This window comes from Myxococcus sp. CA039A (assembly GCF_013336645.1).
Taxonomy (GTDB): Bacteria; Myxococcota; Myxococcia; order Myxococcales; family Myxococcaceae; genus Myxococcus; species Myxococcus llanfairpwllgwyngyllgogerychwyrndrobwllllantysiliogogogochensis.
This window is the reverse complement of the sequence record NZ_JABUMQ010000005.1, coordinates 1-81,626: the sequence shown is the minus strand read 5'-3', so window position 1 is coordinate 81,626 and position 81,626 is coordinate 1. Positions and strand designations below refer to the sequence as shown.

Sequence of the window (81,626 nt, the reverse complement as noted above, 5' to 3'; positions counted from 1 at the left end):
CCCGCGGCATGACCGGGCCCAAGCCACCCGCCGGCTCGGAAGGCGAGGGAGCCCACGTCCCGCCCCCAGACGCAGGCAACGTCGCCGCATTCCGAGCGAACCCAATAACGCCATTCAGATACACATGAATCCAAACAACCAAGACAGCGCGACTCCAACGGAGCCCCCAAGTCTCATCCCGGAACGCCGTACCAGCGAGCCGAGAAGTTCGGCTCCGGCTGTTCATGCCAGCCAGGGTCCTCATGCACCCGTGAAACTGACACAGCCCGCCATGAACTCACTTCTGGCACCCGACTGGTAGGAATCACCCCAGACCCACCGGAATGAAACGCCTCTCATCCCAGAGAAAGTCTCGCTCGCGGCGCCCCCCACTCCGAGCCTCCAGAAGCCCTCCTCTGGAGGTCATCCCGCACCCGCGCACAGGGGTCCGCGCCGCCCTATCACAACTACATTTAAATCATATTTTTCGTATATTTCGGATCATTTGCATTATACGGAGAATACGTGTTTCCTCGCACGCCCAGTACCGCCCCGCAATGGGCGGCTGACCCGCAGCGCAGGAGCACGACATGTCCGTAGGTGCATACCGAAGGCGGCTGTTCCAGGCGGTGGTTTTCACGGCGACCCTCACGGGGTCCACGGCGCTGGCAGTGGCGCCGGAGTCTCACGAAGGCGAGCGGAACTTCGATGCCCGCGCCGCCTACAATGCGCAGGCGCGGTTCGGCTTCTCGACGGCCCAGAAGGCGCACGTCGCGGCGCTGCGCCAGAGCATCCCGGATCTGCTGGTGGAAGTGGACGAGACGAACGGCCTGGTCCGCTCGCTCACCAACCCCGTGGGCGCGCTCTCCGGCCCCAGCAGCGGTGACCCGATGGCCATCGCGCTGGACTTCGTCCAGAAGCACCACGAGGCGCTCGGCCTGGGGCTCCATGACCTGGCGAACCTCGAAGTCACCGACCGCGTCTTCTCGGAGGTCAGCGGCGCCACGCACCTGCACCTGCGCCAGACGTTCAAGGGCCTGCCCGTCTACAACGCGCAGCTGCAGATCAACATCGGCAAGGACGGCAGCGTCCTGGGCGTCCACAGCGACTTCCTGCCCTCCATCGAGAACGCCATCGCTGGCGTGGAGCCGCGCCTGAGCGCTGGCGAGGCCGTCGCGGGCCTGGCCCGGCACCTGGGTGTGCGCCTGCCGACCGCCCCCCGTTCGCTGAAGCCCGAGTCCGGTGTGAAGCGCCGCACGGGCGTGGAAGTGGACGGCCTGTCGCGCGAGCCCATCGTCGCGGAGCTGGCCGTGCTGCCCATGCGCCGTGGCGAGGCGCGGCTGGTGTGGCACTTCCAGGTCTACACCCTGGACTCGCAGCACGACTACGACGTGACGGTGGACGCCGGCACGGGCGAGGTGTTGACGCGCTTTGACTGGGTGGCCGCGGATTCCTACAAGGTCTATCCGGTGCCCGTGGAGAGCCCCAATCACACCACGCCGCTGCCCTTCGCGGATGGCCGTGTGACGGTGACCAACCCCGCCAACACCACCGCTTCACCCTACGGCTGGCACGACACCAACGGGGTCGCTGGCGCGGAGTACACGACGACGCGCGGCAACAACGTCCACGCGTACGAGGACCGCGACGCCAACAACGCCCCGCCCGCGACCCAGCCCGCTTGCGGCGCGGCGCTCAACTGCGTCTTCACCATCAACCTCGCTGGCGCCCCGTCCACGTACATCTCGGCGGCCGTCACCAACCTGTTCTACTGGAACAACATCATCCACGACGTGCAGTACCAGTACGGCTTCAACGAAGTGGCCGGCAACTTCCAGCAGAACAACTACGGCCGCGGCGGCGCGGGTAACGACTACGTCCAGGCCGAGGCGCAGGACGGCGGCGGCACCAACAACGCCAACTTCTCCACGCCCGCGGACGGCAGCCGCCCGCGCATGCAGATGTACGTCTGGACGGCGCCGAACCCGGACAAGGACGGCGACCTGGACAGCGGCATCATCGTCCACGAGTTCGGCCATGGCATCTCCAACCGCCTCGTCGGTGGCCCCAGCAACGTGTCGTGCCTCAGCAACCGGCAGCAGCCGGGCGAGGGCATCAGCGACTTCCTCTCGCTGTTCTACACGGCGCGCGTCGGCGACACGGCGAACAAGATTCGCGGCGTGGGCACCTACGCGCTGAACCAGGCCCCCGACGGCAACGGCATCCGCACGCAGCCATACACGCTGGACGCCACGCGCAACACCTGGACGTACGCGAGCATCAACGGCATGGCCGTTCCGCACGGCGTGGGCTCCGTCTTCGCCCAGGCGATGTGGGAGGCCTACTGGGCCCTGGTGACGCAGTGGGGCTTCGACGCCAACCTGTACAACGCCACTGGCAACGCCGGTAACCAGCGCATGATGCTGTACTTCACGGAGGGCCTGAAGCGCACGGCCTGCAGCCCCACCTTCACCCAGGTGCGTGACGGCATCATCAACGCGGCCGCCACCCTGCACGGTGGCGAGGACGTGTGCCGGCTGTGGAAGGCGTTCGCCGCCTACGGCCTGGGCTACAACGCGGTCTCCGGCGGCCCGACCAGCACCACGCCGACCAACGGCTTCACGCTGCCCTCCACCTGCCCCGCGGCCCTCGACGGTGAGACGCGCCTTTAATTCCTGACACACCGACGCACCGGACCGGGGGTTTCCTCTCACGAGGGGCCCCCGGTTTGTTTTTGTGCGCGGCGACGGACGACAACAACCGGGTGACACTTGCGAACGTCACCGGTGTTTCGTGGGAAGCCCCACACCCCGGAGACATTCCCATGGTTCCCACGCGTTTTGTCGCGTGTCTCGCCGGTGCCTTCGCACTCGGCGGACTGACGCATTGCACCCCGGCGGCCCCGGAGCAGGACGAAGTCGACGGCGATGTGAATCCCATCTCCCAGACGGCCGAGGCCCAGGCCGCCCTGCACCACGACCCCCGCGGAAGGAAGCTGTTCAGCGAGGCCTTCCCGAACACCAACGGGCGCTCTTGCGCCACCTGCCATGTCTTCGAGGACAGCACGGCCCTGCGGCCCGAGAACGTCCAGGCCCGGCTCGCCTCGAATCCAACGGACCCGCTGTTCAACCGCATCGATGCGGATGACCCGAACGCGGCGGTCCCCACGTACGAACATCTGAAGAGAGGGCTCGTCCGCGTCGTCCTTCCCCTGCCCGCCAACATGGACGTCATCGACACCCAGGGACACATCGTCACCCCCACCGACCGGAAGATTGCCGTCTGGCGAGGCGTGCCGAGCATCCAGGACATCGCCATCTCCGGCCCCTTCTTCCAACTGGACGGCCGCGAGTCGAACCTGGAGGACCAGGCCCAGGCCGCCATCACCAGCCACAGCGAGGGAGCCGCCGTGCCGCGCTCCCAGCTGCGCCAGGTGGCGGACTTCCAACGCGGAGAGTTCACGTCGGCCCGCGCGCGGTTCGTCGCCGACTTGAGCAACGCGGGGGTTCCGCTCGCTCGGATTCCCCTCCCCGAGGACTTCATGTGGCTCACGCCCGAGGAGCGCCGGGGGCGCGAGGTCTTCAAGGTCGGCTGCGAGCCCTGCCACGGCGGTGCGACGCTGAGCCGGATTTCAACCCCGGCGATGCGAGAGGTCGCCTCCCAGTTCCCGGTGACGAAGGCCGATGGCAACGTGTTGTTCACCCATGTCCCCGGCGTGGGGCCCGTGCCCGTACAGGGCCAGCGCTCGACGCCAGACATCCTGAACATCGGGTTCTCGGGCTTCTCCTACCTGGGACAGATTGGCCAGTTCCCCACGCTGTACAACGCGAGCATCGAGCTGCCGCGCTATCGGTTCCGCTTCTATACGGACGGCACGCGCCAGCAGCAGGTGACGGACCTTCCGCCCAACCCCGTGACGGCCAGCGGAGAGCCGTATGACCCTATTCCGGCGGTGGACGAGAACGGAGCGCCCATCGTCGGGCCCAACCTCTTCCCTCAGTGGTTCTCCACGGACCCTGGCCGGGCGCTCGTCACCGGCAACCCCCTGGACTTCGAGGCCTTCGACATCCCCACGCTGCGCGGCGTCGCGCGAACGGCACCCTACTATCACGACAACAGCCTCGAGAATCTCGAGGACGTCGTCGACATCTACAGCCAGTTCGTCCTGGCCTTCACGGCGCCCCTGAACCTGCCGCCCGTTCATCCGCCGGAGACTCCAGGCGGGCTCCCCGAGTCCCTCAGCCCCGCGCAGAAACAGGACCTGCTCCGCTTCCTCCAGCGACTCTGAAGTCCCACCGCGACGCGGTGAACCCGGGCGAGGGGCGCGGCACGATGCGCGTGTGCCGCGTCCCCCGGCGTCGACGTGAGGTCAGGCCCTCGAATGCACCCTCAGCACGACGGCGTCAGTTGATAGACGCGCACGTCCAGGCTCTCGCCCACGTTGACCTGGCACTGATTGCCCGGACAGGAGACAGGGGCCAGGGAGGGACTGGTGGACGTCGTCATGCCGACCCACTCCGAGACATTGAAGCCACAGCCGTTCCGGGCCAGCGGCATGTTCAGTGTGGGGAGGGGCCCCACGGTGTGCAACATCAGGGTGTTGTCGGAGGCCTCGACGACGGCGTCCACGCAACTCCCACCGCTGGTGCAGGAGAAGACGTGGACCCCCGCGTCCCGTGCCACGTCTCGCAGCACCGACGTCGGCAGGCCGGGGACCGCGGCGAAGCCGACCTTGTAGCTCCCGGAGCCGTCCGAGACCCGCTTGACGGCGAAGGCCACCTCTCCGCTGTTCACATAGCGGGAGAGCATGCGGGAGTCGATGCAGTTCACTGCCGAGGCATTGGGACAGAGCACGCCCCCGGTGGCGCCCACGTCGATGCGGTATTGGAGCTCGAAGCTCCCCATCGACAGAGGGGCTCCCAGTCCATTGTCGGGGTACTCACGCCCATCGATGTACGAGGCGGCGGCGAAGGCCGACGTGGTGGCTCGCCGCGACACCGGCATCCCCAGGGCGCTCGAGACGTTGCTGTCCGCGGCGTTGCCGCTGCCGTCAATCACCCCGGGCGCGTAGAGGTAGAGGAGCGTGCGCCCGCTGCCCGCGAGCTTCTGCTGGATGATTTGCTTGTCGGACTCCGACAGCTTGTAGGCGTCCAGGAAGATGGCCAGCCGGAGGTTGGACGTATCGAGCGTCGCGAGGTCGGAGAGGAGGTAGTGCCGGGCTGGTGCTCCGACGCGGGAGAGCGCTTCAATCTGCCCCGTCATGCTGGCCGTCGTGAATGGGAAGGCCTTGGCGCCCCCCAGCCCGTCGAGCGGATAATGCGCCACGGACTGCTCATCCACGAAGACGGCGATCTGCGGCGAATACGCGCTCCCCGTGCTCACCACGGACGAGGCCACCGTGCTGGTGTTCTTGAGGGTGTTCCAGAGCGAGGTCGTCTCCGCGGTCTGGTCCGGATTCCCGAACCAACCCCTGGCGGGCAGGTCGAAGTAGTAGAGCCCCATGCCATGGATGGCCGCCGTGAGGCCATCGCGCACCACCAGCCGATTGGTCTCCACGATGTTGGTGGCATGCCGCCAGTCGTCGACCTCCGCGAAGTGCGTCCGGCTGTCGTCCTCGAACTCGAAGTGCTTCCCGCTCTTGGTAATCGCCTCGATGGAGACCTGCGGCGAGAAGCCAAAGCCGAGCCGGCGTGAGAGTTCGTAGGAGAAGGGAGAGGCGAGGATGTCGATGTTCGGGTCGAGCAACAAGGTGGCGAGCCCGTGGTGGAAAGAGAACGCCCGGCGCGCAGTGAGGCCATAGGAATAGCCGTAGAAGATCTTGTTCAACGCCTTGCCGCCCGTCACCTGCTTCACCCGGGCCGCCAACCGGGAGATGGCGGCGACCAGGTTGTCCACCTCGGCGCGGGACGCCTGGACGGCCGCGGCCTTCGTGCTCCCCGCCAGGAAGATGCCGAAGTTCTCCGACATCCGATTCGTGAGGGTGGCGGCGGGACTGCCGGAGTCGTCTTGAAAGAAGAAACTCGACGTGTGGAGCGGCTCCCAAGGGAATTTCGCTGTCGGGTCCTTGCCCGTGACGTAGAGGGGCGAGAAGAAGAACTCTCCCCCAGAGAGGTAGGTGAAGGTCATTCCAATCACCCGCCCCCGGGTCTCCGGCTCGGCCTCCAGCAGGTTGGCGACCGTGCCGATCTCCACCTCCCGGGACAGAATCCACGATTCGTTGATGCGCTTGTAGGGCTTCCTGAACTTGCCGTCGACGGAAGCGTCGCAGAGGGCATTGGCGTTGAAGCGGGCCCCCTGGTTGTTGTAGAGCGCCATGTACGTCGGGGAGAGGAAGTCCTCTCCGTCCACGCAGGTAAAGGCGCTCTCCTCATAATCATAGAGGTCGAACCGGATGATGAGGTACGGGTCGAACCCCGGGTAGGCCTCCCGGACCTTCTTGAGCCGGGCGCCCAGTCGTTGGACCGCGGGCGTGCCCCGGTAGGCGATGGCGGCCACCTCGACGATGAAGCGAGTGCCAAAGGCCTGTGTCCTCGCCAGCTCGGCGAGCTGGGTGTCGATGATGGCATCCTCCGCCACGCAGTTGCTCAGACACGCCTGGAGGTTGAACGCGTGGTGCAGCGGGCTGAGCACCTGGCCGTTGACGGAGATGCGCTTGCCTCCGTTGACGGTGACGATGGTGGCGGCGGGACCCGTCCAATTGGACGTCGAGAGCGTATAGGTGGCGCTGACCGGCGTGCTGCTGGTGAAGCCCGCGCGGCAGGCGATGGCGCGGACCGTCCTCGTCGTGTCCACGGTGAAGGGCGCCGTATACGTGAGCGAGGGGGCGCCACAGACGGGCGAGCTTCCATCCTGGGTGTAGTAGAGCGTCGCGCCAGGGGTCGTGGTCGTCAGCGTCACGCTCCGCGCGCTGCTGTAGATCCCTCCCGGTGGCGAGAACTGGGGCGGCGCCGCGACGAAGCTGTACTGGGCCGAAGTGACGGAGCTCGGCGTCATGCCACTCTTGCAGGCGATGGCCTGGACGGTGGTCGCCGAGGAGAGCGCGATGGGCGTGCCGTAGAGGTTCCCACCGCCACACGTCGGAGCCGAGCCGTTGAGCGTGTAGTAGATGCTCGCCGAGCTGGTGCCGGAGGTCAGCGCCACGTTGATGGGGCTGGCATGGGTGCCTCCCGACGGGGACAGGACGGGAGCCTGCACCGTCGCGACGGTGGGCACGGTCGGCGTTCCGGCGACCTGGTCCGAGACATCCGTGCCGGACAACATGGCATACACATACAGGGGTTGACCCTGGAACTGGGCGAGGACCGAATCTGACAGGCGAATCTTGAAGCGGTGTCGGGCCAGCGTGGTGTTGCAAAGGGAGCTCACCGCGGGCTCGGAGGCGATGTCCGCCAGCCCCCCGTAGAAGATGGTTCCCGTGGTCCAGGGCCCGCCCGCGTAGACGTTCAGCTCAACGGACTGGTTGATGCCATACGCGCAGGTCCATCCTTCCAGGTAATAGCCATCACTCCGCAAGTACACTCCCTCGACGGAGCCCTTGACCTGTCCATTGTAGGGGGCCGCGGGGATGGAGATGTTTCCCGAGCCCGGGACGAGGTTGTTGATGCCGTGGGCGGCCAGATGGGCATGCGCATAGAGCGGCTTCCCCGCGTGCTGCTTGAGCAGATACTGGGGGAGCTGGAACCGGAAGCGGTGCCGGTTGAGGGTGCTGCCACAGGCCGTGGACACCCCCGGCTCCGACAGCACATCCGCCCGGGTGCCGCCCAGCATCGTGCCCGTGGGCCACGGCGCTCCAGCGTACACGTCGACGTCGACCGACTCGGAGAACCCGTACGCACACGCCCACCCCTCCACGAAGTAGGTCGTGCCCCTCCAATACACGCCCTCGAGATTGCCTCTCACGTCATTGCTCGCCAGCACATCCATGGCGAGCAGGAAGAGTGTGACAGCGATGAGGCGCTGGATTGATCGACGCATGCGGGCCCTCCCGGCGTTTTGTCGATTTACGTGCTTTCCGGCTATTGACGCAAGTTGGGGAGGAAGTCCCCATGACAGGGCGCTGTGCCGCGTTGGGCGATGGAGGCACCCCCAGCACATGTTCACATGCGCCAGGGATCTGCCCTGGCTCAGGGGAGCCTGAAGACCCGCAGGTTCTCTTCGCCCCTGCGCACGTAGACGAGGGCGTGGTGCGTCGCCAGGTAGAAGAAGCGGTTCTTGACCAGCTCATGCCATCCACCGAAGGCGCCAGCCTCGTACTCGGGGGCCTCGCGCAGCGTGAGGGCCACCGGGTCCACTTCGTAGGTCCGGTACTCGAAGCTCCCATCGCCATCGCGGTCATACCGGAACGCGGCGATGTAGCGATTGAGCGGAGGCACGTAGGCGAACACCTGTCCCTCGAAGTATTCGCTGAAGCAGCGCGCACGCACCAGGTCGCTCGTGAGCTTCAGCTCGCCCCACTTCGTCGTGTCCAGGTCGTAGGTGATCAGTCGGGGAAAGTGCACGTGCGACTCCTCGTGCCCTGGAGCCGGGAAGCTCACCAGCGTGCGCCCCACCCTGGCCATCTGCGCGAAGAACCAGGTGGGAGGAGTAATGACCTCCCACTTCCAGGACTTGTCCGCGGTTCCGAACGACCACCACCGCGAATAGTTGCCGTTCTCCGTGGGGCCGAACACATAACGGCCCGCCACCTCGTCCCAGAACGTCCACCCGGCCGCGCCACCGTAACCCGTCTCTCCATTGTAGGAGGCGCCCGGGGTGTTGAACGGGTTGTGGCGCGTCCACTTGCGCGTCGTCAGGCTGTAACGCCACATGCGCCGGACGCCAAAGGCAACCTCATCGAGGTCCGGGTTGTAGACGAGCCCGTTGTAGGTATGACGGGCCGTGGGGTTGCCTGTCGAGGCAGCGGGCCGGGCCGGGTCGAAGAACTCGTCCCCGGTGACGTCGCTGTCCGGATGCGACCTGGCGTACTCCGAGGCGGGAGGATAGCTGCTGTATGTATTCCCCCAGGGAACCTCCGCCCAGTTCGCCGAGTGGTCCGGGAGCTGCTCGATGCTCCAGCGCATCTGCGCCATGTCGAAGCGGTAGATGCCGTTGTTGGAGCTGTCCGCGTGGCCTCCACCGAAGGCCCACCAACGCGCGCGCGGCGCATCCAGCGCCACCCCTGAGTACGCGTTGATGACCCCGGCGATTCCCTGCGAGCCGAGGTCCCGGAAGCCAGGAAGCGCCGCCTTGACCTCCGCGTCGAGCGTGGTGAGCGGCGTCCCCGCGACTTCAATCCACCGGTCCTTCGGGACGAGCGCCCACGACACCTCGTTCACGAGCCCAGTCGCGTCACGCCCCGGCGTCCACACGTTGCCCACCAGCGTGCCAGTCTCCGTGCCATGGCCCCAGGTGAACTCGGGAGGAGGCTGCTGCCCGCCATCCGGTGAAGTCGTCCCTCCGTCGGGCCGCGGCCCTCCTCCATCCGGTGACGTCGTCCCGCCGTCGGGCCGCGGCCCTCCTCCATCCGGTGACGTCGTCCCGCCGTCGGGTGAGGGCTGCTCCCCAGGAGAGGGGTCCGACGAGTCGCATCCCGCGACGACGAGTGAGAGCGACACGAAGAGAATCCAAGGAGACAAACATCGGCTCAGACGGCCCGTGGTCATGCACTGCTCCGAGACAAGATGGCTGAACGCCCGCGCGTGGGCCCAGGCAAGTGACATGCCATGGGGCGCTCACACGAACTCCTCCACGGATGCGCTCGGCGACACGGGAGCACTGGCGCGGAGACAGGGGGGACAACCCCCCATCGTGTGGCCCACGTGCCCCACAGTCCCCCCATCAGACGAGGTCCAGGTCTATGGTCCGGCGCCATGAATCTCGTCATCACAGGCGCCAACCGTGGCATCGGCCTGGAGCTCACCCGGCAGTACCTCGCGCGCGGCGACACCGTGCACGCGGGAGCCCGAGAGCCGGCGGAGGCCCGCGAACTCACCACCCTCGCGGATGCCTCCGGCGGCCGGCTGCGGGTGTATGCCCTCGACGTGACCAGCGACGAGAGCGTGCGCGCGTTCGCCGCCGCGCTGACGGAGCCAGTGGACCTGCTCATCAACAACGCGGGCCGGCGCACCCGGCGAGACAACCTCGAGGATGTCTCGCTCGAGGACGCGCTCCAGATGCTGCAGGTGAACGCGCTCGGTGCCCTGCGAGTGACTCGCGCGGTGCTGCCGCGACTGCGCGGGACGCCCGGGGCGAAGATCGCCAGCCTCAGCTCGGGGCTCGGTTCCATCACGGACAACACGTCGGGCGGAGGCTACGGCTACCGGATGTCGAAAGCGGCGCTGAACATGGCGACGCGCTCGCTCGCGGCGGACTTGCGCGGCGAGGGACTCATCGTGGTGACCATCAGTCCCGGCTGGGTACAGACGGACATGGGCGGCGCGAGCGCACCGACACAGGTGTCCGAGTCCGCCGCGGGGCTGCTCGCGGTGCTGGACCGCGTGACGACGCACGACAGCGGAGGCTTCTTCGACTTCCGGGGCGCGCGCATCGACTGGTGAGCGAAGTGGCTTCACTCCTCAGTCCAGACCCCTGACAATCATTCGCAAACAAACACCCGAGGACCTCGCGGGCTGAAACAAGCCTTGAGTATCGCAGAGGGCTGGTGGCGAGCCCTCGCACGACGTCAGCGACGAATCAGCACTTGGGGCCCCTCCGGGCCTCCCTCCAACCTGTAGCCGGCCTGCGCCATGCGTTCGGCCCAGGCCGTATCCGTCCCAGCAGGGTTGCCTTCAAGAAGCCATCTTCCATCTGGAATCCTGGAGAGCGTCATCTCGGGCACGACCGCCCCCTCGATGAGCCCGTTGAGCGCTCGCAATTGCCCGAACAGGTGCTCAGGCCCACCCAACTGCTGAGCACGAAGACGATCGTTCAGGACCATGCGGGACGTGACGACCGCGAGGCCTCCAGCCAAGGTGGTGGACTCCCATCGCTGGATGTCGCGCTGCGCGGCGAGAATCTCGGCCCGCAACTTTCGACTCGTTTCATTCCAGAGCATCCCACGCGGGGGCAGTGGGAATCGGGTGACCCTGGCCGCCTGTTCCTCCAGCGTTGGACAGGCCGGCCCTGTCTCCACGTCCACTGACCACGCCTCGCGCTGAATGGAGAGCCGATTGAGCGAGAGGAAGGGCACGACCTTCGCGAACTCCAACATCGTGTCGACAATATCGCCCGCCCGACTCGCCCATTGCAGCCGAAGCACCACCCCATCGCGACTCTCGTGAAGCACCTTCACATCCGCACCCGCGACGAATGGCGTCAGCCGGGACAGCAGTTCCTCCTGGTCGACCGGGGGGCAGTAGAAGCGCAGTCGAGCCTCGACGGCTCGCAGATCACGCTCCCAATCAGCGCGGTATTTGATTCGGTCCGCCAACTCAGAACGATGAAGCGCCGCGAGTCGCGCCTGATTCCTGAGTTCCCGAATCTCCTCCGTCTCGCAGGCCATGCCCCCGACGGCGACCGCGACAAGACAGGCCCACACCACGATGGGATGAATAGCCCGCGTGAGGAGCCTTCTCTCAGACCGCTCGTGAGTCATCCTCATCTCCTGGGGACGGCATCATGCGCAGCCTATCGCCCATTTCACGGCGCGAAGGACGGGAGTTGCGCCGATGGCCCCTTCCCCATCGATGACCGACGGGTGAGGGGCCATCCTCGCCATGCACGGGACGCCCGTGCTCGGAAGGTCCGTCAGTTCTTGACGACGGTGGTGATGATCAGCGGAGTCGGAGTTCCGATGAAGCTGCCAGCGGTGTTGGTGCACGGCATGGGCACCTGCGAGAAGTCCGCGGCGTAGTAGCCGTAGGTGGAGCCATTGCCCTTCTCGTAGAACTCCTGACCATCCGGGAGGACCACCTTCCAGACGTAGTTGATGCTCGTGTACTGCGTGGACGACCGCGCCCGGATGACACCCGTCACCGTGGTACCCCAGTGGTACGGAGCCACCGCCGGCGCCTCGACGGTCTGCGGCGCCGGAGCCCAGTCGAACGTGCTGGTGGGGCCAGTGCTCCCGCCCCAGCCGTAGATGAGGAACACGCTCGTCCCCCAGGGCAGGTCATCGTTGCGGTACGTGAGGGTGATTTCCGCCTGGGAGGTGCTGAAGTAGCCGCACGTGTTGAGCACCGTGCGCGCCTGCACCCACTGCGAACCCGCGAGAGCAGAGGTGGAAGTGAGCATCAGGGCGAGCACGAGCGCGTGGCGGGAAATTCGGGACATGCGAAGACTCCAGGGTGTGGTTTGACAACCGCGTCCCCTTACCAGAGCCAGGGGGCACGCTGGAACCCAGGGGTGCCGCGACGTGTTTGAATGACTGTCCGACACGAGCAACCCCGCCCGTCGAGCACGCCCACCCATGCCTCGCGAGCCTCCCATCGTCCTGCCCGTCTTGCTGTCGCAGCTCCGGCTCGCGAATCCGTGGGCGCTGCTCCTCGCGAAAGAGGAGGGCTATCCGCTCTCCACCGCCAGCCTGCTCTCCGAGCGCTACGCCATGAAGAGTGACGAGAAGCCCTTCGCGCGAGAGCTGCTCGGCCGAAAGCCGAACCTGTGGGTCTTCCGCTGCGACCAGCGCCGCTTCGCGGGTGACTTCGTCATCGTGGACATGGCGGAGCCGCGACCCGCGCGGCGCCAGGTGGTGGTGCTCGACCTCAAGATGGGTGCGCCCCTCGTTCTCGGCGGAGGCGGAGCAGGCGTGCAGCTCACCCACGCGCAGGACGCGGTGGAGGGTGTCGCGGCCCGCAAGGGCGTCATCGCCCCAGGCACGCCATACATGCTGGCGACGGGCGACAAGGACGTCATCCTCGCCTGGCTGCGCGAGTGACGGCCCCAGGAACGAAGCCGCGACACACTCCGCTCAGGGCGTCGTCTGGAATCCCGCCCCCATCACCGTGCCGTCGAACCCGCTGGCCACGTCCCGAAGGCGGAGGTCCTTCAGGATGTTGGCCGATGAGGTGTAGACGTACGGCGGAATGGCAATCGACCGACGGGTGGTGATGCCGGCCCACGGACCCTCGGACTGGAAGTTGTTCGACGACGACGGGTACGCGCTCCCCGGAACATGCCAGATGACAGGGCCTCCCGAGTCGCCGGCCGCGTGCTGGGCCCAGCACTGGTACAGCCCATTGCTGTTGTTGGTGATACGGCCGTAGTAGGTGCCGGATGGCGCCGACGTCACCAGCTCGTTGTTGTTGAACCAGGCGGCACCCAGCAGGTTCTCCCGGCTGCCTTCGACGACGAGCACCCCGGTGATTCTGAGATGCGGGCCCTGGGCCGAGAGCTGCACGTCCTCGACGAACTGGAGGATGGCGTAGTCCAGAAACGGCTGGAGTGCCTTCGGCTTGATGAATCGCATGTATCCGATGGGACCAAACGCCACGTCGTTGGCGTCGTAGATGGGCGCCAGACCATAGGGAATCAGGACACCTTCGTAGGTGTCGCCACCGTCGAGGCAGTGTCCCGCGGTGATGCCGACCCGGTTGCCGTAGCTGTCGGTTCCGACCGGGCCCATTGTGCAGAAGGCCTCCGGAAAGGCCGGGTTGAAGATGATCTTCATGCCATTGGCGACGAGCTTGGGGCTCGTCTGGGCAACGGCTTCACCCGCCCCTCCCACCAAGGAGAGGACAGCGAGGGTGGACAACAACACGACGGCCATCCGAGTGATGCGCATATCGCTCCTTCGCTCCAGGGCTGAATCCCGCGGGCACCGTACACCACCCACCCGTCCTGGATGACGACGGCCCCCGGGCAGTGCTCGTGGACCTGGAGTCCTCCGCACGCCTCAGCCCTTCTTGTCGGATTCCGGACGCGCCGTCGGGCCCACCACGAGACGCGAGATTTGCTTGAAGGCGGTCAGCCACAGCTCCACCTCCCGCCTCGTCAAGGCCGAGCGGGTGAGCGAGTGGGTCATCTCCGCGAGCAGTGCATCCGGCCCCTGCCGATTGAGGAACCCCACCTCCAGGAGGACCAATCGCATCCAGGACTGAAGCGCCTGCACCAGCCGCAGCGGCGCGCCCTCCACCGCGCCCGGTGACGCCACCTCCACCTGCTCGCGCGCGCAGAGGTACAGGAGGACCGCCGCCGCCTGCGCCAGGTTCATGGAGGGCTGCTCGGGCCGCGTGGGAATGACGAGCGCCTGCTGGCAGTGGCTGAGGTCCTCATCGGACATGCCGCGCTTCTCGCCCCCGAGAACCAGGGCCACCTTCCCCCGCTGCGAGTGCAGCGCCAGCAGCGCCACCGCATCCTCGGGAGAAAGGGTGGGCATGCCGCGCAGGTTCTGCCGCGAGGTGGTCCCCACCGCGAGCACCACGTCCTCCAGCGCCTCGGGCAGGGTGGGAACGATTCGCGCGGCCTCCAGGACATGACCGGCGTGCACCGCCATGCGCCGGGCGCCGTCCATCTCCTGCAGTTGAGGATCGGAGAGCACGAGCTCCGCCACGCCAAAGTTCGCAGCCAGGCGCGCCACTGCGCCGAGATTGTCCGGGCCCTGCGTCTGGTGCAGCACGACGCGCAGGTGGGAGGTGAGAGCCATGCAGCCACCTTACTGGCCGCGCACAGCCCCCGTCGCGCTCATCCGCTCCGTCCTGTCCTCTCCCCCAGGGGCGACGCGGAGGCCCGCGCGGACCACAGCCCCCGAGAGAGCACCTCGTCCAGGTTCCTCCGGTGGAAGAACGCCTCGAAGTCGCCTCCCTCCACGTCCTCCGGCAGACAGGCTCCGAGCGGAATCGCGCGGACACGCTCCGGCACGCCCCGCGTCTCGCGCACGGCCGCCTCCAGCGCCCGCAGGTAGTGTCGCGCGGCCCCCAGCGTGCGCGCGGAGGACACCCCGCCGTGCCCCTGGATGACCCTCGTGCGCCCCCTCGCCTCGGCCCGGGCCAGCGCGGCATCGATGTCGGCCGGCTCGCCATACGCGACGTAGGCCATGTTCCCCACCGCGATGTCCGCGCTGAGCAACACGTCCAACGCGGGGACGTCGAGGTTCAGCGTGCTCGCCGTGTGCCCGGGATTCGGGAACACGTCCAGCGTGTACCGTCCCCACTCCAGCGACAACGGCGCGTCCACGCACCGGTCCGGCGCACGGTAGAAGCCCGTCTCCTCGTCCGAGCGGAAGCGCTCCAGGCGAAAGGTCTCCTCGAACCGCGCGTGAGCCCACACCGACGCCTCGGGGAACGCCTGGAGCCCCGCTAGGTGGTCGCTGAAGCCATGCGTGCAGACCACCTGCCGCACCCGGGCCCGAAGGGAGCCAGCCACCCACTCCCGGAGCGCCTCCGCGTCCGCCCGGCTCGCGAGCGCGTCCACCATCAGCACCTCACCCTCCCGGAGGAACAGCGTGGCATTCGAGTCGTATGCCTCCCCCGTGACGACCCAGACCTCAGGGGCCAATCGCAGCGTCTTCAAGCCCATCCCGGCACCTCTCGTCAGCGAGCAGGCGTGGGTTCTCCCGAAGCTTCCTCCATGCGTCCAACGCATCCTCCGCATCCATCCATGCGAGAATCGAATGGATGACCCTGGACGTGAGACACCTTCGACTGGTGGCGGCCGTGGTGGACACCGGCTCGGTGACGGCGGCGGCGCGCGTGCTGCACCTGTCCCAGCCCGCGCTGAGCCACCAACTCCGCGACGTGGAAGAGCGGCTGGGCACCGAGCTGTTCCAGCGCGAGGGCCGACGCATGGTGCTCACCGGCCCCGGCCAACGCGTCCTCGAAGCCGCACGCAAGGTGATGGCCGAGGTGGAAGCCGCCGAAGCGGACGTTGCACGGCTCGCGCACACGTCGCAGGGCATCCTCCGGCTCGCCACGGAGTGCTACACGGCCTACCACTGGCTGCCGGCGGTCCTCCGGCGGTTCTCCACCCGACATCCCCAGGTGGAGGTGCGCATCGCCGTGGAGGCCACGCGCCGCCCGGTGGAGGCGTTGCTGGCGGGGACGCTGGACCTGGGCATCGTCAGCGCGCCAACGCGGCACCGGCGCCTCGCACATGCGCCCCTCTTCGAGGACGAGCTCGTCGCCGTCATGGCACCAGAACATCCCCTGGCGAGCCGCGGCATCCTGCAAGCCGCCGACTTCGCGGGCGAGCACGTGCTGCTCTACAGCATCCCTCTCACCGAGAGCACCTTGTTCCAACAGGTGCTCACTCCCGCCGGCGTCTCCCCCGCGCGCGTGTCCCACGTGGAGCTGACCGAGGCGCTCGTCGAGTTGACCAAGGCCGGGCTCGGCATCGCGGTGCTGGCCCGCTGGGCGGTGGCCCCGGAGCTCTCACGCGGGACGCTGGTCGCGGTGCGTGTGACACGCAAGGGACTGCGCAGGCACTGGCACGCCGTGTGGCCCCGCGCCGTGCGCCCCACACCCCACCTCACCTCTTTCGTGGAGCTGCTCGCGAAGGCGGGCCCCCCAGGACGCTGAGGCCTCAACACCGTTCCTGATGAAGGGCCGATGTGGGTACGCGCTGTCCGTGTGTCTCCGATGACGGACTCAGGCGCACCGAGAGCCTCAAATTCCTGAGAGAACCTCAGGGGTTCGAGGCTCTCGGTGCGACGGCGTCGCTCGAAGTCAGCTGAAATACTTGAAACATCATAAGGCGAGAAAAGGTCCGGCAATTGCAGTCGTGTGTGACCCCCTATGCGCACACCCCTGATCAACTCCTGGACGCATCGTGTTTCCCTGTTCCTCGTCGTGGCACTCCTCTTCACCGCTTGTAGTGATGACCCGCCGAAGCCCACGCCCGATGCGGGCTCTGATGACGCTGGCATCCCCGACTCTGGCGGAGGCCCTCGTCCGGATGCCGGCCCCGCGGATGCTGGCGAGCCTGACTCCGGCACTCCTGACGCAGGCCAGCCCGATGCGGGCGGAGGTGAACCCGATGCGGGGACCTCCTGCGCGCCGACGGTGACGGACGTCCTCCAGAATGGAGAATGGGACCCCCGCTTCTCCATCGCGGGCGTCTCCGGCATGGATGGCCATGTGCCCCATGTGTATGACTTCGCGAAGACGCCCTCGGGCGACCTCGTCGCCGCCGGGTACTTCCGCTGGCTCGGCACGCAGGCCACGCCTCCACTCATCCAGCGCCACGACGGAAAGTGGCACCCCCTCCAGAGGACATGGGAGCAAGGGCTTCCCGGCGCGGGCTTCTCTTCCGTCGCGGCGAAGGACGACACCACGCTCGCCCTGGCGACGAACGACACGTTCGGCGCGCGCTCGGGTGAGGTGTGGCTCGCGACGCCCGAAGGTGTTCGCGTCATCGGCAGGTTCGACGGCCTGGTTCGCACCATGGCCTTCATCAAGGGAGAGCTCTGGGTCGCGGGGCAGTTCCAGCTCGCGGAGAACGGGGCCATCGGCCTGGCCATCTGGGATGGGAGCACCTGGCGGTTCCCCACCGGAGGCCCCGCCAATGGCCCCGTCTACGAGCTGCTCGTCGACGGTGATGACGTCTGGGTGGGCGGCGGCTTCTCCCAGGTGGGTGGCATCTCCAGCAACATGGTCGCCCGGTGGAATGGGAGCACGTGGGAGGCGTACGACCTCCCTCTGATCGGCAACGGCGTCTTCGCGCTCGCGCTCGGAGACGACGGGACGCCCTATGCGGGTGGCACGTTCGCCTACGACTTCAGCATGGATGGCGTGGGCTCCATCGCCCGCTGGAATGGCACCGCGTGGGAGATGCTCAACAAAGGCGTCAGCACCGGGCAGTTCCCCGGCGTCGTGACGGACCTGGTGTTCAACGACGGCAAGCTTCACGTGGGTGGATGCTTCTCCCACGTCAACGGCCATGCCTGGAACGACCCCAAGGCCATCCCCGCGAATGCCCTGGCGCAGTGGTCGCCCACCACCGGATGGGAGCCGTGGCCCAATGCCACGCTGCCCAACCGGACCGTCTGGTTCGCGCCGCTCTACTGTGGCGATGAGGGCCCTTCCGCCTTCCCCCTGTGGGAAGTCCCCATCCAGCGATTCCTGCTCGACGGTGAGCGCCTCTATGTCGCGGGCACCTTCCCCAGCGTCAACGGCGCGGCCTCCCAGAGCCTCGTCTCCTACGAAGACGGCCAGTGGCGGACCGAGGGCGGCGAGTCCGGCGACGGACTGAGCGGGCGACCCGATGTGATGGCGACGGGAGGCCCCCAGTGCACCGTCCACATCCTGGGCGAAATCTCCCATGCGGGTGGCGAGGCGGTTCCGCGCACCGTGCTGCAATTCAGTGACGCGGGCTGGAAGCCGCTGGCGGCACTGCCGGAGATGGAGTGCTCGGACCTGGCTGTGAATGCCCGGGGCGACATCTATGTCTCGTGTACTGACTGGAACGCCCTCCAGTCGCACGTGCTCACGTGGACCGGGGAAGCGTGGCGGTCACTCGGAGACCTGAGCGCACACGGCTTCATCTTCGACATGACCCTGGACTCGCTCGGACGACCCTGGCTGTCGACCCTGCTGGACACCACCGGGCGCGTGGTCCGCTGGGATGGCGAGCGTTTCGTGCTGGTGGCGGACGGCTTCGACAGCCCCGTGTCCGCGCTGGCCCTTCGTCCCGAGAACGAGGACCCCGACCACCCCGCCTTCGTCGCCGCGGGGGAGTTCACGCACGTGGGCACATTGGCGGCGCGGCGCATCGTCCACTGGAACGGCACCGCCTTCGAGCCCCTGGGCGAAGGCCTGAGCACCTCCGTCATCACCGTCGCCTACGGGGAGCGCGGCATCTTCGCGAGCACCAACATGGAATTGGGGCCGGAGGGCCTGCCCGTGCCAGACCGCATCACACTCGGACACTGGGACGGTACCGCCTGGGTGGAGTTGGCGACGGCTGAAAACGGGCTGCCGCCGCCCATGAACGAGAGCCGGGGCGGTGTCCATAGCTTCCGGAAGCTCGTCCCCAGCGGGAGCGACCTCGTCGCCGTGGGCACCATCATTCCCGAAGGCGGGGGCCCCACCCATGCGTATGTCTTCAATGGCGAGCGGTTGCTGCCCATTGGAGGGGGCGTCAACGCCATCAGCGTCGATGCCGTGGCGCTGACACCCGACGGTATCTGGTTGGGAGGTTTCATCGCCGAGGCCGGACGCGACGAGCGCCGCATCCCCTCCGTGGGCGTGGCGCATCTGCGCCGGCGCACCACCGTGCCCTGATGCCGGACGGGCGCGGCTTGCCATTCTTCGCGCAAGCCGCGCCACCCCGGAGCCATTCACGGCGTCATGCGGGCATCCCATCGCCCGTGACTTCCAGGGCGCCCCAGCGCCGGTGAGCGCCTTCTTGCGAACGCGTCAGCGGTGCACGCTGCTCATGTCCAGGTAGCGAAGCCCCGTCGCCGCGCCCACCGGGAACACCGAGTCGAGCTGGGCGAGGTCCGCGCCCGTGAGTTCCACGCGTGCGGCCCCCGCGTTTTGCTCGAGGTACTTCACGCGCTTGGTGCCGGGGATGGGCACCACGTCCGGGCCTCGGGACATCACCCACGCGAGCGCGAGCTGCGCGGACGTCACGCCCTTCTGCTTCGCGAGCTGCTCCACGCGCTGCACGAGGTCCAGGTTCTTCTGGAAGTTGTCTCCCTGGAAGCGCGGGTTCTGTCGTCGGAAGTCGTCCGCGGGCAGGTCCTCGAAGCGCTTGTACTGGCCGGTGAGGAAGCCTCGGCCCAGTGGACTGTAGGAGACGAAGCCGATGCCCAGCTCGCGCACCGTGGCGAGTACGCCGTCCTCCTCCACGTCGCGCGTCCACAGGGAGTACTCGGTCTGCAGCGCCGAGATGGGGTGGACGGCGTGCGCCTTGCGAATCGTCTCGGGCGCGGCCTCGGACAGGCCGAGGTAGCGCACCTTGCCCGCGCGCACGAGCTCCGCCATCGCGCCGACCGTGTCCTCGATGGGTACCTTCGGGTCCACGCGGTGCTGGTAGTAGAGGTCGATGTGGTCGACGCCCAGGCGCTTGAGCGAGGCCTCGCACGCCTGTTTCACATAGGCCGGGTCGCCACGGATGCCCAGGAACTCGCCCTTGGCGCCACGCACGTTGGCGAACTTCGTGGCCAGCACCACCTGCTCGCGGTGGCCTCGAATGGCGCGGCCCACGAGCTCCTCGTTGGTGAAGGGCCCGTACATGTCCGCGGTGTCGAGGAAGGTGATGCCCAATTCGAGGGCGCGGTGGATGGTGCGCAGGGACTCCGCCTCATCCCCGGCGCCGTAGAACTCGCTCATCCCCATGCACCCGAGCCCCAGCTCCGAGACCACCAGCCCTTGCCGACCCAGCTTGCGCTGCTTCATCGTCCTGCCTCCGCGTTCGAGTGCCGTTGCGCGCTGAAGGTGCGGCCGGAGCAAGAGCGGTGCACCGGCCCGGCGGCAGGCGGAGGTCGGGCCGCCTCCTCGACGACCGCGAGGCGGCGGCCCGTCCCCCACACGAGCGCGGGGCGAGCGGGAGACCTCAGGGCTTCGCCTTGATCTCCATTCGCTCGTCGCGGAGCGATTCACCCTTCAGGAAGGACTTCATCCGCTCCAGGATGCGCGGGTCCGACTGGAAGAGGCCGTCGTGTCCCGCGCCCTCCAGCACCAGGTGCACGGCCCGGGAGAGTCCGGGGCGCAGGGCCTCCGCGTTGTCAGGGCTCGTGCGCCCATCCAGGGTGCCGCTGATGAGGAGCACGGGCACGTCGGCCTTGAGAGGGCCACGGAAGGACTCTCCCAGGTCGCTCACGCCGGCCACATCCTCCGCCAGCAGGGCGCCCGGGTTGACGCTGCCACCGAGCACCGCCTTCGCCGCCTCCCGCTCGATGAGGGCGCGTCGCGCCGGGCTCACACCGGAGGCCGCGTCCATCGCGAGCGACATGGGACGCAGCAAGCCTTCGCGAAGCCTGCCCGCGAAGGGCGCCATCGCCTCATGGTTCCCGGACTCCAACGCCGTGAGCAGGGGGAGGAAGCGCCGGAAGGTGGCCGGGTCCCGCAGGGACTCGAAGGCGAGGCACTGAAGGTCGAAGGGGCTGACCTTCCAGGTGCGGCGGTCACCCTTCTCCTCGTCCGTGAACTCCACCGTGAGCGGCTTGCTCCGCAACGACTTCAACAGCTTCGCCAGCCGTGCCTTCAGGCCGGGCCCGCGCTCACCCTCGGCGCGCAACACGGCCTCCCAGCGCCCGAGCAGCGCCTCCGCGTGGGCAGGCCGCTTCCAGGTGTCATCAGGCCCCTCGATGCCCGCGAGGATGATGTGGTCCACCCGCTCCGCGTGGCGCCGCACGTAGGCGAGGCCCAGGTGGGTGCCGTAGCTGATGCCCCAGAGGTTGAGCTTCGGCGCGCCCAGCGCCTTGCGCAGCATCTCCAGGTCGTCGGCGTTCTCCACCGTGGTGAAGGCCCCCAGGTCCACGCCGGCCGCGGTCCAGGTCCGGCTCGCCTCCGCGGCGGCCTTCTTCACCGTGGAGGTGAGCAGCGCCTCGTCCATGCGCTGGTCGAGCGGGATGGCCCACGACTGCTTCAACTCGGGATGCGGGTTCGACTCACCGGTGCCGCGCTGGTCCAGCGCGATGACGTCCGCCACCTCGCGCAAGGCGAGGAACAAATCGAAGCGGCCATAACGCGCGGCATCGATGCCGGAGCCTCCCGGACCACCCGCGAGGTAGACGATGGGCGCCCCGGGCGAGGCGCTCGTGCTCTTGAAGCGCACGAAGCGCAGGGGCAAGCCCGGGCCCTCGGGGTGGGCATGGCGCAGGGGCACGGTGAGGGTGCCCAGCTCCGCCTGAACGGTGCGACCGTCGCGGGCCTGGAAGGTGTGGGGCTGCAGTTGGAAGCCCTGCGCCTGGGCGAGGGACAACGGAAGGATGAGGGCAAGCAGGAGCACGGCACGCATGGCGTTCCTCCGAGAAGGTCTTCAGGGAGGAGAATGCGGTGGCCTGCACGGCACGTGGGGTGCCGGTCGCCCAACGTCTCGCGGTGTCGCCGGAATGCGCGTGGGGCGGCGCCGGGCCGCGTATGTTGAGGCCCATGATGTCCTCCGCCCTCTTCGCGGGATGCTTCGCGCTCTCGCTCACCGCTTCGGCCGCGCTGCCCTCCGCGCGGCAGGGACTGGTGCAGGTGAACACGGAGGATCTCTCCCCGGAGGTCGCGCTCTCCGGAGACGCACGGGGCTGGCACACGGTGGCGGCCGACCAGGTGAACGAGGGGACGGGCCCCTATTGGCTGCGCACGCAGGTGGACGTGCCCCCGCGTGAAGCCGGAGCCCCGACACCTGCCCTCGCCCTGTCGGTGCTCGGGTCATGGGAGGCGTGGTGGGACGGCGGGCTGCTGGGCCGCAACGGACAGGTGGGGCGGACGCCCTCGGAGGAGGTACCAGGACGGGTCGATGCCCTGCTCCCGCTTCCGACCGGACTCAGCGCGCCGGGCCCTCACGTGCTGACGATGCGCATCTCCGCGCATCGACTCGGCTTCCAGCCCGTGGGCACCGTCCACTACATGCAGGTGGGCGAGGCCGCGTCACTCGCTCAGATGCGGATGCTCGGACTGGTGCCAGCCCTTTGCATGCTGGGCGCGCTGGTGCTGATGGGGCTCTACCACCTCGTGCGCGTGCGGCTCGCTCACGGTGGGCTCGCCACGCTCCTGCTCGGCGTGCTGTGCCTCGCCGCCGCGGCGCTCGTCCTGATGGAGTCGTGGCGCGGGCTCGCCAACTATCCCTACCCACAGCACGCGCTGCGGCTGCGACTGCAAGCGGCGGCCGTGCTGGCGGTGGCGGCGCTGCTGCCAGCGACCGTCCACGCGGCCTTCGGCGAGCCACTCCGCTGGCTGCGGTGGATGGGACTGGGAATGGGGCTGCTCGCGCTCGTCTTCGTTCCGGGCTTCGATGCCAAGAACAGCGTGGCGCTCGGGGCCTCGCTCGTCGTCTCCACGGCGCTCGCCGTGCGCGCGTGGCGGAGAGGGGAACCGGGGGGAGCCTTGGGCGCGCTGGCGGGGCTCTGTTTCGCCGGGACGCTCTACCTGTTGGAACCCTGGGGCTTCTCCGAGCGCGGCTTCTTCGTCGCCTTCGGAGGGCTCCTGGTCTGCCTCACGGCGATACATGCCCGGCGGCAGAGACAGCAGCAGGAGCGGTTCGAGAGTGCGACGCGCGCCGCGGAGCGCCTGCAACTGGAGTTGCTCAAGCGCAGCCTGCAGCCGCACTTCCTGATGAACACGCTGGGCGCGCTGAGCGAGTGGGTGGAGACGGAGCCCGCGCAGGCCGTGCGCTTCATCGAGGCCCTGGGCGCGGTGTACCGGCATCTGCTCGCCGTCTCCGGTGAGCGCACCATCCCGCTCGCTCGCGAGTTGGAGTTGTGTCGCGCCCATCTGGAGGTCATGGGCTGCCGACAGGGCACGGCGTTCCAGTTGGAGACCGAGGGCGTTGACCTGTCGGCCCCCGTCCCCCCTGCCCTGCTGCACACGCTCTTGGAGAACGCCTTCAGTCACAACCGCTACGTCTCGCCCCACACCTTCCGACTCGAAAGCAGCCTCGTCGCCGAAGGCACGGGGCCCCGTCGGCGTTACGTCTTCCTCGCGCCTCCGGGCACGGGGACGCGCCCGGGGGGTGGTGAGGGCACCGGCTCGCGCTACCTGCGCGCGCGTCTGGAGGAGGCCTTCCCTGGCGCGTGGAGGCTCGAGGATGGGCCTACGGATGCGGGCTGGAGGACGCGGGTGGAGGTGCCGGCGTGAGACTGCTCATCGTGGAGGACGAGCCACTGGCGGCGCGCCGTCTCGCCCGGCTGTGCGAGCAGCAGCTGGGGCCGGACGCTCCGCCCCCGCGCGTGTGCGCGAGTCTGGACGAGGCACGCGAGCTGCTGGCCGAGCGCACCGTGGACGTACTGCTGCTGGACCTGAACCTCTCGGGGGAAGACGGCTTCGCGCTGCTCGAGGAGGTGGCCGCGGGCGCGTTCCAGACAGTGGTGGTGTCCGCGAACACAGACCAGGCGCTGCGCGCCTTCGAGCTGGGGGTGCTGGACTTCGTGCCCAAGCCATACACGCCGGAGCGGCTCGCCCTCGCGCTCGCCCGAGTGGGAAGCCGCGCGGCCACTCCCCTGCGCGCTCTCGCGGTGAGGAAGGGCGGAGGCGTGGTCCTCGTGCCCCTGGACTCCGTCGCGTACATCCAGGGCGCTGGCGACTACACCGAGCTGGTCCTGCGTGGAGGCGGCACCGAGCTGAGCGAGAAGAGCCTGGAGCGGCTCGAGCAACTGCTCCCCGCCGACTTCTTCCGCATCCACCGCTCCTATCTCATCCGAGTGACGGACATCCGCGAGCTCATCTCCACGGAGGGCTCGCGCACCTCGGTGGAGCTGCGAGACGGCACCCGACTGCCTGTGGGCCGCAGCCGTGTTGGAGTGCTGCGCAAGCGACTGGAGGCGTAGGCGCCGTCGCTGATTCCCGCAGCGGCGTCAGGGGGAATGACTCAGGCGAAGCGTGCGTCACGCCACCGAGCCGACCACCGGGCTCCTTCGCGCGAGCGCCCGCAGCTTCAGCACCTGGTACGTGGCACCGAGGAAGAAGAAGGCCACCAGCACGAGCAGGGCGGTCTGCACGGGCGGCGACTCCGGACTGCTGGCGATGGGCTGGCCCGCGGGAAGGCGCGTCAGCGTCTCGTTGATGCCGGGCACCAGCAGCACCATGAAGCTGGCGGACAGCGTCAGCGTCTCCACGTAGGGCGTGGCGCGGCCGAATCCCTCCACGCGCGAGGCGACGACGCCCACCGCCATGAGCACGAGCGCGAGCAGGCCCAGTCCATGGCCGGGGTTGAAGCCGCCCGTGCTGGAGAGACCGAACGACGTGAGAATCGACGCCACCATGCCGAGCAGGTACAGCCGGCCCACGCGGGTGCCGGGGTCGATGCGTCCGTCGCGAAGGAAGCCCCAGACACCGAAGACGATGGGGGGCAGGCTGAGCACGGTGTGGATGATGCCGAGGGTGGACATGGGATTGGCCATGACGGGTCTCCTTCTTCGGATGTCGATGAGGCGGGGATGAAAGGTCAGGCCAGCAGGTACTCGCGCACCATGGCGCGGGCCCGGTGCAGGCGGCTCTTCACGGCGGGCACGTCCTCGCCCAGGCGCTCCGAGATTTCGCGGATGGACAGCTCCTCGAAGTCGCGCAACAGGACAACCTCGAGGTAGTGCGGAGGCAATGACTCCAGCGCTGAGGCCACATCGAGTCGAGCGGAGTCCGGCGTGTGCGAGACCATCCACTGGTCGGCCCGCGCCTCCTCGTAGGGGTCCTGCTTGAGGGCCACGCGCCCCAGGCGGCGGCACTCGCGTTGAACGATGCGGAACAACCAGCCCGACAGGGACGCCAGCTTCCGGACCGAGCCCAGGTGGCGGGCCAGCAAGAGCAGCGACTCCTGGACCGCGTCGTCGATGTCGCTGATGAAGCAGCGCTGCTGCGCGTACCGCCTGAGGTTGGGCTGGAGCGCCTGGAGGAGGCGGAGCATCGCGTCGCGATCCCCCGCGTGGGCCGCGAGCAGCATCGCGTCGGGAGCAGCGGGCAACGGGTGGGCGGCGGCCATGCGAGTCCCTGGAAGACGGCGGCGGGGAAAATGCCCTGCCTTGCCCACTAAGAGGCGGGCACCCGACAAACGGATTCGCGACCTCGACGATTTTCTCCGGACCGCGCCGCCCGATGCCCGAGCGGCGCGTCAACCCCTTGAATCTACACACCGGGCGATGCCCCAGAGCGAGGACACGCCCGTCTCCCAAGCTTTCGAGCGGAGGCTACCCGCCGCCGTTTCCGCCGTAACGGAGGTTCGACAGGCCCGGGTAGTACAGGCCGTAATACGCGGCGTTGGAGACATACGTCTGCCCGGCGCCAATGCTGTAGCAGTTGGTGCCCGAGTGGGTGCACATCTCGTCGATGGCGCCGGAGGCCGCGTTCGGTGGGAACAAGCCGTTGCCCATGTCCGTCACCGGCGGCAGGCGCGCACCCGCGTCGAACACCTCACCGTACCAGTGGGCCATGTCGCCCGACGTGAAGGCACCGCCCCACCGTGAGCCGGGGAAGTAGCCCACCCAGGCATCATTGAAATACACCCACCAGTCGGTTCCCGAATAGAGGACGAAGAAACGCGGCTTCGCGCCGATGTAGCCGCTCAGGTCCATTCCCGGGTAGTAGCTCGGGTGGACCTGCACCCAGCCCGTGACGTGCTGGAAGACGCCTCCCACCGTGTGGCCGACGAGCAGGGTGGGATACGACGTCTGGAACTTGCGGTAGCCCGTCGCGACAATCGACGTGCTGGCGCCCCGGACCATCGACACCACCGTGCTGGCCTGGTCCAAGGTGTGGGCAACCTGGGGGTTGTTGATCTGAAGACGCGCGCCCACCCCCAGCGAGTAACCCGTCTCTGACGTCGGCTTGTACACCCCCACGTAATAGATGGAGTCGGCGCTCGCATGGACGGGACGATTGCCTTCGGACGCGCCGGGCATCGCGGGCAGCCAGGATGCGAGCGGGCGCGGCGGCGCCGGGTTGTACACCGCCTGGGGCACCTGACCGCTGGGGCAGAGCCGGGCCGTGGTGACCTGGGCTTCCTGCCGTGAGTCTCCCACGACGAGGGCCGTGGACGGTGCCGTCACGCGCAGCGCTTCCGCGGAGAGCGGGATGCAGCGGTAGTGACCTACCGCGGAGGGCTGGTCCGCCTGGGCCGCGGGCTCCTTTGCATCAGGAGCGCCACAACCCAGGGTGACGAGTGAAAATAGACAAGCGACGCGGGAGAACAGCGAATGAGGCTGCATGGTGACTCCGGGGCCCCAGGACCTGGGGCCAGTCGAGGAGCGGGGCACGACGCCACCATATTTGTCTCGGTTTGGATTGAGCGCCAGTCCTTGGATGGCTGGGGCAACAATGACTCTCACATTGGTACGGAAAATGGAGCGCGCCTGACCCCTCCGGGACTCGCTGGTGGGGTCAATGCGTCGCTGGGCTCGCCCGGGCCACCGGGCGCGGTGGGGCTTCTTCCCGGAAGATGAGCAGCCCATCCATGACCGTGGCCCAAGGGGCCGTCATCCACGCGTAGTTCAAGGGACGCGCCACCCGAGGCCCGAAATCACGCAGCTGGCTCCCATCCAGATACCGCGTGTCCCCGGTGTGGCCCGAAAACGCCCAGCCCTCCAGGGAGTCGTCCCGCGCGGGCGCGAGGGAATTCGTGCGAGGGGTGCTGCCGATGGAATAGCTCCCGGATCGCGCGGAGAAGCCCAACACGAAGGCCCGCGCCCCGAACTTCTCCTGGACGTAGGACCCGAAGGACGTCCCGTGCCGGGTGTCCGCATCAAGGCCCTTGAGGTCTTTCGCCGCATGAACGGTGGCAAGCCAGACAATGGCCTTTCGGGGCCTGGATGACTGGGCCAGGTGCCATTCCAGATTCATGAACATGGAGCGGGAGCGGTCATCGAAATCGCTCCAGCTCCATGTCCCTCCAGACGCGTCCGGAGCCCGGGACATCGCGGCGACCTGACGGGTGTAGTTCCGCTCAAGGCTGCGGACCATCTGCAACTGGCCTCGAGCCCTCGGCGTCACAGCCACTCCGGGCCTGGAGAGCACCGCCCCCAGCTCCGTCCAGCAGCCCAGGATGAACTTCATGTGCTCCGCCGTATATGGGTGGGCGTCGTCGTAGTTCCAGGACATGTTCCTCTCGATTTCCTCTCCGCACGCGGCCTGCCTCGGGCCCTCCAGAAAGGGAATGAGTTCGCGCGCCATCTCGCGCTGGGCGTAGGTGCCTCGGTTGATCTGATCATCAATCCCACCCGCGACGAGGGTCCCCGCCTTGAGCCGCTCGGACAGGAACGGAATCAGGGGCGCCATCTCCTGATTGGCCCACATCCCACCAATCGCAGTGGCAACCAGGTCCTCGCTGACGGGTTGGCCCGCCTCTCTCAGCACCTGGAGGTGGAGGAAGTCATAGATGCCTGTCTCGATGAAAAAGGCATCGTATTGGCATTCTTCCACGAGCCTGCGGGTCAGTTCCGCTTTGAAAGCGATGGTCCTGCCATTGCCGTGGTGGGACTCCTCGCCGAGCAGCGCGAGCTGCTTGTCGCAGAGGTCACGCACAATCCGGTCGGCATCAGAGGCCACCGCGCCCCCTTGCGCGGCCACGCCTCGGGCCGGGGAGGCACAGCTCGAAAGAAACAAAGAGAGCAGGAGCAGGAGGAATCTCATTCGCGGCCCTTCCATGCGGAGGAATGTCGCGGTGTAACGCTCCTGGGCGAGCCTTCCCCTCAACCTCGCACGCATCCGGCACCTGGCTGAACGCGCTTTCAACCCCACCCTGTGCGCGTGAAGGCACGCCCCATCGACAATCCGCCCAACCCGTGGGCGAGCACCGCGGTGGAGTCCCTGGACGAAATCCCGCCCTATGGATTCGCGACCCTGACGATTTTCATCGGATTCGCGCCGCCCACCTTCGAGCGGCGCGTCAACCGCTTGAATCGATACGCCAGACACGGCCCCGTGGAGGAGGGACATGCTCGTCTTCAGTCTGGGATGGCCCTGTCCCCGGAGCGGGCAGCCGCCCGCCATCCCTGCCCGCGCACCGCTCAGAAGGAATAGCTGAACGTCACGCCGGAGTAGGCCCGGTACCCGTTGATCATGACCCAGAACCTGCCCGGTACGGGCCGTGACGTGCCGGTACACACCTCGGTGTTGGTCGTCGAGTAGGAGCGGCAGTCGTAGACGCTCTTCGTTGGAGCAGCGCCGTATCGCACGTAAAGGTCCGCGTCACCCGTGCCTCCGCCGAGGGTAAAGTACGGGGAGGTGAATGCACCGACGTCCGCGCAGTAGTACCGGTTCGAACCCACCGCGCCGTTGAGGTTCGTCACGGTACCGCTGAAGCGAGGAAGGGTCGTGCAGAACGTCGGGAAGTAGAGAGGGAAGCCCACGACCTGCCAGGACAGGCTCACGGACTCCAGCACGGCCGCGCTGAAGCCGAGGTCCTGCGCCGCGAACTGGGTATAGGTCTTGGCCTGCTCGAAGGTGGTGCTGGCGGTGAAGTAGTCGGTGCTGGCCTTGTAGAAGATGCGAGCAGCGGCCTCTACGCCAATGCCTGGGACTTCCGTCGGGGTGCGCCCGCGCGGATGCACACCGCCGGTGGCCAGCAGCTTGAACGCCAGGTTCGAGATGCCCGACGCGTAATGCACGTCGGTGTCGGACGAGTAGTCCCCGTAGTAGTCCAGCGAGGCGCCGTCCAGGACCGGGTCGTTCATGTATCGGAGGGCGTCATCGGGCGTGGCGGGCGTCCAGATGTCCTCGCCAATCTTCCAGATGTCCGGGCCCATGGACCACGAGTTCGACCAGCTCTCGCACACGGAGGCGAAGATGTCCGACAGGGACTCGTTCAGCGCGCCGGACTCGCCGGTATAGATGAGGCCGGACTCGAAATCCGTCACCGCGTGGGTCAGCTCGTGGGCCACCACATCCAGGTCCGTGCACAGCGGCCCGGCGTTGACCCCGTCTCCATCGCCGCACACCAGTTGCGTGCCGTCCCAGAAGGCATTCACGTAGTGGGTGGAGTAATGCACGGTGCTGGTGAGCGTGTGGCCCGCATTGTCAATCGAGTCACGCCCGAACAGTGTGTTGAAGCAGTCGTACGTGGTTCCCAGCACGTCGAAGTTGCCGTCCACGTGGGCATCGCCCGTGGCGCTCTGCCCCTCGCCGCGCCTGAGCGTACCGGGGAGGCTGGTGGCGTTGTTGGCACTGTACACCCTGCGGTTGAGCGCGTCGTGGATCTCCGGCGCGCGCAGGACGATGGAGGCATCCGAGGCGTCCACGTAGACACGGTCCCGCAGGGGCGTAGCGGCGGCGGTGCCCGTCACCCGCACCTCCCAGGTCAACCGCAGCGGGTCCTTCGCGGTCGCACGGACATAAACAAGGCGAGGCATGCCCTCCAAGGCGCTGGCGCCCGGCGTTTTCCGCAAGGCCACCTGCTGGGCGGTCTCCAGCGCGATGCCGGGGCTGGAGGGAACCTGCTCCCCGTCCCGCGCCGAGCCGTTCACCGCGTACACCCGTCCAGACGCATCCAGGTGCACCACCAACTCACCACCGACCACCGGCAGGCCGTCCTTGGTCTGCGAGTACCGGAGATGGGTGCGTCCCTGCGTGTCACGAGCGATTCGCCGAGGCACCAGGTCGCGCGCGTCGAGGCGGAAAGACGGGGCGATGCGCTCCAGTGCCGTGGTCACCAACTCGTGGGCCTGCCAGACCGTGACGTCCGCGAGGCTCTGGCCCACCCATCCCAGCTCTCCATGAATCATGTACGGCACGCCGTCACCGTGTGAGCCCAGAACCTGGACGTCGGGGAGCGCGCTCAGCGCCGTCGCGATGTCCTGGAGGCGGGCATCGCTCGTGAGGACGCTCTGCTCTGGCTGTGAGGCCTCGGAGGGCTCGAGATCTCCGGCGGAACAGCCAGAGAGGGAGAACGACAAACATGCGGCGAGCCAGCGGATGCCACGCATCATGGTCTATCCCTTCTGCAGTGCGGTGATGTGGATGACGCGCGTTCATTAGATACAAAAACAACAAACCCGGAGGAATAGGGGGAATCCACCACCGAAGCGGAGGGGCAGCAATGTCCTGCGAGGTCTTTCCTGCGCGCGATTGGAGCAATGAATTTCAGATTCACGACACGCTGGACACTCCTCTCCCTCGTTTTAGGGAATCCCCAAAACCCCTGGCCTCGAGCACGCTTGGCGGATGCCATCGGTTGGATAAGAGCGCGTGTGACAAGGCGGCCGTCCGGCGGAGTCGGATTGCCATGGGGAGGTGCTCCGGACCCGACCCGGAGTTCCTCCATCGAGGCGAGAGCCAAGGAGAAGCCATGAAGTTTCCCTCTGCGTACGTCATATGGACCACCTGCCTCTGCGCCAGCATCACGGCGTGCGATGCCCCGTCCGGAGAGGTGCCACCTGCCATGGCCATCTCGGCGGCCACGCACGTGGAGGCGACCGCGCCGGCATCCGCGCCCAGGCCACACGTCGACTCCAGGACAGATGGCCACTACTTCGTCCGCCGCGACCTCGGCCGCGTCCCGCGTGTCTTCACCGAGAAATCACGGGCCACGGGGGAGGATGTCCGTGGAGTGTTGAATGACGTGGCGTCGGAGTTCCGCATGCGGGGCGAGGACCTGGTGTTCCGCAAGCAGAACGTGGACGAGCAGGGCCACCGGCACTTGCGCTTCCAGCAGTTCCACGGGAGCTTGCCCGTCATCGGTAGCGCCCTGGTGCTCCACGTGGATTCCCAGGGAGCCGTCTACGCGGTCAACGGCAACGCACGGGGTGGTGGCCGCGTTTCGAGAGAGGGCGTGATACCGCCCGAGAATGCCGCCCAGGTGGCGGTACGTGGTTCGCGTGCGGAGCCCGCCATGGCCGTGGGTTCCCCGAAGCAGGTATTCCTCCGTCCCGAAGGTGACGAGGAGATGCATCTGGCATGGCAGGTCCCAGTCGAAGGCCAGCGCGCGGGCATCCCCTCCAAAGACCTGGTCTATGTGGACGCGCATGATGGCGAATTGCTCGCCGTGCATCCGCGCATCCACTCCGCGCTCAACCGGCGCATCTACAACGGAAACAACGCCTCCACGCTGCCCGGTACGCTGGTCCGCGGCGAGGGCCAGGCTGAGCACCCCGACCCGGTCGTCAACACCAACTACGACCATCTGGGCACGGTGTATGACTGCTACAGCGAGCTGTTTGGCCGTGACTCCATCGACAACGCGGGCGCGGCGCTCCTCAGCACCGTGCACCACCGTGTCGCCTATGTGAACGCCTTCTGGGACGGCACGCAGTTGGTGTATGGCGACGGTGACGGCGTGACCGCCAGCAACCTGGCGAACTCGCTGGACGTGACCGCGCACGAACTGACCCACGCCGTGACCGACCACGAGTCCGAGCTCATCTACTCGGGTGAGTCCGGCGGTCTGAACGAGTCCCTGTCGGACATCTTCGGTGCGGTCTGCGAGTGGTACGGCGACGGCAAGGTCGTCAGCCCTCACACGTGGGAGATCGGCGACGGCATCTGGACGCCGCACATCCCGAACGACGCCCTGCGATACATGGCCAATCCCACACAGGATGGCGACTCACTCGACTGCTACAGCGACTACTCCTCCGGCGTGGATGTGCACTACAGCTCGGGTATCTCCAATCTGGCGTTCTACCTGCTGTCTCAGGGCGGCACGCACCCACGCGCGAAGACGACGACGGTGGTCGCGGGCATCGGCATCGAGAAGGCCGCGAATATCTTCTACAAGGCCAACAGGGACATCCTCATCGCCAGCTCCAACTTCGAGGCGGCCAAGACCGCGACCGAGCAGGCCGCCGCACAGCTGGGCTACGACGCCGCTACCATCACCTCGGTGAGCAACGCCTGGAAGGCGGTATGTATCGGCGTTGAAGTGGAGGGCCCCGTGCCCAACCCATGGCTGTCGATGACCGGCCTTTCGGGTAGCGCGGGCTCCTTCCAGCACTGGAGCCTCGATGTCCCCGCCGGCAGGTCGAAAGTGACCTTCAAGGTCAGCGGCGGCACGGGTGACGTGGACCTCTACGCCAGATTCGGCGCGCCGCCGACAACGACGACCTACCACTGTCGTCCGAACCTCAGCGGCAACAACGAGACCTGCACGTTGACGGCGCCGACGGCGGGCACGTACTTCGTCGGCCTCCGCGTGTACTCGGCGTACTCGGGCGTCACGCTGACGACATGGACCGGGCTCGGCCACTCGGAGTGAGCGGGCCGCCGGCTCTTGCTCCCCGGTCTTGACCTTGGCCACGGACTATCGGACGCCCCGACGGGAGGAAGGTCCTTCCCGCGGGACAGCGCACCAACGGACCGGCGGAGGCGCTTGCGAGCCCCGCCGGTCCCACGAGCCGTGATTAGAACAGGTCGTGCGCGGGCCAGGCGCTGACGCCATTCACGACGCTCCACATGAGGCTGTCGAGGTTGATGTCCGACGTGCCCGAGCCGGCCCTGTTGTTGGAGTTGGTCATGGCGGACCAGGTGAACTCCTCGGCGCGGCTCGGCCCATAGCGGTCATCGGTCCGCACCAGCAGGGCCAGGGTGCCCGGGACATAGCCGCCGTGCCACCAGTTGGGGAGGCTGTTCACGGACCAGCCCTTCGCATAGTTGACGGGGTTGCCCAAGGTATCGGGCGCCGTCGTGCGCGTGGTCATCGTGGTGAGCGAGCTTGTGCTCAGCAGGTCCGGGACGGTCGAGTACCCATCCGCTCGAACGGAGACGCGCAGCAGGTCGATGGGCGTGACGACCCAGCCGCCGTGCGCATCCATGCGACGCACCGGCATGCCGTATGGATTGAAGGCCCCCGCGCCAAGCTGGTAGTAGACGACCTCGTTCGACAGACGCGCGGCCAGTGTATCGCCTCCGACGGCGAAGCTGGTGGCGCCGCTGGGCGTGAACACCTGGCTTTGCATATAGGCGTCATAGGTCATCCCCGTGACGCGTTCGATGATGCGACCCAGGACGCTGTAGCCGAAGTTCGAATACTGGTACGTCGTCCCCGGCGCGAACTCGAGCGACACGTTCTGCAACACCCACTGGATGAGCTGCGCGTGCGTCATGCTCGTGTTCATGAACATGGGGTCACCCGTCCCATCCGCGCCGTCGTTGTCCCAGCCGCCCGCGGTGTGCTCCAGCAGTTGCTGGACCGTGATGTTCAGGACGCGGCTGTCCCGGTAGGTGCCCTGCGCGCCGTACGTCTCACCGAGCAATCCGCCCCGGCCGAAGACGCGGTCCGTCAGTTGAATCTGGCCGTTCTCAATCAGCTTCATGATGCCGATGGAAGTCATCGGCTTGGACACACTGGCGACGCGGAAGCGGTGGGAGGAGTTGACCGGGGTGCTGTTGGCCTGGTCGGCCAGGCCATACCCCTTGGCGAACACGAGACGCCCGCGGCGCGTGATGGCCAGCGACAGGCCGACGGTGTTCGTGTTGGACATCGCCTGCTGGACGGTGGTGTCGATGTGCTGCAGGTCCGCCGCGCTGAACGTCAGGTTCTGCCAGACCAGCGCGAACTCGGGCTGGCTCCCATTGTTGTGCGCCGCCACCACGACGGGGCGGTATCCCTGGTTCTTGAGGTCCGTCGCGGCCTGTTGGTAGCCAGCGGAGGTGAGGCCATGACGCGCGGCAATCGGAACCCCCGCTGACGCATGGAAGATGGCCGCATACCGGTCCGTGCCGCCCACGTTGTAGCTGCTGACCTTCGCGACCTGGTAGCCCTGGGACGCGTTGGTATTGAACGTGGACTGGTACTGGGCCGCGGTCAGCCCGTGATAGGCCCGCGCCGCCGGCCCGCTGGTCTGCTCCCAGACGGCCGCATAGCGCTCAGCGCCACCGGACGTGTACCCACTGACGTGCACGAGCCGGTAGCCCTGCCCGGTCCAGGTGTTGAACTCCGTCTGGTACTGGGCCGCGGTCAGGTCGTGGCGGGCCACCCACGCGGCGACCCCGTCCGAATGGAAGATGACCGCGAAGTAGGCGACGCCTCCGACGCTGTAGCCGTTGACCACCACCGGGCGGTATCCCTGCGCGTTTTGATTGACGGCGGTGGTCTGATACTGCGCGGAGGTCAGCCCGTGGAAGGCCCGCCAGGCCGGGCCGCTCGTCTGCTCCCAGATGGCCGCGTAACGGACACTGCCTCCGTCTTCGTAGCCGCTGACATAGGAGAGGCGATAGCCTTGCCCGGTCCAGGTATTGAACTCCGTCTGGTATTGGGCGGCGGTGAGCGCGTGGCGGGCAACCCACGCATCATAGGGTCCGGCCAGGGCCTGGGACGTGGAACCAGGAGGGACGTGGGACGCTTCCTCCGCAACCCCGCATCCCACCAGGGAGACCACCAGCACTGACAGGACTGTCAGAAGCGGCTTCATTCCAAGAGACTTCATGCTCGAGAGCTCCTGCTTGACGTTGATGCTGCCGACAGGAAACGAACCCGGAGCGCATTCCACCTCAACCGCGGCCAGAAAAAATCGTTCGCTACTCTAACCCTTGACTGAACGCGCTTTCAGCCCCACCCTGTGCGCGTGAAGGCACGCCCCATCGACAATCCGCCCAACCCGTGGGCGAGCACCGCGGTGGAGTACCTGGACGAAATCCCACCCTCGCGGCTGGAAGTCTTTGAAGACCACAGCAAGCAGGTCGTCTCGCACAACGACAGCCCGGACGTGGGCTTCAGCTGGAGCGTCAATCCCTACCGGGGCTGCCTCCATGCCTGCGCGTACTGCTACGCGCGGCCCACGCACCAGTACCTCGACTTCGGCGCGGGCACCGACTTCGAGACGAAGCTCGTCGTGAAGCCCCGCGCGGCGGAATTGCTGCGCGAGCACTTCGAGCGCCCGTCCTGGAAGGGCGAAACCGTCGTCTTCAGCGGCGTCACCGACTGCTACCAGCCGCTCGAGGCCTCCATGCGCCTCACCCGCGCCTGCCTGGAGGTCTGCGCCGAGTACCGCAACCCCGTGGGCATCATCACCAAGGGCGTGCTCATCGAGCGGGACCTCGACGTGCTCCAGCAAATCTCGCGCGACGCCCGGCTCTGGGTCAGCATCAGCCTGCCCTTCCACAACGCGGAAGTCGCACGCGCCATGGAGCCCTACGCGGCCTCCCCCCAGCGGCGGCTGCTCGCGATTCGCCGCCTGGCCGAGGCCGGCCTCAACGTGGCCGTCTCCGTGGCCCCCATCATCCCGGGGCTCAACGACGAGGACATCCACCGCGTGCTCACCGCCGTGCGTGAAGCCGGCGCCAGCCGCGCGCACTTCACCCTGGTGCGCCTGCCCGGGCCCGTGAAGGACGTCTTCGAGGAACGCCTGCGCGCCAAGTTGCCCCTGCGCGCCGAGCGCGTCCTGCACCGCATCCGGGAGATTCGCGGTGGGGAGCTCAACGACTCCCGCTTCAAGCACCGCATGCGCGGCGAAGGCCTCTACGCGGAGACCATCCACCGCCTCTTCGACACGACGGCGCGCAAGGTCGGCCTGCGCACCTCCTACATCACCGAGGACGCGCCGGACACCTTCCGGCGTCCGCCGCGCAAGCCTCCGCCGTCACCCCAGCTCAGCCTCTTCTGAAGGCGTGAGGGGCCCCGGCCGCTATTTGCGTATCGCCTGGACGATGCTGATGAGGATGACCGCCCCCACCGTGGCCACCGCCAGCGAATAGAGGTTGAGCCCCGTCACACCCCGGCCGCCCAGCAGGCTGAACAGCCAGCCGCCAATCATCGAACCGACCACGCCGGTCGCGATGTTGGCGAAGATTCCCATCTTCGCATTCGTGCCCTTGATGATGCTCGCCAACCAGCCGGCGATTCCACCCAGCACCAGCCACGCGCAAATACCACCCATGTCGTCCTCCTGACCGGCCGGTTGCTATCAGACCCGGCGTCGCCGTGCAGCCGGGCACGTTCCTACTACGCGCCACGCATCCACGTATTTCAAGCGTCACCCAGGGCGCCCGAAAACGCGAAGACGCCCCGTGCCTCTCACCGAGACACGGGGCGCCCGAGGTGACGCGAGGTGTGACGACTCGCTCAGTCCTTGCCGAGCATCCCGTCCTTCAGGCCGCCATCCACCGGGTCCTTGCCCAGCCACACCGAGAAGAGCGCGTCCGCGAAGTCCTTGCCCTCCACGGAGATGTCCTCGCCACCCTTGGTGCTCTTCACCTCGGTGCCCTTGCCCGGCACGTAGGTCAGGATGAGCTCGTCACCCTTCTTCAGGTCCGGGATGGACGCGTTGAACGAGTCCAGCTTGGGCTGGAGCGCGGGGAGCTTGGCGCCCGCGTTCTTCTTGAAGCCGTCCGAGATGGCCTCGGTGATGGTCTTCTTGTCCAGGTCACGAAGCATGTACATGCGGACGCGCTTGGTTTCGTCCGCGGCGATGATCTGCGCCGCGTCCTTCGACGGCGTCTCCAGATACAGCCCCACCGTGTAGACCTTGAAGACGACCTTCTTGCGAAGGCCCACACCGTTGAGCTTCAGCTCCTTGTCGCCCACCTTCGCGGTGTCCGGATAGTTCACCCCGGCCACTTCCTTGGCGAATGCGGGCACGGCGAACAGCAGGCAGAGCGCGACGGCGGGCAGCGTGGCTTTCATGAAACCCTCCAGATGAGTTGTTCCGCGAGTTCGACGGAGACTACCCGCGGGTCTTCACGAAATGTTCCATGAAGGTGACAAGGGTGCGCACATTCTCCACAGTCACGGCGTTGTACGTGGAAACCCGGATTCCGCCCGCCGTCCGGTGCCCCTTCAGCCCCACCATTCCTTGCTGCTTCGCGTCAGCGACGAAGGCCGCGTCGAGTTCCGGCGTGGGCAGGTGGAACACGACGTTCATCACCGAGCGGGACTCGCGCTCCACCGGCGCCCGGTAGAAGCCGGAGAGCCTGTCGAGCGCGCCGTACAAGAGCTCCGCCTTCTGGCGGTTCCACGCTTCAACCTGCTCCAGGCCGCCCACGCTCTTCATCCACGCGAGCACGTTGCGCACCAGGTAGATGGCCAGGGTGGGGGGCGTGTTGTAGAGCGAGTTGTTCTCCGCGTGGACGGAGTAGCGGAAGATTTTCGGGATGTCCTTGCGCCCTCGCGCGATGAAGCCCTTGTCCGCCACCACCAGCGTCACGCCGGAAGGTCCCAGGTTCTTCTGCGCGCCGGCGTAGACGAGCCCGAAGCGCGACAGGTCCATCTTCTTCCATAGGAAGTCGGAGCTCATGTCGGCCACCAGCGGGACGGTGCCCACGTCCGGCGTCGTGTGCCACTGGGTGCCGTAGATGGTGTTGTTGCTCGTCAGGTGGACGTACGAGGCCTGGGGGTCCAGCTTCAGCTCGTCCTGGCGGGGGACCCGCGTGTAGTGCTTGTCGGACCGCACCGTCGTCACCGCGACGCGGGCCTTGCCGTAGTACCTCGCCTCGTCGAGCGCCTTCTCGCTCCACACGCCCGTCATGAGGTAGTCCGCGCTCGTGTCGGGGGTGAGGAAGTTCATCGGCACCTGGGCGAACTGCTGCGACGCGCCGCCGGTGAGGAAGAGCACCTGGTGGGTGGACGGCAGTCCCGTCAGCTCGGTCAGCAGGGCGATGGCCTCGTCGTGGACGGCCTCGTATTCCTTGCCCCGATGGCTGTGCTCCATCACGGACATGCCGGAGCCCTGGAAGTCGAGCAGCTCGTCCCGGGCGCGCTCCAGGGCGGGCAGGGGCAGGCCGGCGGGGCCAGGGTTGAAGTTGATGACGCGCATGGCGGGGTCCTTCGCGAAAATGAAACGGCGGGGTGCATTCTTCTCCCCAAGCCCCCCCTGGGAGCCAGTAGGAAGCAGTCCGCTCCGCCCGCTTCCTCGCGGGGTCAGGGGACGGTCGAGTCAGTCGCGTGGCCACCGGACACCGCCGGGGGTCTTGGAGGACAGGTGGGTTCCACGGAGGGACTGGCGGAATGGGTGCGGCGCGCGGCGAATGGGGAGGCTTCCGCCTTCAGTGAGCTGTACCGGCGCACTCGCCCCCTCGTGGCGAGGCTGATGGCGGGGTTCGCCCCGCTGGACCCCGACGAGGTGGAAGACGTCATCCAGGAGACCTTCGTCCGGGCGTTCCGGGCCCTCCCCCGACTCAAGGAAGCCGGGGCCTTCGAGGCGTGGCTCCTGTCCATCGCACGCAACCGGGCCCGGACCCGGCTGGAGCGCAAGGCGAGCGTGCGGCGCCTGGAAGACGACATCGCGGACCCGGAACCGGAGACAGTCCCGGCCCTTCCGGAGGCCCTCCAGCTCGAGCGCGACATCGAGGTGGTCCGACAGCTCATTTCCGAGCTGCCCGAGGGCGAAGAGAAGCGGACAGTCCGGCTCTTCTATATCGAAGGAGAGCTGTCCGCGCGCGAGATTGCCGAGCAACTGGGTGTGGGAAAAAGCGCGGTGACGATGAGACTCGAGCGCTTCCGGGGCCGTATCAAAAGAGAGTTGCTGCGGCGAGTGCTCGCCGGACGTTGGGAGTGAGAGGTCATGAGACACCTGGATGACGAGGCGCTACACGCTCTTGCCCGTCGTGAGCCGGACGCGGTGAAGTACTTCCGCGAGCACCTGGCCACCGCGTGTGAGGCGTGTGAAAGCTTCCTCGCCACCCACTCCGGCCCCGACGTCCTGGATGGACAGGTGGACGCGGTGCTCCTCGCCCTGGCCCCGCCCCAGAGCGACGCGCCGCTGGACGAGGTGGGCTTCGCGCGGGTGCGACGGCGGCTGCGCGCGCCCCGGCTGGACACCCGAAAGTGGGGCCTCATCGCCGGGGCCGTAGCCGCGGGCCTGCTCGCGGTGGTCGTGGTGCCCCGGCTGCGTCAGGGAACCACCGGGGTGGAGGTGGGGACCGCGTCCCAGGAGCCCGGGGTGAAGGGCCAGGTGGGGCGCATCGCGCTGGAGCTGGCGGTGGTGGTTCGGGGCGCGGATGGCAGCCTGCGCCGATTGGACCCGGACACCCAGGTGGACTCGCGCGACGTGCTCCTCCTGCGCTACCACGCCACCGAGGCGGGCACCGCCCTGCTCTTCCAGCAGCGCGCGGGCGAGGAGCCCCAGTTGCTCGGACCGTTCGACCTGGAGGCGGGAACGCATGACCTGCAGGACCCCCAGGGCCTCTCCGGCGTCAGCCTGGAGGGCGAGTCCGGCCCGCTGACGCTGTGGCTGGCCGCCTCCCCCACGGGCCTGCAACCCTCGGTCGACGAGGTGAAGCGCGTGCTGGTGGGAGAAGGTGAGCGATGGGAACAAGGCACGCTGGCGGTGACGAGGTTCGACGTCCGCGTCCGAAGCAGCCAGAATCCCCGCTGATCAGGTGAATGTGAGGCGCCTTCTTCCCATCCTGCTGGCCGCGCTGACGGCGTGCGCGGGTCCTTCGTCCCTGGGGACGGAGAAGGGCGGACTGGTGCCGCTGCGGCTCGACGAGGAGGCGCTGTCGAGCGCGTACACGCCCCGGCGCATGGCGCTGCTGGTGGGAATCTCCGAGTTCGACGACCCCCACTGGCGCGGCCTGCGCTACCCCGCCAAGGACGCGACGGACCTGGCGGCGGCGATGTTGGACCCGGCGCGCGGGCGGTTCGACCAGGTGCGTGTACTCACGCGGCCCGAGGAGACGACGCGCGCGGCCATCCTCGCGGCGCTGCGGGAGCTGCGAAAGCAGGCCCACCGCCCGGACGACGTCGTCGTGGTCTACTTCTCCGCGCACGGCACCCTGGCCCGGGATGCCACGGGCGAATTGCGCCGCTTCCTGGTGACGAGGGACGCTTCTTATCGCGCCATCGCCCAGACGGCGTTGTCCATGGATATGCTGAAAGCGGAGTTCGACGCGCTCTCCAGTCGGCGCCGGTTGCTGGTGCTCGCCTCCTGTCACAGCGGCAACGGCAAGTCGCTGTTGCCCAAGGAGCTGGAGAAGGAGCTGTCCGGGGTCAAGTCCGGCTTCTACGCGCGCCCGCTGGAGGAGTCCTCGCGAGCATCCATGGTGTTCGCCGCCTGCGACTGGGGCGAGACGGCGCGCGAGGACGAGGGGCTGCGCAACGACATCTACACGCACTTCCTCGTCGAGGGCCTGGGCGGCGGCGCGGACCGCAACACGGACGGCGCCGTCACCGCGACGGAGGCCCATGACTACGCGCGCCGGCGTACCTTTGCCTTCACCGAGGGCCGTCAGCGCCCCTCGGCGGAAATCCTGGAAGTGGGCGCGGACCCGGTGGTGCTGTCGGGCACCATCGCCCGGACGGGCCGGCCGGAGCTGTTCTCCTACAACCCCCGGCTGGACGGCTTCACGCTGAAGGTCGACGGGGAGGCGCGCACGGAGCTGCCCGGCGGCGCGGCGGTGGTGCCCGGCAAGCGCACGGTGGAGCTGACCAAGGGCGACGCGGTGCTGATGCGCCGCGACGTGGAGGTGAGCGCGGGGGAGCGGCTGCCTTTGGAGCAGCTCTTGTCGGAGGCGTTCCCCCGGCGCTCGCTGTCGCTGCTCGGGGGAATGTTCACCTTCGCGGACGCGCGCAGCCGCGCGGAGCTGCTGCCCCTGGCGCCGGAGGTCGCCGTGTCGCTGCGGTTGGAGGACCGGCCGCTGCGCGATTTCGGACTGCTGTTCGATGTGGGCTTCAGCACGGGCCGGCGCGCGCTCCAGCTCCAACCCGGGGACGAGGTGCCATTTCGCTACACCACCTTCTCCGCGGGGGTGGCCCTGCCCTACCTGTGGAGATGGGAACGATTGACGCTGTTCGCCGGTCCCCGCGTGGCCGCCCTGTACCTGGGGCGGTCTTTCGATGTGGAGACCTTCCCCGGCGGCCAGCGCTTCTTCACGGTCAGCCCTGGCGTGGTGGGAGGCATGGTGGTGAGGGTGGGTGAACGTCTGGAACTGATGACCCAGGCGCAGCTCATGCTGACCTACGTGGTGGTGGATGGAGAGGGACAGGCCGTGGGATTCACCGGCGGCTGGGCCGGTGTGGGGTATCGCTTCTGATGGGCTCGAGACAACACATCGCGTTGGGTGTCTTCCTGGTCCTGGGCCTGGGAGCGTGCGGCAATCTGGAGAACGCTCCGTTGCGCGTGGGGACCATCGAAGGCCAGCTCACGGAGTTCGACCCGGAGGTCGCCGTGGTGTCCCTCGTCGGGGCCCATGAGGTGCGCTCGGCGGTGGATGCGGAAGGAAGGTTCAAGCTGGAAGGCGTGCCCACCGGGCCCGCGGAGCTGTTCGTGGTCGCCACGGCGGAGAAGGCGACGCGGGTGTCGGTGAAGGTCGCCGGCGGCCAGTCCGTGAAGCTCCAGCGCGTGGCCCCTCGGGACGCGGGCTTCTTCGAGATGCGGGTGAAGTCCTCGCACGGCGAGCGGGTGGCCGGCGTGCAGGTCTCGGTGCGGGACACGCCCTTCGAGCGGCTCGTCCTGGATGGCGCGGGCCGACTGCGCGTGGGCCCCCTGCCGGATGGGTGCTACGCGCTGAGCATCGCCGGGGTGGGCTTTCCGGAGGTCCAGGCCGAGGCGTGCGTGGGCGCTGGCGAGAAGAAGGAGCTCAAGGTCCAGTTGGAGGCCAACGAGGAGCTGCTCAACCGCTGCGGCCTGACGGGCTGCGCTGACGGCCTGGTGTGTGGCCCGGGCGGCAGCTGCGTCGAGTGCGTGCTGGATGGCCAGTGTGGCGCGGGGATGATGTGCAAGGGCTTCCGCTGTGCGGCGGCCGGGCCGCGCTGTGGCGCGTGCCAGGACGACGGGAGCTGCCAGGTGGGCGCCGCGTGCCAGCCCCTGGCCGAGGGCGGCGTCGCCTGCGTGAAGCAGTGCAGTGAGTCGGTGAACGAGGAGTACATCGCGGCGAACCGGTGCGAGGCGGGCTTCACCTGCCAGCAAGGCAGTTGCCTGCCGGACCCCGCGCGCTTCGTGGGCTGTGGTGCGCTGCTCCAGTTGGGCGCGGAGTGCGCGGACGACGTGCGCTGCCAGAAGCTCGGCCTGTCGGGCGGGCTGTGTCTGGAGGGTCAGTGCACCGTGGCGTGCACCCAGGACCAGGAGTGCCCGGGGGTGTCGCGCTGCGAGGACTCCGCCGTCGGCCAGGTGTGCTCGGTCCGCAACTGAGTCGCACCGAGGCCCCGCGACGGAGTCACGCGTCGGGCGACAGCACCAGGCCGTCTCGCGACAGACGCACCACCGCGCCCAGGATGTCGGCCTCCGGCATCCCCGTGGCCACCGCGACGTCCGACGCGGACAGCCCCTCCACCGCCATCTTCAGCACCAGCAGCGCGTGCGGCGTGGCCTCCTGGTAGTACGTCACCAGTTGCGCCGGATGACGCCACAACAGCGCCAGCTCGTCACCGGGTTGGGGCACCGCGACTGCGCCCTTCGCGCGCACATAGGCGCAGATGCGGTACGGCTGCTCCAGCACCATCAGCGTGGGATTCGGCGTGAGGCGCTCCACCCGCTCGGGTGACTCCGCCTGGGACGAGAACACCGCGAAGTCCGACCACTCGAACCGCGCCAGCGCGGGGGCATGGGGAGGAAGTCCGCGCGACGACACCCCGTCCGCGACGAAGGCAGGGAAGCCCTCGCCCATGTGATTCACCTCGTGGTGCCGCGCGGGCCGGGTCAGCGTGTAGTCCTCCACCAACGCGTTCCACGCCTCCGCGCCTACCGCGCCTCGCAGCATCGGGAAGAGCTTCTCCAGCGCGCTTCGCACATGGCCTCGCACGAAGTCGCCGTAGAGGGACACGCGCGAGGAGGGCGCGCGCCACTCCGGATGCGCCGTGTACAGCTCTTCTAGCGACTCGCCGCCCGGGCGCGCGAGGTAGGTGCCCATGCTGTCGAAGAAGTGCTTCAGCGAAGGCTTCATCGCCCTGCCCCTTCCCGCAGCGCCGCGCGCGCCAGGTCCGCCTCGTCCAGCACCGCCTCCATCGACGGGATGTCCTGGTCCCACTCGATGAGTGTCGACACCGGACCGGTGCGCTCCAGCACGTAGCGATAGAGCGACCACACGTCGTCGCAGACGCGGTCGCCGTGCGTGTCGATGATGACGTCCGGGTAGATGGTGTGGCCCGCGAGGTGGATCTGCACCACGCGCTCCAGCGGCAGCGCGTCCATGAAGGCGCGTGCGTCGTAGCCGTGGTTGCGCGCGTTGACGTAGACGTTGTTCACGTCCAGCAGCAGCCCGCAGTCGGCCTCCTCCACCACGTGCCGCAGGAAGTCGGCCTCGGACAGCGTGCCGCCGGGCATGTTCGCGTAGTAGCTCGGGTTCTCCAGCAGGAACGGCCGGCCCACGCGCGCCACGACTTCACGCACGCGGGGCACCACGTGCTCGACGACGGCTTCGGTGAAGGGCAGCGGCAGCAGGTCATGCAGGTACACGCCGCCCAGCCGCGAGTAGCACAGGTGGTCCGAGAAGAACGGCGCGTCCACGCGCTTCACCAGCGCCGCGAGCCCCGTGACGTAGTCCACGTCCAGCGCATCCGGCCCGCCGATATCGAGCCCCACGCCATGCGGCAACACCGGCCAGCGCTCCCTGCACGCGTCCAACGCGCGCTGCGGGCGGCCTCCGAGCGACAGGAAGTTCTCCGGGATGATCTCCACCCAGTCGAGCGCCCGCTCGGTGCGCGGCAGCTCCTCGTAGAAGCTCCTGCGCAGGCCAATGCCCACGCCCAGGGGCTGAAGCCCGTGTCTTCGCGCGTACGTCGCCACCACGGCCAGCCACCTCCTGGGAGACAAATGAACCGGGCGGCGGGAGGTGCTCTTCCCACCGCCCGGAAGTCGGCGCGAGGAGGCAGGTGTCGTCACCTGCCCCCGGTGCGCCGAGGACTACTTCTTCTGGCCGTTGCAACCGCCAGCGCCGCAGCCGTGCTCGGCGCCCTTCTCAGGGGTCGCGGCGGGGGCAGTGCCCTCCTGCTTCTGCGCGCCGCAGCCCGCCTCGGCGCCCTTGCCGTCGGCCTTCGCCGCGCCACAGGAGCCCTCGGCGCCCTTCTCGGCGGCGGCCGGCGTGGCCTCCGCGGACTTGGTGGACGCACAGCCGGTGGCGAGGGAGGCCAGGGACAGGGTGCCGACGATCGCCGCAAGAGCCTTCGCGTTCATGGTGTTGCTTCCTTTCGGTGCTGCGTTGAGGGGGAACTACAGGTTGAACTACATGAAGCCCCAGACCCCAGGAGCGCGACAGGCACCCACGGGGCTCTGGATGTGGCGGACCTCATTTACGGATGTCAGGGGTTCGCGGATGCATCCGGTACGCAACATCCTGCCCACCGGTTACATCCCGCGAGCCGCGCCACTCACCGCGACACATCGCGGATACGCCGACCCTCCATCGCCTCACGCAACGAGCTGTCCCGGGCAGACACCAGCTCGATGCCCTCGGCTCCCGCCGTCACACCCAGCGCTTCTAGCAGACCTTCCTGCTCCGCAAAAGCCACGCGCCGCAGGTGCCGCGCGAGCAACGCGTCGAACAGCGGCTGCCCCGCGACGGCGTCCACCGCCACGCCAAAAGCACCGAACGTGGAAGTGGGCCCCCGCTCCGCGAGCAACTCCAACACATCCTCCAGGTGGCGCCGGTTTCCAGTGACACGGCGGATTTCCACATCGAGATGCAGCGCGAAGAGCGCGCCCGTCCAATAGGTGCCGAGCGCGAAGTCACCGTCGGTGACGACCTCTTCCATCGTGCGGGCTCCCGCCACGCGACGAGCTCGCGCGAAGCCGTCCACCAGTTCCTCCCATGCGCGCTCGGCGCTCTGCCTTCCCGAACGCGCGCGGGCCAGCTCCGTGAAGTAGGTGGCCAGGCCCTCGGACAGCCAGGGCACGCGCGGCAGGAACGCGGGATGCGTCAGGTGGAGCATCTCGTGGAGCACCACCCAGTCCCGTTCGAAGGAGGCCGCGCTCGCGTCCTGGCCCACGAGCAGGGAGATGCTGGGCGGGGAGCTCCAGAGCACCATGCCGAAGAGGCTCGGACCTTCGCGTCCGGGCACGGGGATGACCCGCACGGTGACGCGCGGATACGGAAACGCGCGGCGCACGGTGCGCACCTCCTCCGCGGCCTGCTTCAACCAGGCACAGACCTGGGTGTCGTCCACCGAGGTGAAGTGGCCGAGCACCGCCACGTCCAGCACCGCATCCGGCGACACCACCTGACAGCGGCGCCCCCCAAAGCCATGGAACCCGGAGTCCACCAGGTCCTCGGCGCGCAGCCGATACAGGCCGGTGTCATCGGGCTGCCACGGGAGCAGCGCCTCCGTGCCCTCGACGACCAGCTCCACGCGAAGGTCGGGCGGCGCCTGGTTGGGGCGGATGAGGTACGCACGTCCGGCGAGATGCCGCGCGTCTCCCTCTCCCCCACCCGAGAACAGGTCGGGTCCGCGCGCGCCGATGCGCGCGTCCAGCTCATAGCGATAGCGCAGGAAGCGGATGTTCGAGGGAAGGAGGACCTGTCCATCCTTCACGCTCAACTCGAGTCGCTCGCCATCCTCGCGGAACGCGCTCACGGTGTGCACGCCGCCCGGCTGGGTGAAGCGGAACGCGCGCGGCGTGCCTCGCACCAGCACCACCTCGACATCGAGCGCGTGCGTGGGCTCGCGCACGTAGGTGATGTTGTAGCGCAGCGCCGCCGGGTCCTTCGCGGGGCGCGGGCGCGGAACACCCAGGCAGGACAGCGCCACGAGGGCGAGCCCCCACAGCATCGGACGGCCGCGCGCGAAGGACATCGCCACCTCCACCCCGGCCCGAAGGCACGGTGATGGGAGGCGAGCACCACGCGCGCCCCCGCGCCCTCAGTGTCGCTTTTTCGGAGGCGGCGCGCCCCCCGCCAGCAGGAAGGCGCGCGCGGCCTCCAGGATTTCATCCGAGAGCGGCAGGTGCTTCGTCACCCGCGCGAGCGTCATCGCGCCGAACAGCAACGCCACCGTGGCGAGCGCCCGTTGTCGGTCGGTGACGCCCTCTCCACCCGGGACATGGGCCCCCAGTTCCTCCGCCAGGGTCTCCAGGCCCTGCGCGAGCGCCTCGCGGGCCTCCGGTGTCCCGCGCGTCAGGTCCGACAGCACCGACGGCATGATGCAGCCCGTCTCCATGTTGTCGCGGATGTGGGGGTTGAGGTAGCGCCGCACGAAGAGGTCGAGGAACTCCGCGCCGCGCAGTTTCTCCAGTCCGCTGAACCAGCGCACCTGCTGGTTCCGGAAGAACACGCGCACGGACTCCTCGAGCAGGGTCTCCTTCGAGGCGAAGTGGGCATAGAAGCCTCCCACCGTCAGGCCCGCGGCCCGCATGACGCGCTCCACGCTCGCGCCCGCGAAGCCCTCCTTCCGGAAGAGCGTCTGCGCCGCCGTGAGGATTCGCTCGCGAGTGGCCTGCTTGTGCTCGGGTGCGTACCGCATCGTCGCGCCCTCTACTCCCGGCCGCCCGGAACCGGGGGCCGGAACACCATGCACGTCGTGGTGCCGTGCGCGTACAGCTTGCCGTCCGCGTCCGTCAGCCGGGCCTGCGCCGTCGCCACGCGGCCTCCCACGTGGATGACCTCACCCGTACACGTCAGCAGACCGGTGTCATGGGAGATGGCGCGCACCATGTTCACGTGCAGCTCCAGCGTGGTGTAGCCCGCCCCCACCGGCAGCGTGGAGTGCACCGCGCACCCGAGCGCCGAGTCCAGCAGCGTCGCCGCCAGGCCCCCGTGCACGGTGCCAATCGGGTTGTAGTGGTGTTCCCCTGGCTCCACCACGAACACCGCCCTCCCCTCCGACACCTCCACCGGCGCGAAGCCCATCAACGCCGCGATGGGCGCCCCAGGCACCTCGCCCCGGACGATGGCGCGCAGGTACTCCAGCCCCGACAGCGACTTCGCCGCCGCCACGCCCTCCCGAGGATCTCTCCACGTCACCGTCCTCGTGCGCGTCTCGGCCTTCCCGTCGCTCATGGGCCTCGCTCCTCCCTCATGCAGTGGTGGACACCATCATCCGGATTCCAGATATTCCGTATTGCTGACAATCAGGCTTGCCAGATGGGATGATGCCCATAATACAAAGGGCCATGCAGCGCACGCCACGAAAAGGAAGGCGCACGAGCGGCCGGGCCGTTCGTCTTCCTGGCGTGCCATCCAAGGGAGCGGCGGATGCAGAAGCGGCGCGTCGTGGTGACGGGAATGGGGCTCATCAGCCCCGTGGGAACGGGCGTGGAGAAGAGCTGGGAGGCGCTCGTGCGAGGCCAGAGCGGCGTGGGGCCCATCACCCTGTTCGACGCCAGCGCGCTCGACTGTCAAATCGCGGGCGAGGTGAAGGACTTCAAGGTCGACGACTACATCGAACGGCGTGAGTCGCGGCGCATGGACCGCTTCGCCCACTTCGCCGTGGTGGCGGCGGACATGGCGCTGGAGGACTCCGGCCTGAAGGTGACGCCGGAGAACGCCGAGCGCATCGCCACCATCATCGGCTCCGGCATCGGCGGCATCGCAAGCCTGGAGGAGACCCACCGCCGCACGTTGGAGAAGGGCCCGGACCGCATCAGCCCGTTCTTCATCCTCCAGATGATCATCAACATGGCGCCCGGCTACGTGAGCCTGCGCCATGGACTCAAGGGCCCGTCCTGGGCCCCCAACTCCGCGTGCTCCACCAGCGCGCACGCCATCGGCGAGGCGATGCGCGGCATCCAGCGCGGAGAGTTCGACGTGGCGGTGGCCGGAGGCGCCGAGGCGCCCATCTCCCTGCTCGGCGTCGGCGGCTTCGCGGCCATGCGCGCATTGTCCCTGCGCAACGACGCGCCCCAGGCCGCAAGCCGCCCCTTCGACAAGGACCGCGACGGCTTCGTGCTCGCCGAGGGCGCGGGCATGCTCATCCTCGAGGAGTTGGAGCACGCGAAGGCCCGCGGCGCGCGCATCCTCGCGGAGCTGACCGGCTACGGCGCCAGCTCCGACGCGTACCACATCACCACGCCCGCCCCCGAGCACGAGGGCGCCCAACGCAGCATGCGCGCCGCCCTCAAGGACGCGGGGCTTTCCCCGTCGGACATCGGCTACGTGAACGCGCACGGCACCTCCACCGACGTCGGCGACCTGATGGAGACTCAAGGCATCGCCCGAATCTTCGGCGACGCCGCCAGCACCGTGGCCGTCTCTTCCACCAAGTCCATGACGGGCCACATGAACGGAGCGGCGGGCGCCGCCGAGGCCGTCATCAGCGTGCTCGCCCTCACCCGAGGCGTGCTGCCGCCCACCATCAACCTCCAGCACCAGGACCAGCTCATCACCCTGGACTGCGTCCCCAACACCGCGCGCGAGGCCCACGTCGACGCGGTGATGAGCAACTCGTTCGGCTTCGGCGGCACCAACGTCTCCCTCATCTTCCACCGGTTGATCGCCTGAACCGGCGCCGGCTCTGCTCTGTAAACCGTGAATGCTGGTTTACCAGCACGTGAAGCGGGCTTGGCGCGCCGCGGCAGTAAACTTTTGACAACGTGCGTCGAACACCGCCTGGAACGCACATCCGCGCGCGGATAAAGCGCAGCGATTACATGTGGTTGCACATACTCAGGGGCCAATCGCCCTGTGGACGACGACCGTTCCGTCGCCCGCCACACAGGGAGCGGCCTCAAGAAAAACGTTGATTGCAAATCGGTAAATCGATTTGCAGAGTGGTTCAGAGGGGCGAGGGCGCAAGAGGCCAGGCGCACTCCGACGGGACCCGACTCAGCCATGAACGACAACGCACTGAACGCCAACGTGGGCCTGAAGCTCCGGGGCCTGCGACTCGCCCGCAACATCAAGCAGGCGGACGCGGCGAAGGACCTGGGGGTCTCCCCCGCGTATTTGAACCTCATCGAAAAGGGCAAGCGGGTGATGCCCTTCCCGCTGCTCTGGAAGGCGCTGCGGTATTTCGATCAGGACCCCGAGCAGTTCATGTCCACGCTGGGCGAGGGGCGCGTGGACGAAGCGCTCGCGAAGCTCCTGGACGAGCCGCTGCTCAAGAGCCTGGACATCGACCCGGAGTCGCTCCAGTCGCTGTCCGCGGAGCCGAAGCTCGCGGGCACCGTGGCCGCGCTCTTCAACCTCTACAAGAACACGCGCACGCAGTTGGAGAACGTGCTCGCGCAGCTCAACGTGGAGGAGCGCACGCGGACGCAGGGCGGCAGCGCGGGCAACGGCACCGTGCCGGGTGTGCGCTTCGACTACTCACCCTTCGACGAGGTGAGCGATTTCCTGGAGACGCACCGCAACTACTTCCCGGAGCTGGAGGAGCAGGCCGAGGAGCTGCGGCGGGACATCAGCATCGAGCGCCAGCTCACCAGCGGCCAGTTGATGCAGCTGTTGGAGAAGCGCTTCGGCTACCGCGTGCTCATCGACGCCTCGCCCAGCGGTTCGTCCGTGGTGCGCCGGTTGGACCCGGAGGAGCAGACGCTCACCCTGTCCCCGGACCTCACCGAGCAGCCGCTGAAGTTCCAGATCGCCGCGTCCATTGGCCTGTTGATGTTGGACAAGGAAAAGCTGGTGGAGCGCATCCTCGGCGCGGGGCGCACCCGGCACGGGGAGACGACGCGGCTCATCAAGGTGAACCTGGCCAACTACTTCGCCGGTGCGCTGATGCTGCCGTACGGGGACTTCTTCAAGGAAGTGCAGCGCACGCGCTACGACGTGGAGCTCTTGTCGAGCATCTTCGGCTCCACCTACGAGACGGTGGCCCACCGGCTGTGCAACCTGTCGGACCCCAAGCGCCCGGGCATCCCCTTCCACTTCCTGCGCTCGGACATCGCCGGCAACATCTCCAAGCGCTACAGCGGCACCGGCATCCGCTTCGCCAGCGGCGGCGGGAGCTGTGGCAAGTGGGCCGTGCACCTGGCCTTCCTCAACCCGTCGCAGCTCACCCGGCAGTACTCCATCATGCCGGACGGCACGACGTACTTCTGCTTCGCCAAGGTGCAGCTCCAGCCCACCGAGGGCTCCATCGTCAAGGGCACCGCGTACTCCATCGGCCTGGGCACCCACGCGGAGAACGCCAAATACCTGGCCTATGGCCTGCCCACCAATGACCTGCGCAAGGATGCCATCCCCTCCGGCATCTCCTGCCGCTTCTGCGAGCGCACCGACTGCAACCAGCGCGCGGCGGCCAGCTACCGCTTCGCCTTCTCCTTCGACGAGTACACCAAGAAGGACTGCTTCTTCTCCCCGCTGCTCGGCTACGAGCAGGCCGACAAGGTGGAGAAGGACCGGCACCACGCCCCGCCCCCCGCGGGCGCGGCCGTCCCCCCGGACGTCAATGGCACTGACCGGAGCGAGAAGCACGATTCGTTGGACAAGGCGGCCCGGCGCCGCAAGGGTGGCGACGCGTGAGCATGCACCCGCCCGACGACACCGAACGCGCCCACTTCCTCCAGGCGCTCCAGAAGCAGAAGAACGAACTGGCCACCCTGCGCATCACCGGCTCGCCCACCCAGGTGGGCCAGGGGCTGGTGAGCCTGGCGGAGCTGCACGGCATGTTGGAAGACCATGCCGCCAGCCGCCAGTGCTACGAGGAGGCCCTCGCGATGTTCCAGGAGGCCGGCTACAAGCCGGGCCAGGCCCAGGCCTGCTTCGGACTGGGCGTGGTGAAGGCGAACTTCGAGGACCACCGGGGCGCGGTGGAGCTCATCGCCCAGGCCGCCCGGCTCTTCAACGAGACGAAGGACCGCGACGGAGAGGCCCTGTCCCGCGCCTGCATCGGTGAGTCCCTGCGCGCGCTGGGACAGCCGGAGGCCGCCGAGGAGAAGTACCAGGAGGCCCTCATCCTCTACCGCCAGACGCGCAACACGGAGCGCACCGCGCGGCTGCTGCTGGACATCGGCGACATCCGCATGGAGAAGGCCGAGTACGAGCCGGCTCGCAAGCGCTTCCTGGAAGCCCTTCCCCTGCTGGAGAAGGGCGACGACGCGGAGGCACTCGCGCTGGGCCACCTGCTCTTGGGCGAGTCCGAGGGACTGCTCGGCGACCACGAGGGCGCGCGCACGCACCTCTTGCGCGCGGTGGAGCTGTACCAGGAGCTGCACGACCACGTGTACGAGGCCCGCGCCCGGTGGGATTTGGGCCTGTCCTGCTACTACTCGCAGGACCTGCCCGCGGCGCGCTCCCAGCTCGAAGCGGTGCTGCCGCTCTACGAGGAGCAGGGCCGCGCGGACGAGGTCGCCAAGGTGCGCAACATCCTCGCCCACTTCGCCGCGCGAGGCGCCTGAGGCGCCCACCCACCGCCCTGCCCCGGGCGCCGCATCACGCTTGGATGCCGGCGCCCACCGCCAGGGCCAGGAGCCCCAGCACTCCCGCGGCGATGACGGCGTACCGCCATTCACCGCGCAGTCCCAGCAGCGTGCCCGCCACGCCCAGCCGCGCCACCGGCGTCACCAGCAGCAGCGACGCCGCGGCCTTGCGCAGTTGGTCAATGGCCACGTGCGTGCTCTCCGTGCCTGGCAGCGCCTCCAGGCCCAGCGACAGCACGAACATGCCGCCGCTCAGCACCGCGCCCACGCGCAACACCCGGGCAATCCACCGGTCTCCCGCGAGCGTCCTGTCCCGGACGCGCGTGACGCCTTGGGACGGTGCCTCGGCGAGGCCCGCGGTGACGGGCTCCGCCTCCAGCTCGGGCGCCTCGGCTTGTTGCGCCGGGGTCGCCACCATCGTGTTGGAACCCAGTGCCGCCGGGTCCGCCATCATCGCCGCCGAGACCCGCGGCGGTTCGGCGCCGTCCGGGTCCCCTTCACTCACTCCCACACGCTCGGCCACAGTCCCGCCCCTCCCTTCCACAACATCTGCCCCGCCACCGACAGCAGCACCAATGCGAAGAGTTTCTTGAGCACGGCCGTGGGCACCTTCGGCATCAGCCGGCTCCCGAAATACGCGCCGGCCAGCACACCCACCACCAGCGGAGACACCAGGGCCAGCTTCAGGTGTCCGCGCAGCGCGTAGGCGGCCACGCTGGCCGCGCCCGTCACGCCAATCATCAGGTTGCTGGTGGCGCTGGCCACCTTGAAGGGCACCCGCATGCCGTAGCTCATCAACGGCACCTTCAGCGGCCCACCGCCCACGCCCAGGAGCGCGGAGAGGCCACCCGCCACGAACGAGCCGGAAATGCCCAGCGGGTAGTTCGTCGGCTGGTAGTCGTCCAGCGTCGCGGGCTCACCTCGAGGCGAGCGCAGCAGCATCATCTGCAGCGCGACATAGAGCGTGAACAGGCCGAACACCACCGCCACCATCGCCGGTGCGATGAGCGCCGCCACCAGTCCTCCGGCGATGGCGCCGAGCACCGTGGCCAGCTCCAGCGTCAGGCCCAGCCGGATGTCACTCAGGTGGTTGTCGACGTAGCCAGCCGCGGCGGCGCACGAGTTGGCGACCACGCACATCAAGCTGGCTGGAACCGCCTCCTCCAGCGGCAACCCGAAGCCCAGCACCAGCGCGGGCACCAGGACGATGCCACCTCCGATGCCCAGCATCGCGCCCAGTGCTCCCGCGAGCCCGCCCACCACCATGAGGAGAAGAACCGTCATTCCTTCACGAGAATAGGAGCGGGCCATCGCCGCGCCCAGCGCCATTCCCCTCTAGGAGACAGGCTCGGCAGGACGGTTGCTCTGCGCGCGAAAGAGCCCAGCACTTCAGGGCGATGCGCGGCGCGCTATGCGGCGCGTACGCCCAGGTTTCCCTCTGGGAAAGCCTCCAGGAAGCGGGCACGCGTACGAGGTGTGAAGGTGCCCCTCGCCATGTAGCCGTGCAACCTCCGAAGGACTCCACGCGCCGACTCCAGCGCACCTTCGACCTCCTGGGAGAAGTCGAACGTGTCGTTGCGGTACAGCTCCTGGAAGGACAGGTGGGCGAAGGCGGGCAGCGCGCGCGTGCGCCCCATGGGGCTGGAGAGGAACAGGCCGGAGACATAGAGGCCGCGCACCCAGCCATCCACCTCCGCCTTGGACGGCGCCTGCCCCACGCGCTCCTGCGAGGACAGCCGCACCAGTTCGTAGATGCCCCGGCCGATGCCTCGCCACGGGAAGCCAGGACTCTTCACCACCTGACACTTCTCGCGCAGCCGGGGCGTGCCCAGCAGGTCCACGCCGTGCAGTTCGCGCAGGTAGAAGAGCGTCTGGGCCCACTCGATGTCACGGTGCGCCGCCAGGGCCCGCTCGCCGCGACGCCGATGCCGCACCACCAGATTGTCCACCACCGGGTGCAGCCGTCGGTCCAGGCACAGGTGCGTGAAGTAGCCGGCGAGCAGGGCCAGCCCTGGCTCGGTGCCCACCAGCGCGCCCGTGGCCACCAGCTCCGCCATCTTCAGCCCGAAGCCCACCGGCGCGCGCTCGTGATACAGCCTCGCGAACAGGGGCATCTCCCGCTCGGGCAGGAACGCGGAGAGGCCCCCTCGGACGCCCTCGCACAGCGGCAGGTCCGGCAGCGCCACTCCGAAGCGCGCGTAGGCCAGGTCTTCGGAGAGCGCGCGCACCCAGTCCGCCGGCAGCTCTCCGGGGTTGGCGGCCAACCGTTCGATGGCGGTCAGATGCATCAGCAAGGTGGGCATTGCCTGACTGCTACCCAGGCCCCTGCTGCAATGCAACGCTCGAATGAAATCCAACGCTTTGCGTGCAACAGGGTGGGCGTTACAGTCCGCGCCCTCCCGTATTTCCCCTCTCCCGTTCAGGAGTTCATCGGCCCATGAATTTCACCTTCGTCTCCGGCGACGCCACCCTCGCGAATGGCGACCTGCTCGTCATTCCGCTCTTCGAGGGCGAGCTGGGTGAGGGCGCCCCGGCCAGTCTGGCTTCGGCGGACAAGTCCCTGGAAGGCCGTCTGCGCGGGGCCGCCACCCAGGAGGGCTTCAAGGCGAAGGCCGACCAGTCCCTGGTGATGCACACGCTCGGCCGGACGACGGCGGGCCGCGTGTTGCTCCTGGGCCTGGGCAACCGCGCGCGGTTCCAGCCGGAGGTGCTGCGGCTGGCGGCGGGTCGCGCGGCGAAGACGGCCCAGCGGCTCAAGGTGACGTCGCTCGTCGTGGCGCTGCCCGCCACGAAGGCGCCCGCGGACGCGGTGCGCGCGGTGGTGGAGGGCCTGGAGCTGGGCGCCTACCGCTTCGACAAGTACAAGTCCTCCGCGCGCGAGGAGAAGGGCACGCCCAAGCCCACCAAGGTGGCGCTGGCGCTGCCCGAGGGCACGGAGAAGTCGCGCGACGTGGAGGACGCCCTGGCCCTGGGCAAGCGCGTGGCCGAGGCCTCCAACTGGGCCCGCGACCTGGTGAACGAGCCGCCCAACGCGGTGACGCCCACGGTGCTGGCCGAGGCCGCCCGGAAGTCCGCGCGGGAGCACGGGCTGAAGATCACGATTGGCGGCAAGCGCGAAATCGAGAAGCTCGACATGGGCATGTTCCTGGGCGTCACGGCCGGGAGCACCGAGGAGCCGCGGCTCATCCACGTCGTCTACACGCCGAAGAACGCGCGCGACGCGAAGCGCCCGCCGCTGGCGCTGGTGGGCAAGGCCATCACCTTCGACTCGGGAGGCCTGTCGCTCAAGCCCACCGAGGGCATGGTGGACATGAAGACGGACATGGCGGGCTCGGCGGCCGTCCTGGGCGCCATGCAGGTCATCGCCTCCATCAAGCCGCCCTTCCCCGTGCACGCCTTCATCGGCGCGTGCGAGAACATGCCGGCGGGCAATGCGTACAAGCCGGGCGACATCCTCACGTCGCGGCTGGGCAAGACAGTCGAAATCACCAACACGGACGCCGAGGGCCGCCTCGTCCTGGGTGACATGCTCACCTGGGCCTGCGAGCACCAGCCGTCCGCGGTCATCGACCTGGCGACGCTCACGGGCGCGTGCATCGTCGCGCTGGGCAACTACATCGTCGGCGCATTCGGTGACAACGACGGCACGGTGAACGAGGTCCTCCAGGCCGCGCGCACCGCCGGCGAGGAGATGTGGCGCCTGCCGGTGAGCGAGCTGCAGAAGGACGCGCTGCGCTCCGAGGTCGCCGACATGAAGAACTCCGGCGAGCGCTGGGGTGGCTCCATCAACGCCGCCCTGTTCCTCAAGGAGTTCGTCGGCGAGACGCCGTGGGTGCACCTGGATATCGCCGGTCCGTCCAACAGCCCCAAGGAGCGCGGCTACAACGCCAAGGGCGCCACCGGCGTGGGCGTCCGCACCCTGGTGGAGTGGGTGCGGCTGCGCACGGAGACGCAGGCCACCGAGGCCGCCGAGGCCCCCGCGAAGCCTGCTCGCGCGGCTCGCGGCGCCCGGAAGTCCGCGCGGAGCTGAGCAGCACGCCTCCGCGGCCCGTCCACCGACGACGGGCCGCGAGAGGGCGCGGACAAGGCCCGCGTCCCCCCTCCCTGGGAGAGGACCCTGGCAGCGCGAGGGCGCGGACGAGGCCTGCGTCCCCTTCCCTGGGAGAGAACCCTGGCCACGCGTATCGGGCCAAGGGTTCCGCCCGGAGCCAGTGCCCGAGCACCGGCCCTCCGGCTCAGGGCCGAACGGCCTGCGGCACCTTGCTCGGGACGGCCTTGCGATTCGGCAGCGGGCGGATGCCGGCGATGAGCGCATCCACGTTCTGGATGTCGCCCGCCACGGCCTGCGCGGGCCACGTGGCCAGCATCATCAGCACCCGGCCTTCCTGGCCCTCGCGCACGGCCACGCGGCCATGCACGTTGTCACCCACCTGGAAGTTGAAGCCCACCGCCGTATCGGACAGTGCCAGGGGCACGGGGTCCGTGGTGATGAAGCCCGGCTGCTGTCGCAGTCCCTCCGTGAGCCGCTCGGCGAACTGGGTGGGCGTGGCCACCGCGGGCGCCACCTGGAGCACCACCTGCGCACCTGACGGAGGGTGACGCAGCACCACCGGAATCGCGAGCCCCTCCGGCGTGCGCTCGTTCGTCGCGTCCAACTGCCAGTCGTCACTGGGCCGGATGATTTCGAACCCCAGCTCCTCGTCCACGTACGGTCCAGACACGGAGGCCTTCATCGCCTCCACCTGTCCCTGTCCCGAGCCGCCCGTTCCAGGCTGCGCCGCGTCCGCCTTCACGGCCTGACGCGAGCCGCTACACCCCGCGCTCACGACCAGGAACCCCCACGCCAGCTTCCGCAACACACCCATGACCATCGTCCCCCGACCACGAACGCCGTGGCCGCGAACGTGGGCATGTGCCGCCTGCTAGGCCAGCCCTCCCTGCAGGGTGCGGTAGGTGTTGGACAAGCGCTCGGCCACCTCGGACGGCAGGACGTTTCGCGCGGAGAACAACGCGTACGACACGATGGCGTCCAGCGCCTCCAGCGTCAGCGCCCGCGCCACCGCCTCGCCACCACCGGACAGGTTGGCGCGCAGCCGCGCCACATCCACCCGGCCCTCCGCGCTCAACACCACGCCGGCATACGCGTCCTCGAGCCCCGACGGCGGCGCATCGAGGAAGCCACGCAGCAGGTCCACGTCCTCCCCCGCGTCGCGCAGCGCGCGGTGGATGAGGGACAAGAGCAGGTTGTAGCGCTCCTCCGCGGACAAGAGCTCCCACGCCATGCCCTCCACGGCGGGCACGGGCGGCGCGGGAGGCGTGGCGGGTCGCACCGTCAGGTGGCCGCCCTGCACGCACTCCTCCAGCCACGCGAAGAACGCGTGGTGTCCGCTCTCGCGCACCGTGCGCAGCTCGCCCAGCGTCGTGCCCGCGCCCAGCAGCCGGAAGAGGCGCTCCTCACCCGGGCGAGGCCCCTTCGGCCCGGTCTCCGCGCGCATGTCCTCCGGATAGCGCCGCCGCCACCGCGACAGCTCCTCCGAGCGCTTGATTCCGGTGAGCACCAAATCACGCGTGCGCTCCGGCAGCTTCACCACGTCCGCCATGGGCGCGGGGCCCTCGACGAAGAGGAAGCTGCCCTCCGTCAACTCGAAGAGGCTCAGCACCACCTCCCGCACCACGTACGTCATGGCGCTGTAGAGATGGGCCTCGGACACGAGTCCCTCGGAGGTGAGCACCTGGCCGATGCGCCGCGACGGCATCACGCGTGAGAGCGCCTGCGTGAGCTGTGCCTGCGTCACCAGCCCCAGCCGCACCAGCACCGCGCCCAGCCGCTCCCAGCGCTCCGTGGACGTGGCGAAGACGACCTGCCCGTCCCGGAAGGACACCGTGCGGCGGACGGCGCCGTGCTGCACGGCGAGCAACCCGCTGCGAATCCCCGTCAGGACGTGGGCGAAGACTTCCTCCACCGAGAGCGTCCCGAGCGTGCCGGCCAGGAAGCCAGCGAAGCCCATGGGCTCCTGGAGGAGCACCATCCCCTCCGGCCCATGGAACCAGGCCGAGAGGGGACGGGAGGAGGACAGGCCAGCGGCGAGCGACTTCTCCAAATCCAGCGAAGTCGCCTCACCACCGACACGGGGCGTGGCCTTGGGTTTCTGGGCCACCGCCCGTGCCCTCCGAACCGCGTGATTACTTCTGCGCCGTCGGCTTCAGCTCGGCGTCGATGATGCTCTTGAACTCTTCGACGGGCTGCGCACCCGACAGCATGATGCCGTTGATGAAGAACGCCGGCGTGCCGCTGACGCCGACCTTCTGCGCGTCCGCCATGTCGCTCTTCACGGTCGCGGCCTTCTCACCGGAGTCCAGGCACTTGTCGAACTTGGCCTGGTCCAGCTTCAGCTCGCCCGCGTACTTCTTGAGGTTCTCCAGCTGGAGCGCGGACTGGCTGGCGAACAGCTTGTCGTGCATCTCCCAGAACTTGCCCTGGTCATTGGCGCACAGCGACGCCTCGGCGGCCTTCTGCGCCTCCTTGTGGAAGTCCAGGGGGAACTGACGGAACACCAGCTTGATCTTCCCGTCGTACTCCTTCATCACCTGGTCCACCGCGCCAATGGCGCGGCTGCAGAACGGACACTGGAAGTCGCTGAACTCGACGATGGTGATGGGCGCGTTGTCCGGGCCCTTCGACGGGCCGACGGCGGAGACCGTCTTGCGCTCGGCGGGAGCACGCGGCGGCTCCGGCAGGGTGATCTGCACGTTGGCGTTCTTGCGCAGCTCCGCGAAGAGGGCCTGGGCGCGCTCCTGCTTGGGCTGCTGCGTGAGGAAGTCGAGGATCTGCGGCTTCATCTGCTCGAACGTCGAGCCGGGCGGCAGCTGGCCCTTGGCGCCGTCGAAGACTTCCTTGATCTTCTCCTCGGTCGGCGCGGGAACCTTGTCGTCGATCTCCGCCTTGAGGAACTGGTCCTGCGTGATGCCGCGCTTCTTGGCCTCCGCATCGACCAGCTTCTCCGTCACCATGCCCTCGAGGCCGCGCTTGCGAAGCTGGAACTTCTGCTTCTCCAGGTTGGCGATCGGCTCCTGGACGCGGTCGTTGAGCTCCTTGTAGGTGATCTTCTGGCCGTCACCGAAGGTGGCGACCACGGTGTCCGGGGTGGGCTCACCCGCGGGGGCCTGGGCGGCGGCGGGAGCCTGCGCGGTGACCGGCGCCTTCTCCTTGTTGCAACCGGCGGTGAACGAAGCCGCCAGCAGCGCGGCGAGGATGACGTTGGTTGGACGCATGGGCATGAGCCCGCGACTTAGTCGAGCCAGCCCCGACCTGCAAGGAAATGCCAAACCAACATCAGGCGACGAGCGGCTCCAGCTCCAGCGCGCCGGCCAATCCTGGCAGGCCCAGCTCCAAGCCTTCCACGTCGCGACGACGCGCGGGGACAATCTCATAGCAGCTCGGGTCTGAAAGGACCTTGCGAACCAGCTTGTGATTGAGCGCGTGGCCCGTCTTGTAGGCCGTGAGGTGGCCAATGACGGGACGGCCGAACAGAGACACGTCACCGATGGCGTCGAGGATCTTGTGACGCACGAACTCGTCGGTGAAGCGCAGCCCTTCCGGGTTGAGGATGGACACCTCGTCCACGACGATGGCGTTGTCCAGCGAGCCGCCGCGAGCCAGGCCCAGCTTCTTCAGCTTCTCCACGTCACGCAGGAAGCCAAACGTGCGCGCGCGGGAAATCTCCCGGGAGAAGTCCCGGTCGCTGAAATCCAAATCAAACGCCTGACCCTGGATGACGGGGTGCTCGAAGTCGATGGTGCAGCTGATGCGGAAGTGGCGCGAGGGGGTGAGCGAGGCCTGCTTGTCGCCATCCACCACGGACACGGGCTTGCGGATGACGAGCAGCTCCTTGGGCGCGTCCAGCTCGCGGATGCCCGCATCCTGGATGAGGGCCGCGAAGGGAGCGGCGCTGCCGTCCATGATGGGCACTTCGGGGCCGTCCAGCTCCACCCGGGCGTTGTCGATGCCCAGGCCCGCCATGGCGGACATGAAGTGCTCCACCGTCGCCACCTTCACGCCGTCGCGGCCCAGCGTCGTCGCCAGCGCCGTGTCCACCACGTACTCCGCCAACGCGGGGATGCTCACCGGGCGAGGCAGGTCCGTGCGCACGAAGACGATGCCGTGCCCCGCGGGCGCCGGACGCAGCGTGAGCGTCACCTTCGCGCCCGAGTGGAGCCCGATGCCCTGGAGGCTGGCGGTCTTCGAGAGGGTGCGCTGGTTGTAGGAAGACGGGGGCATGTCGGTGTCGCCTCGTGGCTGCTCGTGCTGCGGGACTTCCGAACGGTCATCTGGCCAGATGGCGCCGGAATCGTTCAACAGTGGTCTGACGCGACGCGCAGATTCAGCAAGTGGCATGCCACGACAGCGTGACATCCCGCCTTCCGTGGTGGGGGGGTCGAATGACTCGAACCCCTTGGAACGGTTGGATTTTTTCTGACATCGCGGTGGGTGCCCATCGTGGCCAGCCACCCTCCCCCCGTCCGAGGGTTGGTGAATTCACCCGAAACCGTGACATTGGTGTCCGGGAATTCTTCACCGCCTCACCCGCCGCCCTGCCCCGTGACGCGCTTCGCAACGAAGCGTGTCTTCCATGCAACACGGGGGCGTCCATAGCGCAAGGAACTGGCTGGAAGCAAACACGCCCCGTACGAGCACACCCCGTGGGGGGTTGCGTCATACGGGGCGAGTGGGCGTGGGTCGATTTTCTCCCCCCACGTGAGGGTCAGCGAGTCGGGACCGCGACAAAGCGATCGCGGAGCGCCTCGGCTTCCTGGCGGTCGAACCCCCTGCCCTGGAGGAGGGTGCGGCGGCTGACGGAGTGGAAGGTGGACTCCAGCGTCTGGCTGAAGCGGCGCAGGTCCTCGGCGAGCCGGCTGCGGATGCCGGGGCCCTCGGGCGGCCAGGGCAGCTCCACCAGGAGCGCGGTGAAGCGGTCGAAGGCGTCGTAGTCCGAGTAGCGCAGCAGCTGGTAGCCGCCGTCGTGGAAGTACGCGAGGAAGGTCTTCAGCGCGTCCAGGGAGCGCTCCGCGGCGGGCACGTCCTCCGCGCGCAGGAACCCCTCCGCGGAGCGGCACAGCTGGGCGTACACCCACAGGTCCTTGCGCAGCCGCAGCGCGGCGTCCTGGGGGCTCACCAGCGCGTCGAAGACGTCGTCGGACAGGCCGCCATTGGGGGCCAGGGCCTCCACCAGCGCGACGACCTGGGTGCGCAACAGCGACCTGAAGGCGGCGGTGGCGCGCGCGGGCGCGTCCGGCTCCTTGTCCACGTGGGCCAGCACCTCGCGGCCAATGCGCTCCGACTCCTTGGCCAAATCCCGCGCCGTCCGCAGGGCCGCGGCCTGGAGCGCCTTGGAGCCCGCCTTGGGCGACAGTTCCGCGTGCAGCCACGTGGCCAAGGCGTGCGTCTCGCTGCGCACCAGCGCCAGCAGCACGCGCACCCGCCGGGGCACGGGCGGCGTGCCTTCCGCGTCCACGTAGGCCAGGTAGTGCAGCAGCCGGAACAGCCCCAGGAACGCGGTGGAGAAGCCGGCGCGCTGCTCTTCCGGCATCCCCACGAGCAGATCCAACAGGCGCACCGAGCGCAGCCGGTCGTACTCGACGCGGAACTCCAACGGCCGGAAGGGCCGGAAGTAGCGGTTGAGGACGATTTCCTTCAGGGCCAGCTTGCCCAGGTCCTGGAAGAGGTTGAGCCGCGCGGTGGGCAGCTGGAGCAGGTGGTCCAGCAGGTTGCGCAGCGCGTCCAGGTCCTCGCGCAGCACGAAGAGGCTCTCCGACGGCGTCTCCTGGTCCAGCTCCTCCTCGATGAGTGCGCGACGCACCCGGTCATCCGCGAGCTGGGTCTCCACGTACTTGCGGAAGACCATCTTCTGGTCGCTGTCCGGGTCCTGGAGGTGACGTGCGACACGGATGGCGCGGTCCATGGCGTCGCGCACGTCCACCAGCTCCTCGTGGAAGTCGCGGGTGACGAGCGGCCGGTCCTTGGCGTCCACCACGGCGGTGAGGTTGAGGTAGCGCTCCACCGCGCGCAGGAGCATCTCGAATTCGAAGAGCAGCTCCTCCCGGCCGTCCACGGGGACGCCGCGAAGCCAGCGCTCGCGCTCGGCGAGGAAGCCCGCGCGCGACGTCTGGGAGGCCCGCATCAGGTCCGCGTAGAAGTCACGCGCGACGCGGAGGGTGGTGGGTCCGGAAGCGGGAGACGCGGGGGAGGTGGCCTGGCTCATGGCTCGCGGGTTTCAGAAGAGGCTGCCCTGGGGCGTGGGCGGTGGCTGCTTCTTGAAATACTGGTAGGTGCGGTGGGTGGCCATCCGGCCCCGGGGCGTGCGCTGCAGAAAGCCCTCCTGCATCAGGAAGGGCTCGTACACGTCCTCGATGGTATCGCGTTGTTCGCCCACGCTGGCGGCGATGGTCTCCACGCCCACAGGACCGCCGCCGAACTTGTCCAGGATGGTGAGCAGGATTTTGCGGTCCATGGAGTCCAGGCCGCTGGCGTCCACGCCGAGCCGGTCCAGGGACTTCTTCGCCAGCTCCAGCGTGATTTTCCCGTTGCCCTCCACCTCCGCGAAGTCGCGCAGCCGGCGCAGGAGCCGGTTGACGATGCGGGGCGTGCCGCGCGAGCGGGTGGCCACCTCGTGGGCGGCCTCCTTCTCCAGGGGGATGCCGAGGATGCGCGCGGAGCGGTGGAGGATGAGCTCCAGGGACGCGGCGTCGTAGTACTCCAGCCGCTCCTGAATCTGGAACCTGTCACGCAAGGGCGAGGTGAGCAGGCCCGTGCGCGTCGTCGCGCCAATGAGCGTGAAGGGCGGCAAATCAATCTTCATCGCCCGGGCGGCCGGCCCCGTGTCGATGGTGATGTCCAGCCGGAAGTCCTCCATCGCCGGGTAGAGGTACTCCTCCACCGCCGCGTTGAGCCGGTGGATTTCGTCGATGAAGAGGACGTCGCGCTCGTTCAGGTTGGTGAGCAGACCCGCCAGGTCGCCCTTGCGCTCCAGCGCGGGGCCGCTCGTCACGTGGATGCCCACGCCCAGCTCGTTGGCGATGATGTGCGCCAGCGACGTCTTACCCAGGCCCGGGGGGCCGGAGAACAGGCAGTGGTCCAGGGCCTCGCCCCGACTGCGAGCCGCCTGCACATACACCTTGAGCTTCTCGACGACGAGCCCCTGTCCCACGTACTCGTGGAACGAGCGCGGACGCAGGGAGGCCTCGAGCCGGACGTCCTCCGGGAGGACCTCTTCGGAGAGAGTGTCGGACTTCCTCGCCATGACCATGGGACCCTATACAGGAAGGCCGCGCGTGTCGCCCACATCCTCGGGCTGGACTCGGGGACGCCCAGCAGGCCAGGGAGCACCCACCGTCATGACGGGCTTCGACGCCACGTTCCCTGGTGCCTGGGCAGGCGTGTGGACTGGCGGACGCTCGAGTGAAACACGCCGACGTTGCCTGGCATCCCCGCCGCCGGGCCGGAGAACATGGCCCGTGCGCTCCGTTCGTCGCGCCGGTCTTCGACCTCTCGCTGTCACGGTGAATCCATGAGCCAGAGCCCCGCGTTCCGCCCCCTGCCCTTCCTCGCCGAGGCCCACTCCGAGCCCCTGCCAGGCCTGCGTCTGCAGAGGCTGCGCCGCGCGGCGCTCGAGGCCCGCGAGCGCTTCGTCCAGGAAGGTCCCGTGGCGGCGGTGGCCACCTGCGAGCTCGTCACGTTTCCCTATCCCGCGCAGTTCGCCTTCAGCGGGGCGGCGCTGTCACCCGCGCCGTACGTGATGATGACCAACCGCATGCAGGTGGTGCAGTTCGTCGACGCGAAGGGCGAGCGACGCACGCTGCTCTTCAACCCGTCCGACTACGAGCGGGGCGTGGCCGCGCCGTTCTACCACGCGCTGCGCGAGCGCTACGGCGGCTTCGTCTCCGACAAGCTCATGTCCACCCGGCACGGCACGGTGCAGAGCCACCTGGCCTCGCTGGGGCTGACGCCCGCGGACGTGGACTACCTGGCCTTCGACCATCTGCACATCCAGGACCTGCGCGGGTGGCTGGGGGGCGACGGCGTGTCGGCGTACTTCCCCCGGGCGAAGCTGCTGGTGCAGCGCGCGGAGTGGGAGATGGTGAAGGACCTGCACCCCATGCAGACGGTGTGGTTCGTCCCCGGTGGCGCCGACATCCCCGCCGAGCGCGTGGTGCTGCTCGACGGGGACACGTGGCTGGGCGTGGGCGCGGCCATCCTCAGCACGCCGGGCCACACGCGCGGCAACATGTCGCTGGCGGTGGCCACCTCTCGCGAGGTGTTCGTCGTCAGCGAGAACGGCGTGGCCACGGAGAGCTACACGCCGCTCCTGTCCGCCATCCCCGGCGTGCGCCGCTTCGCCGAGCACATGGGCTGGGAAGTCGTGCTCAACGGCAACACGCGCGAGGACTCGCTTTCGCAGTACTCGTCCATGGTGGTGGAGAAGCTCTTCGCCGGGCACTCCGCGGTGGAGGGGGCGTTCATCAACTTCCACCCCTCCTCGCTTCTGACCTCGCACCTGCTGTCGCCGGGGCTTGCCCCCACCATCGTCCTGCCCGCGCCCAACTTCGGCGACGTGAGGCCCACGCCCGCCAGCCGGCGCGCGGCCTGACGTCAGCAGCCTCGCGCGTCCGCGGCCGCCCCGGTGGCGCAGGGCCAGGCGGGACGCAGGGGCACCGCCCACAGCGCCTCGTCCGCCGGCGCCTCTCCGGCCAGGAAGAAGACCTCCGAGCCCGAGCGCACGAACGAGCGAGGGTCCGACGATGACGTCCCCGGCGCGATGTCCGTCAGCCGGCGCGTGCGCCACAGCCACCCATCGCTGGACCACGCCTCGCGCCCGTGGAGGGCCGTCTTCGCGGAGAAGAACAGCCAGCCGTTCTCCGCCACCAGTTGCTCCGGCTCGCTGCCCTCCGGGCCCCACTGGAGGTCCCACACCATCCACGTCCCCAGGAGCGTGCCGTCGCTGCGCCACAGCTCGCGCCCGCGCCAGCCGTCGTCCGCCGCGAAGTACAGCACCCCATCCATCACCACCAGATGCGATGGCAGCGAGCCCTTGGGCCCCGGCCAGATGTCGCGCACCAGCCGCGTGCCCGACACCGTGCCGTCGCTGCGCCACAGCTCGCCCCCGTGAAGCGTGTCGCCCTGCTCCCCGAAGTAGCCATCCGCGCCGGCCAGGAAGAACACCGAGCCATTCATCGCCGTGAGGTACGAGGGGAACTCTCCGGTGAAGTCCCGCACCCGCGTCGCGGAGCCCGGCCGCTCCGACGTCACCCACAGCTCCGCGAGATCCATCCCCGTGTCCCGCAGGAAGAACAGGCGCCGCTCCGACGCCGTCAGCGACAGCAGCACCCCCACCGCCGACTGGTAGAGCACGCGCGCCTGGCCATTCGCCTCCACCACCCACAGCACCGCGGCCTCGGGCGAGTACGACACCAGGGCAAGGCGCTTCCCCCACGCCGTCAGCGACACCAGTTGGAGCGAGCCGGGGCCCGGGACGAACTCATGCACCAGCCGCGTGCCTGACTCCGTGCCGTCCGTGCGCCACAGCTCCAGGCCGTGCTCGAAGTCCTCCGCCGTGAAGTAGAGCCAGTCGCCCACCCTCGTGAGCGCCCGGGGGGCCGAGCCGCGCTCGCCAGGAAGCAGGTCCTTCACCATCACCGTGCCCGCTTCCGTGCCGTCCGTGCGCCACAGCTCGGGCCCGTGCTGGCCGTCATCCGCGACGAAGAGCACCCACGGCTCCAGCGGCGTCAGGAAGCGCGGCACCGAGCCCATGGTCCCCGGACGGATGTCCTTCACCACGCCCGCGCAGCCCGAGCGCCCCGGACTGCTCCACAGCTCGCGCCCCTGACCCACCGCCTCCGCGCTGAACAACAGCCGCCCGTCGCCCCGCGCCAGCCACTCCGGCTTTGAACCCGGCGGCCCCACCGGGTCCGTCCCACAGGCCCGACGCGCCGTCACCTCCGCGTCCGCCTCCTCCGGCGCCGCATCCACCGAGGCCCGGGCGGACGCCACGCGCTCGCTTCCAGATTCGTCACTCGACTCGAAGGCCGGACCACACCCCACCCCGCCCAGACTTCCGACGAGAACGGACACGAGCACCGGGACGCCACGCCATGCCTTCATGTGAGCAACTCCTTGTCCTGGGTGGGGCACTCGGCTCCACCGCTGTGGCTGGAAAGTGTCACCGTCGATGAAACTGGCTACCCACTGCGGGTAGGGGGCGGCCCAGGCTGTCCGGCATCCTGCGACGGGCGCCGACACTTGCCGCCGAGCCGACACAGGGCCCGTCGGACCCTGGACCGTTTCGATTTCTCAGAGGAAAGAAGCTTGTGCGGGCTGGTCAGGGAGGTCCGGATTTGGCCACCCGACTACACCCGCGACGGCGGACGTCCAGAAGACGTCAGGCGCCTGCCCTGAGGGACTTGAGGGCCTCGCGGAAGAGGACCTGGAAGGACGCATCGGCACCCAGCCTGCTGGTGGCCAGCTCCGCGGCTTTTTCCGCCTGCGGGGGCTTGTAGCCAAGGTTGAGCAGCGCGGAGACAAGGTCGGATTGAGGCCCGCTCACCGGAATGGGCGCCGTCCCCCGGGAGACTGCCTCCAGGTGGACGTTCTTCATCTTGTCCTTCAGCTCCAGCACCAGTCGCTCGGCGGTCTTCTTTCCCACGCCGTGGATCTTCGCCAGGCGCGCCACCTCACCGCGAGACAGGGCCGCCACCAGCTCCGGCACCTCCATGCCGGACAGCACGCCCAGCGCCATGCGCGGCCCCACGCGGGAGACGCCGTTGAGCAGCAGGAAGATCTCTTCCTCCGCCCGGGTCAGGAAGCCGAACAGGTCGAAGGCGTCCTCGCGCACCACGGTGCGCACGCGCACGTCCACCGTCTGGCCCTCCGGCGGAAGCTTCCCCAGAGCCAGCGTGGAGAAGTTCACCAGGTAGCCCACGCCCTGCACGTCGATGACGGCGCCCTCGGCATCCTTCTCCAGCACCACGCCACGCAGCCGAGCGATCATCCCGCCTCCGGGCGCCGATAGGACGGCGCCAGTCTGTCCGCGAGCAGCGCCGCGGCGCCCTTGCGCTTCTTGCCAGCCGTGCTCGCCGTGGGAACGGCGGCGCGACCATGGTTGAGGTGACACAGCGCCACGGCCAGGGCGTCGCTCGCGTCCGCGCGCCCCAGGTCCTTGGCTTCCAGTTGCAGGAACGTCCGCACCATCCGCGCCACCGCGTCCTTGCCGTCCGCGCCGCCGGCGCCCACCGACTTCTTCACCTTCGCGGGCGCGTACTCGAAGACGGGCAGCGACACCTGGGCCGCCGCCAGCAGCGCCACGCCGCGCGCGTGCCCCAGCACCAACGCGCTCCGGGCATTGCGGAAGGTGAACAGGCCCTCCACCGCCACCGCCTCCGGACGGAAGATCACGAGCTGCGCGCTCAGCGCGGCATGCAGCTCCTTCAGGCGAAAGGCCAGGGGCGCTGATTCATCCACCTTGATGACGCCGTGGCCCACATGCACCAGTCGGCCTCGCTTCTCTTCCACCACCCCGTAGCCCATGAAGCGGCTGCCAGGGTCTACTCCGAGAACGCGCACCGTTCGCTCCGTTCGCCCCGCCGCTACTGCGACAGGGACTCCATCAGGGACTCGTCGATCTCGAAGTTCGCGTGGACGTTCTGCACGTCATCGTTGTCCTCGAGCGCGTCCATCAGCTTGAGCATCTTCTTCGCATTATCGCCGTCGAGCTGGACGGTATTCTGCGGCAGGTACGCCCACTTCTGCTCGCCCACCGGCAGGCCCCCGGACTCCAGGCCCGTGGCCACCGTATGCAGGTCCACCGGCGCGGTGCGAACCTCGAAGCCGTCCGCGCCCTGGGGCACGACGTCCTCGGCGCCCGCCTCCAGCGCCGTCTCCAGCACCGCGTCCTCCTCGGGGCCGGGCTTGACGGTGACGATTCCCTTCTTCTGGAACATCCAGGCCACCGCGCCCTCGGCGCCCAGGTTGCCGCCGTGGTGGCCGAACGTCGAGCGCACGTCGGCCGAGGTGCGGTTGCGGTTGTCGGTGACGCACTCGACGAGGACGGCCACGCCGCCGGGGCCGTAGCCTTCGTACATCACCTCTTCGTAGCGCTCCCCTTCCAGCTCGCCGGTGCCCTTCTTGATGGCACGCTCGACGGTGTCCTTGGGGATGTTGGCTTCACGGGCCAGGCCCAGCGCCACACGCAGACGCGGATTGCCAGCGGGGTCGCCTCCCCCGAGTCGCGCGGAGACGGTGATCTCCTTCACGACCTTCGAGTAGAGCTTGCCCTTGGTCGCGCCCATCGCGGCCTTCTGGCGCTTGATCTTCGACCACCGATTGTGACCGGACATGGAAGGTGTCGCCTCTGGGCGGCCTTGTCTCCCAGCCCGGGGCGCGGAGTCAAACCCTCAGTCCGCATCTCCTCGCGACACCTCGGGCACCGGGTCCACCGAGGGCACGGGCTCGAAGAAGCCAGGCACTCCCGAGCCTCCGCGCGCGCGCTCCCGCTCCTCGATGAAACACGCGGGCACCAGCACGCCCAGCGCGAACAGGCGCGTGGATGCCTCGTACGCCACCGCCTCCGGGTAGAGGCACTCCAGCAGCACGGCGCGCACCGTGCGTCGCCCATCGAACAGACGCACCACCTCGCCCACGTCCTCGGGCAGCGCGGGCAGCTCCTCCGCCAGCCGCGCGAAGTCCACCGTCAGCCGCGAGGCCAGCGGCAGGCCGCGCGCCCTCAGCGCCTCGAAGCGCTCCAGCGCCGGCAACACCGCCTCGCACAGGTGCGCGCGGTCCATGGTGAACGAGCCCTTGTGCAATTCGGGCCCCAGGGCCACCGCGTACGCGCCGCTGGCGAAGCCCAGCAGCCGGCGAAACGCGAGGCTGCCGCGCTCACCATGAAACATGGCGTCCACCACCAGGCCATGGCGGAAGGAGAACCAGCCCTCACCCTCCGCGAGGACGAGCCGCCCGGAGCGCACGCCCGCCAGCAGCGCCCGTGTCACCCTCGGCAGGGCCAGCCTCGCGGTATGTGACTCGAACGTCGCCGCGCCCGTCGCATACCCCGACTTGAGCCGCGCGAGCGACACCACGTCCTCCACGTCCAACGGGCGCGTCAGGTAGTCGTCCGCGCCCACGCCACCGGCCAGGTCGCGGTGGAAGTCCTCCTCGCGCCGCGCCAGCAACAACACCGGCAGGTGAGCGGTGCGCACGTCCGCGCGAATCTGTCCGCACAGACTGAAGCCGTCGCCATCCGGCAGCTCCACGTCCGCGATGACCAGCCTCGGCAAGGGGCCCTCTGGAGCCAGCGCATCCAGCGCCGCCTGCGCCCCACCCACCAGCAGCGCCTCGAAGCCCGCCTCCACCAGCGCCGCCGCCAGCGCCGACTGCGCGCCCGCGTCCGAGTCCACCAGCAGCACCCGCGCCCGACTCCGCCCCCCTCGACGACGCGCGCCAACCTCCGACGGCACCGACGCCGTCGGTTCATTGCGCGCGGAGAGCTGTGTAAGCGCGGGAGCCATGGATACCGAATTATTCCAGCGAAGCTTGATAGATTGGCAACCTGGACACAAGTCCTCGGAATCGTTGAGTTTCGGTAACAAACAGGTCGCGGTAGGGTGCGCGGCATGACGCGCTCGGTCTCTTCCTGGCTCCTGGTGTCCGCGCTGTTGCTGACCTCCGCCTCCGCCGCCCAGCAGGCGACGGCCGCGCAACCCGGAGAGGAGGGGCGCGTCACCGTCGAGCAGACGCCCGTCTCGTCCGAGGAGGATCCGCTCGGGGCGGTGATTGCGCCGGTGACGCTGCCGGCCGGGACAACGGCGCTGTACGGCTACGCGGGGGCGCCGGAGATTGGCGTGGGGTTTCGCCAGGGCATCTCCAGCTTCGAGCTGGAGGCGCGAGCGCGGCTCAACTGGTTCCAGCTATCCGCCGCGCTGGAGCTGGTGGGGCGGCTGAAGGTGCTGGAGCGGGGCTCGGTGTCGCTGGCGCCGACGCTGGGGCTGGGCGTGGTGTTCAACTCCGGCTCCACGTACATGGACGACCAGAACTTCTCGGGCGTGATGCTGCGACTGTCTCCGGGGCTCATCGCCGGCTGGCGGGTGGCCGAGACGGTGACAATCCTGGGGCTGGTGGACCTGCCCCTGGACATCGGCATCTCGAAGTCAAAGTCGTTGCGCTTCCAGGCGCTCGGCGGTGGCGGCGTCGAGGTGTACCTGGGCAACAACGTGTCCGTGCTGCTCGCGGGGCAGCTGGGCACGGAGACCTTCCAAGAGCGCGCGGGCCTCTCCGACACGAGGCTGGGCTGGGCACTGAAGGCGGGCCTGGGCGCACGCCTCTTCTGACTCACGTCAGCCCGAAGCGCTCCAGCTTCTTGAGCAGGCCCTGTCGCGACAGTCCCAGGGCCTCCGCGGAGTGCGTGCGGTTGCCACCGAAGCGCTTCAGCGCGTCCTCGATTTCGCGGCGCTCCAGCGCCTCCACCTTGGCTGCCAGCGTGGTGGCGCCCGGGGTGCTCGCGCGAGGACGCTCGCTGCCGGTGAAGGACAGGTCCTCGGGCTGAAGCTCGCGGCGCTCTCCGGCCAACACCGTCGCGCGCTGCATCTCGTGACGAAGCTCGCGCAGGTTGCCCGGCCAACCGTGCGCGGCGAGCGACTCCGCGGCGGCATCCGACAGTAACCTCGCCCGGCCATCCGGACACAGGTGCGCGCACTGGTTGAGGAAGTGCTTGGCCAATAGCGGCAGGTCCGAGGCGCGCTCGCGCAGCGGCGGCAGGCGGAGCTCCACGCCCTTGACGCGCCAGTAGAGGTCCTCGCGAAAGGCGCCCTCCTGGAGCATGCGTCCCAGGTCTCGATGAGTCGCCGAGATGAGGCGCACGTCCACGTGCACGGGCAGGTCCGCGCCCACCGGCAGGATGTCCCCCGTCTCCAGCGCGCGCAGCACCTTCACCTGGAGCGACGGCGTCATGTCCCCCAGCTCGTCCAGGAACAGGGTGCCTCCGTCCGCCTCCGCGAAGAGGCCCCGGTGGTCTCGGGTCGCACCGGTGAAGCTACCCTTCACGTGGCCGAAGAGTGCGCTCTCCAGCAAGGTCTCCGGCAGCGCGCCGCAGTTGACGGGGATGAAGGGGCCCGCATGGCGCCGACTCTTCTGGTGCACCATGCGCGCGAGCAGCTCCTTGCCGGTGCCATTCTCGCCGGTGACGAGCACGGGCAAGTCACTGGCGGCCACGCGCTCGGCCAGGGAGAGGGCGGCGAGGAACGAAGCGCTCTGCCCCACCATGGCCGCGTCGCCCGCGGCCCGCTCCAGGGACGTGCGCAGCGCCTCCACCTGGCGCTCCAGCGCCACACGGGCCAGCGCGCGCTGCACGACGACGAGCAGCACGTCCGGGTCCACGGGCTTGGTGAGGAAGTCGTACGCGCCCAGGCGAATCGCCTCCAGCGAGTGGCGCGTATCGCCCACCCCGGACACGACGATGACCTTGGTGCCCGGCCGAGCGTCGAGCAACGCCGCCAGTCCCGTCAGGCCCGAGGAGACGCTGCCATCCGGAGGCAGCATCAAGTCGAGCAGGACGAGGGGAAAGGGCCTCGCGTCGAAGGCGGCGCGGGCGGAGGGACGGTCCGCCGCCTCCACCACCTCATAGCCCGCGTCGCGCAGCAGGCTGCCGTAGACCTTGCGAAAGGCGGCGTCGTCGTCGACGAGCAACAGCGGAGGGGCGGAAGCCATGTGTGGACTCAGTCCGGAAGAGGGGCCTGTCGCGGTGTGCCCAGAATCTCCAGGGTGCGCAGCGCCACCTGGATGAGCGTCTGGGCGCACGGCTCACAGCCGCCGCCACAGCACCGGGGCCAGCGGCCCTCGGGGTTGCGCAGCAGAGGGCGCACACAGGACTGGTAGTAGCTGGGCAGGCCCAGCTCCTCACTGGCGCGAGCCAGCGCGGAGTCGAGCGGCGACGGTGTGGACTCGGTGACGTCGGACACACCTGCTTCATAACAGCGGAGCGACGGTCAGCGCAGCGGGGGGCGGCTGGACGGCCCACCCCTCCTGCTCCGAAAGAAAAGCAGAGGCGATGGCCGCCACCAGGCAGGCGCTCACAGCAACACCCCTTGGGTCGGTCCCGAGGGTGCCCCTGACTCGGGTTGACACCGGACGCACCAGTGCGTGTTCCGGCCGCCGACCCGAACATGGGTAATCGGCGTGCCGCAGCTGGGACACGGCGCGCCGGTGCGCTCGAAGACATTGCGCCGGTGCTTCGCCTGTCCCTTCACGCCGAACAAATCTCGCTGCGTACCCCGGAGCGACAGCCCCTCTTCGAGCACCGCGCGCATGGCACGATGCAACCGCATCACTTCGTCACGAGCGAGGGAAGCCGCCAGGCGACGTGGATCCAGCCCCGCCTTCCACAGGCTCTCGTCCGCGTCCCGATTCCCCAGCCCCGCGACGACACGCTGATTGAGCAGCACCGTCTTGAGCGGGCTTCTGCGACGTGACAACCGACGCGCCAGGTGGTCCGAGGTGAAGTCGTCGTCGAGCACCTCCGGCCCCAGCTCCTCGAGCTTCAGGCGAGAGGTCAGCTCGGCGGTGCGGGCCACCGCCACACGCGCATACCCCAGCGTGTCCGTGAGCCAGAGCGCCTCCTCCCCATCAAGTGTCATGACAACCAGACTCTCGGGTGGCGACTCACTTCCCACGGGCCGCAGCGACAACGTGCCCCAGAGCATGAAGTGCAACGCGAGCGTCTGTCCGTCGTCCAGCGACAGCAGGATGAACTTCGCCCGACGACGCGCACCGGTGATGCACCGACCCCGCAGCGCGGCGATGAACTCCGGCGGCGACGGGAAACGAACCGCCTCCGGGACGAGCACTTCGACGTCAGTGATTCGGCGCCCCACGACTGCCTGTCGCAAGTCCCGGGCGATGATTTCGACTTCGGGAACCTCGGCCATCTCGGGTTGATGCCTCCGCGCATCCACTGTCGCGCGTCCCAGGCTCCGAGCCAGCCAGGACCGCTTCATTCCCGCATGCCCGGCAGGACTTCAGGCGAGCGCGTCCCCTGGGCGCAAGCGCCCACTCACCACCCCAGGAGGCTGGGAAATGCGAGCCACGCGACACCGAGGATGTGTCTCATTTCACGACTGACGCGTCAGTGTTCACCACGAGCCCCAGGAATGACGCGTCCATTCGAGATGACGCACGTCGCGCCAGGCGTGAGCCCGCGCCAAGCGCTCACAATCCCTTGCTCACGAAACCGCGCGCCGCATGGCCCGGGACTTGGAATGCGGAGTCACCGCGCGAGCGCGGCTCGGCTCGCGTCAACCCGCACCCCATTGGATTGACTCGCCATGCTGCTCTCGTTTCGACAGGCATCCTCGCGTCTCATGCTGGGGGCCATGCTGGTCACCGGCACCCAGTTCCACGACTGTGACCCATCGCCGCCCACTCATCCACCGCCCCCCATCGTCCGTCCCGCCAACGCCATCGCGGGCCAATACCTCTTCTTCTTCGACCCAACCCTGGTGACACCCGACCAGGTCCAAACCGTGGCGCAATACCTGACGCAACGCTTCGGTGGCACCATCCTCGCCTACTTCGATGCGGGCTCACTCGGCTTCTCGGCCAACGGATTGACCGACGCCTCCGCCACCGTCATCGCCAGCGACCTGCGCGTCATCGCGCTCGGCCAGGATGGCTATGTCGACGTGGAGGCCGTGCAGACCAATGCGCCCTGGGGCCTGGACCGGCTCGACTCCCATCCCCTGGCGTTGGACCAGCGCTACGAGCAGACCACCACCGGCCAGGGCGTGCACGTGTACGTCCTCGACACCGGCATCCGAGCGTCACACGCGGACTTCGGAGGCCGTGTCAGTGGAGGCATGACGGCCATCGCGGATGGGAACGGCACCAATGACTGCCAGGGCCACGGCACCCATGTGGCGGGCACCATTGGCGGCATGACGTGGGGCGTCGCCAAGAACAGCCGGCTGCACCCGGTGCGGGTGCTGGCCTGTGACGGCCGAGGCAGCTACAGCGGCATCATCAACGGCATCAACTGGGTGACCAAGAACCACCAGAAGCCGGCGGTGGCGAACATGAGCCTCGGCGGTGGCGCCTACTCCCTGCTGGACGACGCCGTGCGGGCCTCCATCAACGCGGGCATCACGTATGTCCTCGCGGCCGGCAACAGCGATGCGGATGCCTGTCAGTCGAGTCCGGCCCGCACGCCAGAGGCCCTCACGGTGGCGGCCTCCGACATCCAGGACCGGCGCGCCACATTCTCCAACTGGGGTGCCTGCGTGGACCTCTTCGCACCCGGCGTGGGCATCCGCTCCACGAGCAACACGTCCGACACCGGAACGCGAGACCTCAGCGGCACCTCCATGGCGTCGCCCCATGTCGCGGGCGTGGCCGCGCTCTATCTGGAGAAGAACCCCACCGCGACTCCCGCGCAGGTGTCGCAGGCCGTGCTGAATGGAGGCACGGCGAACGTCATCCAGGACGTGAAGGGCTCGCCCAACAAGATGCTGTATTCGCTCATCGTCCCGCCCGATTCGGAATACGTGGTCATCCCGGCGCCGCCGCAGACGACGCCCAAGCAGGTCGCCGTGGGCGCGTCGAACATCGTCTGGCTGCTGGACACCACGGGGCGACACTGGAAGTGGGATGGCGCGACGTGGGTCAATCAGAGCTGCTGCGTCACCGAACTGGCCGCCGCGGCCGATGGTGAACTGTGGGCCACCAACCCTCCGGACGGCATGCGGGTGTTGCGCTGGGACGGAACGCGGTGGACCTTCAACATCCCGGCTGGGATGAAGCAGGTCACCATCGCCAATGCGAACACGGTGTGGGGCCTGGGCAATGACAACACCCTGTACCAATACACCGGCTCCGCCTGGTCCCCGAAGCGCTGCTGCGTGGAGCGCATCTCCGTCGGCACCGATGGCGAGCTGTGGGCCACCAACCCTCCGGATGGCCTGCGCGTGCTGCGCTGGAATGGCACCGAGTGGACGTTCAACATCCCGCCCGGGATGAACTACGTCTCCGTCGGCAGCGCGTCCGTCATCTGGGCCCTGAACCCCGCGGGCAATGTCTTCCAGTGGAGCGGCTCCACCTGGACGCCCAGGACCGGCACCTTGAAACAAATCTCGGCGGCCTCGGACGGCACCGTCTGGGGCATCTCGAGTCAGAACGAAATCGTCCGCCGACGCCCCTGACGCATCGGGCCCCCGGGTGAGTCACCGACACCCGGGGTGCCCTTCCCCACGAGTCCGCGTGGGCGGCCTTCACCGGCATGGAGTTTCTCTTCCAGAGCCGGGAGCACTGCCACGGCGTCGGCATCACTCACGTGACACGCGCGTCCTCCAGGTGCGGCCGGAACCTGGAGGATGCCCTCGACAGGGGGCTCAGCCGCGCACCACCACCTCGCGCACCTCGCGGGACACCTCGCGCACGTCCACCTTCACGTCGAGGAAGTGCGCCATCGTCTCCAACTGAGTCACCGAGTGCCCGTCCAGCGGCAGCGTGCGGAACTCCCCACCCCGCGCCAGCGCGAACAGCAGGAGCAGCTGGTCGCACAGGTGCTCGCCCACCGGGACATCCGCGTTCAAGTAGCGCTTCACCTCTCCAGCCGCTTCCTCCGCCACGACCTCCGCGCGCTTGCCTCGCTCGCCGAAGGCCGTGAAGACCTCGGTGACGTGCTCGCTCTCCACCTCCACCACCAGCGCGTTGCCCGGGCCCGTGGTGCGCTTGAGTTCCTCCACCCGCAGCTCGTCCGGACGCCACTTGAGCAGTGCCCCCGCCGTCTCCATCTCCCGCTTCGCCACGTCGAAGGGAATCATCGCCACCACCGCCTTCGCGTCACGGCGCAGCACCCGCCCCCGCTCCAGCAGCGAGAGGGGCTTCATGGGCGCCGGCCGCACGTCCACGTGGAACTTCCCGCCACCCGCCGGGAAGAAACCGGGACGCTCCAGCGTCGCCGTGACGGTCGGCCCCAGCTTGCGCAGAATCGGCAGGTACGCCCGGGCGAGGAAGTCGAACGGCGGCGCCGCCGGGTTGTGCGTCCCGCCCTCCAGCCTCAACGTGGACGGCTCCGTCGCGGCCAGCAGCGCGGGCAGCACTGTCTGCAGCACCAGCGTCGCGCTGCCCGCCGTGCCCACCGCGAAGTGGTAGTTGCCCGCGGCCAGCGCGCGCGGACGGAACGTCAGCTCCTTCGAGCCCAGCTCCGCGCCGGACACCTCCGCCGCGCCCACCGCCTCCGCGGCCTTCACACCCGTCAGGTGCTGGCGCAACAGGCCCGGCTTCGCGCGGCCCGCGCGGATGTTCGTCATCGTGAAAGGCGTCCCCGTCACCAGCGACAACGCCAGCGACGTGCGCAGCACCTGGCCGCCGCCCTCTCCCCTTGAACCATCGATGCGCAGCATGTGTCTCGTCTCCTGCTTTTCCCACGCCTCACGGCCCCACCCGGGCATTCTGACACCCTTCCCAAAATAGCGGCGCCCGCTCCCCCACCACTGGCGGCCTTTCGGCCTCTTGGGGGGAACGGGCGCCTCGGTGTCGTCATCCCGGCATGGCCACCTCGCGTGTTGGGGGTTGTCGTGGTCCTTCGGCTACCCCTTCACACAGACGACCTGCTTGAGCGTGTGGACCACTTCAACCAGGTCCGACTGCGCCGCCATCACCGCATCGATGGGCTTGTACGCCGCCGGCGTCTCGTCAATCACGTCCACGTCCTTGCGGCACTCCACGCCCGCCGTCGCCTTCGCGTGGTCCTCCAGCGTGAAGCGCTTCTTCGCCGCCTCACGCGACATCACCCGGCCCGCGCCGTGGCTGCAGGAATGGAAGCTGTCCGCGTTTCCCTTCCCTCGGACGATGTACGAACGCGCCCCCATGCTGCCGGGGATGATGCCGAGGTCACCCTCGCGCGCCCGCACCGCGCCCTTGCGCGTCACGAAGCAGTTCTTCCCGTAGTGGTGCTCACGCGCCACGTAGTTGTGGTGGCAGTTCACCGCCGACTCGGACAGCGAGAACGGAGGCAGCTCACCGCTCAACTGCAGGGCATCCACCGCGCCTCGCAGCATCAGCTCGCGGTTCATCGCCGCGTAGTCCTGCGCCCAGCTCACCGCGAAGACGTAGTCATCGAAGTGCTCCGTACCCTCCGGCAGGTACGCCAGGTCCGCGTCGGGGAGGTTGATATGCCAGCGGCGCATGTCCTCCTTCGCCAGCTCGATGAAGTAGCTGCCGATGCGGTTACCCACGCCACGCGAACCGGAGTGCAACATCAGCCACACGCCATCCGACTCGTCCAGGCACAGCTCGATGAAGTGGTTACCCGTCCCGAGCGTACCGAGGTGCGCCAGGTCCGGCCCACGGCCGATGCGAGGGTGCTTGGCGACGACGCGGTCATACCCCTCCATCAACCGCGACCACACCTGCTGATGCGAAGCCGGAGCCACGCGCCACGCGCCGACGTCGTTACGGCCACCGTTATCCGAGCGGCCATGCGGCACCGCGCGCTCGATGGCCGAGCGAACCCCACGCAGCGAGTCCGGGAGCTGGTCCGCGCGCAGCGTGGTGCGCACGGCGATCATCCCGCAGCCGATATCCACACCCACCGCCGCCGGAACCACCGCGCCCACCGTGGGGACGACGCTACCGACCGTCGCGCCGTAGCCGCGGTGCACGTCCGGCATCACCGCCACCCACTTGTGGATGAAGGGCAGGCCGCGCAGGTTCCGGAGCTGCTTCTTGGCCTCGTCCTCGAACGGCACTCCCATCGTCCACGACTTGATGGGGCGACCCGCCTCGTCCGACAGCACCTCGTAGCTCACCTTGTTGCGCTCCATGGCCTTCACCTTTCGGTCGTTCGCCCGGGCTCTGTTTCCCGGGCACGGAGGGACGTAGAGCAGCCGGCGTGCCAACCCTTTCTCCGAGGGAAGCGCCCCGAGGGGGCTGGCCATCCATATCCCTTGGGATAAAGTCCTATTCGAATGGCGAAGACACGGGCGAAGCAGACGGTGGTCCTGGGGATGCTCGGGACGACGCTGGACACGGGGCAGGGCCCCGGGCGGTGGACGAAGTGGCGGCCCACGGTGGCGCTGTGCCAGCAGGACGACCTCGTCGTTCACCGGCTGGAGCTGCTGCATCCGCCTGGAGCGGCGGCGCTCGCGGGCACGCTGGTGGGCGACATCCGCCAGGTGTCTCCGGAGACGTCCGTGCGCGCCACGCCGCTGGACATCAAGAACCCGTGGGACTTGGAGGAGACCTACGGCGCGCTGCTCGACTACGTGCGCGCCTACCCCTTCAACCCGGAGGAGGAGGACTATCTCGTCCACATCACCACGGGCACGCACATCGCGCAGATCTGCATGTTCCTCCTGGTGGAGAGCCGGCTCATCCCCGGCCGACTGGTGCAGCTGTCACCGGCCGGGCGGGACAGGACGGGCACGGGCGCGGGCACGCACACGCTCATCGACCTGGACCTGTCGCGCTACGACACGCTGGCCACGCGCTTCCAGCAAGAGCAACGCGAGGGCCTGTCCTTCCTCAAGGCCGGCATCGACACGCGCAACGCCGCCTTCAACCGCATCATCGAGCGAATCGAGCAGGTGGCCACCCAGTCGCGAGCGCCACTGCTCATCACCGGCCCCACGGGCGCGGGCAAATCCCAGCTGGCCCGGCGCGTCTACACGCTCAAGAAGACTCGCGGCACCGTCAGCGGGCCGTTCGTGGACCTCAACTGCGCCACCCTGCGCGGTGACGGCGCCATGTCCGCGCTCTTCGGCCACGTGAAGGGCTCCTTCACCGGAGCGCTCCAGGACCGGCCCGGTTTGCTGAGACAGGCCCACGGCGGCGTGCTCTTCCTCGACGAGATTGGCGAGCTGGGCGCGGACGAGCAGGCCATGCTGCTGCGCGCGCTGGAGGACAAGCGGTTCCTGCCCGTGGGCTCGGACCGGGAAGTGGAGAGCGACTTCCAGCTCATCGCCGGGACCAACCGGGACCTACAGGGGGACGTCGAGCAGGGGCGCTTCCGGGAGGACCTGCTCGCGCGCATCAACCTGTGGACCTTCCGGCTGCCCGCCCTGCGCGAGCGTCCGGAGGACATCCCGCCCAACCTCCTCTACGAGCTGGACAAGGCGTCGGAGGCGATGGGCGCGCGCATCACTTTCAACAAGGAAGCCCAGGAGCGCTTCCTGCGCTTCGCCACCTCGCCCGATGCCCGGTGGTCCGGCAACTTCCGCGACCTCAACGCCGCCGTGCTGCGCATGGCCACGCTCGCTCCCGGAGGCCGCATCACCCGCGACGTGGTCGACGAGGAGCTGGAGCGACTGCGCGCGCAGTGGCGCACGGGAGGCTCGCGCCCCGGGCCTTTGCAGCCCGTGGGCTCCGCAGACCGTGTCGCCGAGGTGCTGGGTGAAGCGCTGGCCCAGGAGCTGGACAGGTTCGACCGCGTGCAGCTCGCGGACGTGCTGGGGGTCTGCCAGGGCGTGCGCTCGCTGTCCGAAGCCGGGCGCGTGCTGTTCTCCCAATCCCGCGCGAGGAAGGCGAGCGTCAATGACGCGGACCGCCTCAAGAAGTACCTCGCGCGCTTCGGCCTCACCTGGGCCGACGTCAGCGGGGCGGCGGGCCCGGACTGATGAAGCCGAGGGCGGCGCGGAAAAAAGCACGCCCATGCGTCAAGGGTGGTGACGCTCGGCGTCTTCATCGGTGTTCCACGAAGAAGGGGGGCCGTGAGCCGGACGGGCCTTCGACGGGACCACCGCCATGCCTACGCCTCACCGCACCCTCGTGCTTCACCGCTGGAGCGCCGCGTGGCTCGTCGCCACCGCCCTGCTCCTGACCGGGATGCGCGCCGGGGCGCAGGTGCGCGAGCCCGACAACTTCCTCGCCACCTCCGTCACCTTCTCCTCCGCGCCCCGACTGCGGCACGTCTCCACGCGCCACGTCTCGCCCACCCTCGCCGCCGGCTTCCGTGTCTCCGAACACGGTCAGCTCCGGCTCGACTGGGGGCTGCCCTACACCGCGCTGAAACCCGAGGGTGGAGTGGAGGGCACCACGAGCCACGTTGGCTCGTCCAACCTGCTCGTGGGCCTGCACCATGTCCGCACGTTCGCGGATGACAGCCTGTTCGTCCGCATTGGCGCGGGCGTCGCCCTGCCCCTGGCCCGCCATGAGGACGCCGACATCATCGGCTCCCGGAGGGTCGAGACGGAGGGCGTCAACTACGCCACCGCCGCCGCCGTGCGGGGGCTGGCGGACCCGTGGCTGTGGGCGCTCGACACCACGTCCGTGGTGCTGCCCATGGCCGTGGGCGTGGACCTGCCCGGCTTCCAGGCCCGCGCCGACGTGGCGCTTGGCATGCTCATGCCCGTGTCCCGCTCCGCGCGCGACACCCACTTCGTCGCGCAGGCCAGCGTCGAGGCCTCGCTCGGACTTGGAATGCTCGAGCCTGGCGTGCGCGCCCAGGTCGTCTCGCCCCACCTCACCGAGGCGACGTGGGACGGAGAGGACTCCCAGCTCTCCCTGGAGCCCTTCGTCCGCGTGCGGCTCGGCCCCGCGTTCGCTCGGGCCGGCGTGCGTATCGATTTGGGCGCTCCCGAGTCGAGCCCCGCGCCCAGCGCCTCACGCATGTGGGCACTGGGGATGGGGTTGGGCGTGGCGTTCTGAAGCCCCTCTACTTGATGAGGTAGAAGGCTTCCTGACGCGGCACGAAGAACTTCCAGCCCTCGTGCGTGAGGTAGGCCGGGTCCTCCTCCATCACCGCCACCTTCTGTCCGTCCCACTCCGGTACGGGCGTGGCCGTGTTCAGCTCGATGGCGATGTATGAGCCTTCTCGCAACGGCTTCGGTGTGTCCTTGCGCGTCGACGAGCGGAAGTCGATGGAGGCGCCGAGCGCGTGGCCGTGGTTGCCCAGGGGATGGCTGTACACCTGCGCCTCGATGCCACGCGCCGTCATCTCCGCCATCGTCTCGTCATACACTTCCGCGGACGAGCGGCCCGGCCGGGAGGCCTGCACCATCAACACGTCCTGGAGCGCGTTCGTGTTCGCCAGCGCGTTCTTCAGGCCCTCGGGCGCGTCCGTCTCACCGTCGCGCAGCACATAGGCCATCTTCTGCCAGTCGGTGTGCAGCCCCAGGTAGCTGATGCCGAAGTCCACGTGGATGAGGTCGCCGCGCTCGATGACCAGTTCCTCCTTCGCCACCGCGAGGAAGCCTCGGGACTTCGCGGGGATGCCACCCTTGCGCTGCACGCGCATGTCCGGCTGGAACCACGTGCCCACGCCCAGCGCGCCCAGCCTGTCGTAGAGCCATCGGCGCACGTCCCCCACCGTCGTCTTCCCCGGCACGATGACCTTCGAGGAGAAGGCCTCCTTCACGATGGCGTCCGTCAGCTCCACCATCCCCTTGTAGGGCTCCCACTCCTCGGGCAGCCGCGTGTCCAGGTACTCCTCGATGAGCGGCGCCGCGCTCACGAAGCGCGCCTCCGCCTCCGCGCCGAACGCGTCCAGGAGGTAGGCATAGCCATCCTTCGTCAGACTGCGCGTCACGCCCCGCTTGCCGCCGATGCCCAGCGCAATCGCCTTGGGTTGGTAGCGCGAGTCCAGCGACTTCAAGGCCTCGGGGGCGGACTGTCCCTCCTCGGGTGCCTCGAAGAACTTGAGGATGGACTCCTCCGCGTAGCCCGTCAGCGCCACGCGCTTCAGGCCCTCCGCTCCCGCGTCCACGAAGACGAAGATGTCCCGGTTGCCCGCGTACGGACGCGGCGGTGCCACGAACTGCGTCAGCGGATCATCGTTGAACTCCTCGTTGACGATGATCCACATGCCCACGCCGTGCCGCCGCATCATCTCCAGCAGCAGGCCATGGCGCTTGTCCAGCCAGTCCTCCCGCAGCGCAATCTGCTGGGAGAGGGACAACAGCTTGGGCGTTTCAGCTTTCTGTGCCGCGCACCGAGAGCCGGTACAGGCGGCCAAGAACAAGAGCGGCAAGGCCGCCCACTTCAGCAGGGTCATGGGGGACTCCGAGTCGAGCTGGAGTCACACCCTAGCTC

67 protein-coding genes are annotated in these 81,626 nt (G+C 68.5%); 23 read left to right on the top strand and 44 right to left on the bottom strand.

Going from position 1 to position 81,626, the window contains the following annotated elements; translation table 11 throughout:
• Positions 1-569: 569 nt before the first annotated feature.
• On the top strand, positions 570-2,651 hold the full coding sequence (locus tag HR086_RS01600) for a M36 family metallopeptidase (RefSeq protein WP_174463083.1): 2,082 nt from the start codon (positions 570-572) through the stop codon (positions 2,649-2,651).
• 152 nt (positions 2,652-2,803) lie between these two features.
• Positions 2,804-4,267: a cytochrome-c peroxidase gene (locus tag HR086_RS01595; protein ID WP_174464638.1), complete on the top strand. Its 1,464-nt coding sequence runs from the start codon at positions 2,804-2,806 to the stop codon at positions 4,265-4,267.
• Positions 4,268-4,368: 101 nt separating this feature from the next.
• Here the strand turns inward: HR086_RS01595 and HR086_RS01590 are convergent, their stop codons facing one another.
• Entirely contained in the window at positions 4,369-7,953 is a 3,585-nt protein-coding gene (locus HR086_RS01590; protein WP_174464637.1) for a chitobiase/beta-hexosaminidase C-terminal domain-containing protein, read from the bottom strand.
• A 149-nt stretch (positions 7,954-8,102) separates the two neighbouring features.
• The gene (locus tag HR086_RS01585; protein WP_174464636.1) at positions 8,103-9,620 is read right to left on the bottom strand and encodes a hypothetical protein; all 1,518 of its coding nucleotides are present in this window, start codon (positions 9,618-9,620) and stop codon (positions 8,103-8,105) included.
• A 207-nt stretch (positions 9,621-9,827) separates the two neighbouring features.
• Here HR086_RS01585 and HR086_RS01580 point away from each other — a divergent pair, with 207 nt between their 5' ends.
• Entirely contained in the window at positions 9,828-10,514 is a 687-nt protein-coding gene (locus HR086_RS01580) for an SDR family oxidoreductase (RefSeq protein ID WP_174464635.1), read from the top strand.
• Between the two features lie 125 nt (positions 10,515-10,639).
• Here the strand turns inward: HR086_RS01580 and HR086_RS01575 are convergent, their stop codons facing one another.
• Complete coding sequence (locus tag HR086_RS01575; protein WP_174464634.1) at positions 10,640-11,551, bottom strand: hypothetical protein; 912 nt, start codon at positions 11,549-11,551, stop codon at positions 10,640-10,642.
• Positions 11,552-11,703: 152 nt separating this feature from the next.
• Complete coding sequence (locus HR086_RS01570) at positions 11,704-12,228, bottom strand: hypothetical protein (protein WP_174463088.1); 525 nt, start codon at positions 12,226-12,228, stop codon at positions 11,704-11,706.
• A 136-nt stretch (positions 12,229-12,364) separates the two neighbouring features.
• On the opposite strand from HR086_RS01570, the gene HR086_RS01565 reads away from it, so the two are divergent.
• Complete coding sequence (locus tag HR086_RS01565; RefSeq protein ID WP_174464633.1) at positions 12,365-12,829, top strand: hypothetical protein; 465 nt, start codon at positions 12,365-12,367, stop codon at positions 12,827-12,829.
• Positions 12,830-12,862: 33 nt separating this feature from the next.
• Here the strand turns inward: HR086_RS01565 and HR086_RS01560 are convergent, their stop codons facing one another.
• The 3 genes from HR086_RS01560 to HR086_RS01550 form a co-directional block, all read right to left on the bottom strand.
• Entirely contained in the window at positions 12,863-13,675 is an 813-nt protein-coding gene (locus HR086_RS01560) for a S1 family peptidase (protein WP_217441643.1), read from the bottom strand.
• 111 nt (positions 13,676-13,786) lie between these two features.
• Positions 13,787-14,536, bottom strand: coding sequence for an RNA methyltransferase (locus HR086_RS01555; RefSeq protein WP_174453577.1), 750 nt, complete (start codon positions 14,534-14,536; stop codon positions 13,787-13,789).
• Between the two features lie 38 nt (positions 14,537-14,574).
• The gene (locus tag HR086_RS01550; protein ID WP_174464632.1) at positions 14,575-15,408 is read right to left on the bottom strand and encodes an MBL fold metallo-hydrolase; all 834 of its coding nucleotides are present in this window, start codon (positions 15,406-15,408) and stop codon (positions 14,575-14,577) included.
• Positions 15,409-15,518: 110 nt separating this feature from the next.
• Between HR086_RS01550 and HR086_RS01545 the strand changes: the two genes are divergently transcribed.
• Positions 15,519-16,406: a LysR family transcriptional regulator gene (locus HR086_RS01545; protein ID WP_373564245.1), complete on the top strand. Its 888-nt coding sequence runs from the start codon at positions 15,519-15,521 to the stop codon at positions 16,404-16,406.
• A 216-nt stretch (positions 16,407-16,622) separates the two neighbouring features.
• A complete protein-coding gene (locus HR086_RS01540; protein ID WP_174464630.1) occupies positions 16,623-19,109 on the top strand; it encodes a hypothetical protein in 2,487 nt (828 codons plus the stop codon).
• A gap of 135 nt (positions 19,110-19,244) precedes the next feature.
• On the opposite strand, the gene HR086_RS01535 is transcribed toward HR086_RS01540, so the two are convergent.
• On the bottom strand, positions 19,245-20,228 hold the full coding sequence (locus tag HR086_RS01535; protein ID WP_174464629.1) for an aldo/keto reductase: 984 nt from the start codon (positions 20,226-20,228) through the stop codon (positions 19,245-19,247).
• A gap of 157 nt (positions 20,229-20,385) precedes the next feature.
• A complete protein-coding gene (locus tag HR086_RS01530; protein WP_174464628.1) occupies positions 20,386-21,792 on the bottom strand; it encodes an alpha/beta fold hydrolase in 1,407 nt (468 codons plus the stop codon).
• Between the two features lie 134 nt (positions 21,793-21,926).
• On the opposite strand from HR086_RS01530, the gene HR086_RS01525 reads away from it, so the two are divergent.
• Positions 21,927-23,621 carry a histidine kinase gene (locus HR086_RS01525; protein WP_174464627.1) on the top strand — a complete coding sequence of 565 codons (1,695 nt, stop codon included), beginning with the start codon at positions 21,927-21,929 and terminating at the stop codon, positions 23,619-23,621.
• The gene (locus tag HR086_RS01520; protein ID WP_141645347.1) at positions 23,618-24,310 is read left to right on the top strand and encodes a LytTR family DNA-binding domain-containing protein; all 693 of its coding nucleotides are present in this window, start codon (positions 23,618-23,620) and stop codon (positions 24,308-24,310) included. Before HR086_RS01525 ends, HR086_RS01520 begins: the two co-directional genes overlap by 4 nt.
• A gap of 57 nt (positions 24,311-24,367) precedes the next feature.
• On the opposite strand, the gene HR086_RS01515 is transcribed toward HR086_RS01520, so the two are convergent.
• The 5 genes from HR086_RS01515 to HR086_RS01495 form a co-directional block, all read right to left on the bottom strand.
• Positions 24,368-24,883 (bottom strand): hypothetical protein, encoded by a 516-nt coding sequence (locus HR086_RS01515; RefSeq protein WP_174463095.1) that lies wholly within the window; start codon positions 24,881-24,883, stop codon positions 24,368-24,370.
• 44 nt (positions 24,884-24,927) lie between these two features.
• A complete protein-coding gene (locus tag HR086_RS01510) occupies positions 24,928-25,458 on the bottom strand; it encodes an RNA polymerase sigma factor (protein ID WP_217440534.1) in 531 nt (176 codons plus the stop codon).
• 205 nt (positions 25,459-25,663) lie between these two features.
• Positions 25,664-26,680, bottom strand: coding sequence for a neprosin family prolyl endopeptidase (locus HR086_RS01505; RefSeq protein WP_174464626.1), 1,017 nt, complete (start codon positions 26,678-26,680; stop codon positions 25,664-25,666).
• Positions 26,681-26,852: 172 nt separating this feature from the next.
• Positions 26,853-28,100: an erythromycin esterase family protein gene (locus tag HR086_RS01500; protein ID WP_174464625.1), complete on the bottom strand. Its 1,248-nt coding sequence runs from the start codon at positions 28,098-28,100 to the stop codon at positions 26,853-26,855.
• A 377-nt stretch (positions 28,101-28,477) separates the two neighbouring features.
• Positions 28,478-30,394 carry a M4 family metallopeptidase gene (locus tag HR086_RS01495; protein ID WP_254626133.1) on the bottom strand — a complete coding sequence of 639 codons (1,917 nt, stop codon included), beginning with the start codon at positions 30,392-30,394 and terminating at the stop codon, positions 28,478-28,480.
• 359 nt (positions 30,395-30,753) lie between these two features.
• On the opposite strand from HR086_RS01495, the gene HR086_RS01490 reads away from it, so the two are divergent.
• Positions 30,754-32,658 carry a M4 family metallopeptidase gene (locus HR086_RS01490; RefSeq protein WP_254626132.1) on the top strand — a complete coding sequence of 635 codons (1,905 nt, stop codon included), beginning with the start codon at positions 30,754-30,756 and terminating at the stop codon, positions 32,656-32,658.
• A gap of 145 nt (positions 32,659-32,803) precedes the next feature.
• On the opposite strand, the gene HR086_RS01485 is transcribed toward HR086_RS01490, so the two are convergent.
• Positions 32,804-34,828, bottom strand: a complete 2,025-nt coding sequence (locus tag HR086_RS01485; protein ID WP_254626131.1) for a serine hydrolase — start codon at positions 34,826-34,828, stop codon at positions 32,804-32,806.
• Positions 34,829-34,966: 138 nt separating this feature from the next.
• Here HR086_RS01485 and HR086_RS01480 point away from each other — a divergent pair, with 138 nt between their 5' ends.
• Positions 34,967-36,004, top strand: coding sequence for a PA0069 family radical SAM protein (locus HR086_RS01480; protein WP_141643529.1), 1,038 nt, complete (start codon positions 34,967-34,969; stop codon positions 36,002-36,004).
• A gap of 21 nt (positions 36,005-36,025) precedes the next feature.
• On the opposite strand, the gene HR086_RS01475 is transcribed toward HR086_RS01480, so the two are convergent.
• From HR086_RS01475 to serC, 3 genes are all read right to left on the bottom strand, one after another.
• Positions 36,026-36,277 carry a GlsB/YeaQ/YmgE family stress response membrane protein gene (locus HR086_RS01475; protein ID WP_141643528.1) on the bottom strand — a complete coding sequence of 84 codons (252 nt, stop codon included), beginning with the start codon at positions 36,275-36,277 and terminating at the stop codon, positions 36,026-36,028.
• A 185-nt stretch (positions 36,278-36,462) separates the two neighbouring features.
• Positions 36,463-37,023 (bottom strand): chalcone isomerase family protein, encoded by a 561-nt coding sequence (locus HR086_RS01470; RefSeq protein WP_141643527.1) that lies wholly within the window; start codon positions 37,021-37,023, stop codon positions 36,463-36,465.
• A 40-nt stretch (positions 37,024-37,063) separates the two neighbouring features.
• Positions 37,064-38,152 carry a 3-phosphoserine/phosphohydroxythreonine transaminase gene (serC, locus tag HR086_RS01465; RefSeq protein WP_174453568.1) on the bottom strand — a complete coding sequence of 363 codons (1,089 nt, stop codon included), beginning with the start codon at positions 38,150-38,152 and terminating at the stop codon, positions 37,064-37,066.
• A gap of 165 nt (positions 38,153-38,317) precedes the next feature.
• Between serC and HR086_RS01460 the strand changes: the two genes are divergently transcribed.
• From HR086_RS01460 to HR086_RS01445, 4 genes are read left to right on the top strand one after another with little or no spacing between them, the layout of a single operon-like run.
• Positions 38,318-38,893, top strand: a complete 576-nt coding sequence (locus HR086_RS01460; RefSeq protein ID WP_174453567.1) for a sigma-70 family RNA polymerase sigma factor — start codon at positions 38,318-38,320, stop codon at positions 38,891-38,893.
• A 6-nt stretch (positions 38,894-38,899) separates the two neighbouring features.
• Positions 38,900-39,712 carry a hypothetical protein gene (locus tag HR086_RS01455; RefSeq protein WP_174464624.1) on the top strand — a complete coding sequence of 271 codons (813 nt, stop codon included), beginning with the start codon at positions 38,900-38,902 and terminating at the stop codon, positions 39,710-39,712.
• A gap of 10 nt (positions 39,713-39,722) precedes the next feature.
• Positions 39,723-41,369: a caspase family protein gene (locus tag HR086_RS01450; RefSeq protein ID WP_141643523.1), complete on the top strand. Its 1,647-nt coding sequence runs from the start codon at positions 39,723-39,725 to the stop codon at positions 41,367-41,369.
• Positions 41,369-42,466, top strand: a complete 1,098-nt coding sequence (locus HR086_RS01445; protein WP_174464623.1) for a carboxypeptidase-like regulatory domain-containing protein — start codon at positions 41,369-41,371, stop codon at positions 42,464-42,466. The genes HR086_RS01450 and HR086_RS01445 overlap by 1 nt, the downstream gene beginning before the upstream one ends.
• Positions 42,467-42,491: 25 nt before the next feature.
• Here the strand turns inward: HR086_RS01445 and HR086_RS01440 are convergent, their stop codons facing one another.
• From HR086_RS01440 to HR086_RS01415, 6 genes are all read right to left on the bottom strand, one after another.
• Entirely contained in the window at positions 42,492-43,217 is a 726-nt protein-coding gene (locus HR086_RS01440) for a DUF2063 domain-containing protein (RefSeq protein WP_174464622.1), read from the bottom strand.
• On the bottom strand, positions 43,214-44,059 hold the full coding sequence (locus HR086_RS01435; protein ID WP_371823550.1) for a DUF692 domain-containing protein: 846 nt from the start codon (positions 44,057-44,059) through the stop codon (positions 43,214-43,216). The genes HR086_RS01440 and HR086_RS01435 overlap by 4 nt, the downstream gene beginning before the upstream one ends.
• A gap of 117 nt (positions 44,060-44,176) precedes the next feature.
• Positions 44,177-44,446 (bottom strand): hypothetical protein, encoded by a 270-nt coding sequence (locus HR086_RS01430; RefSeq protein ID WP_141643519.1) that lies wholly within the window; start codon positions 44,444-44,446, stop codon positions 44,177-44,179.
• A gap of 194 nt (positions 44,447-44,640) precedes the next feature.
• Positions 44,641-46,062: a hypothetical protein gene (locus tag HR086_RS01425; RefSeq protein ID WP_174464621.1), complete on the bottom strand. Its 1,422-nt coding sequence runs from the start codon at positions 46,060-46,062 to the stop codon at positions 44,641-44,643.
• A gap of 66 nt (positions 46,063-46,128) precedes the next feature.
• Positions 46,129-46,728, bottom strand: coding sequence for a TetR/AcrR family transcriptional regulator (locus HR086_RS01420; RefSeq protein WP_174464620.1), 600 nt, complete (start codon positions 46,726-46,728; stop codon positions 46,129-46,131).
• 11 nt (positions 46,729-46,739) lie between these two features.
• Entirely contained in the window at positions 46,740-47,264 is a 525-nt protein-coding gene (locus HR086_RS01415) for a PaaI family thioesterase (RefSeq protein WP_174453560.1), read from the bottom strand.
• A gap of 195 nt (positions 47,265-47,459) precedes the next feature.
• Between HR086_RS01415 and fabF the strand changes: the two genes are divergently transcribed.
• From fabF to HR086_RS01400, 3 genes are all read left to right on the top strand, one after another.
• Positions 47,460-48,704 carry a beta-ketoacyl-ACP synthase II gene (gene fabF, locus HR086_RS01410; RefSeq protein ID WP_174464619.1) on the top strand — a complete coding sequence of 415 codons (1,245 nt, stop codon included), beginning with the start codon at positions 47,460-47,462 and terminating at the stop codon, positions 48,702-48,704.
• Between the two features lie 330 nt (positions 48,705-49,034).
• The gene (locus HR086_RS01405) at positions 49,035-50,666 is read left to right on the top strand and encodes a short-chain fatty acyl-CoA regulator family protein (protein WP_141643514.1); all 1,632 of its coding nucleotides are present in this window, start codon (positions 49,035-49,037) and stop codon (positions 50,664-50,666) included.
• Between the two features lie 2 nt (positions 50,667-50,668).
• Positions 50,669-51,541 carry a tetratricopeptide repeat protein gene (locus tag HR086_RS01400; protein ID WP_141643533.1) on the top strand — a complete coding sequence of 291 codons (873 nt, stop codon included), beginning with the start codon at positions 50,669-50,671 and terminating at the stop codon, positions 51,539-51,541.
• A gap of 34 nt (positions 51,542-51,575) precedes the next feature.
• On the opposite strand, the gene HR086_RS01395 is transcribed toward HR086_RS01400, so the two are convergent.
• From HR086_RS01395 to HR086_RS01385, 3 genes are all read right to left on the bottom strand, one after another.
• Entirely contained in the window at positions 51,576-52,067 is a 492-nt protein-coding gene (locus tag HR086_RS01395) for a hypothetical protein (protein WP_371817192.1), read from the bottom strand.
• Positions 52,064-52,846 carry a sulfite exporter TauE/SafE family protein gene (locus HR086_RS01390; RefSeq protein ID WP_174453558.1) on the bottom strand — a complete coding sequence of 261 codons (783 nt, stop codon included), beginning with the start codon at positions 52,844-52,846 and terminating at the stop codon, positions 52,064-52,066. Before HR086_RS01390 ends, HR086_RS01395 begins: the two co-directional genes overlap by 4 nt.
• 125 nt (positions 52,847-52,971) lie before the next feature.
• A complete protein-coding gene (locus tag HR086_RS01385; protein WP_141643512.1) occupies positions 52,972-53,865 on the bottom strand; it encodes a hypothetical protein in 894 nt (297 codons plus the stop codon).
• Positions 53,866-53,999: 134 nt separating this feature from the next.
• Here HR086_RS01385 and HR086_RS01380 point away from each other — a divergent pair, with 134 nt between their 5' ends.
• Complete coding sequence (locus HR086_RS01380; RefSeq protein WP_174464618.1) at positions 54,000-55,592, top strand: leucyl aminopeptidase; 1,593 nt, start codon at positions 54,000-54,002, stop codon at positions 55,590-55,592.
• A gap of 205 nt (positions 55,593-55,797) precedes the next feature.
• Here the strand turns inward: HR086_RS01380 and HR086_RS01375 are convergent, their stop codons facing one another.
• From HR086_RS01375 to ruvB, 6 genes are all read right to left on the bottom strand, one after another.
• Complete coding sequence (locus tag HR086_RS01375) at positions 55,798-56,427, bottom strand: hypothetical protein (RefSeq protein WP_141643510.1); 630 nt, start codon at positions 56,425-56,427, stop codon at positions 55,798-55,800.
• 57 nt (positions 56,428-56,484) lie between these two features.
• Positions 56,485-57,720 (bottom strand): DUF4388 domain-containing protein, encoded by a 1,236-nt coding sequence (locus tag HR086_RS01370; RefSeq protein WP_174453556.1) that lies wholly within the window; start codon positions 57,718-57,720, stop codon positions 56,485-56,487.
• A 25-nt stretch (positions 57,721-57,745) separates the two neighbouring features.
• A complete protein-coding gene (locus HR086_RS01365; RefSeq protein WP_371745506.1) occupies positions 57,746-58,834 on the bottom strand; it encodes a thioredoxin domain-containing protein in 1,089 nt (362 codons plus the stop codon).
• 61 nt (positions 58,835-58,895) lie between these two features.
• Positions 58,896-59,840, bottom strand: a complete 945-nt coding sequence (lpxC, locus tag HR086_RS01360) for a UDP-3-O-acyl-N-acetylglucosamine deacetylase (RefSeq protein ID WP_141643507.1) — start codon at positions 59,838-59,840, stop codon at positions 58,896-58,898.
• A gap of 484 nt (positions 59,841-60,324) precedes the next feature.
• Entirely contained in the window at positions 60,325-61,821 is a 1,497-nt protein-coding gene (locus HR086_RS01355) for a hypothetical protein (RefSeq protein ID WP_141643506.1), read from the bottom strand.
• A 12-nt stretch (positions 61,822-61,833) separates the two neighbouring features.
• A complete protein-coding gene (ruvB, locus tag HR086_RS01350; RefSeq protein WP_141643505.1) occupies positions 61,834-62,865 on the bottom strand; it encodes a Holliday junction branch migration DNA helicase RuvB in 1,032 nt (343 codons plus the stop codon).
• Between the two features lie 261 nt (positions 62,866-63,126).
• Here ruvB and HR086_RS01345 point away from each other — a divergent pair, with 261 nt between their 5' ends.
• On the top strand, positions 63,127-64,206 hold the full coding sequence (locus HR086_RS01345) for a hypothetical protein (protein WP_141643504.1): 1,080 nt from the start codon (positions 63,127-63,129) through the stop codon (positions 64,204-64,206).
• A 2-nt stretch (positions 64,207-64,208) separates the two neighbouring features.
• On the opposite strand, the gene HR086_RS49350 is transcribed toward HR086_RS01345, so the two are convergent.
• The 5 genes from HR086_RS49350 to HR086_RS01320 all read right to left on the bottom strand — a co-directional run bounded on the left by HR086_RS49350 (position 64,209) and on the right by HR086_RS01320 (position 69,118).
• On the bottom strand, positions 64,209-65,717 hold the full coding sequence (locus tag HR086_RS49350; protein WP_174464617.1) for an ELWxxDGT repeat protein: 1,509 nt from the start codon (positions 65,715-65,717) through the stop codon (positions 64,209-64,211).
• 277 nt (positions 65,718-65,994) lie between these two features.
• The gene (gene ruvA / locus HR086_RS01335) at positions 65,995-66,603 is read right to left on the bottom strand and encodes a Holliday junction branch migration protein RuvA (RefSeq protein ID WP_174464616.1); all 609 of its coding nucleotides are present in this window, start codon (positions 66,601-66,603) and stop codon (positions 65,995-65,997) included.
• Complete coding sequence (gene ruvC / locus HR086_RS01330) at positions 66,600-67,175, bottom strand: crossover junction endodeoxyribonuclease RuvC (RefSeq protein ID WP_174464615.1); 576 nt, start codon at positions 67,173-67,175, stop codon at positions 66,600-66,602. Before ruvC ends, ruvA begins: the two co-directional genes overlap by 4 nt.
• Before the next feature lie 23 nt (positions 67,176-67,198).
• A complete protein-coding gene (locus tag HR086_RS01325; protein WP_174464614.1) occupies positions 67,199-67,948 on the bottom strand; it encodes a YebC/PmpR family DNA-binding transcriptional regulator in 750 nt (249 codons plus the stop codon).
• A 57-nt stretch (positions 67,949-68,005) separates the two neighbouring features.
• Positions 68,006-69,118, bottom strand: coding sequence for a PleD family two-component system response regulator (locus HR086_RS01320; protein ID WP_174464613.1), 1,113 nt, complete (start codon positions 69,116-69,118; stop codon positions 68,006-68,008).
• A 105-nt stretch (positions 69,119-69,223) separates the two neighbouring features.
• On the opposite strand from HR086_RS01320, the gene HR086_RS01315 reads away from it, so the two are divergent.
• On the top strand, positions 69,224-69,937 hold the full coding sequence (locus tag HR086_RS01315; RefSeq protein WP_174463107.1) for a hypothetical protein: 714 nt from the start codon (positions 69,224-69,226) through the stop codon (positions 69,935-69,937).
• 1 nt (position 69,938) lies between these two features.
• On the opposite strand, the gene HR086_RS01310 is transcribed toward HR086_RS01315, so the two are convergent.
• The 3 genes from HR086_RS01310 to mutM all read right to left on the bottom strand — a co-directional run bounded on the left by HR086_RS01310 (position 69,939) and on the right by mutM (position 72,598).
• Complete coding sequence (locus HR086_RS01310; RefSeq protein ID WP_174463108.1) at positions 69,939-71,312, bottom strand: sigma-54 dependent transcriptional regulator; 1,374 nt, start codon at positions 71,310-71,312, stop codon at positions 69,939-69,941.
• A gap of 8 nt (positions 71,313-71,320) precedes the next feature.
• The gene (locus HR086_RS01305) at positions 71,321-71,563 is read right to left on the bottom strand and encodes a hypothetical protein (protein WP_141643496.1); all 243 of its coding nucleotides are present in this window, start codon (positions 71,561-71,563) and stop codon (positions 71,321-71,323) included.
• Positions 71,564-71,674: 111 nt separating this feature from the next.
• The gene (gene mutM, locus HR086_RS01300; RefSeq protein ID WP_254626130.1) at positions 71,675-72,598 is read right to left on the bottom strand and encodes a bifunctional DNA-formamidopyrimidine glycosylase/DNA-(apurinic or apyrimidinic site) lyase; all 924 of its coding nucleotides are present in this window, start codon (positions 72,596-72,598) and stop codon (positions 71,675-71,677) included.
• Between the two features lie 327 nt (positions 72,599-72,925).
• Between mutM and HR086_RS01295 the strand changes: the two genes are divergently transcribed.
• Entirely contained in the window at positions 72,926-74,794 is a 1,869-nt protein-coding gene (locus HR086_RS01295) for a S8 family serine peptidase (RefSeq protein ID WP_254626129.1), read from the top strand.
• Between the two features lie 189 nt (positions 74,795-74,983).
• Here the strand turns inward: HR086_RS01295 and rtcA are convergent, their stop codons facing one another.
• Together rtcA and HR086_RS01285 are read right to left on the bottom strand one after the other, a co-directional pair.
• A complete protein-coding gene (rtcA, locus tag HR086_RS01290; protein ID WP_174453550.1) occupies positions 74,984-76,000 on the bottom strand; it encodes an RNA 3'-terminal phosphate cyclase in 1,017 nt (338 codons plus the stop codon).
• Positions 76,001-76,186: 186 nt separating this feature from the next.
• Positions 76,187-77,422, bottom strand: coding sequence for an RtcB family protein (locus HR086_RS01285; protein ID WP_141643494.1), 1,236 nt, complete (start codon positions 77,420-77,422; stop codon positions 76,187-76,189).
• A gap of 144 nt (positions 77,423-77,566) precedes the next feature.
• On the opposite strand from HR086_RS01285, the gene rtcR reads away from it, so the two are divergent.
• The gene (rtcR, locus tag HR086_RS01280; RefSeq protein WP_141643493.1) at positions 77,567-79,213 is read left to right on the top strand and encodes an RNA repair transcriptional activator RtcR; all 1,647 of its coding nucleotides are present in this window, start codon (positions 77,567-77,569) and stop codon (positions 79,211-79,213) included.
• A 127-nt stretch (positions 79,214-79,340) separates the two neighbouring features.
• Positions 79,341-80,243, top strand: a complete 903-nt coding sequence (locus HR086_RS01275) for a hypothetical protein (protein WP_141643492.1) — start codon at positions 79,341-79,343, stop codon at positions 80,241-80,243.
• A 7-nt stretch (positions 80,244-80,250) separates the two neighbouring features.
• Here the strand turns inward: HR086_RS01275 and HR086_RS01270 are convergent, their stop codons facing one another.
• Complete coding sequence (locus HR086_RS01270) at positions 80,251-81,588, bottom strand: M24 family metallopeptidase (protein ID WP_174464612.1); 1,338 nt, start codon at positions 81,586-81,588, stop codon at positions 80,251-80,253.
• Positions 81,589-81,626 lie beyond the last annotated feature (38 nt).

Excerpts from the sequence above, each read along its gene's own strand:
- HR086_RS01585 (WP_174464636.1), bottom strand. The coding sequence starts at position 9,620 with ATGACCACGGGCCGTCTGAGCCGATGTTTGTCTCCTTGGATTCTCTTC.
- HR086_RS01430 (WP_141643519.1), bottom strand. The coding sequence starts at position 44,446 with ATGAACGCGAAGGCTCTTGCGGCGATCGTCGGCACCCTGTCCCTGGCC.
- HR086_RS01390 (WP_174453558.1), bottom strand. The coding sequence starts at position 52,846 with ATGACGGTTCTTCTCCTCATGGTGGTGGGCGGGCTCGCGGGAGCACTG.
- HR086_RS01540 (WP_174464630.1), top strand. The coding sequence starts at position 16,623 with ATGCGCACACCCCTGATCAACTCCTGGACGCATCGTGTTTCCCTGTTC.
- rtcR (WP_141643493.1), top strand. The coding sequence starts at position 77,567 with ATGGCGAAGACACGGGCGAAGCAGACGGTGGTCCTGGGGATGCTCGGG.
- HR086_RS01345 (WP_141643504.1), top strand. The coding sequence starts at position 63,127 with ATGAGCCAGAGCCCCGCGTTCCGCCCCCTGCCCTTCCTCGCCGAGGCC.
- HR086_RS01495 (WP_254626133.1), bottom strand. The coding sequence starts at position 30,394 with ATGATGCGTGGCATCCGCTGGCTCGCCGCATGTTTGTCGTTCTCCCTC.
- HR086_RS01490 (WP_254626132.1), top strand. The coding sequence starts at position 30,754 with ATGAAGTTTCCCTCTGCGTACGTCATATGGACCACCTGCCTCTGCGCC.
- HR086_RS01380 (WP_174464618.1), top strand. The coding sequence starts at position 54,000 with ATGAATTTCACCTTCGTCTCCGGCGACGCCACCCTCGCGAATGGCGAC.
- HR086_RS01455 (WP_174464624.1), top strand. The coding sequence starts at position 38,900 with ATGAGACACCTGGATGACGAGGCGCTACACGCTCTTGCCCGTCGTGAG.
- HR086_RS01425 (WP_174464621.1), bottom strand. The coding sequence starts at position 46,062 with ATGTCCTTCGCGCGCGGCCGTCCGATGCTGTGGGGGCTCGCCCTCGTG.
- HR086_RS01365 (WP_371745506.1), bottom strand. The coding sequence starts at position 58,834 with ATGCGTCCAACCAACGTCATCCTCGCCGCGCTGCTGGCGGCTTCGTTC.
- HR086_RS01295 (WP_254626129.1), top strand. The coding sequence starts at position 72,926 with ATGCTGCTCTCGTTTCGACAGGCATCCTCGCGTCTCATGCTGGGGGCC.
- HR086_RS01475 (WP_141643528.1), bottom strand. The coding sequence starts at position 36,277 with ATGGGTGGTATTTGCGCGTGGCTGGTGCTGGGTGGAATCGCCGGCTGG.
- lpxC (WP_141643507.1), bottom strand. The coding sequence starts at position 59,840 with ATGCCCCCGTCTTCCTACAACCAGCGCACCCTCTCGAAGACCGCCAGC.
- HR086_RS01580 (WP_174464635.1), top strand. The coding sequence starts at position 9,828 with ATGAATCTCGTCATCACAGGCGCCAACCGTGGCATCGGCCTGGAGCTC.
- HR086_RS01500 (WP_174464625.1), bottom strand. The coding sequence starts at position 28,100 with ATGAGATTCCTCCTGCTCCTGCTCTCTTTGTTTCTTTCGAGCTGTGCC.
- HR086_RS01320 (WP_174464613.1), bottom strand. The coding sequence starts at position 69,118 with ATGGCTCCCGCGCTTACACAGCTCTCCGCGCGCAATGAACCGACGGCG.
- HR086_RS01420 (WP_174464620.1), bottom strand. The coding sequence starts at position 46,728 with ATGCGGTACGCACCCGAGCACAAGCAGGCCACTCGCGAGCGAATCCTC.
- mutM (WP_254626130.1), bottom strand. The coding sequence starts at position 72,598 with ATGAAGCGGTCCTGGCTGGCTCGGAGCCTGGGACGCGCGACAGTGGAT.
- HR086_RS01510 (WP_217440534.1), bottom strand. The coding sequence starts at position 25,458 with ATGGCCGCCGCCCACCCGTTGCCCGCTGCTCCCGACGCGATGCTGCTC.
- HR086_RS01535 (WP_174464629.1), bottom strand. The coding sequence starts at position 20,228 with ATGAAGCAGCGCAAGCTGGGTCGGCAAGGGCTGGTGGTCTCGGAGCTG.
- HR086_RS01415 (WP_174453560.1), bottom strand. The coding sequence starts at position 47,264 with ATGAGCGACGGGAAGGCCGAGACGCGCACGAGGACGGTGACGTGGAGA.
- HR086_RS01550 (WP_174464632.1), bottom strand. The coding sequence starts at position 15,408 with ATGGGCTTGAAGACGCTGCGATTGGCCCCTGAGGTCTGGGTCGTCACG.
- HR086_RS01275 (WP_141643492.1), top strand. The coding sequence starts at position 79,341 with ATGCCTACGCCTCACCGCACCCTCGTGCTTCACCGCTGGAGCGCCGCG.
- HR086_RS01570 (WP_174463088.1), bottom strand. The coding sequence starts at position 12,228 with ATGTCCCGAATTTCCCGCCACGCGCTCGTGCTCGCCCTGATGCTCACT.
- ruvB (WP_141643505.1), bottom strand. The coding sequence starts at position 62,865 with ATGGTCATGGCGAGGAAGTCCGACACTCTCTCCGAAGAGGTCCTCCCG.
- HR086_RS01565 (WP_174464633.1), top strand. The coding sequence starts at position 12,365 with ATGCCTCGCGAGCCTCCCATCGTCCTGCCCGTCTTGCTGTCGCAGCTC.
- HR086_RS01325 (WP_174464614.1), bottom strand. The coding sequence starts at position 67,948 with ATGTCCGGTCACAATCGGTGGTCGAAGATCAAGCGCCAGAAGGCCGCG.
- HR086_RS01385 (WP_141643512.1), bottom strand. The coding sequence starts at position 53,865 with ATGCCCACCTTGCTGATGCATCTGACCGCCATCGAACGGTTGGCCGCC.
- HR086_RS01315 (WP_174463107.1), top strand. The coding sequence starts at position 69,224 with ATGACGCGCTCGGTCTCTTCCTGGCTCCTGGTGTCCGCGCTGTTGCTG.
- HR086_RS01445 (WP_174464623.1), top strand. The coding sequence starts at position 41,369 with ATGGGCTCGAGACAACACATCGCGTTGGGTGTCTTCCTGGTCCTGGGC.
- HR086_RS01470 (WP_141643527.1), bottom strand. The coding sequence starts at position 37,023 with ATGAAAGCCACGCTGCCCGCCGTCGCGCTCTGCCTGCTGTTCGCCGTG.
- HR086_RS01595 (WP_174464638.1), top strand. The coding sequence starts at position 2,804 with ATGGTTCCCACGCGTTTTGTCGCGTGTCTCGCCGGTGCCTTCGCACTC.
- HR086_RS01440 (WP_174464622.1), bottom strand. The coding sequence starts at position 43,217 with ATGAAGCCTTCGCTGAAGCACTTCTTCGACAGCATGGGCACCTACCTC.
- HR086_RS01310 (WP_174463108.1), bottom strand. The coding sequence starts at position 71,312 with ATGGCTTCCGCCCCTCCGCTGTTGCTCGTCGACGACGACGCCGCCTTT.
- HR086_RS01515 (WP_174463095.1), bottom strand. The coding sequence starts at position 24,883 with ATGGCCAATCCCATGTCCACCCTCGGCATCATCCACACCGTGCTCAGC.
- HR086_RS01285 (WP_141643494.1), bottom strand. The coding sequence starts at position 77,422 with ATGGAGCGCAACAAGGTGAGCTACGAGGTGCTGTCGGACGAGGCGGGT.
- HR086_RS01505 (WP_174464626.1), bottom strand. The coding sequence starts at position 26,680 with ATGCAGCCTCATTCGCTGTTCTCCCGCGTCGCTTGTCTATTTTCACTC.
- HR086_RS01355 (WP_141643506.1), bottom strand. The coding sequence starts at position 61,821 with ATGAGCCAGGCCACCTCCCCCGCGTCTCCCGCTTCCGGACCCACCACC.
- HR086_RS01560 (WP_217441643.1), bottom strand. The coding sequence starts at position 13,675 with ATGCGCATCACTCGGATGGCCGTCGTGTTGTTGTCCACCCTCGCTGTC.
- HR086_RS01530 (WP_174464628.1), bottom strand. The coding sequence starts at position 21,792 with ATGCGTGCCGTGCTCCTGCTTGCCCTCATCCTTCCGTTGTCCCTCGCC.
- HR086_RS01525 (WP_174464627.1), top strand. The coding sequence starts at position 21,927 with ATGATGTCCTCCGCCCTCTTCGCGGGATGCTTCGCGCTCTCGCTCACC.
- ruvA (WP_174464616.1), bottom strand. The coding sequence starts at position 66,603 with ATGATCGCTCGGCTGCGTGGCGTGGTGCTGGAGAAGGATGCCGAGGGC.
- HR086_RS49350 (WP_174464617.1), bottom strand. The coding sequence starts at position 65,717 with ATGAAGGCATGGCGTGGCGTCCCGGTGCTCGTGTCCGTTCTCGTCGGA.
- HR086_RS01575 (WP_174464634.1), bottom strand. The coding sequence starts at position 11,551 with ATGACTCACGAGCGGTCTGAGAGAAGGCTCCTCACGCGGGCTATTCAT.
- HR086_RS01590 (WP_174464637.1), bottom strand. The coding sequence starts at position 7,953 with ATGCGTCGATCAATCCAGCGCCTCATCGCTGTCACACTCTTCCTGCTC.
- HR086_RS01485 (WP_254626131.1), bottom strand. The coding sequence starts at position 34,828 with ATGAAGTCTCTTGGAATGAAGCCGCTTCTGACAGTCCTGTCAGTGCTG.
- HR086_RS01555 (WP_174453577.1), bottom strand. The coding sequence starts at position 14,536 with ATGGCTCTCACCTCCCACCTGCGCGTCGTGCTGCACCAGACGCAGGGC.
- fabF (WP_174464619.1), top strand. The coding sequence starts at position 47,460 with ATGCAGAAGCGGCGCGTCGTGGTGACGGGAATGGGGCTCATCAGCCCC.
- rtcA (WP_174453550.1), bottom strand. The coding sequence starts at position 76,000 with ATGCTGCGCATCGATGGTTCAAGGGGAGAGGGCGGCGGCCAGGTGCTG.
- HR086_RS01375 (WP_141643510.1), bottom strand. The coding sequence starts at position 56,427 with ATGGGTGTGTTGCGGAAGCTGGCGTGGGGGTTCCTGGTCGTGAGCGCG.
- serC (WP_174453568.1), bottom strand. The coding sequence starts at position 38,152 with ATGCGCGTCATCAACTTCAACCCTGGCCCCGCCGGCCTGCCCCTGCCC.
- HR086_RS01270 (WP_174464612.1), bottom strand. The coding sequence starts at position 81,588 with ATGACCCTGCTGAAGTGGGCGGCCTTGCCGCTCTTGTTCTTGGCCGCC.
- HR086_RS01600 (WP_174463083.1), top strand. The coding sequence starts at position 570 with ATGTCCGTAGGTGCATACCGAAGGCGGCTGTTCCAGGCGGTGGTTTTC.
- HR086_RS01405 (WP_141643514.1), top strand. The coding sequence starts at position 49,035 with ATGAACGACAACGCACTGAACGCCAACGTGGGCCTGAAGCTCCGGGGC.
- HR086_RS01400 (WP_141643533.1), top strand. The coding sequence starts at position 50,669 with ATGCACCCGCCCGACGACACCGAACGCGCCCACTTCCTCCAGGCGCTC.